We start from the raw sequence: 109,098 nt of genomic DNA, 5'->3' as shown, positions 1-109,098 counted from the left end.
CATGCTTCAAGGCGACCTTGCCTCCATCAACGGCCGTGACCGCACCGAGGCGTTCAACGACTGCATGAAGAAGCACTACCCCGGCATCACGGTGCTGGGAGAGGCCACCAACTGGGACGGCGCCGTCGCCGCGCAGAAGCTCCAGACAGACCTGACCGCCCACCCGGACATCAAGGGCGTCTACATGCAGTCCAGCTTCGCCCTGTCCGGCACGCTCCAGGTGCTCAAGCAGAAGGGCCTGTTGGTCGGTCCCGAGGACGCGAAGCACGTGTTCGTCGTCTCGAACGATGGCATCCCCGAAGAACTCAAGTCCATCGCCGACGGCAAGATCGACGCCACCGTCTCCCAGCCGGCCGACCTCTACGCCAAGTACGCCCTGTACTACCTGAAGGCCGCATTGGACGGGAAGACGTTCCAGCCGGGCAAGACCGACCACGACAGCACCATCGTCCAGGTCCGTGACGGCCTGCTGGAGGACCAGCTCGCAGCCCCGCTCGTCACCGCCGACGGCGGCACCTACGGCGGTGTCCCCAGCCTCAAGAGCACCGACACGTCCCTGTGGGGCAACAACCTCGGCTGAGTCTCAGAGCTCGTCAGGAAACAGAACGGCTCACGAACACAAGGCGGTTGAGATGAGCGACGGGGAGCGAGCAGTCACCCCCGCGCCCGCCCCGGCGCACGACGGGAGAGCCCCGGCCGGCCCTCCCGTCGTCGAGGCGACGGGCATTGTCAAACGATTCGGTCCGACGGTGGCCCTGAACGGCGCCCGGATCACCATCATGCCCAACGAGACCCACGCGCTGGTCGGCCGCAACGGGGCCGGCAAGTCGACCCTGGTGTCCGTCCTCACCGGACTTCAGGCCCCGGACGAGGGAACGGTCACCTTCGGCGGCAGCCCGGCGCCCCGGCTCGCGGACCGCGACGCCTGGCGGCAGCGGGTGGCCTGTGTTTACCAGAAGTCGACGATCATCCCCACGCTGACCGTCGCCGAGAACCTCTTCCTGAACCGGCATGAGCACGGCCGGAGCGGGCTGATCAGCTGGCAGGGCGTGCGCAGGCGGGCGCGGGAACTGCTGTCGACCTGGTCGGTGGACGTGGATCCGCAAGCTCCGGCCGGCGATCTCAGCGTGGAACAGCGGCAGTTCGTCGAGATCGCCCGTGCGCTGTCCTTCGGAGCCCGGTTCATCATCCTCGACGAACCGACCGCGCAACTCGACGGCGCGGCGATCAACCGGCTCTTCGAGAGAATCCGCGATCTGCAGCGCCAGGGCGTGACCTTCCTGTTCATCAGCCACCACCTCCAGGAGATCTACGAGATCTGCGACATGGTGACGGTGTTCCGAGACGCCCAGCACATCCTGACCGCGCCGGTCGCCGAACTTCCCCGCACCGAGCTCATCGCCGCCATGACCGGCGAGGCGGCGGCCGACAGGCGCGAGGAACGGGCGAGCGCCCTCGACGTCGGCGCGACGTCGGCGCTGAGCGTCCGGGGCCTCACCGGCCAGGCCTACGAGGACGTCACCTTCAAGGTGGGCGCGGGCGAGATCGTCGGCCTGGCCGGGGCCGCCGGCAGCGGTCGCATCGAGGTCGCCGAGACTGTCGTGGGGCTGCTGGCCGCCGACGGCGGCGAGGTCGAGATCGCAGGGCGGCAGCCACAGCCGGGCAGCGTGCCCGCCGCGCTCGCCGCCGGCGCCGGGTTCGTCCCGCAGGACCGGCACCACCAGGGTTTCGTCCCCGACATGTCGATCGCGGACAACGCCACGCTGTCCGTGCCCAAACGGCTCAGCCGGGGAGGGTTCCTGAGCCGCGACCGCCGGGACCAGCTCGCCGAGGGCATGATCGAGAAACTGGCGATCAAGACCTCAGGCCCCGACCTGTCGGTCTCCGCGCTGTCCGGGGGTAACCAGCAGAAGGTCGTCATGGCCCGCGCCCTCGCCGACGATCCCCGGCTGCTGGTGCTGATCAACCCGACCGCAGGCGTGGACGTGCGCTCCAAGGAGTTCCTCCTCGGCAAGGTCGAGGAGACCGCGGAAGGCGGCACCGGAGTGCTCATCGCCTCCGACGAACTCGACGACCTGCGCATGTGCGACCGGGTCCTGGTGATGTTCCAGGGCCGAGTGACCTCAGAGATCGCCCGCGGCTGGCACGACCACGACCTAGTGGCCGCGATGGAAGGAGTGGACCTCAATGCCTGAAACCGCCCTCGCGGACACGCCCGCCCCCAAGCCCACGAAGCCCGAGGCCGGGCGGAAGGGGCTGTTCGGCGGCCGGATACCCGTGGCCCGGCTGCGCGACCTCGCCCTGGTTCCCGCGATCGTCGCGATCGCGATCGTCGGCCAGATCGTCAACCCGGTCTTCCTCCAGGGCGACAACCTGATCAATGTCCTGCAGACCATGTCCGAGATCGCCCTGCTGGTCCTCGCCCAGACGATGATCCTGATCGTCAAGAAGATGGACCTGTCTCTGGAGTCCACCATGGGCCTCGCGCCCGGCGTCGCCGCCCTGCTGGTGGTGCCGACCGGCGTCGGACCCGGCCTCGGGCTCCTCCCCGGCGCCTGGTCGATTCCCATCACGCTGGCCGTGGGTGCGCTCATCGGCGTGGTCAACGCCCTGCTGATCATCCGCTTCGGTCTCAACGGCTTCATCGTCACCCTCGGCATGCTGATCGTCCTGCGTGGCGTCCTCACCGGCATCTCGGGCGGCCAGACCTTCTTCCAACTGCCAGATTCGATGCTCTACCTGGGCACCGCCCAGTGGTTCGGGATACCCGCCTCTATCTGGATCTGCCTGGCGCTGTTCGCCGTCGCGATCGTCGTCCTGGGCTGGACCAGCTTCGGCCGCTCGCTGTACGCCATCGGCGGCAACGTCGATGCGGCGAAGGCGGCCGGTATCCGCACTGACCGGGTGCTGTGGATCGTCATCGTCACCGGCAGCCTGCTGGCCGCACTCGCCGGGCTGCTGCTTTCCGGGCGTCTCGCCTCCGTCGCCTCCGCGCAGGGCAACGGTTACATCTTCACCGTGTTCGCCGCCGCCGTCATCGGCGGGATCAGCCTCAACGGCGGCAAGGGCACCATGTTCGGCGCCTTCAGCGGCATCCTGCTGCTCTTCATGATCCAGAATGTGCTCACCCTCGCGGGTGTCCCCGCCCAGTGGATCGGCGCCCTCAACGGCCTGATCATCCTGGTCGCGCTGACCATCTCCCGCATCACGGGCGGCAAGGTCCAGGAGTGAACCGGGCGGCTCCACGCCGCCGTACGCCGCCCCATCTTTGTTCCGTCGCAGGAGGTCGTGTCGCCGCCTGCCGCCACAGGAGTTGCTGCCATGTCCTCCGCTGTGTCCGCATCCGCCCGCATCACCGCGCTCGACGTCATGGACGTCCGGTTCCCGACGTCCGAGCATCTGGATGGATCGGACGCGATGAACCCCGAACCCGACTACTCGGCCGCCTACGTCATCTTGCGCACCGACGCCGGTGACGGACTGGAGGGCCACGCCCTGGCCTTCACCACGGGCCGTGGCAACGATGTCCAGGCCGCCGCCATCGCGGCCCTGGCCCCGCATGTGGTCGGATTGTCCGTCGACGAGGTCTGCGCCGACCTCGGCACGTTCTCCCGCTCCCTCGTCCACGACCCCCAACTGCGCTGGCTGGGCCCGGAGAAGGGCGCCATCCACATGGCCACCGGCGCCGTCGTCAACGCCGCCTGGGACCTCGCGGCCAAGCGGGCCGGCAAGCCCGTCTGGCGGTTTCTCGGCGAGATGTCGCCAGAGGATCTGGTCGCCCAGATCGACTTCCGCTGGCTGAGCGATGCCCTCACTCCAGAGGAGGCGCTTCAGCTCCTGCGCCGCGCCGAACCGGGCCGCCAGCAGCGCATCGCCCACCTGCTGGAGCGCGGCTACCCCGCCTACACCACCACCCCTGGCTGGCTCGGCTACTCCGACGAGAAGCTGGCCCGCCTCGCCCGCGAGGCCGTCGCCGACGGCTTCACCCAGATCAAGCTGAAGGTCGGCGCGGACCTCGAGGACGATCTACGGCGTATGCGCACGGCTCGTCAGACGGTGGGCGAGGGCATTCGCATCGCGGTGGATGCCAACCAGAGATGGGACGTGCAGCCCGCCATCGACTGGATGCGCGCCCTGGCCCCCTATCAGCCGTACTGGATCGAGGAGCCCACCTCCCCGGACGACATCCTCGGGCATGCCGCCGTTCGCAAGGCGGTCAGCCCCATCAAGGTCGCCACCGGCGAGCACATCGCCAACCGGGTTGTCTTCAAGCAACTCCTCCAGGCGGGCGCGGTGGACATCGTGCAAATCGACTCGGCACGGGTCGGCGGCGTCAACGAGAACATCGCGATCCTGCTGCTCGCTGCCAAGTTCGGGGTGCCGGTCTGCCCACACGCGGGCGGTGTGGGCCTGTGCGAGATGGTGCAACACCTGTCGATGTTCGACTACGTCGCCGTCTCCGGCACGGTCGAGGACCGGGTCATCGAGTACGTCGACCATCTGCACGAGCACTTCGTCGACCCGGTCCGCGTCGCGGACGGCCACTACCTCGCCCCGGCCCTGCCCGGACTCAGCGCGCAGATGCACCCGGAGTCTCTCAAGGAGTACGCCTACCCCGACGGCCCAGTCTGGACCGCCCGTGTCTGACGCCGTGGAGCGGGGGTTGCGGGCGGTGCAGGAGCGCGGGCTCGGCTACGACGTGCCCATCGTCCGGCATGATCTGGCCGGCTGGGAACAGAACGTGAGATTGCTTGCCGGGCACCCGCAGGTGCGGTGCAAGGTGTCCGGGCTGGTCACGGAAGCCGACCACGAGAAGTGGACGATCGCCGACATCCGGCCGGTGTGGGACGTCCTGCTCTCCTCCTTCGGCCCCGAGCGGCTGATGTTCGGCTCCGACTGGCCGGTATGCGTCCTGGCGGGGGGCTGGAACCGCTGGGCCGCCACCGACGGGAGGACCGCCCCATGCTCCTGACCGAACTGCTGCACCCTGGAATCCTCGAAGCCCTGGCCGGAGCCGGCCACGGCGCCCGCGTCCTGCTCGCCGACGGCCACTACCCCGCCAGCACCGCCACCGGCGAGCGTGCCAGGACGGTCCACCTCAATCTGGCCCCCGGCCTGCTGGACGTCACCGTCGTGCTCGACGTCCTGCTGCGGGCCCTGCCCGTCGAGTCGGCCCAGGTGATGGTGCCCCCCGAGGGCGCACCGGAGCCGCCGGCCATCACCGAGTACCGCTCGAAGCTGGCGCCTGTCCCGGTCGAGAAGCTCAGCCGCTTCGAGTTCTACGACGCCGCCCGCTCACCCGACCTGGCGCTGGCGATCGTCACCGCCGACATCCGTACCTACGCGAACCTGCTGCTGACCATCGGCGTTCGCACTGAAAGGACCGTGGGAACACGATGACACTCGCCGTCCGTTACACGGCTGCCCGAACCCTGGACACGGCACCCGTCGAACCCACCTCCCCCGGACCGGGTGAGGTCGAGCTGGCCCCCGCCTACGTCGGCATCTGCGGCACCGATCTACACATCTTCCACGGTGACATGGACGCCCGGGTCAGCACACCCGCGGTCCTGGGGCACGAGATGTCCGGCCGTGTCCTCCGTGTCGGGCCGGACGTCGAAGGCTGGCGGCCCGGCGACGCGGTCACCGTGATGCCGCTGCGCTGGGACGACAGCTGCCCCGCCTGCCGCGCAGGCAACCGGCACATCTGCCAGCACCTGGATTTCATCGGTATCGACTCCCCGGGCGCGATGCAGCAGCGCTGGATCGTGCCCGCCGCCACCCTCGTACGGCTGCCCGACTCGCTCCCCCTGGACCACGCCGCGCTCGTCGAACCCACTGCGGTGGCGGTACACGACGTCAACCGGGCCCGAGTGCGGGACGGTGAGCGGGTGGTCGTCGTGGGCGGCGGACCCATCGGCATCCTGATCGCGCTGGTCGCGCGCGCCACCGGTGCCGAAGTCCGCGTGGTGGAGCTGAGCGGCCACCGGCGGATCCTGGCGCAGAAGTTGGGGCTGACCGCCTGGAACCCGGCTGCCGAGGACGTGCCCGAACTGGTCCGGCAGTGGACCGGCGACGCGGGCGCGGATGTCGCATTCGAGGTCTCCGGCGCGGCAGGCGGTGTGGACACCGCGGTCCAAGTGCTGGGCGTACGCGGCCGGCTGTGCCTCGTGGCCATCCACCCCCGGCCTCGAGAGGTCGACCTGCATCGGTTCTTCTGGCGCGAACTGACCCTCATCGGCGCAAGGCTGTACAACCGTTCAGACTTCGAGAAGGCGGTCACGCTGGTCGCCGACGCCACCATCCCCGCCGAGCAGCTGATCAGCAAGGTGGTGCCACTCACCCAGGCGCCCGCCGCGTTCGAAGCGCTCGAGGCGGGTGGCGACGTCATGAAGATCCTCGTGGACTGCACCGACGACGCACAGGGAGCAGCCGTATGACTGCCTTCGACCTCACGGGAAGACTTGCCGTTGTCACCGGCGCCCGGCGCGGCATCGGCCGGGCCATGGCCCGGGCGCTGGCCGAGGCCGGCGCCGACGTCATCGGCGTCAGCGCCAACCTGGAGGAGTCCGGCAGCGCCGTCGAGAAGGACGTCCTTGCCGCAGGTCGTACCTTCGAGGCGATCCGCACCGACTTCGCCGACACCGAGGCAGTCCGGGCCCTGGCCACGGACCTCGCTGGACGTGAGCGACCGGTGGACATCCTGGTCAACAATGCGGGCACCATCCGCCGCGCCCCGACGTCCGAACACGCCGACGCCGACTGGGAGCTGGTCCTCCAGGTCAACCTCAGCGCCCAGTTCACGCTGACCAGGGCGGTGGGCGCGGCGATGGTGTCCCGAGGCTACGGGAAGATCCTTTTCACGGCGTCGCTGCTCAGCTTCCAGGGCGGCATCAATGTGCCCGGCTACACCGCCGCCAAGCACGGTGTCGCCGGCCTGACCAAGGCGCTGGCCAACGAGTGGGCCCCGCACGGCGTCAACGTCAACGCCATCGCGCCCGGCTACATCGCTACCGACAACACTCAGGCTCTCCAGGACGATCCGGCGCGCAGCCGGGCGATCCTGGACCGCATCCCGGCCGGGCGGTGGGGCACCGCCGACGATCTCGCGGGCGCCACCGTGTTCCTGGCCTCCGACGCCGCCGCCTACGTGCACGGCACCGTCCTCGCCGTCGACGGCGGATGGCTGGGCCGATGACCGTCGGGCCGGCACCGTGCTCTCCCCCGAGCAGGTGGAGCGGGCCGTGTCGCCCACACCATGACCACCCCCGGTGACATCTCCATGGCGTCGCTCGCCGAGGTCGAGGCGCTCACGGCGGGCGTCTCGGCCGCGGTCAGACGCCGATGCGCCAGTCGGCGGCCGCCCTACTCGCACTCCCAAGGAGCACGCCTTGCGACACCGGAAGATCACGAACACCTCTGTCGAGCTCAGCGAACTCGGCTTCGGGGCCTCCGTCATAGGCAATCTCCACCGCGTCACACCGGCCCTCGACGCGGCCGCCGCGGTCGAAGCGGCCTGGGACGCAGGCATGCGGTACTTCGACACAGCACCCCACTACGGCCTGGGCCTGTCCGAGCACCGCCTGGGCGCCGCGTTGCGGGACCGTCCGCGGAACGAGTACGTCATATCCTCCAAGGTGGGCCGTCTGCTGGTGCCCAACGAGCGGCCGCGCGGGGTCGACGACGAGGGTTTCGTCGTCCGGGACGACCTGCGCAGGCAGTGGGACTTCAGCCGGGACGGGGTACTGCGCTCCATCGAGGCGACACTGGAGCGCACGGGCCTCGACCGTCTGGACGTCGTCTACCTGCACGACCCCGACGACCACTGGAGGCAGGCCGCCGAGGAGGCCATGCCCGTCCTGGCGGAACTACGCGACCAAGGGGTGATCGGCGCCATCGGCGCCGGCATGAACCAGTCAGCCATGCTCGCCCGCTTCCTGCGTGACACCGCCGCCGACGTGGTGATGCTTGCCGGCCGCTACACGCTCCTCGACCAGTCGGCATTGGACGACGTCCTGCCCGCCGCTCAGGAACTGGACAAAAGTGTGGTGGCGGTCGGTGTGTTCAATTCGGGACTGCTCTCCCTCGACCGGCCCGCCGAGGGCATGAAGTACGACTACCGGGACGCGCCGCCTGCCATGGTCGCCCGTGCCCTGGCGATCGCCGAGGTCTGCGTGGCGCACGGCACGACTCTCCCGGCAGCGGCGATTGCCTTTCCGTACACCCATCCCCATATCATCAACGTCACCCTGGGCATGCGGAATGCTGAGCAGGTCGCGCGGAACGCGGAACTCCACCGTCGGCACATCCCCGAAGGCCTTTGGGAGGATCTTCGTGCCCAAGGATTGATCAGATCGGACGTGCCCGCCGAGAAGGGGTACCAGAGGAGTTCGCATTGTCTTTGACCGACAGGGCCATTGAGCAGATCCGTGAGCTGATCCGCACCGGAGCCCTGCCGCCGGGTTCGAAGCTTCCACCGGAACCGGACCTGGCCGCTCAACTGGGCCTGTCCCGCAACCTCGCACGGGAAGCGGTCAAGGCACTGGCCGTCGCGCGAGTCCTGGAGATCCGGCGGGGCGACGGCACGTACGTGACCAGCCTGCAGCCGAGTCTGCTCTTCGAGGGTCTCGGCGGGGCTGTGGAGCTGCTGCAGGGCGACTCGGCCGCCCTGCAGGATCTGATGGAGGTACGTCGGCTCCTCGAACCGGTCGCCACAGCACTGGCCGCGATCCGGATCTCCGACGAACAACTCGCCGAGGTGCAACAGCACTTGAACGCCATGCGTGAGGCCCGCGACGACGTCGAACGGCTCAACGCCCACGACGCGGCCTTCCACCGTGCCGTCGTCTCGGCCACGGGCAACGACACGCTGCTCACCCTCCTGGAGGCCATCTCCGGCCGTACGTTGCGCGCCCGCATCTGGCGTGGCCACGTTGACGCCGAGGCTGCGGGCCGCACCCTCGCCGAGCACGAGGCGATCTTCACGGCCCTGTCCACCCGTGACGCCGCTCTCAGCCAGGCCGCTGCACTGCTGCACGTCAGCAGCACCGAACGGGGATTGAGGGAATACCTGCGCACCACCGAATCCCTCCCCCGCCAAGCGCCGACGGCGAACGGCACCGGAACCTGACCGACGTGGCCATGAACCACGACGAGCGGCGCGCCCACAGCGCCGGCATGGCTCGCTCGAGCGCGGCCGGCACCGCGGCGACGGTGGGATCGAATGGCGGGGGTGGCCCCACCAGGTGTGTGAGGTTCATCACAGACCCAATGGGGTGAGCGGACGGGTTCGGATCCCACCGCCACCGCCACGAGGAGGGCCTCCGACCTACGGGTCGGCGGCTCTCCGTCATGAGGCGGGGCGCTCCCGAGCCTTTCCAACATCATTTATGGAGCGCATGCGAAAAGGGAGCCGCGAATCCCGCGGCTCCCTTTTCCCTTTCTCAGTTGGGCAGCTCGAGGACCCTGGCGTGCAGGATCGATCTTTGGTGCAGGGCCGCGCGCAACGCGCGGTGCAGACCGTCCTCCAGATAGAGCTCGCCCTGCCACTGCACCACGTGCGGGAAAAGGTCGCCGTAGAAGGTGGAGTCGGCGGCGAGCAGCGAATGCAGGTCCAGTACGGCCTTCGTGGTGATCAACGAGTCGAGCCGGACCTGCCGTGGCGGGATCTGCGCCCACTCTCGGTTAGAGAGACCGTGGTCGGGATAAGGGCGTCCGTCGCCGACAAGCTTGAAGATCACCCCCCCGATTTTAGGAGAGAATCCGATTCCTTGCGTTGTCCGGGAGCGTCAGCGCAGGTCGCCCGGTTCGCAGGAGTCGGCTGTGCCCTTTTCGTAGCCGCGTTGGAAGGCGTTGACGCGTTGCTTGGAGCTGCCGTGGGTGAACGATTCAGGATCGATTCTGCCTTGGGTGCGTTGCTGGATTCTGTCGTCGCCGACCGCCGCGGCGGCGTCCAGGGCCTCGGAGATATCCGTCCGGGTGAACGGCTTCTCGTAGAAGCCTGTCTTGACCGCGTTGTGCGCCCAGACGCCGGCGTAGCAGTCCGCCTGGAGTTCGGTGGAGACGGAGGAGCCGCCCGTGTCGAGGGCGCCGAGCAGGTCCTGCACGTGGTGGCCGTACTCGTGGGCGATCACGTACGCCTGCGCGAACGGGCCGCCCTTGGCGCCGAACTGGGTGTGGAGCTGGTCGAAGAAGCTCAGGTCGAGGTAGACGCGCTGGTCGCCGGGGCAGTAGAAGGGGCCGACCGCCGAGCTGGCCGTGCCGCAGCCCGTACGTAAGCGACCGGAGTAGAGGATGGTCTTCGCCGCCCGATATCCCGAAATTTCCTGCTTCCAGTAGTCCTGGATGCTGTTGACCACGCCCACCACCCGGCACCGCTCCGACTGGTCGGCGTCCTTGCCCGTCCGGCACTGCCCGGACAGGTTGGACGGGGACCGCCGCTGGGCGGGCTCGGCGCCGCCGCCACCGCCCACGTTGTTCAGCACGACGACCAGCACGAGCACGATCAGGCTGACGATGCCGCCACCACCGATGATCATGCCGCCGGGGAAGCCGCCGCCACCACCGCCCGAATAACCGCCGCCGGCATCCTCGACCTGCGAGGAGTCGAGCTCGACGTCGTCCCTGAAGTCCATGCTGACGTCCCTTCTGGGGGTGCCGCCCGCATGACAGCTTCCCCACAGAGCCGTATCAAATACCTCCGGAGAACGTGTCGCACCGCTTGGGGTCCCCGCTGTCGTACCCGACGCTGAACCAGCTCTCCCGCTGCCGCGACGTGCCGTGGGTGAACGCGTCGGGGGTCACCCGGCCCTGCGTGCGGCGCTGGATGCTGTCGTCGCCGACCGCCGCGGCCGCGCTGAGCGCCTGGTCGATGTCCGTCTGGGAGAACGGCTCCCGGAAGAAGCCGGTCTTGACCGCGTTGTGCGCCCAGACGCCCGCGTAGCAGTCGGCCTGCAACTCCAGTCGCACCGACGGGCTGCCTGCGCCGGGCCTGCTGTCGGGGCCGACCCTGTTCATGGTGCCGAGCAGGTTCTGGACGTGGTGGCCGTACTCGTGGGCGACCACGTACGCCTGCGCGAACGGACCGCCCTCGGCGCCGAAGTCGCGCTGGAGCGTGTTGAAGAACGACAGGTCGAGGTAGACCTTGCGATCGACGGGGCAGTAGAACGGGCCCACGGCGGCGTCGGCCGTGCCGCAGCCGGTGTTGACCGCGTTGGAGAACAGCACGGTCCTGGCGGGCTTGTACGTGCGCCCGCGCTCCTGGAACGCCTGCCGCCAGTACGTCTGGATGCTGTTGACCGTGCCGACGACGCGGCAGTCCTCGGACTGCTCGGCATCGGCGCCGGTCCGGCACCGCGCCGCCAGATTGCCGGTCTGGGCGGGCATGGCCGGGGCGCTCGGCTGCCGCCCGCCGCCCTGCGGCCCGCCTCCCTGGCCGCTGAACGGCGAGGGGATGACCCCGAACAGGAACAGCCCAGCCGCCGCCAGGATGAGCAGCAGGCAGCCGCCGCAGCCTCCTCGGCCGCCGATGGGCAGCATGCACCCGCCCGGCATCCCGCCCCCGCCCGGCTGCGGACCGGAGGCCCGTACGTCCTCGACCTGCGACGGATCGAGTTGCGCGTCGTCGTCGAACTGCATGCCTCCCTACTCCCCAGCAACGGGTCGAATACGCAGCGCGACAAACGGGGATGCGCGCGACCGGATATGTCCGCTAATCTGCCGATATGACGGCTGGCTTGATCGGAATCGCTCTGGTGTCGCTGGGCATGGTTCTCACGCCCGGGCCGAACATGGTCTATCTGATCTCACGATCGATCTCCCAGGGCCGCCGGGCCGGCCTGATCTCCCTCACCGGCGTCTTCCTCGGCTTCACGCTCTACCTGACCGCGACGTGCCTGGGGCTGACGGCGGTCTTCGCGTACGTACCGGCCGCCTACACGGCACTCAAGCTCGCCGGCGCCGCGTACCTGCTCTGGCTGGCCTGGAACGCCGTCAAGCCGGGCGGCACCTCGGCCTTCCAGCCGCGCACGCTCACCCCCGAGCCCCCGCGCAAGCTGTTCGGCATGGGCCTGCTGACCTGCCTGCTCAACCCCAAGATCGCCATCCTGTACCTGTCGCTGCTCCCGCAGTTCATCGACCCTTCGATGGGCCACGTACTGCTGCAGAGCCTGGCGCTCGGCTCGGTCCAGATCGTCGTCGCCACCACGGTCAACGGCCTGATCGCCATCTCGGCCGGCGCGCTGGCCGCCTTCCTGGGCAGCCGCCCCCTCTGGCTCCGCGTCCAGCGCTACGTCACCGGCACGATCCTCGGCGCCTTCGCCATCCACATGGCCACCGACCGATCGAAGGCCCTGGTGGCCGCCTAGCGTCGGCGCGGCTGACAACGGCGATCACCGGCTCATGAGCGAGCGGCCTCGGGAAGCGGGGCCGAGGCGGCCCGGGTTGCCGGGCGCATGGCCAGGACCAGTACGGCCATCCCGGCGAAGATGACCGCGGCGACACCGCCCGTGACGTGCAGGCCGGCCGTGAAGGCCTCCCGCGCGGCGTGCAGCAGTTCCGCCCCCTGGCTCGCGGGAAGGTGCCGGCTGGCGGCGACCGCGCCGGCCAGCGAGTCGGACGTGCCGCCCATCCGGCTGCGATAGACCACCGCGGCCACCACGCCGAGCAGCGCGAAGCCGAGCGAACCGCCGAAGTAGTTGCCGGTCTCCGACATCGACGCCGCCGAGCCGGCGCGCTCCGGCGGAACGGACCCGACGACCAGTCCGGTGCCCAGCGCGAACAGCGGGCCGGTGCCCAGCGCCAGTACGGTGATGCCGATCATCACCAGCGGCAGGGCGCTCGGACCGTCGACGGCGACCAGCAGCAGGCTGCCCAGCGCCGACCCCGCCAGCCCGCCGGCGATCGCGGTCGTCTGCTTCATCCGCCGGGCCAGCGCCGGCGCGGCCATGGTGCCGACCGCCACGCCCAGGCCCATGGGCGCGAACAGCACCGCCGACGCGACCGGCGAGAAGCCCAGCACGCTCTGCAGGTACTGGGTCACCAGCAGGCCCGTGCCGGCCATGGCGATGCCGGCGAAGACCAGCGCGACGATCACGGCCGTGAGCGGCCGGTTGCGGAGCAGCCGCAGGTCCAGCAGCGGCGTCTCCAGCCGCAGCTGCCGGCGTACGAACAGCGATCCGACGACCGCGCCGACGACGAGGGCCACCGCCGGCACGACCGGCACGCTCTCGACGGTCAGCTGCTTGAGGCCGTAGACCATCAGAAGGACCGCCACGAGCGACAGCCCGACGCTGGCCAGGTCCAGCCGGCCGGCCTGGTCGCTGCGGAACTCCGGCAGCAGGACCGGCCCGGCGAGCAGCAGCAGCGCCATCGCCGGCACGGCGACCAGGAACACCGATCCCCACCAGAAGTGCTGGAGCAGGAACCCGGCGAGCACGGGTCCGAGCGCGCCGCCGGTGAACTGGCAGGTCGCCCAGATCGCGATGGCCTGCCCGCGCTGCCGTTCGTCGCGGAACATGTTGGTGATCAAGGCCAGTGTGGACGGCGCCAGAGTCGCGCCGGCGATGCCCAGGAGCGCCCGTGCGACGATCAGCATCAGCGGGCCGGCCGCGAAGGCGGCCACGACCGACAGCACCGCGAACGCCGCCGCGCCGATCATCAGCAGCCGCCGGCGGCCGATCCGGTCGCCGAGCGTCCCCATCGTGATGACCATGCCGGCCACCATGAACCCGTAGCTGTCACTGATCCACAGCTGCTCGACGTTGGTGGCACCCAGGTCGGCGCTCAGCTGCGGAAGCGCGAGGAGCAACGCCGTCATGTCCATCGCGACGAGCAATGTCGGCAGCATGAGGACGGCCAGTCCCAGCCATGCCCGGTTGACTCTCATATCCGAAACTCCCTGTTCTCTCGACCTTTCGCCGGTTGGTCGGAGCGGTCGAGAGTTTCTTGACATCGACACGGGGGAGACCTCGCGCGACTGCCGCCATGGTGGGGCGGCGAAAAACTCGTGCGAATGTTCTGCCGGGGGATGTCAAGACGGCGGCAGCGGCTCCGACCAACCGGTCGAAGGCCCCGGCCGGGGCTCGCGAACCACAAGGAGGACACGATGAAGTTCCTGATCAGCCTGCACATCAATCCGGCCGTGCTGGACGCGCTGACCGACGAGGAGAAGGCGGCGATCGGCGATGGCCACGGCAGGTTCATCGAGGCGCTGAAGGAATCCGGCGAGCTGATCACCACGCAGGCGCTGGTCGACCCGTCACAGGCGGCTGTGGTGTCCGTACGCAACGGCCAGCCTGTGGTGACCGACGGCCCTTTCCTGGAGGCGAAGGAGTACCTGGGCGGCTTCTACCTGATCGACTGCGAGAACAAGGAGCGGGCGATCGAGCTGGCGACCCAGATCCCGGACACCGCGATCCAGGGGCTGGGGGTGGAGGTGCGGCAGGTGATGTTCGCTGACGGACAATTGGAGGCATGACGACATCAGCCATCGAGGACCTGCTGCGTGAGCTCACGCCGCAGGTCCTCGGCGCGTTGGTACGCCGGCACGGCCAGTTCGAGGAGTGTGAGGACGCCGTGCAGGAGGCCGTCCTCGCCGCCACCGTGCAGTGGCCGTCCGAGGGACTGCCGGACAACCCGCGCGGCTGGCTGGTGACCGTCGCTTCCCGGCGGCTCATCGACCAGATGCGCAGCGACCATGCGCGTCGCGAGCGCGAGTCGGCCACGGCCACCGAGGTGAAGCCCGAGGACGTGCCGGACACCGACGACACGCTCGTCCTGCTGTTCCTGTGCTGCCATCCGACCCTGACCGCGGCCTCCCAGACCGCCCTGACGCTGCGGGCGGTCGGCGGCCTGACCACTGCTGAGATCGCCCGCGCGTTCCTGGTGCCGGAGGCCACGATGGCGGCCAGGATCAGCCGGGCCAAGCAGCGCATCAAGGCCGCCGGCAGCTCGTTCGGCCTGCCGGAGGGCCCGGAGCGCGAGGAGCGGCTGCAGGTCGTCCTGCACGTGCTCTACCTGATCTTCAACGAGGGCTACACCGCCTCCTCAGGCAGCGAGTTGCACCGCTCCGACCTCGCGCACGAGGCGATCCGGCTGGCCAGGATGGTGCACGCGCAACTGCCCGAGGACGGCGAGGTGACCGGGCTGCTCTCGCTGATGCTGCTGACCGACGCTCGCCGGCAGGCACGTACGACGGCGGCCGGCGACCTGATACCGCTGGACGAGCAGGACCGTACGAAGTGGGACCGGGGGCTGATCGACGAGGGCATCGAGCTGGTCAAGGCGTCGCTGGCCGGCCCGGCGCTGGGGCCCTACCAGTTGCAGGCCGCCATCGCCGCCACGCACGCCGACGCGGCCACGGCCCAGGAGACCGACTGGCCGCAGGTGCACGCCCTCTACCTGATCCTCGAACGGATCGCGCCCAACCCGATGGTCACCCTCAACCGCGCGATCGCGCTCGCCGAGACCGAGGGCCCGTCGGCCGGCCTGGCCCTGCTGTCCACGTTGGACAGCGACGAGCGGATGGCCGGGCATCACCGGCTGCTGTCCGTACGGGCGCATCTGCTGGAGAAGACCGGCGACACGGCCGGGGCGTACGAGCACTACCGGCGCGCCGCGAAGTCCACGGCCAGCCTCGCCGAGCAGCGGTACCTGGAGTCCCGGGCCGGCCGGGTGAAACCCTAGATTTCGCATGCGCCTCAGGGCCGCCTGGCGACCAGCACCTCGCTCGCCAGCTCCTGCTCCCACCGGCCTGCCGGGTTGTCGGCGAGCAACGCCCGTCGCAGCGTCTCGACGAACGCGGGCAGACGCTCGCCCAGCCTGGCGGGCGAGCTGTAGGAATAGGAGAGCTGAAGCCCGACCAGTCCATCCACGTCCCAGACCAGCCGCCGGCTGAACACCCTGGATTCCACCCTGCTGAAGGCCGAGGCGGCCAGCACCTCGTGGTGATGCTCGCCGGTCGCGTGGAAGGAGTTGGCGGCCGCGCGGATGTCGAGGCCGAACTCCTCGCACACCCGTCTCTCGACCGGCTGCCACGGTTGCGAGTCCGGCTGCCACGGCTCTCCCCACTGCCTCGCCGGACCGACCAGCGCCACCGCGCCGCCGGCCGGCAGCAGCTTACCCAGCTCCGTCAGCACGGACCTACGATCCATCCAGTGGAACGACCGACCCATCACCACCTGCTCGAACGGCGGCAACCCCCGCAGAACGGTCGAGTCGCCCCGCACCCAGGTGATGTTGGCGACACCCCCGGCCAGCCGCCGCCCTTCGGCGAGCATCTCCCGCGCCGGATCCACCGCGAGCACCGCCCTCACCCGCCGGGCCAACGGGATCGCGATCGTCCCGGGACCACAGCCGAGATCCAGCACCCGCCCGTCCTCGCCGAACGTCTCCGCCAGATGCTCCATCGCCGCCCGGCCGTAGCCCGGACGGTATCTCGCGTAGTACGGCGCAGCCCCGCCGAACAGATCCTCCACGGACGGGACACCTGTCAGCAGTTGACGGAGGCGGTGGCCCGGGGCCGGCCTGAGATGGGCTCCAAGGCCACGGGGAACGTCCGCCCGTCGACCACCTGGATCTCGACCGAACTCGGCCCCGTCCACCTGACCGAGTCGAAGGCGTCAGCGGGGTCGTCGTCGTTGAAGCAGCCGAGATGCCACTCCCTGCTGTAAAACCCGTCGTCCTTGCGGATGCTGAGCCGCATGATCGCGTCCGGTCCGAGTCCGGCTGCCGACTGCTGAAGCCGGACCCGGTACGGCGCAAGCTCCAGCATCGCGGGCCTCTCGTAGTACGCGTTGAGGAGACTGGTTTCGTTCTCGGCCGCGTAACCCTCAGCCGTCCTGTCGTAGTCGTTGAGTGGGGAGGGGTTTGCGGTCTCAACGTGATCTTTGGGCACGGTAGACATGCGGGCCATTTTGGCCCAGCAGTCTCGGCGGCACGGACATAGGGCAGATCTTGATCAAGCACGCAAACGGCATAACATCCTGCTCGCCAGCGAATGCAGCAGATCGAGCCGGGCCGAAGTAGCCCTCCTCGCTGCTCGTATGCGCGGAACTCGCCTCAAGCGCACATCCGCCAACTGAAGCGCTCAGCCAGCCCTGCCTGGCGGACACGCGGGGCCAACTGTCGCTCCCAGATGGGCCACCTATCGCCCCCACGGGCCAAGTAGCGCTCCCAACGTCACTGCCTGAGGCGACGGTGGACAGTGGGCGCTCTGCCACGTGTCGATAGCGGACCATGAGTTGGTCCGGTCGGCCCTCGATCGCCAGCGATGCCTACCCGCTGCCGAGCTCGACCCGCGCGAGGTCACGCGATTCGTTCACTGGATCCTCTCTAGGATCATCGACGCATCGGCATAACGCAGGTGCAGCAGGCGGAATCGACCTCTTTGGTCAGGGCGTCGGCGTCGCCCTCGACCACGTGCACCTCCCACGGCTCGGCACCCGGCCGTGAACCCAGACCTTGTCCTGGAGGGACGCCGCCGTCAGGGTGTTACAGCTGGCCTCTCGCGCGTAGCGCGCGCTTGGAAAGGCGTGCGAAGCGCCATTCAGAGCCTGCTGACAAAGGATTTGGTCGCTGAGGGATGCCCTGGTCGAGCCCCTCTTCGAGCGATACGCCTGCGGACAGGAGCGGGCTCCTGTTAGTTGAGGTGTTGTCTACGCCACTCGGCAACCAGGAGTCCGCTACCGGTCTTGTCCAGTCCCGACCGCCGCGGCAAGGTTCTGGAACTCCTGGCCGCTGCCCACGAGCACTTAAGCCTTCGTCACCCGGCTCGGAGTCCTGGAGCTACGGCTAACCACCGCTCAGCTGATCAGTGGGTACGTCGGTGAGGTGCCAGGACCTAGATACGGGTGATGCCGGGAGAGCCGCTACGCTCCCGTGGCCCCATCGATGCGCTCCCGGATCAGGTCGGCGTGCCCGGTGTGCTGCGCGTACTCCTCCAGGAGGTGAATGTAGATCCAGCGGAGGCTGACCTTGCCGGTCGGCGCCCGGGGGTCGTCGGCCAGCTCCTCGAGGTCGATGTCCGCAACCGCGGCGTCGCAGGCAGCCGTCTCCGCGAGGAAGGCGGCGTAGTCCGCCTCGGCGTCGGCGTCGGCCACCAGGTCGAAGTCGCCGTCTTCGTACTCCTCCGTGATGTGCAGCTCGGGCAAGTTTTCGTGCAGGAACTTCTCCCGGAACCACCAGCGCTCGACTTCCGTCATGTGTCGCAGGAGGCCGAGCAACGTCAGGTTGGACGGCTCCACGGAGGCGGTCTTCAGTTGCTCGGAGGTGAGGCCGGCGCATTTGCGCAGCAGGAACACCCGGCGGAGCTTCAACCAGTTATCCAGCATCTCGCGTTCGCCACAGGCCATGTCGGTCCGAGGTCCCCGCTCTACGTCGGGTGCTGTCCACGTCATGTCACCATCATGACGACCTGCGCAACCGATTTTGCGGGGTACGCGCGTATCTTGCCCGCCGGGCGTATCGCTCGAAGACGGGGCTCGACCAGGGCATCCCTGTCCCGGCCTCAGCGACCAAATTCTTTGTCAGCAGGCTCTTTAGACACTCACGTGCGGGCAGACGTGGTTCTGTTCCGGGCTGCCTTGCCATCTGCGGTGCGGCCGCTGCCATGACTGCTGGGCGAAGAGCCCGCCGGCCGCACGTCCGCCCCAAGCCGCTCCCATCGATCGCCTTCTGAAGAACGGCCTACCGCTAGGGGGCCGACCGCCAGTCGGGGAGGTCCTCGAAGTACACGTCGTAGCGGTGCTGCTCGGGGAGAAGTGAGGCGAATTCCGCCTCGCCACGGCTGATGGCGGCCAGCTGCTCGAAGTAGCCAAACCGTTCGATACCAGGGCTGAGCACGACGACCACGTCGGCCACCTCACCCTCTGCCGCCCCGAAGACGTGCGGCAGGCCGGGCGGTACGACGACAAGCCCACCCTTTCCCACCGTGGTCAGAGTGTCGCCGAGACGGAACAACATCGTCCCGTCCAGCACATAGAAAAGCTCGTGGGAGAGCTTGTGGTGGTGCGGGGGTGCCCCGTCGGCGCCGGTTGCGAGAGTGAGCCTGCTGGCGCTGACCGCACCCCCGTCGGCGAGCAGCTCGAACGCGCCGTCCGTGAGCGATGCCCCGGCCGCCTCACCGGGTTGCACCACCAGCGCAGTTTGCATGGCCTCCATAGTGACTCCTTCGATCGGACGTGTCGCCCGGTGATCAGTCTGGCGCGCCAGTCACCTCGCGAAGGACGTCACCGGGACCGCGCTTGCTGTACATGTACAGTTGTAGTCTACGGTAACTGTACATGTCCAGTCGGGGAGTGCCAGACTGCCGGTATGGCAGCGACGAAGACCCCACCCCTCGACACCGACGTCCCCGGAGCGCCGTCGCCCGGTGCGACGCGTTCGCGGGACGGCGAGGCGTCACGCGCCACGATCCTGATGGCCGCCCGTGCGGCCTTCGACGGCAAGGGCTACGCGCAGACGTCGCTACGCGAGATCGCTAGAAACGCAGGGGTCAGGCCCTCACTGGTCGTGCACTTCTACGGCTCGAAGGCGGGCCTGCTGGCCGCCACAGTCGAATGGCCCTTCGATCCCGACACGGTTGTCCGTCAGGTCCTCGCGATGGGCCCCGACCACATCGGCGAGCGTCTCGCCGACGTGTTCCTGGAGACCTGGGAGCAGGACGGTCGGCCCAACACGGCTCTCACCCTGCTGCACGCGGCCTGCGAGCGTCCGGAGGCGGCCACGCTCATGCGGGAGCTGTTCACCACGTGCGTGGTGGATCCGATCGTCACGGCCATCGCCCCCGAACGGGCCGAGCTCCGGGCCTCTCTGGTGGCCAGTCACCTGCTGGGCCTGCACGTGGGGCGCTACCTGCTGGAGTTCCACGCGATCGCCGGGGCGGATGCCGACGTACTCAAGCAGGCGCTGGCGTCCACCATCCAGCACATGTGCACCGGACCGCTCTGGTAGGCGCCCCCCGGGCCCAGGCAATCGCAATCTGCTAGCGCGTTGAGACGACACCCCTGCGATGCGGGCTGTGCTGCGGGGCGGCACGAGACACTTGAACTGGTCCAGGCAACAAAGAAACTCACTGGATCGAGAACATCGCAGTCCCACCTGCCATACGAGAGAGCACGCATTCCGGCTACAAGGTAGACGTGGTGACTCACCTGATCCCCGGAATCGGTGCTCACCGTCTCGACAAGCTGGAGCCCGAACACCTCGAAAAGCTCTACGCCAAGATCCAGCGCTCCGGCCGATCCGCTGGCACGGCTCATCACGTTCACCGGACCCTCCGCGCTGCGCCAAACGAGGCCGTACGTCGTGGCCACATCACGAAGAACCCGGCGACGCTGGCGAAGGCTCCGGTGCTCACGGATGCCGAGATCGAACCGTACGACATCGAGGAGATTCGCCTCCTGCTCCAGGCTGCTGACAAGCTGCCACGGAACAGCGCGCGGTGGGGGATCGCGCTGTCCCTCGGTCTGCGCCAGGGTGAAGCCCTTGGTCTGCGCTGGGCGCACGTGGATCTCGACAAGGGCGTTCTGCGGGTACGGCGCAGTCGTCAGCGTCCCAAGTACGACCACGGGTGCAACGACAAACCCTGTGGCCGGAAACCCGGCTACTGCCCGAAGCGCAAGCAGGTCAACGAGGCCACGTCGGACACCAAGTCAAAGGCTGGACGGCGCGTGCCGGAGCGCACGGTCATGGCGATCATGGGGTGGTCCGGCTCGGGCATGGCGGCGCGGTATCAGCACGTGACAGACGGCATCCGGCAGACCGTGGCCAAGCAGGTCGGGGGTCTCATCTGGGAGGCGGACAGGGGCTCTGGAAAGGCCAACTGAGACCCAAACTGAGACTGGAATAGCGAAAGGGGCCGACTTGGATGGGGTCGGCCCCTTCGCGTTTACTGCCTCAACCAGGCGCGGAGGATAGGGGATTTGAACCCCTGATAGGTTGCCCTATACACGCTTTCCAAGCGTGCGCCCTCGGCCACTAGGCGAATCCTCCGCCGACGAGCTTACCGGACTTCTGGGCGTGTGCAGACCACCTTTTCCGGTGTGGAGCGAGCACTGCGTCATCCGGCTAGACTGTCCAGGGACCCCTCGCGCGGCGTCATCCTGTGAACCTCCCCAGGGCCGGAAGGCAGCAAGGATAAGCGGGCTCTGGCGGGTGTGCGAGGGGTCTCTTCGTTGAGAGCCCCCTCGCAGGCGGGATGGTCGCATGAGCCTTGCGCTTTACCGCAAGTACCGGCCCGGGACGTTCGCCGAGGTCAAGGGTCAGGAGCACGTCACAGACCCGCTGCGGCAGGCGTTGCGTACGGGGCGGATCAACCACGCCTACCTGTTCAGCGGCCCTCGCGGGTGTGGCAAGACCTCCAGCGCGCGCATCCTGGCGCGCTCTCTCAACTGCGAGAAGGGGCCGACGCCCGACCCGTGCGGTGTCTGCGAGTCGTGTGTCGCGCTCGCCCCCACCGGTCCTGGCCACCTCGACGTCATCGAGATCGACGCCGCCTCGCACGGTGGCGTGGACGACGCGCGCGACCTGCGTGAGCGGGCGTTCTTCGCCCCCGTCTCCGCGCGCTACAAGATCTACATCATCGATGAGGCGCACATGGTGACCCGGGAGGGTTTCAACGCGCTGCTCAAGCTCGTCGAGGAGCCCCCGCCGCACCTGAAGTTCATCTTCGCGACGACCGAGCCGGAAAAGGTCATCGGCACGATCAAGTCGCGTACCCACCACTATCCGTTCAGACTGATGCCGCCCGCGACGCTCCGCGCGCTGCTGGAGGAGATCCTCACCTCCGAGAGCGTGCCCTTCGAGCCCACCGCGCTGCCCCTCGTCGTACGGGCGGGCGCGGGCTCGGCGCGTGACTCGCTGTCGATCCTCGACCAGCTCCTCGCCGGGGCCGAGGAGGACGGCATCACCTATGCCAAGGCCGTCTCCCTGCTCGGCTACACCGACGGCGACCTGCTCGACGAGGTCGTCAACGCGTTCGCGGCGCGTGCCGGCGGGCAGGTGTTCCACGCGGTCAACCGGGTCATCGAGGGCGGCCACGATCCCCGCCGCTTCGCCTCCGACCTGCTCGAACGCTTCCGTGACCTGGTCATCCTGGCGAACGTCCCCGAGGCGGCGTCGAGCGGGCTGCTCGACCGGCCCGCCGATGAGTTGGAGCGCCTGGTTCAGCAGGCCGCTTCGATGGGCCCGGCGGAGCTCACGCGCGCGGCCGAGGTCTTCAACGCCGGTCTCACCGAGATGCGCGGGGCCACCTCGCCTCGGCTGCTGCTGGAGCTGATGTGTGCGCGCGTCCTGCTTCCGGGTGCCGCGCAGGGTGAGGAGGCGTTGCTCGCCCGTATCGAGCGGCTGGAGCGTGGTGGGGCTGTCGCTCAGATGGCCGCCGCCAGGGTCGCCGCCCCGCCCGTCCCTTCCGTGGCTTCTGTCCCGCCTGTCGCCGCCCCGCCCGTTTCCGGTCCAGCCGGTACGGCCGGTCCCGCTTCGGTGTCCATTCCTCGACCGGGTGTCTCGTCCGGCCAGGGTGGCGCGCCGGCCCCGGCGGGTGCTGGGAGCGCGGGTGAAGCGGTGGCGGGTGGCCAGGGTCCGGCTGCCGCCGGTTCCGGTGCGGCGGGAGGTGACGACTGGCCTGAGCCGGCTCGTCCCGGTTCGCCTTCCGTGACACAGGCGGCCCCAGCGGCAGGCGGCGCGCCCCAGGCGGCCAGCGGCGGACAGCCCAGTGGCGGCGCTCCCACCGGGAGCGGGGCGGGGGCTCTACAGGCGCAGTGGGCCGCCGTGCTGGCCTCGCTCAAGCAGCGCAGCATCGTCGTCTGGGCGAACGTGAGCACCAACGCCCAGGTCGTGGGCGTGGAAGGCAACGTCGTCACACTGGGCTTCACCCAGGTCGGCGCGATGAAGAACTTCACGGGCGGCGGCAAGGACGCCGTCGTGGCCGGTGCGCTCGGCGATGTGCTCGGCGGCACGTGGCGCGTCGAGGCGGTCGTCGGCGGCTCCCCAGCCCCCGTCGGCGGCTCCGCGTCCCGGGGCGCTCCCCGCCCGCCCGCGCACGGCGGCCCGGCGGGCGGTCAAGGCGCGGCGGGAGGTAACGGCCCAGCTGGAGGTCACGGCGCGGCGCCCGGTTCGGCCGGTCCGCACGCTGCCGCCTCCGGCTCGACCGGTCCGCACGCCGCCTCCGGCTCGGCCGGTCCGCCTTCCGCCCCCTCCGGCGTGCCTGGACCTGCCGGTGTCCAGGGTGGCGCGGGCGCCCAGCCGGGGGCTCACGTTTCCCAGGGGCGTACGGCCTCCCACGGCGGGTCCCACGAGGACGGGGACGCCCAGGAGGCCGGCCCAGGCCACCCCGCGGCCGGGTCCACCGGACGTCAGACCACGGACGAGTCCTGGCCCGACGCTCCCGACGACCTCAGCCCCGGCTCACCGCCGGCCCCCGACCCCACGAACACCGTCTCCGTCGTCGCGGTCGGCAGCGGGATGGCTGCCGCGAAGTCGGCGGCGCGGGCCGCGGCCCAGGCGGGTCCGCGCGTTCCCGCCGCCCGTGGCAGCGCCGCGGCCTGGCCGGAGAGCGTCCCCAGCCGCAACAAGGGTCCGGAGTCGGACGACGTCGACCCCCTGAACGACGTCGACGCCGACGTGGACGCGGTCTCCGGCATGGCTTTGCTGGAGCGCGAGCTCGGCGCACGGGTGATCGGCGAGATCGACCACGCCTGAGACCACACCGAAGGCCGTGCCTGAGGCCGCACTGAAGGCCGTGCCTGAGATCGCGCTGAAGGCCGAGCGGAAGACCGCGCCTGAGCGTCAGGGGCAGAGTCGGGAGCGGGCGGCCGCGGAGCGGGGGTCGGTGGAGGGAAGGGCGGCCAGGCGCTCCAGGACCTCGTAGTCGTCCCGGCCGCTGCAGGTCTGCGCGTACGTCCACAGCTCGTCCGGCGACCCGTGCCGCAGCAGGCACACGCGTACCTGCGCCTCCAGCTCGTCCCGCTCGCGGCGGATCTCCGGCGACTCCGAGCGGAGCAGCAGCGGGCCCCGGTACGCGCGGGCCAGCGCGCGGGAGTCGTTGGCCGACACGTGGTGGCGTACCTCCAGGAAGTCGGCCTCCAGCGGGCAGGTCAGCCGGTACGGCTTGGCCGCGATGGCCTCCCCGAGCTGGGCCCGCAGCCGGTGGATCTCCGCCCTGATGGTCACCGGGTTGCCGTCGTCGCCGTAGAGGTGGAACGAGAGCTGTTCGGCCGTCAGCCCGTGGGGATGCAATGCGAGCAGGGCCAGGATCTCGGCGTGCCGGAGCGAGAGCGGCCGGTCGAGCTCGCCGAACGTGGCCACCGGCTGCCCCTCGCCGAGGAAGGACAGGGCGAGCGTGGGAGGCGCCGCGGAGGATGTGAGACGCAGGAGGAAGCCGTCGGAGAACGGCTCCAGCACGGCGGCGGAACCGTCCTGGAGTATCACCCGCCGGCCGGACAGGCGGAGGCGCTCGCCCAGGGAGCCGGCCGGGTCGCCGGAGAGCACGCGGCCGGTGGCCGACAGCAGGACCCCGGGCCGCCCGCGCAGGGACTCGAAGCGGCGGCGCAGGCGCTCGTCGCGTTCGTGCATGCGCAGCGCGAGCTGGGTCTCGGTGAGCTTGGCCGTGGCGGCGACCAGCGCGACGGTCGCGGGGTGCAGGCTGCGCGAGGTGCCGCTGACGTCGACGCAGCCGACGATCTGGCCCGAGTCCGGGTCGGTGATCGGGGCGGCGCTGCACGACCAGATGTGCAGCACCCGCATGAGGTGCTCCTCGGAGTAGACGTGCACGGGCCGGCCCGCTTCGAGCGCGGTGCCGATGCCGTTGGTGCCGACCGTGCCCTCGGCCCACTGGTGCCCGTCGGCCAGACCGATCTGGTCTGCCCGGCGCATGATCGCGTGGTTGCCCTCGCGCCACAGCACCCGTCCGCCGCCGTCGGTGACGATCAGGACCTCGTCGGCCAGGCTGGACAGCGTCTGGGCGATGAGGGGCAGCAACGGCTGCAACGGGTGCGCCTGGCGGACGTCCTGGATGTGGGAAAGGTCGTAGACCAGGGGCGCGCTCTTGCCCTCCGGGTCGATCCCGGCCTCCAGCGACCGCTCCCAGGAGGCGGTGATCAGGCGGCGGGGCAGCTCCGGAGGCACGCGGCCGGCCGCCGCCGCTTCGTGCGCTCCGCGTAGCAGGCGCGAGTACGCGTCGAGGTCTGCGTAACTCATCGGTCACTCCAAGTAGTCAACAAAGAGCATCCGTCCTGCGGGCGGTCCGCGCAACCCCTAAGGGGGGATTGCACAGGGTGATTGAATGAACGCAACGTGTGTGCAACGTCAGGGTCGCTAACTTCTTGTGGCAACGCGTCGGCGTGGTGCGGCCGCTCCGCCGACGTGGTGGCCGGGTCTCGGACGCTGGAGGGGGGCCGAGATCCGGCCAAAAAACATCCCAGGTAGGGCTGCACCAGTACAGGACGACGCCCAAACCCCGTAGGCTCGTGGCAGTCAAGAACCGGAGCCACGAGGAGCGCACGACGGTGAACCCAGGGGATGTCAACCTGCAGCAGCTGCTGGAGCAGGCCCAGCTCATGCAGCAGCAGCTTGTGAGCGCCCAGCAGGAGCTCAACGACGCGCAGATCGAGGGCTCATCGGGCGGTGGCCTTGTCACGGCCGTGGTCAACGGCTCAGGTGAGCTGCTGGAGCTCAGGATCGACCCGAGCGTGATCGACGCCGGGGACGCGCAGGACACCGCGGACACGATCGCCGACCTGGTGATCGCGGCCGTCCGCGACGCCGTCCGCGCCGCGGCCGATCTGCAGCAGGAGAAGCTCGGCCCGCTGGCCCAGGGGCTGGGTGGCGGCGGCCTCGGACAGTTGCCAGGGTTCTAGGCATGTACGAGGGGGTCGTCCAGAACCTGATCGACGAGCTGGGCCTGCTGCCCGGCGTCGGTCCCAAGAGCGCGCAGCGGATCGCGTTCCACCTGCTGGCGGCCGATCCGGCCGACGTCAAGCGGCTCGCGCACGCGCTGCTGGAGGTCAAGGAGAAGGTCCGTTTCTGCCGCGTCTGCGGAAACGTGGCCTCCGAAGAGGAGTGTCGGATCTGTCGTGACCCGCGCCGCGACACCCACGTGATATGTGTGGTGGAGGAGTCGAAGGACGTCGTCGCGATCGAGAAGACGCGCGAGTTCCGTGGCACGTACCACGTGCTCGGCGGCGCGATCAGCCCGATCGACGGCGTCGGCCCCGACGACCTGCGCATCCGCGAGCTCATGACACGTCTGGCGGATGGCCGGGTCACCGAGCTCATCCTCGCCACCGATCCCAACCTCGAGGGCGAGGCGACGGCTACCTACCTCGCCCGTCTGGTCAAGCCGATGGGCATCAAAGTGACACGACTGGCCAGCGGTCTGCCTGTGGGCGGTGACCTCGAGTACGCCGACGAGGTGACCTTGGGCCGCGCTTTCGAAGGACGGAGGCTGCTGGATGTCTGACCAGTGGAATGCGCTGGCCGAAGAGATCTCCGGGCACGCGCAGGACTACGTCGACGGCCTGACCAGGGTCGCCGGCGGCGAGGGCGGCGACGCCATCTGGTCGCTGCTGCTGGTGGAGGTCGCGCAGGTCAGCCTGGCCGGCGCCAAGCTCGGGGCCAACCGCGACGTGATCCTCGCGGGCAACTACGAGCCGGCCATGAGCGAGGACCCCGACATCGACGGCGTCCGCACCGCGCTGGCCGAGCGGCTGCGGCCGGTCGACGACTACGCCGAGGTGTTCGACCCGTACAAGGACACCGGTGTCACGCCCTACCGGCTCTCGGACGACCTGACCGCGGTCGCCGCCGATCTCATCCACGGCCTGCGCCACTACCACGCGGGGCGGCCCCACGAGGCGCTCTGGTGGTGGCAGTACTCCTACTTCAACACCTGGGGCAACCACGCGGGCGCCGCGATGCGTGCCCTCCAGGCCCTGGCCGCGCACTCGCGTCTGGACGTCGCCGAGGAGACGACCGTCTGATCGTCCAGATAGTGGTACAGCCCATCGGGTTCATGAGAAGCCCCCAGTAGACTGGCAGCTCACAGTCCAAACCGGGAGACTCTCGTGGCGCTCGTTGTGCAAAAGTACGGTGGTTCGTCCGTCGCCGACGCGTCCTGCATCAAGCGGGTCGCGCAGCGGATCGTCGCGACGAAAAAAGCCGGCAACGACGTGGTCGTGATCGTCTCCGCCATGGGCGACACGACGGACGAGCTGCTCGACCTGGCCGAGCAGGTGTCGCCGCTGCCCCCGGGCCGCGAGCTCGACATGCTGCTGACCTCGGGCGAGCGCATCTCGATGGCCCTGCTGGCGATGGCGATCGCCAACCTCGGCCACGAGGCCCGTTCGTTCACCGGCTCGCAGGCAGGTGTGATCACCGACTCCATCCACGGCAAGGCGCGCATCATCGACGTGACGCCCAGCCGCATCCGTGAGGCGATCGACCTGGGCAACATCGCGATCGTGGCCGGCTTCCAGGGCGTCTCGCAGGACACCAAGGACATCACCACGCTGGGCCGCGGCGGGTCCGACACCACAGCGGTGGCGCTGGCGGCGGCCCTGCAGGCCGACGTGTGCGAGATCTACACCGACGTCGACGGCGTGTTCACCGCCGACCCCCGCATCGTGCCGGCTGCGCGGCAGATCCCCAGGATCTCGTACGACGAGATGATGGAGATGGCCGCGTGCGGCGCGAAGATCCTGCATCTGCGCTGCGTCGAATACGCTCGCCGGTTCGACCTGCCGATTCACGTACGCAGCTCGTTCAGCACCAAGGAAGGCACCTGGGTCGTCTCCGACCCTTACACCGAAGGAACCGAGATGGAGCAGCCGATCATCTCCGGCGTCGCACACGACCGGAGCGAGGCCAAGATCACAGTTGTCGGGGTCCCCGACAAGGTCGGAGAGGCTGCCTCGATCTTCAAAACGCTGGCCGACGCCGAGATCAACATCGACATGATCGTGCAGAACGTCTCGGCCGCGGCCACGGGCCGCACGGACATCTCCTTCACGCTGCCGACGGCCGACGCCCAGACGGCGCTGGCGTCGCTGAAGAAGATCCAGGGTCAGATCGGTTACGAGTCGCTGCTCTTCGACGACCAGATCGGGAAGGTGTCGCTGATCGGCGCGGGCATGCGCTCGCACCCCGGCGTCACGGCGACGTTCTTCGCGGCCCTCGCCGACGCGGGGGTCAACATCGAGATGATCTCCACCTCGGAGATCCGCATCTCGGTGGTCGTCGAGCAGGACGGTGTCGACACGGCCGTGCAGGCCGCCCACCGCGCGTTCTCGCTCGACGCCGACCAGGTCGAAGCCACGGTGTACGGAGGTAGTGGACGATGAGCAGGCCCAGTCTCGCCCTGATCGGCGCCACCGGCGCCGTGGGCACCGTCATGCGCGACATCGTGTCGTCGCGTGCGGACATCTGGGGCGAGATCCGTCTCGTCGCCTCGCCGCGTTCGGCGGGCAAGGTGCTCCAGGTGCGCGGCGACGACGTCGTGGTGCAGGCCCTCGCGCCCGAGGTGTTCGACGGCATCGACATCGCGATCTTCGACGTGCCGGACGAGGTGTCGGCGGTATGGGTGCCGATCGCGGCCGAGCGCGGCGCGATCGTGATCGACAAGTCGGGGACGTTCCGGATGGAGCCGGACGTGCCGCTGGTCGTGCCCGAGGTCAACCCGCTCGACGCCCGCAACCGGCCGCGCAACATCATCTCGACCCCCAACTGCACGACGCTGTCGATGATGGCGGCCATGGGGGCGCTGCACGCCGAGTTCACGCTCACGGAGCTGGTCGTCGCCTCCTACCAGGCGGTGTCGGGCGCCGGCGTGGCCGGCTCCGCCCGGCTCTACGACGAGGTCGAGGCGCTGGCGGGCGACCGCACGGTGGGCCAGGCGGCCGGTGACGTACGCAAGGTGCTGGCCAACAAGCTGCCCGACGACTCGCCGTTCCCCGCGCCCATCGCGTTCAACGTGGTGCCGTGGGCCGGCTCCTACAAGGACGGCGGCTGGGCCTCCGAGGAGCTCAAGCTCCGCAACGAGTCCCGCAAGATCCTCGGCATCCCCGACCTCAAGGTCTCCTCGACCTGCGTGCGCGTGCCGGTGATCACGACTCACTCGCTGGCCGTGCACGCGCGGTTCGAGCGTGAGATCACGGTCGCCGACGCGCACCGCGTCCTGGAGGCGGCGCCGACGGTGGTCCTCATGGACGACCCGGCCAACGGGGTCTACCCGACGCCTCTCGACGTGGTGGGCAACGACCCGACCTACGTGGGCCGCATCCGTCAGGCGATCGACTTCCCCAACACGCTCGACCTGTTCGTGTGCGGTGACAACCTGCGCAAGGGCGCGGCGCTCAACGCGGCGGAGATCGCCGAGCTGGTCGCTGGCGAGCTGTAACCTCATCCGGATGGTGTGACGCCGTGCGTTCCGCACGGCGTCCGCCGTCCGGTGCTGTCCAGGTGGTGTGACGCCGTGCGCTCCCCGCACGGCGTACCCTCACCCGGGCTCTGTCACCGGAAGAGGATGTCCCAGTGGTCGCTCTCGTCGGCGAAGACGGTGCCTGAGCCGGAACGGTAGAGCCGGGCGCCGTCGCTGCGCACGCCGGCCTTCGCGTGGTAACGCGTGATGTGCCGGTCGATGCAGGTGTTGTGAGAGATGTCGAGCTTGTAGCCGTTGCCGTGGCTGTACTGCCCGGGGGCGTGGCCCGCTTCCGTGCCACCCGTCACCATGATCGGGCAGCCGCTCTCGCGCTTCAGCTCGATCATCCGGGCGATGGTCCCGGTCCGCACCGAGTCGAGCGACGTGCAGTGGTGCACGTGCTTGCTGGAGCAGTTGCCGGTCGACTTCATCCGCACGCCCCCGCTTCTCAGCCAGCCGGTGGCCAGGCCGTGGGACATGTGCATGGCCCCGAAGCGCGGCAGGACACGCGTCAGATCGACTTCAGAGCGCCTGAGCGCCCCGCGCGGCCGTACCCGGGGCATCCGGGCCACTCTGGTGCGTACGCGGCTCTTGGCGGATCTGGTGGCCGGAGATCGCGGTGCCATCGCCGGCGGGTCGATGACCGTCAGCTGCGCGGGCCCATGCAGGCGGGGCGGCGTCCAGTCGTCGGGCGGTCCCTCCTGTTCGTCGGCCGAGTCGCTGAAGGGCCAGCCCGGCGTGGCGGTGATGTCCTCACCGGCCGCCATGAGCCGATCGAACGCCCAGGCACGGCCCGAGTCCGGCCCGGCCTCCTGCTCCGAGCCCTCGGACTCGGCCGATTTTTGGCTGTCCGGCGCAGCCGACCCTTCGGGGTGGGTGGCGGCTGAAGCGGCCGAGGCCAGCGCGATTATGGTTATCTCAATGCCGAGGAGTGCGACTACTGCGAGGCGCACTGTTCCACGTATCCACATGTCGATGCCTTTTCGCGGAAATAGCCCTTCCGCCTGAAACGACAATCCCACCATTCGCAGGAGATAACTCATGCCGCAGGTGCAACTTTGCCTTGTGGCGGTGATCACCGTGCGGCTACATGACCTTGGACCGCAAAACCTGCTAGGTTGGACTGCTGCTATGGCCCTGACCAGACACAACAGAGGGACAGCAGCCTGATGAGCGGGTTTTCTGCCCGACGCCCGATCACGACGTAAAGTGACGAACGTGTCCGAAGCCCGAAACCGAGGATCGGAGAGCACCCGAGACGTCATCGTCGAGACGGCATTGCGGTTGTTCAGGGAGCGCGGTTTCGACGCGACCACGATGCGTGCCATCGCCGCCGAGGCCGGGGTGTCCGTGGGCAACGCCTACTACTACTTCGAGAGCAAGGAGGCGTTGATCCAGGCGTACTACGACCGCGCCCAGGCCGAGCACGAGGAGGCCTGCAGGGAGTTCCTGGCCACCGAGACGTCGTTCGCGGCCAGGCTGAGCGGGGTGCTACGCGAGTGGGTACGCGTCTCCGAGCCTTACCACGAGTTCGCCGTGAAGTTCTTCAAGCACGCGGCCGAGCCCACCAACCCGCTGAGCCCGTTCAGCAAGCAGTCGTCCCCGGCCCGTGAGGCCTCCATCGAGATCTACCGCCAGGTCGTCGAGGGGTCGCGGGACCGCATGAACGCCGAGCTGCGTGAGGAGCTGCCCGAGCTGCTCTGGCTGCTGTCCATGGGCATGGTGCTGTTCTGGGTGCATGACACCTCGCCGGGCTGCGCGCGTACGTACCGGCTGATCGAGGTGACGGTGCCGCTGGTGGACCGGCTGGTCGGGCTGTCGCATCTGCCCGGGTTGAGGGGGATCACGAAGGACTTCATCGCGGCGGTCCACGAGTTGCGGGCCTAGGACGCCATACCGGTCGGTTGGTAGGGTGGAGCGGCCGCTGCGGACGCGCTTGGAGGCCGTGAATGAGTCGCAACTGGGGCATGACCATCCCCTTCTACGATCGCCCGCTGTCGAAGTCGCGGGAGCTGATCGCGGAGCTGCCCGAGCTGGGCTACACCGACGCGTGGTCCGCCGAGGTCAACGGGGCCGACGGGTTCGTGCCGCTGGCGATGGCCGCGCAGTGGGCGCCGGGGATCAGGCTGGGCAGCGCCATCGTGCCCGTCTCGACGCGCGGCCCGGGGCTGCTGGCCATGTCCGCGGCCACGCTGGCCGACCTGGCGCCTGAGCGCTTCGTGCTGGGCATCGGCGCCTCGTCGCCGGCGATCGTCGAGCGGTGGAACGCGGGGCGGTTCGACAAGCCCTACGCGCGCACGCGCGACACGCTGCGCTTCCTGAAGAAGGCGCTGGCCGGGGAGAAGGTCTCGGAGACGTACGAGACGTTCGAGATCAAGGGGTTCAAGCTGGAGCGGGCCCCCGAGCTCCCGCCGAAGATCGTGCTGGCCGCGCTGCGGCCCAGGATGCTCCACCTGGCCGCGGCGGAGGCCGACGGCGCGATCACCAACTGGCTCTCGCCCGACGACGTGCGCAAGGTGCGCGCCGAGATCGGCAAGGGCACCGAGCTGATCGCCCGCCTGTTCGTCTGCGTCAGCGAGGACGTCGGCCGCGTGCGCGAGATGGCCAGGTGGATGCTGGCCACCTACCTGACCGTCCCGGTGTACGCCGCCTTCCACGACTGGCTGGGCCGGGGCGAGGTGCTGCGGCCCATGCACGAGGCGTGGCAGGCGGGCGACCGCCAGGCGGCGCTCAAGGCGATCCCCGACGAGGTGGTCGACGCCCTGATCGTGCACGGCGACGCGGCCACCTGCCGGGCCAGGATCCAGGAGTACGTGGACAACGGCCTCGACACCCCTGTCCTCGCGCCCGTCCCGGGCGGTGAGATCTCCGTAGAGCAGGCCGTGCGCGAGCTGGCCCCCAAGAGATAGCTCCCCGAGCGTAGGAGGGTGCATGGACGACGTACTCAGGCTGGACGCGGTCGGTCAGGCGCAGGCGGTCAGGGACGGGCAGGTGACGGCGAGGGAGCTGGCCGAGGCCGCCATCGCTCGCATCGAGGCCCACGACGGCGAGTTGAACGCGGTCATCCACCGCCGGTTCGAGCGGGCGCTGGCGGAGATCGACTCCATCCCCAAGGAAGCGCCCTTCCGGGGCGTGCCGATCCTGCTGAAGGACCTCGGGTGGCGCGAGTCGGACGAGCCGTACAGCGGGGGCTCGAACGTACGCGACGGCGTCGAGCCCGGCGTCGACGGCTACGGCGTGGTGAGCCTGCGCGAGGCCGGGTTCGTCCTGCTCGGGCGGACGAACACCCCGGAGTTCGGCAGCACGATCACCACTGAGCCGGTGGCGTTCGGGCCCACGCGCAACCCGTACGACCCGGCGTACTCGGCGGGCGGCTCCAGCGGGGGGTCCGCGGCGGCGGTGGCGGCCGGGATGGTGGCGCTGGCCACCGCCAGCGACGGCGGCGGCTCGATCCGCATCCCCGCGTCCCTGTGCGGCCTGGTGGGGCTCAAGCCGACGCGCGGGCGCGTGAGCCTGGGTCCGGTCATGGGGGAGGGGTGGAGCGGGTTCTCGTGCCCGGGATTCGTCACCAGGACCGTGCGCGACACGGCGGCGGCCCTCGACGTCGTGTCCGGCCTGCGGCCCGGTGACCCGTACGACGCCCCCGCGCTGCCCGGTCCGCTGGCCGACGAGGTCGGCAGGGAGCCGGGGCGGCTGCGGGTCGGGTTCGTCACGAGGCATCCCAACGGGTCCGTGCCCGAGGTGCCCGCGTTGACGGAGGCCGTGACCAGGGCCGCCGTGCTGCTGGAGTCGCTCGGTCACGACGTCGTGCCCGGCGGCCCCGGGGCGCTCGCCGAGCCCGGCTTCGCCCAGCACTTCGGCGCCATCGTGGCCAACAACCTCGCCGCGCACGTGGAGAGCCTGGGCGAGCTGCGCGGCGCGCCCGTGCGGCCGGAGGAGCTGGAGCCGCGCAACGCCGCCATGCTCGGCGCGGCGCGCACGCACAGCGCGGCCGACCACATCCTGGCCACCCAGTGGATCGACGGCTACCGCCGCCGCATGGCCGCCTGGTGGAGCGCGGGCCACGACCTGCTGCTGATGCCCTCGCTGGGCGTCGCGCCGTTCCCGCTGGGCTGGATCCCGCCGGAGGACCTCAGCGTCGCGTTCGGCCGCACGGCGCATGCCGTGGCCTACACCTCGCCGATCAACGCGACCGGCCAGCCCGCCATCTCGCTGCCGCTGCACACGAACGCGGCCGGCCTGCCGGTGGGCGTGCAGCTCGTGGCGGCGGCCGGGAGGGAGGACCTGCTCGTCCGGGTGGCCGCGCAGATCGAGCGGGCCAGGCCGTTCGAGCACGCGGCGCTGCGCTGACCCCGTCCGGAGCGGGTCAGGAACTCGTGGCGGTCCCGACGCGTTATGTCGTGAGAAGCCGGGGGTAGGGGGTTCCTCATGATGGCGAAGGCAGCACGGGCAGCGGCGGCTTGGCGGACTTACCGCGACGTGACCAAGCCGGGGTCACCCGGCCTGATGACCAGGGTCCGGGCGATCCCGCGGATGGTCGGCGCGGTCATGCGCGGACAGTACGCGGGCATGGGCAAGAGCAAGCTCGCCATGCTCGGACTCGGCGTGGTCTACATCCTGTCACCCGTCGACGTGGTGCCCGACTTCCTGGTGATGGTCGGCGTGGTCGACGACTTCGGCGTGTTCCTGTGGCTCGCCGCGACGCTGCTTGGCGAGAGCGGCCGCTACGTCGAGCACGAGCGCAACGTCATCCAGGCCAGGCTGGTCGAGGAAGAGGGTTAGATCTCCTCCATCCGTAGCCAGGCGCGCGAGGGCAGCGGGTGGCCGAAGAGGCGGGCGGCGTTGCCGTAGGCGACCCTGGCGATGTCGGCGGGCGGGAGCGTTCCGAGATTGCGCGCCACGGACTTCTGCGTGTCGGGCCAGGTCGAGTCGGAGTGCGGGTAGCCGCTCTCCTGCAGCACGTGGTCGAGCCCGACCGCGAGCCGCACGCCGGACAGCGCGTGGTCGTCGAGCGTGCCGAAGAAGAAGTTGCGGCGCAGCACCTCGCTGGGCTTGAGCCCGCCCTCCCACGACGCCTCGCTCGCGACCGGGTGGTCGAGGGCGTAGTCGGCGCGCTCGGCCAGCATGGGCAGCCAGCCCACGCCGCCCTCGACGATGAGGAGGCGCAGCGAGGGGAAGCGCAGCGGCACGCCCGACCAGAGCCAGTCGGCGCAGGCGAACATCGCGCTGGTCGGCATCAGCGTGGTGATGGCCTCGATGGGCGTGTCGGGCGAGGGCACCGGGGACCACGACGAGTCGCCCGTGTGCAGGGCGACCACCGTGCCGGTCTCCTCGCAGGCGGCGAAGAACGGGTCCCAGTGGCCGGAGTGGATCGACGGCAGCCGCAGCCGGGTCGGGAACTCGGGGAAGACCACGGCCTTGAAGCCGCGGGCGGCGTTGGCGCGGATCTCCTTGGCGGCCACGTCGGGATCGGGCAGCCACGGGAGCTGCAGGCCGATGATGCGCTCGGGGTAGGTGCCGGCCCAGACGTCGATGTGCCAGTCGTTCCACGCCTTGACCAGGGCCAGACCGAGCTCCTGGTCGCGGGTCCTGGCGAACGGCATGCCGGACTGCCCGGCCAGCATGCCGGGGAAGCACAGCGCGGCCCAGATGCCCGCCAGGTCCATGTCCTCGACGCGGGCCTCGATGTCGTGGCAGCCGGGGCGCATGTTCTCGAACCTGATGGGGTCGAGCGTGCGCTGCTCGCGGGGCAGTCCGGCGCCCACGTCGATGCCGGCGCACGGGTATGTCGCCCCGCCGTAGCGCCAGACCTGGTGGCCCGCCTCCGTATCCACGACCTTGGGCGCGACATCGGCATATTTCTCCGGCAGCCGCCCTTCGAACAGGTCGGGAGGCTCGATCAGGTGATCGTCGGCGGAGATGATCACGTAGTCGCGCCGCCTCGGGTCAGGGTCGGGGAGCAGCGGCGTAGTCACGCAGGTAACCGTACGACGGCGGGATAACGTCGAACAAGCTGCGACGTATCCGTTGGGTATCCGAGATCTTCGACCCGGGACCGCCGGGAGGGGGGGCCGACGGGCGGTCCCAGGCCAGGGATGGGCCGCTCACCTGGACGCAGCAGGTGAGACCCGGCCTGCCACTACCCCTCGGAGTCCGGTTCAGTCAGCAGGTGGCCGCGTAATTCGGAAATGGTGGCCGGGGAAATGTTCAGGACCTGTGTGACATACGTCTCGATCGAGCCGTGCCGCGCCGTCAGGTCGCCGAGGAAGAGGCGCATGGCCTCCGCGGGCGCCAGGCCGAACCCCGGCCACATGGGCGCGTCGGGGTGCCTGCTGCGCCAGCTGGCGACGAACCGCTCGGTGGCCAGCCCGGTGAGCGCGTAGTCCGCCACGATGTCGTCCTCGCCCACGCCCGCCAGTGACAGGACCAGCGCGGCGAGCACCCCGGTGCGGTCCTTGCCGGCCGCGCAGTGGATCACCACGGGCGCGCTCTCGGCCCGCGCGATCGTCTCCAGGGCGGCCCTGAGGTTCTCGACGCCGTCCTCGGTCGTCTCCAGGTAGCGGTCGGCGAGGTATCTCCCGACCCCGCTCTCCTCGTCGTAGACCGTGATGTCCCAGCGACGCCCCTCGATGGGCAGGTTCTGGTAGCTCTGCCCCTCGGCGTCCGGGACACGGCCCCCCTTCTCGATCTCGTACGCATGCCGCAGGTCGATGACCGTACGCACGCGCAGCTCGCGGAAGATCCTGAGATCGTCTCCGGCCAGCCAGCCGAGCGCGTCGGCCCGGTAGAGCCGCTGCCATTGGACCGTGCGCCCGTCATGGGCGGCATATCCACCTACGTCGCGGAAGTTGAAGATGTTGGCGAACTCAATGTGGCGGATCACGCTCAACACCTTAATTGGCGGCGGTGACGGACTCCTTGGACGAATCGCCGGCCTTCCGCTCGGCCACCTCGCGGCGGATCAGCAGGACCCAGCCGGCCAGGGCGATGCCGATGAACAGCCACCACTGGACCCCGTAGGCCAGGTTGAGTCCGCCGCCCGCGCCCACGTCAGGCTCGGGCACCGGGGCCGGCGCCGTGGCGGGCGGGGGCGTCTGCTCGGTCAGCTCCACGTAGCCGCCCACCAGCCGGTACGGCAGCCCCTTGCCGATCTTGTCGGCGTTGATCAGCAGGACCTGCCCGGCAGGCAGGCCGGCGCGCTCCCGGATGCCGCTGGAGTCCTCGGTCTCGCTGAGCCGTAGCCGCCCGGTGACATTTACCTGTCCTGTGGGCGGAGCGGGCACCTCGGGCGTGGCGTCGGCGGTGGCGCCCGCCTTGACCCAGCCCCTGTTGACGATCACCGCGGTGCCGTTGCCGGTGACGAGGGGCGTCAGGACGTAGAAGCCGTTCTGGCCCTCCTGGGGGCGTCTGCGTACGAGGAGGGCGTGGGACGGGTCGTACGTGCCCGAGGCCGTGACCTTCCTGAACCGGTCGTCCGCGCGGACCTGCCGCCCCGGGACCGCCAGCCGCTCCAGCGGCACCGGCGCGGCCTCGATGTTGGCCGTGACCCGCTCGCTGTTGGCCGAGCGCTCCTCGAAGCGCCCGAACTGCCACCGCCCGAGGAACACGAAGGCGGGGATGACCAGCAGCACCACCACGTGGAGCGCGAGCCATCGGGGCGTCAGCAGGAACCGGTACACGCTTCAAGGGTAGGCACCGGAGGGGGTGCCCCCTCACGCGCCTAGGCGCTTCTGAGCTGGGCCCCCGACCCGGGCACCGCGGTCACCTCGCGCGGCCCGCTCACTTCGTGGCCGTCCGCGCACCGGAAATGCTGCTCGATGGGGGCCCCGCAGTCGCGGTGGGTCAGCAGCACCGCCGGCCCATCCTCGTCCGCCAGGTATTTGTCACCCCAGTGCATGAGCGCGACCAGGAGGGGATAGAGGTCGCGGCCCTTGTCCGTGAGCCGGTATTCGTCGCGCTGCCGCTGGCCGGGCTCGCGATAGGGCTCCTTGCGCAGCAGGCCCTCGTCGACCAGCCGGGCGAGCCGGGCGCTGAGCACCTGGCGGGGGGCGCCGGTGATCGCCTGCATGTCGGCGAACCTCCGCACGCCGTTGAACGCCTCGCGCAGCACCAGGAAGGTCCACTTCTCCCCGACGATGTCCAGGGTGCGCTCGATTGAGCAGTTGTCCACCCGGAAGGGAACGTTCATTGCCCCATTATATCTGAGTTCATTTGACAGACTCAGCGCTCGCGGGCAGGCTGAGTCTATGCAGGGAACCCAGATCCGCCCCGCGCGCCCGGACGACGAGGAACGGATCAGACGCTTCCTGGCGGGGCTGTCGCTCCACACGCAGACGCTCCGCTTCTTCACCGGCGTCAGCACGCCCGCCGCGGGGCTGGTGCGCACGCTGCTCGCGCTGGACGAGCGCCGCGACGCGCTCGTCGCGATCGCCGAGGGCGGCGAGATCGTCGGCCACGCCATGAGCTTCAGGGGCGGCTGCGCCGACGTGGAGGTCGCCGTGGTCGTGGCCGACCAGTGGCAGGGCCGGGGGATCGGGCCCAGGCTGATCGACGTGCTGCTGCTCAGGGCCTCCGTACGGGGTGCGCGGACCGTGGGCATGGACGTGCTGGGGGAGAACCGGCGCGTCCTGAGACTCGTCCGCCGGCTCTGGCCGGACGCCGAGATGAAGGTGACTTCCGGATCGGTGGAGGTGACCGCTATGATCGATCCACTTGGCCTATTTGCGGAACAAGGTTCTGTTGGCACACCATTGACAGCGTGAAGAGTGCCAAGAACGGACGCGACGGCCGTACCCGCATCATCGAGGGTGCCCTCCGCCGTTTCAGTCAGGACGGGGTCTCGGCCACCACGCTGGCCAGCCTCCGCGAGGAGAGCGGCGTCAGCGTCGGCAGCTTCTACCACCACTTCGCCAGCAAAGAGCATGTCTTCGGCGTGCTGTACGCGGAGATCCTGACCGCCTACCAGGCCGCCTTCCTCGCCGAGCTGGTCAGCCACGAGGAGGCCCGCGACGGCATCGAGGCCGTCGTGGCCTTCCACATGCGGTGGGCCGGCGAGCACCCGGAGAGGGCCAGGCTGCTGGTCAGCGAGCGGCCGCCGCGCAAGCACGAGCCCGGCGGCGCGGAGGTGGCCGAGGCCCGGCGCGGGTTCTTCCGCCAGGTCTCCGACTGGTGGCGGCCGCACATGAAGAACGGCCTGCTCCAGCCCGTCCACCCGACCATGTGCTACGTGCTGTGGCTGGGGCCCGCGCAGGAGATGTGCCGCCTGTGGTTCGCGGGCGCCCACACGCCCACGGAAGAGGAGATCAAGGGGCTGGGCGCCGCCGCCTGGCAGAGCCTCCGCCAGCAATGACAGGCCCCCGCAAGGGGCCTGACCAGCGCGGGGAGCGATGATCCGGGTACCGTCTGTGGTGTTATTGTCCACTTGTGACTCGACCTCGGGCGCTGGCACTGCCTGCTATGCCGGAGAGCGCGCTCGCCCGCTTGGGCGAGGTAGCCGACCTGGCCGAGGTTCCCGCGCGTCCCAGCCTCGGCTTCACCGACGAGCAGCTCGCCGACCTGGTCATCGAGACCGGCGCGACCGTGCTCATCACCGACGGCGACCAGGTTCGCACGTCGGTGCTCGCCCTGCCCCTCGACGTGGTGGCCGTCATGGGTCCGACCACCAGCGTGGACCTGGCGCTGGCCGCCGAGTACGGGGTGACCGTCCTGCACGCCGCCGACCGCGACCCCGAGTCGGTGGCCGAGCTCACGCTCGCGCTGATGTTCGCCGTCAGCCGGAACATCGTGGCCGCGGACCGGGAGGTGCGCCAGGGGCGCGTCGGCAAGGTGCCGCCCGCCCAGCGCCACCGCGGCAGGCGGCTGAGCGGCAGGACGCTCGGCGTCGTGGGCCTGGGCCGCGTCGGCAGGGCCGTGCGCTGGCGCTGCGAGGGCCTGGGGATGCGGGTGATCACCTGCGATCCGTTCGTCCCCGAGGCCACCCACACGCTGCCCGGCCTGCTGGCGGAGGCGGACGTGGTGTCGCTGCACGTGCCGCTGACCGGGGAGACGCGGGGCTTCTTCGGCTACCCCGAGTTCGGTGCGATGCGGCCGGGCTCCATCTACCTCAACACCTCGCGCGGCGCGCTGCACGACCTGACGGCGCTGGTCGACGCGCTGCGCCAGGGCCAGGTGGGCGGTGCGGGGCTCGACCACTTCGAGGGTGAGTGGCTCGATCCGGCCCACCCCCTGACGCGCCTGCCGAACGTGGTGCTGACGCCCCGCCTGGGCGGGGCCACGGGGGAGAGCCGGGAGGAGCTGGCCGGGATGCTGGTGGAGGACATCGCCCGGCTGCTGCGCGGCGAGCGGCCCGCCCACGCCTGCGTGCCCGCCCTGCCGTTCGCCTGATCCGCCTGGGCCGTCATGCGGGCTGGCGGAGGCGGGTGTGGACGCGCCAGCTCGCCCGGTCGAGCGAGATGTCCAGCCGCAGGTCGCCGCGGTGCCTGCGCAGGCCGGGCACGCGGACCCGGTCGTGCACGTCGAACCTGCCCCGATACGGATAGCCGAACCCCAGCTCGCCGGGCAGCACCCGCAGGTCGTCGCGGTTGCCGCAGCGCGGGCACGTCCAGGACACCAGGTCCATGCCGCGGTTGTAGTCGGAGCAGGCACGGAAGTATTCGTCAGGTCCGAACCGGGACTCGCAGGCCAAGCAAGGGATCAGCATGGGTCCGCTCCTCGGGGCGACGTGGCGACTCCTTAGAGATACCGCTCACTACTTGTCCGCCGCTTGCAGAACGCTTGGGTGTCTAAGTAACAGTATGAGCACACGGAGCGACGAGCCTGGGGCGGAGAGCGGTAGCTTGCGTGACCAGCGGAGCCCCGTGCGAGTGCGACCATCGGCTCAGAGCGACGAGCCTGGGGCGGAGAGCGGTAGCTTGCGTGACCAGCGGAGCCCCGTGCGAGTGCGACCATCGGCTCAGAGCGACGAGCCTGGGGCGGAGAGCGGTAGCTTGCGTGACCAGCGGAGCCCCGTGCGAGTGCGACCATCGGCTCAGAGCGACGAGCCTGGGGTGGAGAGCGGTAGCTTGCGTGACCAGCGGAGCCCCGTGCGAGTGCGACCATCGGCGCAGTATCCGGAAACAGTGCGAGCGCCGATGGTATCGGGCCATGCGGGAGTGTCCGTGGTGAAAGGATGGACTTGTGGAACGACTGCGCCATCACCTCCTGGAGACCGACTACACGATCGACGGCGTACGTGAGCGGCTGGGCAGCATGGCGGCCTCGGCCCTGGCCAGGGAGGAGCTGGTGCCGGCCCTGCGCGCCACCGCCGACCTCGATCCGCTGGCGGCGTCGATCAGGCTGTGGTGGCTGGGCGTTCCCGTCCCCGCCGCGTCCCTCGCCCCGGAGGTCCTCGACTCGGGGCTGGTCAGGCCCGACGGCGACCAGGTGAGCGCGACCGTGCACCTGCAGCCCTGGGAGACCGGCGGCTACCTCGTCTCCGACCGCAAGGTGCGCCCCGGCGACCCGGCGCTGCGTCCTGACCACGTGGTCGGGGCCGGCGGCGCCTCGGCCAACCTGGCCCAGCTCGCCACCCGCCGCCCGGTGGGGCGCGCGCTCGACCTCGGCACCGGCTGCGGCGTGCAGGTGCTGCACCTGGCCGGGCGGGCCGAGCACATCGTGGCCACCGACGTGAACCCGCGGGCCGTCGAGCTGGCCAGCCTGAGCTGGGAGCTGTCCGGCATCTCCGGCGTGGAGGCACGTACGGGGTCGATGTTCGAGCCGGTCGAGGACGAGCTGTTCGACCTGATCGTGAGCAACCCCCCGTTCGTCATCGGCCCCGGGGGCGGCCTGACCTACCGCGAGGCCGGCGGCGACGGCTTCTGCCGCGACCTCGTACGCCGCACGCCCGGCCACCTCAACCCCGGCGGCCAGGCCCACTTCCTGGCCAACTGGCTGCACGTCGAGGGCGAGGACTGGCACGACCGCGTGGGCGGCTGGCTGCGCGAGACCGGCTGCGACGCCTGGGTGGTCCAGCGCGACGTGCAGGACCCGGCCGAGTACGTCGAGCTCTGGCTCAGGGACGCCGCCGAGCAGGGCACGAAGGCGTACGCCGAGCACTACGACCGCTGGCTGGCCTGGTTCGACGAGCGGAAGGTCGAGGGCATCGGGTTCGGCTGGATCACCATGCGCAACTCCGGCACGCTCGACCCGGTCGTCCGCGTCGAGCACCTGGACCACCTGGTCTCGCTCCCGGTCGGCGACTACGTGGACTCCGTGCTCGACGCCATCGCCACCGCGCACCGCGTCAAGGAGCTGGACACGGCGCTCCTGCGCACCGCTGACGGCCTGCTCGACGAGCGCATCGGCCTGCCGGGCGCGGAGGACCCCATCCGCATCGTGCTGCGCCAGACGCAGGGCCTGCGCCGCAGCAGGGAGGTCGGCACGGTGGAGGCCGCGCTGGCCGGGGTCTGCGACGGCGAGCTGGCGCTCGGCCCCCTGCTCAACGTGATCGCCGAGCTGGTCGGCGACGGTGAGATCCTCGACTCCGACGCGGTCAGGCCGCTCATCGCGGAGGGTTACTTCCTGCTTTAATCGCCCGTCAATTGGACGTTGAGCGCTGGGGTGGAGGCTCATGGCCAAGACACGGACCCCGGGGGGTTCGAGGGCCGTGTCAGGTCCGGCCGGTCGTCTAAGGTGAGGCGGCTAGCCACTACGCGGAGCATCCGGATAACCGGGCCCCCTAGCGACGCGTGGTGGCGACAGATGACCGGCCGGGCTGCATCACGACACATTCGTGACGGCCTAGGGACAGCCTTGATCAACCATGTGTGGATGACACGTCTGGACGATGAGCTGTACTCAGGACTCGACGACGGCCCCTTCGGCGGGGATGGCCTCGATCAGGGCCTTGAGGTCCCCGGCCTCGGGGGCGCCGAGCCGGGAGAAGATCTCGAACGCCTGCCGTAGGCATTCCAGGCTCCTGGTCGTGCTGCCCAGACCGCGCAGCGCCTTGCCGAGCACCGTGAGCGACAGCGCCTCGCCGTACGGGTGGCCGATCTCGCGGGAGACCACCAGCGCCTGCTCCGCGTGGCGCACGGCCTCGGGGTGGCGTCCGGCGGCGATGAACGTCTCGGCCAGCCGGGAGCAGACCCGCTGCTCCCAGACGCGCTGCTTGCTGGCCCGGAAGAAGGCCAGGCACTCGGCGTGGTGGTGGACGGCCTCGGTGAGCCGGCCGACCCGGGACAGCACGATGCCGAGGTGGTAGCGGGCGCGGGCGGTCCCGGCGCCGCTGCCGATCTCGGTGAACAGCGCCAGGCCCTTCTCCGCCGCCGCGATCGCGTCCGCGGGCCGGCCGAGCCCCAGGTGGTCGCGGGCCGAGTAGCTGAGCACCAGCGCCTCGCCGGCCGGCACGTCGTTCGCGCGGTAGAACCGCATCGCCGCGTCGAACAGCTCCAGCGCCTCGATGTGGCGGCGCTGCCTGCCGACGACGACGGCCAGGGCGTTCAGCACCTCGCCGGTGACGATCTTCTCGCCGCGGGCCGTGGACAGCTCGTGGACGACCCTGAAGTGGCCCTCGGCCGCCTTCAGCTGGTTGTCGGCGAACAGCACCCGGCCGAGCACGTACCGGCTGCGCAGCTCGCTGCCCTGGTCGCCGAGCCGCTGCGCGGCGCTCAGCACGGCGCGCGTGCCCTGGGCGAACTCCCGCGTGTGCGTGCCCGCCTCCAGCAGCGGCTCCATCGCCACCAGCAGGTCTCCGGCGGGCAGCAGCTGCTCGCCGGCGACGGCCGACGCGGCGGCCTGGTTGATGGCCGCGAACAGCGAGTCGCCCTCGGCGATCAGCCAGGCCACGGCCTCGTCCACGCTGGTGAACGACAGCCCCTCGCTGATCGTCACGATGTTGGCCGGGATCATGCTGCCCTCGTAGGCCAGGCTGTGCGCGGACTGGGCCGAGGCCAGGTAGAAGCCGAGCAGCCGGTGCAGAGCCCGCGCCTTGGCCTCGGGCGGCTCGGTCTTGTCCAGCTGGCGCCTGGCGAACAGCTTGAGCAGGTCGTGGAAGCGGTAGCGGCCGGGCGCGGGCGCCTCGAGCAGGCTCGCGTCCACAAGGGACTCCAGTACGGACTCCGCCTCGAACTGGCTCACCGACAGCACGGCGGCCGCCGCCCCCGTCGAGATGTCGGGCCCCTTGGACAGCGAGAGCAGGCGGAAGGCACGCGCCTGGGCCGGCGCGAGCTGGCCGTACCCGAGCGCGAACGTGGCCTCGACGGCCAGGTTGCCCACGCGCAGCTCGTCGAGGCGGCGCTGCTCGTCGGCCAGCCTGGGCACGAGCGAGGCGACCGTCCAGGAGGGGCGCGCGGCCAGCCTGGCGGCCACGATGCGCACCGCCAGCGGCAGGAACCCGCAGGCGGCCACCACGTCCATGGCCGCGCCGTGCTCGGCCGACACGCGCTCGGCCCCGGCCACCGACGCGAACAGCGACAGCGCCTCGCCCGGCTCCATCACGTCGAGGTCGATGAGCCGTGCGGAGGGCAGGTCGGCCAGCTTGCCGCGGCTCGTCACGATGGCCGCGCACCCGGGCGAACCCGGCAGCAGCTGGCTGACCTGCTCGGCGTCGCGGGCGTTGTCGAGCAGCACGAGGATGCGGCGGTCGGCGAGGATCGACCGGTAGAGCGCGGCGCGTTCCGGCAGCCCGTCCGGGACGATGTCCGGCGGGATGCCGAGCGCCCGCAGGAACCCGCCGAGCGCCGACTCGGGCACGGTCGCCTCGTCGGTGTAGCCGCGCAGGTCGGCATAGAGCTGGCCGTCGGGGAACAGGTCCTCGGCCAGGTGCGCGACGTGTACGGCCAGCGCGGTCTTGCCCACGCCGCCGATGCCGGAGACCGCGATCACGGGCACGCCCTCGGCCGACGACTGCGCCGACGACTGGGCCGACAGCAGCGTGCGGAGCCGTACGGCGACCTCCTTGCGGCCGGTGAAGTCGTTGACGGCGGCGGGGAGCTGCGCGGGGCGCGGCAACTGCGGGACCTGGCGCTGCTCCGGCTCCTCCACCGGCTCCTCGGCGGGCACCTCGGCGGCGGCCAGCGTGGGGTCGGCGGCCAGGATGCGCTGGTGCAGCGCGGCCAGCTCGGGGCCCGGCTCGATGCCGAGCTCCTCGACGAGGGCCTCGCGCGTCTCGGTGAACACGTTGAGGGCGTCGCCCTGCCGCCCGCACCGGTAGTAGGCCAGCATGAGCTGGGCGCGCAGTTTCTCGCGCAGCGGGTGGTCGGCGGTCAGCGCGATCAGCTCGGAGACGACCTTCGCGTGGTCGCCCAGCTCCAGGTCCACGTCCATGAGCGTCTCGACGACGCTGATGCGGCGTTCGACCAGCCGGTCGCGCTGGTGCTCGGAGTAGGGGCCGACGGTCCCGGCCAGCGGCTCGCCCTCGAAGAGCGACAGCGCCTCGCGCAACCCCTCGGCGGCCTCGCGCAGCCGGCCGCTCTTGCGCGCGCTCTCGGAGTCCTGGACGCCGCGTTCGAAGCGGACCAGGTCGAGCGAGCCGTCGGGCAGCCGCAGCGCGTAGCCCCTCCCGATGGACGTCAGCAGCTCCGGGCGGGAACGGGCGGGCCTGTCCGGCTCCAGCACCGTACGCAGCCGGGAGACGTAGGTGCGCAGGGCGCCCAGGGCCCGCGGGGGCGCGTCCTCGCCCCAGACCGCGTCGATCATCTCGTTGGGGGTGACCGCATGGCCTTCACGCAGCAGCAGCATGCCCAGGATGGAACGCTGCAGCGGAGTGCCCAGATCGAGCTCCTGGCCGTCACGCCAGGCGCGGACAGGACCGAGCACGGCGAACCTCAGCCCGCCCTCGACGCTCTGACCAGCCATGCCGAATGTCTCCCAGCCAATGGATCGTTTTGTTACCAAATGATAGATCCAACGTCCTTTGTCACCTAGACTCCGGACTGATCGTTAAATGTGCCGTTGATCCGTCTTTGATCCGGTGTTGAGCGTGCCCCTGGATGCTGATGGTCGGCTAGGCATGACTCACACCGCGGGGGCGTGTCATGTAGAGCACTCGTAGGCAGGAAAAAATACGGCCCCGCCCAAACTTTCTTGGGGCGGGGCCGTGGTGGACAGGTTCTCAGGCCGCCTCGACCAGTCCGAGCCGCAGGGCGAGCCGCTCGCGTACGAGCGGCCATTCGGAGCTCAGGATCGAGTAGAACGCGGTATCTCGGACCGTGTTGTCGGCGCCTCGGCTATCCGCTCGCCGCACCCCGTCGAAGTGTGCGCCGAGGGCCTCGATGGCGGCCCGGGACTTGGTGTTACGTACATCTGCCTTGAGGGTGATGCGGTGGACGTTCCATGTCTCGAAGGCGAGCGAGAGCATCAGGAACTTGCTCTCACGGTTGACACCCGTGCCCTGGGCACTGGCGGCCAGCCAGGTGTAACCGATGTCCGCCACGGACGGGATCTCGCCCACCGCACCCCGTGTACCCGGAGGCCAGGGCATGGGGCCCTGCCAGTACTCCAGGTGCATGAGACGGGTGGCACCGACCACGCGGTCGGTGTTCAGCCACCGGATGGCGAAGGGCATAGAGCGGCCCTCCGCCTGCTCAGCCATGGCGGCCTCCACATAGGAGACCATCTCGTCCCGGCTTTCCGGGACGCGAGTGAAGGCGTAAGTGCAACGGTCTTCACTCGCCGCGGCGACGAGGTCGTCGATCGCCGCGAGGCTGAGAGGTTCCAGGCGCACGGAGCGCCCGGACAAGGTGACAAGAGCGGGCATGAGCACATGATGAGGGGAAGCGGGGGCGCACGTAACCATGCAGTTAGGAAGATCTTTTGCAGCTTTCTGCAGACAGGGTGTTCCTGCAGGTCAGCGGCCCCTTTTGGGCGATAGTAAACCCGCTCTTGGGGAAAGATTCGCCTAACTGTGACATGGCGTCGGGACGAGCGCGGGACGCCGTTCACGCACCGCTTCGTGCGACACCGAGGCCAGCTCGTTCAGACCCTTCGAAAGATAGTCCAGATTGTCGGCGATCCAGGGGAGTTGGAGGGGGTTCGGGCTGTTCAGAGCGGTCAGTCGCTCTTCGGCGGTCTCGCCGTAGAGGAGGCTCACCGCGACCCGCACCCTCGCCGCCGCCGGGTCGTCGCCGAAGGCGTGTCCGGGCAGGACACCGATGCCGTGTTCCTCCAGCAGGATCTTGGTGATCTCGGCGGAGCCGCCGAGCCGGAGGTGGCTCAGATCGGGATAGAGGTAGAAGCCGCCCTGCGGGGCGGGCACGTCGGCCCCGATCTCGGTGAACCTCTCGTACACGGCCCTGGCGACCGTGCCGTGCAGCCGCCGGGCGAGCTCGATACGGGCCAGCAACTCCTGGGGCTCGTCGAAGGCGTACGCCGCCGCCTCCTGCACCGGGGCCGCGGGCGCCGACCAGATCTCGCTGGCCACCGCGAGCAGGCTCCTGTGCAGCGCGTGGCTGCCCGCGGGCAGCCTGGCCACGCCGATCCGCCAGCCGCCCAGCGCCAGGCTCTTGCTCAGCCCGGTGGTGATGATCGTGCGCTCGGGGGCGAGGTCGGCGGGGGAGGTGAACGGCAGGGCCGGGTCGTGCACGACGTCGCGGTAGATCTCGTCCGAGATGATCATCAGATCGAGCTCGCGGGCGATCTCCACCAGCCGCGCGATGGTCTCCCGACCGGCCAGGCGGCCCGTCGGGTTGTCGGGCAGCGTCACCAGCAGCGAGTTGACCGTCCTGCCCTGGGCCCTGGCCCGGAGCACCGCGCCGGCCACGAGGTCGGGGTCGGGCACCCCGCCCCCTCCTGGCGGTGCGGGCACCAGGATGGGACGGGAGCCGACCAGCTCCGCCTGGGCGGCGTAGCTGACCCAGCTGGGCATGGGCAGGACGATGTCCCCGCCGATCGCCAGGAGGAGGCCGTACAGCAGGGACTTGCTGCCAGGCCCGCAGACGACGAGCCCGGGGTCGGTGGGGAGCCCGCGTCGTGTCCAGTAGCCCGCCGCCGCCGTCCTGAGTTCGGACGCCCCCGCGACCGGCCCGTAGCCGTTGCGCTCGGCCGCGCCGGCCAGCCTGTCGCGCAGTGCCGGGTGGACGGGCAGCCCTGCCTCGCCGAAGGCCAGGTGAAGCACTCGCTCCCCGGCGTGCCGTCTTCGGTCGATGTCCTCGTTTGCCGCCAATGTGGCGGACAACGTCACCGTCATGTTTGTCACGTTCCCAGGGTGGTTTGATGAAGGCATCAGCACAAGCGAGGCTTTTCGTGGGTAGGCATAAGGAAGAGTGATGCTTGAATTGCGGCGTTTGGTCCTGATCTGCGAGTTCGCTCGTCGCGGAAGTATCGCTGCGACGGCGGCATCGCTGGGGTACAGTCCTTCGGCCGTGTCGCAGCAACTCGTCGCGCTCGAACGTGAGACCGGAACGGTCCTCATCGACAGGACCGCGCGCAGCGCCGAGCTGACCGACGCGGGGCGGCGGCTGGTGGCGCACGCGGAGCGCATCCTGTCCATGGTCGAGGAGGCGGAGTCGGACCTGTCCGCCCATGCGGGGACACCCGCGGGGCGGGTCGTGGTCACCGCCTTCCCGACGGCCGCGGTCGCGTTCGCTCCGGCGCTCGCCCGCTCGCTGCGCCGCCACACCGAGCTGACGCTCCGGCTGGGGCAGAGCAGGTCGGGCCGGGGCATGCGCGAGGTGCAGTCGGGGGAGGTGGACATCGCGCTCGTGGACGACTGGTACGGGCGGGTGCGCGACAACGAGAGCCTGCGGGTGTTCCCGCTGCTGCGCGACCCTCTGGTGCTGGTGGTGCCGCGCAAGCACCGTCTGGCCGACCCCGACGTGCCGGTGGACCTGCGGGAGTTGCGCGACGAGCCGTGGATGGCGACGCCCGACGGGGAGCCGTCCCGGCTGGCGGTGGACCGGCTCCTGGTGGACGTGGGCGGGACCCGGCCCACGCCGTGGGAGTTCGAGGGGCTGGGAACGATCCTTTCTCTGGTGGCGAAGGGGATCGGCATCGCCGCCGTGCCCGCGCTCGCGCTGGCGGCAGGGGTGCGGGGGCTGGCGGTGCGCCAGTTCCCGGGAAACCCGGTGGGGCGCGACGTGCACGCGGTCGCCCGCAACTCGAGCGTCAACCGGCCGTCGGTGTCGGTGACGCTCCGCGCGATCCACGTGGCCGCCCGCTACCTCGCCGCCGACCTGGATCCGGTACGTCCAGCGGACCGCCGCCCGCCCGGCGATCCGCTGGAAGATGACGAGGTGGCCCAGTGAACGGCTCAGTGAACGGCCCGGTGAACGGCCCGGTGAGGCGATAGCGTCTGCCGTTATGGCGCCGACGTACGACATCGAGCACCTCCTGCTCTCCCAGCCGAGCACCCGCACGGTCGCTGGCATTGACGAGGTGGGCCGTGGCGCGTGGGCGGGGCCGGTAACGGTCTGCGCCGTCGTCACCGACCTGTCCGAGCCGCCGTCCGGCCTCACGGACTCCAAGCAGGTCTCGGCGGCCAGGCGCACCCCGCTCGCCGAGGAGCTGGCCGCGTGGGCGGCCGGCATCGGCTTCGGCGAGGCCACCCACACGGAGATCGACGAGCTGGGCATGACCGAGGCCCTGCGCCGGGCCGCCAGGCGGGCGCTGGAAGCGCTGCCGGTGCGCCCGGACGCGGTGATCCTCGACGGCAAGCACGACTACATCGGCCCGCCCTGGCCGGTACGCCTGGAGGTCAAGGGCGACGCGGCCAGCATCTCGGTCGCGGCGGCGTCCGTCCTGGCCAAGGTCCGGCGCGACGCGTACATGGGGACGATCGGCTGCGAGGAGTACGGCTTCGCCGACAACGCCGGCTATCCCTCACCCCTCCACCAGGAGGCCCTGGCCCGGCTTGGCCCCACACCCCACCACCGGCTCTCGTGGTCCTACCTGGACGACCTCCCTCGATGGCGGCACCTCAAGCACCACCGGGACCCGCTCGTGGGAGAGGGCCAGGCCAGCCTGTTCGGCTGAACGGAGGCCATCGGGCATCATCGGATGGGTGCGAATCGGCGTCTTCGTCATCGCGGCGCAGTTCCCCGGCCAGGAGGCCGGGCAGGTGCTGGCCGATGCCGTCGAAGTGATCGTGGCCGCCGAGCAGGCGGGGTTCGACGACGCGTGGGTCGCCGAGCATCACTTCATGTCCTACGGCGTGTGCCCCTCCGCGACCACCCTGGCGGCGGTCGCGCTCGGCAGGACCTCGCGGATCGGGCTCGGCACGGCCGTCAGCGTGCTGTCCACGCAGCATCCCGTGGCGCTGGCCGAGCAGGCGGCCATGCTGCACCACCTGTCCGGCGGGCGGTTCACGCTTGGGGTCGGCAGGGGCGGGCCGTGGGTGGACCTGGAGGTGTTCGGGACGGGGGCCGAGCGGTTCGAGCGGGGGTTCGGGGAGTCGCTCGACCTCCTGCTCGACGGGCTCTCCGGCGGTCCCGTCGCCGGTGACGGGGAGTTCTTCCGGTTCAGGGAGGTCCGGGTGGTGCCGGGCGCGAGCCTGCGGCCGGTGGTCGCGTGCACGTCCGAGGCGACCGTGGGGGTGGCGGCGGAGCGGGGGCTGCCGATGCTGCTCGGGATGCACATCGGGGACGCCGAGAAGGCCGCCCTGGTCGAGGACTACGTCGCCCGGGGCGGGACCGCCACCGATCATGTGGCGGCGGGGGTGGCCTACGTGGCCGACTCCACGGCGGAGGCGGTGCGGGAGATCAAGGAGTCGCTGCCCCGGTGGCTGGAGCCGGGGCTGGCGGGGTACGTGCCGGTGGACGATCGCCCCCGACCCATGCGAAATATCCCGGCATATGTGGATTTGTTGGCCCGGATTCATCCGGTCGGGTCGGCCGAGCATTGTGCCGCGACGATCCTGCGTACCGCCGAGAACACCGGGATCGAGCGGTTCATCCTGCTGGTCGAGGGGCTGGGCGAGCATCGGCGGACGGTGGAGAACGTGCGGCGGTTCGGGGCGGAGGTGCTGCCGCTGCTACGGGCCCGGTGACCCGGGCAGTGCCGGATCACTGGGCCGGGTCACTGCGCCGGGTCACCGGGCCGGCCGGTCAGCAGTCGACCAGCTCCGGCTTCTGGTTGAGGATCTGGGCCCTTGGGGTGACGAACTCGTGCAGGGCCTTGGTCGCCGTCGGGTCGAAGACGGCGACCCGGTGGCAGTTCTGGAAGGCCAGCCGTACTCCGAAGTGGCGCTCCAGCGCTCCGCGCATCGCGTCGCTCGCCAGGCAGCGCAGGAGCTGGCCGCGGGCTTCCTCGGACGGCGGTGGCACCTGGTTGTCGGCGAACTCGGCTCCGGTCTGCTCGCGCTGTTCGGCCAGCCCGCTGATCAGCGACCACGCGTACGGGAGCGAGTCGCGGACGCACGCGATGAAGGCCGCGTCGTCCACGTCACCGGCTCTGGCCTGGTCGAGCAGTTCGTTCGGAACGGTCAGCGACATGCTGTCTCCTCTCGAATGGGATCAATCTGACGCTAAGTGGGGATTCGTGATCGCTCCAGATGCCTGGAGGGGGGCACTCAGGGGCCGAACACGAAATCCGGGTCTATCTGTGAGGCCAGGTCGGACCCGGTCCGGTCGTTGCCCCACGCGTGGGCATTACGCAGGTGGAAGTCCACGGTCTGGCGGCCGAAGCGCGGCCAGTCCTTCTCCTGCTCGTCGAGGGTCTTGCGGAGCACGGCCAGCGCGTCGGCGTTGACCGGCTCCAGGTCGTCGAGCGTGAAGTGGCGGCCCTGCTCCATGGCGCGGACGGCGGCGGAGTGCTCCATCCAGGTGAGCAGGTCGTCGCCCACGTGCTCGCGCAGGAAGTCGACGTCGGACGGGCCGTGGACCTTGTTGCCGACGACGGCCAGCGCGACGTCGTACGCGGCGGCGTACTCGCGGTACTGGCGGTAGACGCTCACGCCCTGCCTGGTCGGCTCCGCGACGAGGAACGTCAGGTCGAACCGGGTGAACAGCCCTGAGGCGAAGGAGTCGGCGCCTGCGGTCATGTCCACCACGACGTACTCGCCGGGGCCGTCGATGAGGTGGTTGAGCAGCAGCTCCACCGCGCCGACCTTCGAGTGGTAGCAGGCCACGCCGAGGTCGTCCTCGCTGAACGGGCCGGTCGCGAGGAGGCGCAGCCCGTCGGGGGTGGTCAGCGCGTACGGGTCGGCGGCCAGGTCCTCGAAGCTCAGCAGCCGGGAGCCGCGGCCGGGCGGGGTGGTCTTGACCATGGCGTCGGCGGAGGGGATGCGGGGGTTGTCGCCGCGCAGCCGCTCCTTGATCTCGGTCAGGTGGGCGCCGAGCGGCTCGGGCTGCCGGTCGAGGCCGAGCACCATGGCCAGGTGCTGGTTGATGTCGGCGTCCACGGCCACCACCGGCCCGCCCTGGCTCGCCACATGTCTGGCGAACAGCGCGGACATCGTCGTCTTGCCACTGCCGCCCTTTCCGACGAACGCCACTCTCACGGCCCCTCCAGGTGGATATGAAAACCGTTTCCGTTGTCATCATGCCACACTCCGTGCCGGGCGTGTGCGGGCAACGCGAAAAGGCCACGTGGACGGGTTCCCACGTGGCCTTTTCGGACGGGCGATTCAGGTGCAGGTGGCGTCGAGGTTGACCGGGGTCTCCGGGTCCGGCGTCCGCTCGGCGGCGGTGCCGGCCCTGGTCGGGCCGGCCTCCAGGGTCTCGGCGACCTTGCGGCGGATGAACGACCAGTCGGGGTACGCCGTGTTGATCAGCGGCGGCACGAAGCTGAGGCTGCGGATCTTGGCGTCCTTGACCCGCTGCGCGAGGTCGATGACGGCCGGCAGCAGGTCCTGCGGGAGGTCGGTGGAGATGGCCCGCTTAGTAGCCACGGCCAGCCGCTCGAAGCTGTTGATCACGGTCATCGGGTCGGCCTGCTTGGCGAGCGCGTTGAGCAGGCACTTCTGGCGTCCCATGCGGACGTAGTCGTCGCTGTCGGTGCGCGAGCGGCCGTACCAGAGCGCCTCCTCGCCGGACAGCCTGCGGGTGCCGGCCGGCAGCAGGCCCTCGCGGTACTTTCCGTACACGATGGGCTCCCTGATGGTGACCTTCACGCCGCCCATGGCGTCGATGATCTCCGCGAACCCCTTCATGTCCACCAGGGCGTAGTAGTCCACGTTGAGGCCGAGGATGTCGCCGATCGTCTGCTTGATCAGGGCGGGTCCGCGCTGGCGCCGCTCCACCCCCGGCACCACCTCGGGGTGCTCCTCGGCGTACTGGAAGATCTCGTTGAGCAGGCCGGGCGTGTCGGGGCCGGTGCCGGTGAAGCCGTAGGGGAACTGGTCCCTGGCCGGGCCCGCGCGAAATTCGACGCGCTGGAGGTTGCGCGGCAGGCCGAACAGGGTGGTCGCGCCGGTCTCGGTGTCCACGCTGGCCACGGTCATGCTGTCGGTACGCACGCCGGGCCGGTTCGGTGCGGCGTCGCCGCCCAGGAGCAGGAAGTTGACCCGGCTGGCGCCGTTCCACGGGTCCTGGGCCATGATGGGCGCGGTGGCGGTGGTGCTGGGGAACAGGGTGTTCACGACGTCGCGTGACAGGTACGCGAGCCTGGTGGCGTACACCGTCGGGGTCATGATGAGCGCGCAGAGCGCGAGCGTCAGCGCCGTGGTCAGGAAGCGGCCGATCCTGTCGGAGCTCGGCGGGCGTACCAGGACGAAGGACCAGACGACCACGCCGGTCCAGGCGATCGCGATCGCCACCAGCACCACGGTGAACCCGACGAGCCAGCGGGGCTGCACCGCCAGCGACAGCAGGTGAGTGCTGTACGCCGTGAACACCATGAGGATGCCGGCCAGCATCACGACATATCCGAACATGAGCGCCAAGCCCGTCTTACGGCGCTCCGCAGCCAGATGTGCCACTCCCCACAACAAGGACGATGCCAGTGTCAGGGCCATGCTCGCCCCCAGGCCGAATCCCCGCTCTTTCTCCGTCATGCCTGGTCAAACCCCCATTTGCGCGCCCATCCACGCCACCTTAGTAATGCGCTGTGCGGGAAAGACGGTAGGAAGGGACGGGTCAGGTCAATTCCATGTCAAGACCACCTTGAGATATAACGTGAGTGTGCGCAAGCGACACGGAAGCTACGGATTCGACGCTCCCTGGGCGCTGGTCGGCTTGTTGTTCGGAGCGCTCGTGCTCCTGGCCCTGGCGTCGGTCTCGTTCCTGCTCGACATCCCCCTGGCGGGCATCGCGTTCCTGCTCGGCGGGCTCTACACGCTGGCCAGCGCGGCCAGCTACCTCTATACGACGCGGCGCGGCAAGTTCGCGGTCTGGGCCGGTGAGCTCGAGCGGCTGAACGGCGACGAGCTCCTGCTCGACCTCGGCTGCGGCCGGGGCGCGGTGCTGCTGATGGCGGCCCGGCGGCTGGAACGCGGCAAGGCGACCGGCATCGACCTGTGGCAGTCGAAGGACCAGTCGGGCAACCGGGAGACCAAGACCAGGGCGAACGCCGCCGCCGAGGGCGTCGCCGACCGCGTCGAGCTGGTGACGGGCGACATGCGCGACCTGCCGTTCGGCGACGCCGCGTTCGACGCGATCGTGTCGAGCCTGGCCATCCACAACATCCCCGACGCCGAAGGGCGCGCGCAGGCCGTGCGCGAGGCGCACCGGGTGCTGCGGCCCGGCGGGTTGATGCTGATCGCCGACTTCCAGCACACGGCCGCGTACGAGGACACGCTGCGCTCGCTCGGCGTGGTGGACGTGCGGCGGCGCGACGCGGGCTGGCGGTTCTGGTACGGCGGACCGTGGTTCAGCACCGGCATCCTGGAGGTCAGGAAACCCGCGGCCTGAGCCTGCGATGCACATCGCGGCGGAAATCCGGCGAGGGGGTTTGCATGGTCATGCATAGGTGTGTATATACTTCGACTCGTGTCTAAGATGCTCACCTCTCTGCCTGTCGGTGAACGTGTCGGGATCGCCTTCTCCGGTGGCCTCGACACCTCGGTCGCGGTCGCGTGGATGCGCGAGAAGGGCGCGGTGCCGTGCACCTACACCGCCGACATCGGCCAGTACGACGAGCCTGACATCGCCTCGGTGCCCGGCCGCGCCAAGGCGTACGGCGCCGAGGTCGCCCGGCTGGTCGACTGCCGGGCTGCGCTCGTGGAGGAGGGGCTCGCGGCCCTGGCCTGCGGGGCGTTCCACATCCGCTCCGGCGGGCGCACCTACTTCAACACCACGCCTCTCGGGCGGGCCGTCACGGGCACCCTGCTCGTCCGCGCGATGCTCGACGACAACGTGCTGATCTGGGGAGACGGCTCCACCTTCAAGGGCAACGACATCGAGCGGTTCTACCGCTACGGCCTGCTCGCCAACCCCTCCCTGCGGATCTACAAGCCGTGGCTGGACGCCGACTTCGTCACCGAGCTCGGCGGCCGCAAGGAGATGTCCGAGTGGCTGCTCGCCAACGGGCTGCCCTACCGGGACAGCACGGAGAAGGCGTACTCCACCGACGCGAACATCTGGGGCGCGACCCACGAGGCCAAGGCGCTGGAGCACCTCGACGCGGGCATCGAGATCGTCGAGCCGATCATGGGCGTGCGGTTCTGGGACCCCGACGTCGAGATCGCCGCCGAGGACGTCACGATCGGCTTCGACCAGGGCCGGCCGGTGACCATCAACGGCAAGGAGTTCCCCTCCGCCGTCGACCTGGTCCTGGAGGCCAACGCCATCGGCGGCCGGCACGGCATGGGCATGTCCGACCAGATCGAGAACCGGATCATCGAGGCCAAGAGCCGGGGCATCTACGAGGCGCCGGGCATGGCGTTGCTGCACGCCGCCTACGAGCGGCTGGTCAACGCGATCCACAACGAGGACACCCTGGCCAACTACCACGCCGAGGGGCGGCGGCTGGGCCGGCTGCTGTACGAGGGCCGCTGGCTGGACCCGCAGGCGCTGATGCTGCGCGAGTCGCTGCAGCGCTGGGTCGGCACGGCGGTCACCGGCGAGGTGACCCTGCGGCTGCGGCGCGGCGAGGACTACTCCATCCTGGACACGTCCGGGCCGGCGTTCAGCTACCACCCGGACAAGCTGTCCATGGAGCGCACCGAGGACTCCGCCTTCGGGCCGGTCGACCGCATCGGCCAGCTGACCATGCGCAACCTCGACATCGCCGACACCCGCGCCAAGCTGGAGCAGTACGCCGGGCTCGGCATCGTCGGACCCCAGCACCCGATGCTGACCGACGTGCCGCAGACGGCCTCGACCGAGCTGATCGGCGAGATGCCCGAGGGCGGCGCCGAGGCGATCGCCAACCGTGGCGAGCGCGGCGAGATCCCCGGCGACGACGAGCTGCTCGACCACGCCGCGATGGAATCCGGCACCGACTGACGAGGAGACGGCCGCGGCTGCCCGGCAGCCGCGGCACCGCCGAACCCCCCGGGAGCCGACGCGTGGCCGAACCGCAGGGCGACGAGCTCTACATCATCGTGTGCGCCGCCGGGCCGGCCCCGGACGTCGGCCGGCTGGTCGCCATGGCGCAGGAGCGGGGCTGGGCCGTCCAGGTCGTCGCCACTCCGTCGGCTCTCGACTTCATCGACGTGGCCGCTCTGGAAGCCCAGACCGGCCGGCCCGTCCGCAGCCGCTATCGCAAGCCGCACGAGCCCAAACCCCCTCGACCAGGCGCGATCATCGTCGCGCCGGCCACGTACAACACGGTCAACAAGTTCGCCGGGGGCATCGCCGACACCTATGCCCTGGGCCTGCTGGCCGAGGCGCCCGGGCTCGGCATCCCCGTCGTCGTGCTGCCCTTCGTCAACAGCGCCCTGGCCGTCCGTCGGCCCTTCCTGCGCAGCATCGACGAGCTACGCGCCGAGGGCGTCCGGGTCGTGTTCGGCCTGCCACGGCAGGTCGCCACGGACGAGCCGGACGCCGGCGCCCACCGATTCCCCTGGGAACGCGCGCTGTCGGAGCTGTCTTGAGGGCTTGCGTCTGACACTGTGTGAGGCGGTATGCCAGGATGTGCCGACTTTCAGGAGGAACATCGTGGCAATGGCTGAGCGGGTCGACGAGATCCTGGGCACGGGCAAGGCGCCGAACTTCCACGGTCTCGTGGTGATGCGGGGCGGGGAGATCGTGCTGGAGCGTTACGGCGCGGGGCCGGACCACCGGCTGGGCGACTCGCTGGGGCACGTCGAGTTCGACCGGGACACGCTGCACGACCTGCGCTCCGTGTCCAAGAGCATGGTGGCGCTGCTGTACGGCATCGCGCTGGGCGAAGGGCTCGTGCCGGAGCCGGGTGCGCCCTTGGTAGCCCAGTTTCCGGAATATCAGGATCTGGTGGCGGATCCGGAGCGCGCTCATCTGACCGTCGAGCACGCGCTGACCATGACCCTCGGCCTCGAATGGGACGAGAGCGCCCCCTACACCAGCCCGGCCAACAGCGAGATCGCGATGGAGCTGGCGCCCGACCGGTACCGGTACCTGCTGGAGCGGCCCGTCGTCGAGGAGGCGGGAAAGCGCTGGCACTACTGCGGCGGAGCCAGCGCCCTGCTCGGCGGCCTGATCGCCCGCGGGGCCGGCAGGCCGCTGGAGGAGTACGCCGCGACCGCGCTCTTCCGCCCGCTCGGGATCGACGCGTTCGAGTGGTCCAAGGGATACCACGACACGGTGAGCGCCGCGGCCGGCCTTCGGCTGCGGCCGGTCGACCTGGCCGCCGTCGGGCAGCTGGTGCTCGACGGCGGCCGGGGCATCGTGCCCGCCGAGTGGCTCCAGGAGCTGGTGCGGTCGCGGGTGGTGATCGAGGACGGGTTCGAGTACGGCTACCAGTGGTACGTGAACACCAAGGACCGCCACTGGGTCGGCGGCCTCGGGAACGGCGGTCAGCACCTGCTCGTCCTGCCTGAGGAGGAGCTGATCGTGGCAGTGACGGCCGGCGACTACGACCAGAGCGGGGACAGCTCCAAGGCCGTGCTCGAAGCCGTCCTCGCCTCCTGAGGGTTCCTTACGGAATGAGCAGGATCCGGCCGGTGACCGCGCGGCTCTCCAGCAGGCGGTGGGCCTGCGCGGCCTCCTCCAGCGGCAGCGTACGGTCGATGTAGGCGACGCTGCGTCCGGAGGCGAGCCGGTCGAGCATCGCCGGATAGTGCGTCCCGAACACCTCCCCGGCCCAGCCGGGCCCGCTGCACCCGGTGAGTGTCACCCCGCGTTCCATGAGGTCGGCGGCCGTGACGGCGGCGGGCTCCCCGGCCAGCATCCCGTAGAACAGCATCCGGCCGGTGCCGGGGGTGAGGTGGTCGAGCACCCGCCTGGCCGTGGTGCCGCCGATGGACTCGAACACCACGTCCACCTCGGGCAGCTCGTCGGGCCAGTCGGCCTGGCCGTGGTCGAGCACGAGGTCGGCGCCCAGCTCGGCGGTCCGGTCCCGCTTGGCGGCCGAGCCGGCGGTGGCGATCACCCGCCCGGCCCCGAACTCCTTCGCGTGCCGCACCAGGTACGTCCCCACCGAGCTGCTGCCCGCCTCGACCAGCACGGTCTCACCGCCGGCGAGGCGTGCCTTGTGCAGCAGGGCGAGGGCCAGCGCGCCGGGCGCCCCCGCGGCCAGCGCCTGGTCCGGCCGCACGCCGTCCGGCACCGGGGCCGTCAGAGCGGCCGGGAGCACGGCGTACTCGGCGTACGAGCCGAGCCCGCCGGTGACCCCCACGACCGTGCTCCCGAGCAGCTTCGCGTCCACCCCCTCGCCGACCTCGACCACCTCGCCGGCCGCCTCCGCGCCGATCACGGCGGGCAGCGGCAGCGGGAACGGCAGCGTCCCCGCCCGGATCTGCGTCTCGGCGTAGCTGACGCCGACGGCCTGGGTGCGGATGAGGACCTGGCCCTCGCCTGGGCCGGGGCGCGGCAGGTCCGTGACTTCGAGCCGTTCGGGGCCGCCCTTTTCCGACAGGACGATCGCGCGCATGCGTGCACTCCTTTAACTGAACCGATGGTCCAGTTAATATATGGACCACTGGTCAAGTTTGTCCATGGGAAAGAATGACCGGATGGAACGTCGAGAGCGGGCCGACGCCGCGCGCAACAGGCAGGCCATCCTGCGGGCGGCCGAGGAGCTGCTGCGGCGGCACCCGCCCGAGCAGGTCTCGGTCGAGCGGGTGGCGGTCGCCGCCGGCGTGGGCAAGGGGACGGTGTTCCACCGGTTCGGGAGCCGCACGGGGCTCATGCTGGAGCTGATGAGCGAGCGGGCGCGCGAGTTCGAGCAGGCGTTCACCGAGGGGCCGCCGCCGCTGGGGCCGGGGGCGGAGCCGGTCGAGCGGCTGGTCGCGTTCTTCGCGGACGTGGCCGTGCTGGCGGCGCGCAACGGGAACCTCGTCAGCGCCATCGAGCACGCCAGGGTCACCACGAAGGCCCACGGCGAGCAGCGCAGGGAGGAGAACCCGATCTACCGGTCCTGGCACCGGCACGTGTCCCGGCTGATCGCCGAAGGGCGGTCCGACGTGGACGCCGAGCAGATCGCCCACATGCTGCTCGGCACGCTGCACATGGAGCCGATCGCGAGCCAGCTGCGGGCCGGGCAGCACGAACGGCTCGCCGCCGGCTTCGCCGACCTGGTCAGAGGGCTGCTGCGTTAGAGGGGCAGGTGGGGGATCGCCGCGTGGAAGGCGGCGACGGCCGCCCTGATCGACGGGTGCTCGCCGTTCCCCTTCCTGAACGCCGCGAGCGTGCGGCGGCTCAGCGGCAGGCGGGTGAGCGTCACCCCGGCCGGCGGGTCGATCGCCGCCAGGTGCGGTACGAGCGCGACCCCCTGCCCGGCGGCGACGAAGGCGAGCACGGTGTCGAAGTCGTCGATGTGGTGCCGTACGAGCGGCTCGAACCCCGCCGCCTGGCACGCCCGGATCGCCATGGTGTGGCAGAGGGTGCCCGGCCTGTCGGTGATCCACGCGTCGGCGCGGGCGTCGGCCACGGAGGGCCGGTCGGTCAGGTACATGGGCTCGCTGTACAGCGGCTCCGTCTCGATGGACGCGTCCGTCACGGGCGGCACGAAGTCGTACTCGTGCACGAGCGCCACGTCCAGCTCGCCCGCCCGCAGCGCGGCCGAGACGTCGGCGGGGTCGATCTCGGAGACCATCGGCACCAGCCCGGGATGCGCCCCGGTCAGCTCGACGAGCGCCGGGGGCAGGAGCACGCGGGCCGCCGTCGGGAACGCGCCGATCCGTAGCGGCCCTGAAGGCCCGCCACGCGCGGCGGCGAGCGCCGCCGACGCGCGTTCGAGCTGCTCCAGCACGGCGTGAGCGTGCTCGACCAGCAGGTGCCCGGCGGGCGTCAGCGCCACCGTACGGCCGGTGCGCTCCAGCAGCGGCACGCCCGCCTCCCGCTCCAGCGCGCTGAGCTGCTGGGAGACGGCCGAAGGCGTGAACGTCACCGCCTCCGCGACCGCGGCGATGGTGCCGCGCCGGGCGAGTTCGCGGAGGAGGTGGAGCTTGCGCGGGTCGAGCATAAGCTGAGCTTAATCTCAAACGAAGAAATCCGCGCTGGACCTAACGGGTCCGGGCAGGACAGGCTCGAACCATGCTGAGAGGACTACACGTACCGCTGGTCACCCCGTTCACCTCGTCGGGAGAGGTGGCCGTGGACGCGATCGAGAAGCTCGCGTCGGACTACCTCGACCAGGGCGCCGCCGGGCTGGTCGCGCTGGGGACGACGGGCGAGGTGGCCGCGCTCGACCCCGGTGAGCGGGAGCTGGTGATCGAGGCGTGCGCGCGGGTGTGCGCGGAGCGGCAGGCGCTGCTGACGGTGGGGGTGACGGGGAACGACACGCGTTCGACGGCCCGGGCCCTGCAGGGCCTGCCCTCGGAGGTCGGAGCCGCGCTGGTGACGGTGCCGTACTTCCTGCGGCCGGGCGAGCGCGGGGTGATCGCGCACTTCGAGGCGCTGGCGGAGGCGACCCCGGTGCCGCTGGTGATCTACCACATCCCGTACCGGACGGGTCAGGCGGTCGGCGCCGCGACCTTCCGGCACCTGGGCGCGCACCCGATGATCGCGGGTATGAAGTACGCGGCGGGCGGGATCGACCAGGATGCGGTGGACCTGCTGGGGGATCTGCCCGAGGGGTTCGAGGTGGTGGGGGGCGACGACGCGTTCATCTCGCCGCTGCTCGCGCTGGGCGCCGTCGGCGGGATCCTCGCCTCGGCGCATCTGCAGACCCGCGGCTACGTCGAGCTGGTGGACGCCTGGAACGCGGGCGACGCTGCCAGGGCGAGGGCGCTCGGGCACCGGCTGGCCAGGCTCTCGGCCGCGCTCTTCGCCGAGCCGAACCCCACCGTGATCAAGGGAGTGCTGCACGCCCAGGGCCTGATCCCGACCCCGGACGTGCGGTTGCCGCTGGTCCCGGCCGGGGAGGCGGCGGTCTCACAGGCTCGCCTGGTAGCGGTACATCCAGGCGAGTGACTCCTGGCTCGCGCTCTTCTTCAGGAAGAACGGCAGCATCAGGTCGCGGAAGACCCGGGCGACCGGGCTCGCGGCCTTGCTGTTGCTGATCGTCCTCGAGTACGCCACCACCCGCTCCGCCCTGGGCCGCCGTTCGGCCTCGAAGCGCTCGAACGCCTTCGTGTGGCTCCCGCTGTCGCGCAGGCACCTGGCCAGCACGACCGCGTCCTCGATGGCCAGCGAGGCGCCCTGGCCGGAGCTGGGTGAGGTGGCGTGCGCGGCGTCCCCGATCAGCAGGACCCGGCCGCGGTGCCAGACGGGCACGGGTGGCAGGTCGTAGATCGGCGACCCCGGCTCGACGTCGCTGCGCCGGATGAGCTCGGCGGAGAAGTTCGCGTCGTCCTCGAACGCCCTGACCAGCACCGGCTTCCAGTCCTTCGGAACGTCGCCGAGCCGCCTGGGCAGGTTCGCGAACCACCAGGTCTCGCCCGACTCGGGCACCGCGCCTATGGTCGCGCTCGCACGGGGCTCCGCTGGTGACGCAAGCTGCCGCTCTCCGCCCCAGGCTCGCCGCTCCGTGTAGCCGAAGAACGCGCGCTTGCCGAAGACCATGTTGTAGACGCCCGGCTCGCCGGGGAAGCCGGCGTCCTTGACGATCCCGCCGAAGCTGTAGAGGCCGCTGTAGCGGGCGGTGGGAGCTTGCGGGTCGAGGATCGTGCGGGTTCTCGAGTGCACGCCGTCGCACGCGATCAGCAGGTCGCCCGTCGCCTCCGTGCCGTCCGCGAACCTGGCCGTCACCTGCCTTGCGCTTTCGTCGTACGAGACCAGGCGCTTGCCGTACGTGACCTCGATGCCGCGCCGGGCGGCCTCGTCACGCATGGTCCGGTAAAGGTCGGAGCGCAGGACGGTGTGGCTCACCGTGCCGTCGTCGAGCCGCAGCCCGTTGGCCACCTCGCCCAGCCGCTTGCCCGATCCGCTCCACATGACCATGCGTGGAGTGGGGATGGCCTGGGACAATACCTTGTGGTGCGCGCCGAGCACGCGGAGCGCGGCCAGGCCGTTTGAGGCGACGTTCAGGAACGAGCCCACGTCCTCCGCGCCCTGCCCGTACGCCTCGAAGATCTCGGCGTCCACACCCACTTCGCGCAGGGCCATCGCCGTGACGGGTCCGGCGATGCCGCAGCCTATGATCAGAGCCTTCATAGTGATAACCTTTCGTTCGGTCGAACGAAATATATGCGGAGGCTTTACCTGTGTCCAGAGATATTTCGGAGCGGCGAAAGAATTTGCTGGAGGCTCTCGGCATGGCGGGGCGGGACAACAGCAACGCCGCCGTGATGTACCACACCGCCATGGGCGAGCGGCTGGGGCTCGGCATGACCGAGGAGAAGACGCTCGACCTGCTGCAGCGCATGGGGCCGCTGACGGCGGGGGAGATCGGCCAGCACGCGGGGCTGGCGCCGGCCACCGTCAGCGGGCTGATCGACAGGCTGGAGTCGAAGTGGCTGGTGCGGCGGGTGCGCGACACGCGGGACCGGCGGCGGGTCATCGTGGAGATCAACTACGAGCGGCTGGCCGGGTTCAGCGAGCTGTTCGAGCCGTTCGTGGCGGCGTTGGGGGAGCTGTACGCGCGGTACACGGATGACGAGCTGGAGCTGATCCTCGACTACGTCACCCGCGCCACGGCCCTCCAACGCGCGGCCACCCGCGACCTGACGACATAGCCCCGCAGCCTCCAGCGCGGTGTGCGGCGGCCGGTGGGTGGGATCACGGGCCGCCGCACCAGGGCGAGCGAGCCGGGTTGGTGGCCTAGTGGTCGGCTTCGCGAACGGTCGTGTCCACCTCGCCCACGCGGTCGGCTTCGCGGATGGCGGTGCCGACCTCGCTCACGCGGTCGGCCAGCAGGCCGAGGGCGCCCACAGCCCGGGCCATCGGGTCGTCGTCGGCGCCGCCCAGGGCCTTGGCCTTGAGGTAGGCGGTCTTGATCTCCGCCCAGCGTCCGGCCTGAGCCGGGGTGAGGCGGCCGCGCAGTTCGGCCAGCTTGAGCAGGTTGGCCTCGGCGTCCGTGGTCAGGGTCTGGGCCTCTCCCAGGTAGTGGTCGTCGATCACCGCCTCCAGCTCGGCGTCGTTCATGGCGGGGACGATGCGCTCGGCCAGCTTGTTCATGTTGCGATACGAGCCCTGCAGCCGGTACGGGGGCTCGGTGCGGGCCGCGTCGGACTGGGCGGCCGAGGCGATGTAGGCCTGGTTGTTGGCCAGCACGACCTCCTGGACGCGTACGAGCTTGGCCAGCACGCTGAGGATCTGATCCAGCTCCGGCTTGCTGTACGGGTGACGGAGCTGGTCGGGCTGGACGGTCGTGTCGCCCCTGGCGAGCCGTACGAGGAGCTCGACGTCCGCGCGGTCGCGGCCGGAGAGCGACGCGAGCACCGGGTTGGAGGTCAGCGCGTTATCCACATAGCTCAGCGCGAACAGGTCGTCCTTGCCCGACAGGACGTCGCCCAGGTTCCAGACGTCGGCGCGGTTGGCCAGCATGTCGGGGATGCGGAAACGCTGCCCGGACTCGGTGTACGGGTTGCCCGCCATGCACACCGCGAACCGCTTGCCACGCAGGTCGTACGTGCGGGTGCGGCCGTTCCACACGCCCTCGATGCGCCGCTGGGCGTCACAGAGCGAGATGAACTTCTGCAGCAGCTCCGGCGAGGTGTGCTGGATGTCGTCGAGGTAGAGCAGCGTGTTGTTGCCCGTCTCCAGCGCGAACGAGATCTTCTCCACCTCCTGCCTGGCCGTCGCGTCGGGCGCGTCCGCCGCGTCCAGCGAGGTCACCTCGTGGCCCAGGGCAGGGCCGTTCACCTTGACGAACACCAGGCCCAGGCGGCTGGCCACGTACTCCATCAGGGTCGTCTTGCCGTAGCCGGGCGGTGAGATGAGCAGGAGGAGGCCCATCTGGTCGGTACGCTTGCCCGCGCCCGCCGCGCCGAGCTGCTTGGCCAGGTTGTCGCCGATCAGCGGCAGGTACACCTCGTCGAGCAGGCGGTTGCGCACGAAGGCGCTCATGACCTTGGGCTTGTACTCGTCCAGGCGCAGGCGGTGGCGCTCGGCCTCGACCAGCTCGCTCCTGCGCCGCTGGTAGGCCCGGTACGCCGGGACGCGCTCCTGGCGGAAGCGGCGTGTCCTGGTGAGGAGCTCGTCCAGCCGGATGTCGAGTTTGCGGTCCTTGATGCGGGGGTGGGCGCCCAAGAGGCCTTCCACGGTCTCGTGGACGGCGGCGCTGGAGTCGTGGCGGGGGACGTCGCACAGCTGCACCGCGATGGCCTCCGCCACCTCGGGGCCCTGGTGGTAGGCGGCCATCCAGGCGTGGGCCAGTTGCAGGCGCTCGGGGAGCGGGACGCTCTTGAGCTCGTCCTCGAACTCCCGGAGCTTGGCCGGGCCCAGGGTCTGGCGGAAGCCGTCGAGGAGGTCGCGCGCCGCCTTGCCGGTCACGAACCCGAACGGGCTGCTGCCCAGCTCCTCGACGAGATACTCCCCCGCAAGCCCGGCCCTCGTGACGGTAGGGTCGGGCACCGGCGGGCGGAGGCCGCCGACGAAGTCCGCGATCAACGTCTCCAGCTCGACCGCCAGCGAGTCCAGGGCAGGGGTGGGGCCGAAGACGGCGCGGGCGCGGACGAGCGACACGGCGCGCGTGGTGAATGTTTTACGTGAAACCTCGTCCAACCCGAAGGCCCAGAACAGCTGCGCCGCCGCCCGCACCTCGGCCGGATACCGCAGCAACCCCGCCCCCGACCGCAGCCGTACCAGCACGTCCAAGATGGCAGCGGCGTCGTGGTCGTGGACCCCGCGCTCGTACCCCTCGTCATAGCGCGACTCCACCGCCTGGCGGACCGCGTCCTCAAGAACGGCCCCGGGGGAGAGGGAGTCCAGGAGCGAGGCGGCCAGGTGCTCGCCCCGGTACACCTCAGGCGTCTCCGACACCAGCAGTTGGTCCCAGAAGGGCCGGGTGTCGGCGAAGGAGGCGGGCACGGGCGAGCGGTAGTCGGTCCCGGTGATCGCGAAGTGCATGGACACGCGCTCATGCTCACGGCCGCTTCCGGGCTCGTTTGACCCGCTCCCGTGCGGCACCAGCGTCAGGTCGATGGGCTGGGTGTTGACGGCGAAGCGGTGGCGGCCGAGCCGGAGCGTCTCCCCGCCGTCGGAGAAGAGGTCGAGGCGATCCCGGAGGGCCCGGCCCGCCTCCTGCTGGGCGGACTTGACGCGCCCGTCCAGCTCCTCGGCCCGTACTGCGTCCCCGAGCGAGCGCAGCTCGACGGCGGCCGAGCGGACCTTGGCCACCATCGGGTCGGTGGCGAAGTACGTGTTGACATCGTCCAGGGAGGCGAGCGCGCCGAGGCGGCGGGTGATGCTGCCCAGGATGCGTTCGGCGGAGGCGAAGACGCGGTCGGCGCGCCGGGCGAGGTCGTCGAGCTGGGTCTGCTTGCGGGCCGAGAACGCCTCGTAGACGTCCTCCCGCTTGGCCGACAGCTGCGCCGCGAAGTCGTCGAACTCGCCGAAGCGCGACTCCAGGGTCTCCAGCTGCAGCATCAGCCGCCCGAGCTGTTCGTCGCACTTGGCCGGGGTGTCCGCCATCGCCAGCGCGCCCGTGATGGCCTGGCCGAGCAGGGCGAACTCGGCAGCGAACGCGGCCCGCCCCTCCGTCCCGAGCAGCTCGCGCCGGCGCCCGTCCAGGATGGCGCGCGCCCGGTTCACCCCGCCGAGGACCTCGGCGATCCGGCCCAGGATGGAGGTGCGTACGGTCGCGTCGGCGATGTCCAGCGAGCCGACGACCTCCGTCACCACCTCCAGCCCCTCCGCCTGCGCGGCCAGCCGGTCCGCCACGGGGGCGGCCTCCGCGACCGTGCCGATCGCGGCCGCCCCGGCGGCGAGCTCCTCGACGGCCGCGTGGTAGGCGGTGAACGCGTCCGCACCCTGTAGGAACTCGACCGCCCGCCTGCCGACGGACGCCAGCTCCTCCGTCACGGAGGAGGACAGCGCGTCCAGGCCGGCCAGGTCGATGTAGCGGGTCTCGCGCAACGTCACCAGGCGACCCTGGGCCCGCCGCAGCGTGGCCAGCGTGTCGACCCAGGCGTCCGCGGTGACCGGACTGTCCGCCCGCGCCTCGCGTACCAGGTGGGTGGTTTCCTCGGAGGCGGCGGTGAGCGCCTCGGCGGCCTGGCGGGTGAGCTGCTCGACGTTCTCGTACTCGTCCAGCACCTGCTCGGCCGTGGCCCGCACGTCGGCGAGCGGCCCGCTCAGGCCGTGCTCCTCGAGCCAGTGATAGGAGTCGAACGTCCGCGTGCAGGCCGCGATCAGCCCTTCGAACGTCCCCGCGGACGCCGCCATCTCCTCGACCATCCGCGACACGGACAGGCAGTCGGAGATTCCGCGCACCAGCTCCGCGTTGCCGATGCGCTCCAGGGGCCCCGTCCCGGCTGGCTGGGCGGCGGCGTACGTGTCGGAGACGTACGGCGTCTGCCAGACCTGCATCGGGTGCACCCGGGTGGGCTCGTCGGAGATCGCGCGGAAGACCACCATCGTGCCGTCGTCGAACAGCGAGTAGCCGTGACAGACGATGGGGTTGGCGACCTCCTTCCTGATCACGTTGTACGGCAGCAGCAGCGAGCGCCCGTCACCCCTGGCGTGGAAGACGTACAGGACGTCCTCGCCGTTGGGCGAGCGGACCACCCGCTCGAACTCCAGGTCCGTCACGTCCGTGTCGAACGTCTTGCTGGCCCCGGTCGCCAGGTAGTAGCCGCCGGGGAAGATCAGCCCCTGGTCCTCGGGCAGGCGCTGGCACGCCTGGCCGAGGCCGTCGAGCCTGATGACCGCCTTGGTGCGGGTGTTGAAGACCAGGTGGCGCCACTCGGTCTCCTTGTACGGCCTGATCCGCATGAGGACGAGCGGCCCGACCCTGGCGTACTCGACGTCGGCGTCCGCCAGGCTCTGCAGCGGTTCGGCGACCGGCTCGGCGTAGATGCCGGCGCCGGTCTCCGTGTTGTTCTCGATCTTGATGGTCAGGTCGCCGCCGACCGTCTCGACGAACACCTCTCCCTCGATCGAGATGTGCGGGTGCCGTCCGAGCACGTGGTCGTCGCGCGTGGTCGGCGTCCACTCGAAGTCGTGGGACGGGGGGAAGGTGTGATCCCGCTCCCCCCGGTTGTCCACATATTTCGGGACTCCGCCGTTGTCGACCGTCCACCGCAGCACCCGCAGGTCCGCCGGCCCCGTCTGGAACACCGCCAGCAGCTTGCCCTCGACCCGCCGCAGCTGCTGCAGCCTGGTCTCCTTGTAGTACCGGTACAGCTCGGCGAAGTCCTTCTTGAACGCCGGATCGTCCAGCGTCTCCAGCTTGTCGGCGTCGAACCTGAACGCGTCACCGTCCCTGGAGAACCGGTGCACCGCGAACACGTCCGCCACCGCCGTCTCCGGCTTGAGCCCGATGAAGACGTTGTAGCCGAAGAGCATCACGTCGCCCAGGGAGACGATGTCCCTGGGGACGCAGTTGTTCTCCGTGCGGATCCGCTCGGTGCCCAGCAGGCGCAGCTCCGCGCCGCCGAACACCTTCAGCCGCGCCCCGTTGAGCGCCTCGGCCGCCGCCGTCAGGGTCTTGGCCTGGGCCTGGAGCCTGTTCCTGAGGACCTCGTAAGTCCCCGCCTCCAGCTCGGTCACCGAGCGGCCCCGGCGAGCGCCGCCACGGGGGAGTCGGCCACGCCGAGCCTGCGGGCCGTCTCCAGCAGCTCGCCGAGCGCCGTCGCCTGCGGGCCACCGTCCTGGATGAGCCGCAGGAGGAGGGCGGAGACGGTCAGGTTCTTGATGTCCTCGGTACGCACGCCGCCGATCACGTTCGCCAGGTCGGTCGCCAGGCTGGCCGAGCCGTTCACGTACGGCGAGACCAGCGCGCCCGCGACCTCCGAGTGGTCCACGAACCCGTCGACCACCTTGCCCGCGGTGATGGAGCCGACCACCTTGTCGAAGAACATCGTGTCGCCGCCGACGATGTCGATGTTCGCCTTGGCGAGACCGGCGGCCAGCACGCTGGCCTGCGACTCCGCCACCTGCCGCGACACGTCGATGTGCTTGAGCCTGATCTCCTTGTCGGCCTCCAGGCGCAGGCGGTACTCCTCGTGCGCCCTGCTGGCCTCGTCCAGCGCCGCCATCGCGGCCGCCTTCTGCGTGAGACCCTCGGCCTCGGCCTTGAGCTTCTCGCCCACCGCGGCCGCCCCGGCCAGCGCCATCGCCTGCTCACCCTCGGCCTGCGCCTTGAGCCGGTCGCCCTCGACCAGCGCCATGGACTTGGCGCCCTCGGCCTCGGCGGCCAGCCGCTCCTTCAGCACCAGCGCCTCCGCGCGGCCGACCTTCTCGATGGCCTCGGCGTCGCGCTCCTTGACCTGCACCTCCGCCAGCCCGGCCGCGGCCGACTCGGCCTGGATGCCCTCGGCCAGCCGGATCTTGGCCCTGGTCTCCAGCTCGGCCGCCTGCTGCCTGGCCTCGGCGAGCACCAGCTCCTCGCGCGCCTTGAACTTGGACGCGGCCTCCGCGGCCTCGGCCGCCTTGATGTCCTTGACCAGGTTCTCCTGGGCCTCGGCCTCGGCGGCGATGATCACGGTCTGGCGGGTGCGCTCGGCCTCCTCGACCACGCGCAGCCGCTTGATGCTCTCCTCCTGCTCGGCCACGGTCTTGTCGACCGCGATGCGCTCGCGGATGACCTCGGCGATGGTCCGCTTCTCGGTCTCGACCTCTTTGTCCTTGGCGATGCGCGACAGCTCGGTCTCGCGCTCGCGGGCGATGACCTCCAGCACGCGGTCCTTCTCGATCCGCTCGGACTCGATCGCGATCACGCGCTCGCGGTTCTTCTCGGCGACCGCGATCTCACGCGCGCGGTTCTCGTTCTGCACGCCGAGCTGCTCGTCGGCCTTGATGTTCGCGCTCTGGGCGCGCAGCCGCTCCTCGGCCTGCACGCGGGCGATCTCCGCCTCCTCGCGGGCCTTGACGGTCTCGATCTCCCGCCGCTGCTTGAGCTCGGCGTCGGCCTGGCGGCGCTGCAGCTCCAGGATGGCCTCGCGGGCGTCGACGTTCTGGCGGGTGATCTCCTTCTCCTCGTTGCGCTGGAACTCGTTCGTGCGCACGTGTTCGATCGCCGTCAGCTCGGTGATCTTGCGGATGCCCTGCGCGTCGAGGATGTTGCTCTTGTCGAGCTGCATGAGCGAGGTCTGCTCGAGGTAGTCGATGGCGGCGTCCTCGAGGCTGTAGCCGTTCAGGTCCGTGCCGATGAGCCGGACGATCTGGTCCCTGAACTCGTCGCGCTTGGTGTAGAGGTCCACGAAGTCGAGCTGCTTGCCGGCCGTCTTGAGCGCCTCGGAGAACTTCGCGCTGAACAGCTCCTGCAGCGTCGACTCGTCACTGGCGCGCACGGTGCCGATGGCCTGGGCGACCTTGATGACGTCCTCGGCGGTCTTGTTCACGCGGACGAAGAACGTGATCTTGATGTCGGCCCTGATGTTGTCCTGGCAGATGAGCCCTTCGCGGCCGGTCCGCTCGATCTCGATGGTCTTGACCGAGATGTCCATGGTCTCGGCCTTGTGGACGACCGGTAAGACGACGGCGCCGGTGAACGTCACGTCCACTTTGTTGACCTTGGAGATGATCAGTGCCTTGCCCTGATCCACCTTGCGGAAAAGGCGGCCGATGACGACGAGCAGGCCAATCACGATGACCAGGATGACGGCGAGAAATACGCCGAAGCCGGTGGAGATGACGTCCATCAGTGCTCACTTTCGTAGGGCATGACCCAGAAGAATTCGCCGTCTTTGTCGTATTCGAAGATGAGTGCGTCGTCGCCGCGGGCGAGGCGGTCCTCGCCGGTCGTGCGTACCTGCACGATCGCGGACGAGCCGTCGGCGGCCGTGACCTCGGCCTGGCCGAAGTCAGGGGTGGCCGCGCCGGTGCGGATCACGCACATCTGGCCGACGAAATCACCACGCGAATGCCGGTCCCCGGCAGGGAACAGCCTGCGTAGCGGACCCAGCAGGCCACGGATGGCCAGCCAGGCCCCGACCGGTGCGGCGAAGGGGACGGCGATCAGCAGGCCGCCACTCGCCACCACGCTGCCTATCAGGCAGAGCAACCAGGCCAGGGCAATCAACAGCGAAAGCACGATCCCGGCCGGGACTCCCCCGAGGCCCAGCCAGGTGGCGTCATCTTCCAGTTCGAACAGCCCGGTGATCACGGTCAGCCAATAGCCGATGACCACCACGAGAAGGAAAGTGAAAATGACAGTCGGAAAGCTCAGTACGGTGTCTAAGAACTCGATCATCCCGCCCCGTGTGCCCATCCCCCGTTGATGTCCTGACGGACTATATACAGATAAAGCACGACTAAAGCGGAAAGTTCCCGAAAGTCTGGTGACTTTTCCCGGCTTGACCTCCACTTAGGTTGAGGTTGCAGGGTTGGGCTCATGACTGACGTGATGAGAGCCGCGGCCTTCGCCGAACCCGGCGGCCCGGAGGTCCTGAAGGTGATGGAGCTGCCCGTGCCGCAGGCGGGTCCCGGCCAGGTCAGGGTGCGGGTGCGCGCGGCCGGCGTGCAGCCGTTCGACACGGCCGTACGGGCGGGGTGGTTGCCGCCGTACATGGGACCCACGCCCTTCCCGCGCATTCCGGGCAACGAGTTCGCGGGAGTGGTGGACCAGGTGGGCGACGGGGTGACCGGGGTGTCCGCGGGGGACGAGGTGCTCGGGTTCTCGGCGCTGTACGCCTATGCCGAGTACATCGTGGTGCCGGGGACGGACGTGGCGCCCAAGCCGGCGGGGGTGCCGTGGGAGGTGGCCGGCGGGCTGACCTCGGGTGTGCAGACCGCCGAGCTGGCGATCGACGGGCTCGGCCTCGCGGAGGGCGAGACGCTGCTCGTACACGGCGCGGCCGGGTCCGTGGGCACGGCCGCCGTGCAGATCGCCCGGCGGCGCGGGGCCACGGTGATCGGCACGGCCCGCGAGGCCAACCACGACTACCTGCGCGATCTCGGCGCCATCCCGGTGGTCTACGGCGAAGGGCTCGCCGACCGGGTACGCGCGCTCGCCCCGGACGGTGTGGACGCCGCGCTCGACGGGGCCGGAGGTCACGCGCTGGAGGTCTCGATCGAGCTGGTCAAGGACCGCGCCCGGATCGTCACGCTGGTCGAGCACGGCAAGGCGGCCGAGCTGGGCGTCCGGGTGGTGCAGGGGCAGCGCTCCGCCGAGCGGCTCGGGCGCTACGCCCGCCTGTACGCCGAGGGCGCCTTCACGTTCCCGGTACGCAGGACGTACCCGCTGGAGGACGCGGCGGAGGCGCACCGGGAGATCGAGACCGGCCACGGCCAGGGCAAGATCGTCCTTCAGATCCGCTGACGTACGGCCTCGGCGACGGCGAGGCCGATCTCGTTGAGCTCGGTCTCCCCGTCCTTGACGTCCCACAGCGCGTTCTGCAGCACCCGGCCGAGCGTCCACCCGGCCGCCCGCCGGGGGTCGAGGCCGAGCCGGTCCACCATGAGGTCGAAGCGGCGCAGCACGGCCCGCCGCACGTCGCCGGTCGCGACCACGTCGTCCCAGCGGTTGTGCAGGGCGGGCAGCAGGTCGAACCCCGGGTCGCCCGCCAGCGGCTTGGGGTCGATGCTCAGCCACGGCTCCCGGTCGGCGGCCAGCACGTTGTCGTAGTGCAGGTCCCAGTGCAGCAGCCGGTCGCCCGGCTCGGGGACGAGCTCGCCGACGGCGCCCGCGCAGTAGCGGATCCAGTGGCGGTCGCTCTCGCGCGGCAGCTTCGCCACGGCCCTGTCCACGTCGTCCAGCATGGCTCGCGCGATGTCGCCCAACCGGCGCATCCCCTCGGGCGCCCGGTAGGACACCAGGCGGGCCAGGAGGTCCGCGAGGATGCCCAGGGCCTTCATGTCGTCCGGCATGCCGGACAGGGAGCGGTCGGCCTCCAGCCGTTCGAGCAGCAGGGTGCCGGTCCCGGGGTCGGAGTCGAGCAGCAGCACCGACGCGTCACCGGCCCAGGTGCGCAGACCGGGGGCCTCGGTGGCGTTCTCGTCGTTGACGGGCTGGAGCTTGAGCGCCGCCTTCGTGCCGTCCTCGCGTACGACGGGCAGCACGAGGGACACCACCCCGTGCCTGGACTCCCCGTCCAGCCGCAGCGCCCACTCCTCCAGGTAACGCTCGGCCAGCGCGGGCAGCCCCGCGGACCAGGCGCGACCGGCCTCCCCGTCCCATTTCACGTGAGATTCGGTCAATGCCGCCGGCACCTTGATCCTCATGCCCCCCAGTCTGCCCGGGGACGGCGGTTCAGAAGTGCCAGGGGTACGGCGACCAGTCGGGCTCGCGCTTCTGCAGGAAGGAGTCGCGCCCCTCGGCGGCCTCCTCCGTCATGTACGCCAGCCGCGTCGCCTCACCGGCGAACACCTGCTGCCCGACGAGCCCGTCGTCGATCGCGTTGAAGGCGAACTTGAGCATGCGCTGCGCCGTCGGCGACTTGCCGTTGATCTTGCGGCCCCACTCCAGGGCGGTGCGCTCCAGCTCCTCGTGCGGGACGACGGCGTTGACCATGCCCATGCGGTGCGCGTCGGCCGCCGTGTAGGTGTCGCCGAGGAAGAAGATCTCGCGGGCGAACTTCTGCCCGACCTGTCGCGCGAGGTAGGCCGAGCCGAAGCCGCCGTCGAAGCTGGCCACGTCGGCGTCGGTCTGCTTGAAGCGGGCGTGCTCGGCGCTGGCCAGGGTGAGATCCGCCACGACGTGCAGGCTGTGGCCGCCGCCCGCGGCCCAGCCGGGCACCACGCAGATCACGATCTTGGGCATGAACCGGATGAGCCGCTGCACCTCCAGGATGTGCAGCCGCCCGGTGGCCGCCGAGCCGTCGGCGTACTGGTAGCCGTCCTTGCCCCTGATGCGCTGGTCGCCGCCGGAGCAGAAGGCCCACCCGCCGTCCTTGGGCGAAGGGCCGTTGCCGGTGAGCAGCACGCAGCCGACGTCGGTGGTCTGCCTGGCGTGGTCGAGCGCGCGGTAGAGCTCGTCCACGGTCTGGGGGCGGAACGCGTTGCGCACCTCGGGGCGGTTGAACGCGATCCGCACCGTGCCCTGGTCGACTGCCCGGTGGTAGGTGATGTCGGTGAAGTCGAATCCCTCGACCGCCTGCCACGCCTTGGGATCGAACAGCTCGGAGACCATGCGCCAGAGCCTAACGGATCTGACCTTCGGCCCATTCGGCCCACTCCTGCTGGGCCTTGCCCAGCCGCAGGCCGTATTCGAGGCTGATCCGGCCGTACGCCGAGAGGTTGTCCTCGCGGTTCTCGAGGAACTCGCGCAGGCCCTCCAGGTGCTCCACGTGCTTGCGGACGTGTTCGGCCTGGTGGCGGAGGTATCCGCGGGCCTGCTCGGGCGCGACCTGGGCCAGGAAGAACACGCGGAGCAGCATGTCGCTGCGCAGGACCCGGGTCGGCTCGACCTCGGTGATCCAGTGGCGCAGCTCGGCCAGGCCCGCCTCGGTGACCGCGTACTCCTTGCGGCCGCGCGGGCCCTCGGCCGACACGTCCACGAGACCCGCGTCGGCCAGTTTGCCCAGCTCCGCGTAGAGCTGGCTCTGTGTGGCGGGCCACACGTTCGACAACGAGATGTCGAACATCTTCATCAGGTCGTATCCGCTCGCGGGCCCCTCGGAGAGCAGTCCCAGCACGGCGTGTCGAAGGCTCATATTCCTATATTGACATATCAGCACAGGAGGTTCTAGCTTCGACATGTCACTTTAGGAATATGGAAGGACACCCCACCATGCGCGGCCTGCTCGGTTTCCTGCCCTGGATCGTCTACGCGGTCATCGCGACCAGCGACGAGTGGCGCTGGGGCGCCATCACCGGGCTCGTCATCGCCCTCGGCCTCGTCGTCATCGACCGCAGGGCGGGCAAGGCCTGGGACGAGATGGTGATCGAGAGCAGCGCGGCGGTGTTCTTCGCCTGCCTCACGGCGCTGTCGCTGGTGGCCCCGCACTCGCCGCTCACTCCGTACGGCCCCGCGCTGGTCAACGTCTGGCTGGCGGGCACCGCCTGGGGCTCGCTGGCGATCCGCAGGCCCTTCACGCTCGGCATCGCGCGCACGATGGCGCCGAAGGAGGTCTGGGAGACCCCACGGTTCTACCGCGTCAACGCGTTGATCACCACGGTCTGGGCGGCGGCCTTCACCGTCGCCGCGGCCTCCCTGACGCTCGTGCTTTCCGTCTCACCTCACGCGACGACGCTCGTCATCGCCATCAAGGTGCTCACATTCGTTCTGCCCGCCGTCTTCACGGCCTGGTACCCCAAGCGCGTGCGGCAGGCGCCGGCTAAGTGACCTCCGCTCGCAGCTCCGCGAGCAGCTCGCCCTGGTCGGCGAGCATGTCGGTGAGAATCCTGCGGGCAGCCCCGAGCAGGTCGGCCAGCTCGGGTGTGGCCAGCGTGTAGACGACGGTGCTGCCCTCGCGAATCGCGCTCACGATCCCCGCTCTGCGCAGGACGGCGAGCTGCTGGGAGAGGCTCGAGGCCTCGATGTCGATCTGGGCCAGCAGATCCCGGACGGGAAGCGGCCCTTCCTGGAGTAGCTCCAACACTCGGATGCGAGCGGGGTGGCCGAGCGTTCTGAAGAAGTCGGCCTTGGCCTGGTGGACCTCCACGTGCATATAGCCCAGACTAATCCAGCGCAGTTGCATAATTCTTCAAGTCGTAACGTTGTTGGATAGCATGACAGCGGGGACTAGGGAGTAGCCATGGGCCGAGGAAGAGCCAAGGCGAAGCAGACGAAGGTCGCTCGCCAGCTGAAGTACACCAACCACAGCATCGACTATGACCGGCTTCGCGAGGAGTTGGGAGCCGATGCGCGTAGCGAGGAGATCTATCCGCCTACGGCGTCCGAGCAGGAGTCCGAGCGCGCGCAGTGACGCGGGTCAGGTTCGCGGGTGCGAGCGTGACGTTCTTCAGCCGCCTGGCCTCCGGTGCCTGATCGGGCGCCGTGAGCTCCAGGCGGTGCAGTACCTCGCGGATGATGACGCGCATCTCCAGCAGCGCCAGCTGCGCGCCGACGCAGAAGCGCCGCCCGCCGCCGAACGGCATCCAGGCCCTGCTCTGGGGTCCGTCGAGGAAGCGCTCCGGGCGGAACTCGTCGGGTTCGGGGAAGGCGGCGGGGTCGTGGTGCACGAGCGGGATGAACGGTCCGGCGTACCATCCGGCGGGGATCTCGTACTCGCCGAGCCGTAGCGGGGCGTCGAGCATTCTCGGCGCCTCGTAGACGACCGGCCTGACCCGCAGCACCTCCTTGACCACCGCGTCGAGGTAGGTCTCGTCGTCGGGGAGCCGGTCGAGGATCTCGGGCATGCGCAGGAGCCGTTCGAAGGCCCAGGCGAGGCCGGTGGCGGTGGTCTCGTGCCCGGCGAGGAGCATGGTGATCAGTTCGTCGCGGATCTCATGGTCGCCCAGCTCGGTGTCCAGCAGGCGGCCGAGCACGTCGGTGCCTCCTGGCGCGGCCCGGCGGCGGCGGATCTCGTCGAACAGGATCGCGTCCACCTCGGCGCTCACCCGTACGAACCGGGGGTAGGGCCCGAACGGGATCCTGCGGAACCTCTCCGGGAGCATGGGGATCAGCGGGGACCCGCCGGTCTCGATCAGGTGGGGCAGCAGCGCGCGGAGCCGGCTGACGCGCCCGGAGTCCCGGATGCCGAAGATCAACCGGATGATGATCTCCAGCGTGATGTCCTGCATGCGGTCGCGCAGCGCGAACGGCCTGCCCAGCGGCCAGGTCGCGATCCGCTCCGCCGCTATGGCCGCGATGTCGTCGCGGTAGCCGGCGACCTGCTTGGCGCGCAGCGGCGGGTTGAGCAGCTTGCGGTGGCGCCACCACGGGTCGCCGTCGAGCGTGAGGACGGAGTGCTCGCCCACCATGTGCGCGAGGAACTCGCGCCTCGCCTCGCCCGCGCGCCCGCCGCCGTGGTCGGTCCGGAAGACCTGCTCGGCCAGCTCCCCGGTGGTCACGTAGACCTCCGGCGGGAGGCCGGTGAAGCGGACCGTGAAGATCGGCCCGTACTTGCGCCGGAGCCTGGTGAGCATGCCGGGCGCGTCCCGGATGAACCATGCCGTCTGCACCGCCGAGGGAAGTCTCGGCCCTGGAGGAATCATTTCCGACCTTTCCTTGTATACGTACGTCCGTCATAGACGCTTGTATATATCTGTAGCATGGATCACGTGGCACGAACAGAGGCCGGTGGATACCGGGAGAGACTGCTGGCGGGAGCGGTGAGCTGCCTGCAGGAGAAGGGCTATGCCCGTACGACGGCCCGGGACCTGGTAGCCGCCTCAGGCACCAACCTGGCCTCCATCGGCTACCACTTCGGCGGCAAGGACGCGCTGCTGAACGAGGCCCTCGCCGAGTTCTTCGACCAGTGGATCGCCCAGGTCGAGCGGGCGATGTTCAGCTCGGAGCCGGGCAGCGCGCGGGAGATGCTGGAGCGCGCCATGACGGAGCTGGTCGACAGGTTCGAGGAGCTGCGGCCGCAGCTCGTGGTCTTCGTCGAGGGCTACCCGGCGGCGCTGCGCGAGAGCGTGCTGCGGGAACGGCTGGCCGAGTCGTACGCCCGCTGCCGCCGTGCGGGCGCCGACATGGTGCGCCGGGCCGTCGCCCAGTTCGACATCGAGCTGCCGGTGGCGCCCGAGGTGCTCGTGTCGGTGCTGGTGGCCATCACCGACGGGCTGCTGCTGCAGTGGCTGCTCGACCCGGCCGCCACGCCCGATGCCCGGCAGGTCGTCGATTCCCTCGCCGCTCTCTCGTCGCTCATCGCGTAGCAAGCCTCTGACCTGGGGAGGAATGTCACCGGCGGGGTCTGGTGGGTTCCTTTCGGTGACGAGGTGATCAAGACATGCGTGTGTCAATCGTGGGTTCTGGAAGACTCGGCGTGCCTCTTGGCCGCCTGCTGTCGACGGGCGGACACGAGGTGTTCTTCAGCGACGCCGATCCAGGCCGCGTGGAGGCGGCCACGGCGGCGACCGGCGGGCAGGCCCAAGGCGGCACGCCGAGCGAGGCCGCGCGGTTCGGCGAGGTCGTCGTGCTGGCGGTGGGGTGGGAGGCGTTCCGCGCCGTGTCGGCGGAGCTCGACGGCGCGCTCTCCGGCAAGATCGTCGTCGACCCCAGCAACCCGATCGCCGAACGGGACGGCCTGTCCGTGGTGGTCGCCGTCCCCGGCGGGCTCACCAGCCCGCAGTACCAGCAGCACGTGCTCGGGGCGGAGGTGCGGCTGGTGCGGACGTTCAACACGAAGTACTCGAAGGAACTGCTGACGCTGGGGACGGTGGGGCAACGGGGCGGGTCGCGGGCCGACATGCCTTACTGGGGGGACGACGAGGCGGCCAAGAAGGCGGTGGTGCCGCTGATCGAGGACGCCGGCTTCACCGCCATCGACGGCGGCGGCCTCTCCGACGCCCTCTGACCCCCACCACACACCCGGCCACCCGCGAACCGCCCCCGCTCCCGGCCCCGCCACACGCCCCACCCGCAGCGCTGATCGCCGCCCGGGTGCCGTCGTGCGCATTGCGCCGCCGCCCACCGTCCCGCCGACCCGGCGCCGGAGGGTGTCGGCCGAGGTCGGCGAATGCGCGCTTGCCGACGGCGGTTCGGCGGCCCTGGTCTCTCCGCGCGCCGCGTCGGCGGGACGTGGTGCGGTGGGGCTCGGCGCTCTCGTGCGGCGGTGTGCCGGGCGTCAGGTGGCGCAGGTGTCGTGGGTGGCGTCGAAGCCCTTGATCGACTCCGTGTCGTCCGCGCGCAACGGCTTCAGCCCCGTCCAGTCCGAGCCGATCACCAGCACCAGCCGGTTCGTCTGCGCCCCCGCCACCTTCCGCAGCGTGGAGTTCTGGAGGTCGTTGGTGAGGGTGGGGACGCGGGTCTCGCCGTTGGGCCCGTACAGGAGGGTGGTCTTGGCCTGCGGCTTGCGGGCCGAGTCGCCGATCTTGGTGATGTGGTAGCCGCGCTGTTCCAGGGCGGCGGCCACCTGGGTGCCGAGGCCGCTGCGCCAGGTGCCGTTGCGGAGCTCGATCTGGATCTTGGTACGGCCCACCTTGGCCTGGCCGCCCTTGACGCCCTGGACGCTCTGGTCCTTGGCCACGATCTGGAACAGGTGGCCGGCCTGTGGCTGCACCCACTCGACCCGGCCGGGCTGGGTGAGCGAGTAGTGCCAGGGGGTGGTGATGAAGCGGATCTGGCCGGCGTTCAGGCCCTGGAGGCTGGTCGCGAGGTCCTTCATGACGCCGAAGTTCAGGCCGCGGTCGGTGGTCACCGCCTTGGTGCCGGCGTCGAGGATGCCCAGCAGCTTGGCGGGGTCGGTGAGCGTCTCGCCGCTCATGACCTTCTTGACCATCGACGCGATGAACATCTGCTGCCGCTGGATGCGCCCGATGTCCGAGCCGTCGCCCATGCTGTAGCGGGCGCGTACGTAGCCGAGCGCCTGCTCGCCGGTGAGCGTCTGCCGCCCGGCGGGCAGGTGGAGCAGGGCCTTCTTGTCGTTCACCGGCTCGGGCAGGCAGATCTCGACGCCGCCGATGGCGTTGACCATGCTCTTGAAGCCGGTGAAGTCGACCTTCACGAAGTGGTCGATGCGGATGTGGGTGAGCGTCTCGATCGTCTTCCAGGTGCAGGCGATGCCGCCGGAGTTGAACGACTCGTTGATCATGCCCAGGTGCGGCCGCTGGCCGGGCAGGCCGCCGGTGGCGCGGCAGGCGGGGAGCTGGACGAGCGAGTCGCGCGGGAAGCTGACGACCATCGCGTTGTCGCGCTTGGACGACACGTGCACGAGCATGATCGTGTCGGTGCGCTCACCCGCGATGTGGTGACCGTACTTGGCGTTCTTGCCGTCGCGCTGGTCCGATCCGACGACCAGGACGTTCATGGCGGTGCCCGCGACCTTGGGCGGCCGGGTGGCGCCGAGGTCGTCGGCGGTGACGTCGATGTGCTTGACGTTGCCGGTCAGCTTCGCGTAGACGCCGACGGCCACGCCCGCGACCAGGAGGACCACGGTCACGGTGACCGCGATCGTCCAGCGCAGCCAGCGGCGGCGCCGCCGGGGTGGCGCGCTCGGTTCGGACGGGGGCGCGTCGACTAGCCCGCTGCTCACGTGACTCCAGAGGGACGGGGCCGCGGGTCGCCGCCCATGGCCAAGAGCCTCGCCGTACAGATCTCGGCCGGTTGAACCTGCCCGAGTGTACTCAGTCGGGCACCTTCATGAGGAACGATCTGTCCCCAACGTCGTCAGTCGGGCAGGTTAACGCGCAGTGAAACCGTGCCGCGCAGGTCGAGCCAGGCCGTGCCCGGGCCGCGTACCAGCCGGAGGATCACCTCCTCGCAGCCGGGACACCGGGCCACCAGCCCGGGGTCGGGGCCGTACACGCGGAGCGAGGCGACCGGGCCCGCGAGGCCGCAGCTCGCGCAGCGGCCGGTGGCGGCGGTGACGTCCACGGCGAAGATCTCTCCGAGCGGGCCCGCCAGCGCGTTGCCGTCGAGGTGTTCTGCGGTCATGTGAGCTCCCCCTATCCGAAGCGTTCGGTACGGATGCGCTCGGGCGCGTGCCCCAGCGCGAGCAGCAGGTCGGCCGCCGCCTCCACGAACCCCGTCGGCCCGCACACGTAGCAGTCGGGCTCGAAGGTCGCGGGCCAGCCGCCCTCGGCCAGGTCGTCCAGCATGATCCGCCCCGCCGGGCGGGACACGCCGGACGGCGCGGACCTGGTGTAGAGGTAGGAGATGTCGAGCCCCGGGTCGGAGCGGCGCAGCTCCTCGGCGTAGTAGCGGCGGTCCGGGTCGCGCAGCGAGTAGAGCAGGCGGAACGGCACCCGGCTGCCCGCCTGCCTGCGCGCCCTGATCATCGCCATCAGCGGCACGATCCCCGACCCGCCGGCCACCAGCACGACCGGCGCCTTGCTCTCCGGCCGCCAGACGAACCAGCCGCCCACCGGGCCGCGCAGCTCGACCTGGTCGCCGACCTCGATGACCTCGGTCAGGTACGGCGACACCTCGCCGTCCGGCGCGGTCTCCACGGTCAGATCGACGAGGTCGCCGTCGGCGGGGCCGGCCAGCGAGTAGCTGCGCTGCGCGGTGTAGCCGTCCTCGGCCGTCAGCCGCACGTCCACGTGCTGCCCCGCCAGGTGCCCCGGCCATTCGGGCACCCGGAACCGCAGCGTGCGCGCGGTCGCGGTCTCGGTGACGATCTCGGCGAGCTCGGCCGCCCGCCAGGCCAGGCGGCGCACCTCAGTCGCCCTCGTAGCGCTGCTCGCGCCACGGGTCGCCGTAGTTGTGGTAGCCGGCGGTCTCCCAGAAGCCGGGCCAGTCCTCGTTCAGCAGCCGGATGCCGCGTACCCACTTGGCCGACTTCCAGAAGTACAGGTGCGGCACGATCAGCCGGGCCGGGCCGCCGTGCCGCGGCTCCAGCTCCTCGCCGTCGAAGCGGTGCACGATCCACGCCTTGCCGTCGAGGAGGTCCTCGAGCGGGAGGTTCGTGGTGTAGCCGCCGTACGAGTAGATGAGCGCGTATTCGGCGGCGGTCTCGACGTCCTCGAAGAGCACGTCGAGCGAGACGCCCTCCCAGGTGGTGTCCAGCTTGGTCCACTTGGTCACGCAGTGGATGTCGACCGTGGGAGTCTCACTGGGCAGCGCCATGAACTCCTGCCACGACCAGCGGTGGGTCTGCTCCGCCTCGGTGTCGATGGCGAACTCCCACCGGTCCAGCGGCACCCGCGGCGTCGGCCCGGCCGACAGCACGGGGAAGTCGTCGACGAGGTACTGCCCCGGCGGCACCCGGTCGCCGTCCGGCCGGTGCCGTCCGCGGAAACCGCGCGAAATGATGTTCACGCCTCATTTCATCACGCCATCAGCTCTGACGCGGTGTCACCAGGCCCGACTCGTACGCGAAGACCACGAGCTGTGCCCGATCGCGTGCCCGCAGCTTGGTCATGGCCCTGCTGACGTGCGTCTTCGCGGTGGTCGGGCTGATCACCATGTGCGCGGCGATCTCGTCGTTGGACATGCCGCGGGCGACCAGCGCGGTCACCTCGCGCTCGCGGTTGGTGAGCACCTCCAGGCCCTGCGGGTCCGGCTCGGGGCGGCGGGCCACGTACTCGCCGATGAGGCGGCGGGTGATGGCGGGGGACAGCAGCGCGTCGCCGCGGGCCGCGACCCTGACGCCCTGCAGCAGGTCGGCGGGCTCGGTGTCCTTGACCAGGAACCCGCTCGCGCCCGCCCTAAGCGCGTTGAAGACGTACTCGTCGAGGCCGTAGTTGGTGAGGATCACGACGTGGACCTCGCTCAGCCGCTCGTCGGCCGCGATGTGCCGGGTCGCCTCGATGCCGTCCATCACCGGCATCTGGACGTCGACGAGCGCCACGTCGGGCAGGTGTTCGAGGGCGAGGGCGAGGGCCTGCTCGCCGTTGGCGGCCTCGGCCACGACCTCGATGTCGTCCTCGGCCTCCAGCAGGGCGCGGAAGCCGCCGCGGATGAGTGCCTGGTCGTCCACGAGCAGCACGCGGATCACGTCGGTTCCCCCAGTGGAAGCTCTGCGCGTACGGTGAAGCCGCCCTCCGGGCGGGGCTCGGCCCGCAGCCGGCCGCCGAGCGCCGTGACCCGCTCGCGCATGCCGAGCAGGCCCACGCCGGGCACGGGCGGCGCGTCCCTGCTCGCCAGGCCGTCGTCGTCCACCTGCACGACCAGCTCGTCGCCGCCGAAGTCGACGCATACGGACGCCGCCGCCCCGCCCGCGTGCCTGGAGACGTTGGTGAGCGCCTCCTGGACGATCCGGTACGCGGCCCGGTCGACCTCGGGCGGCAGCTCGTGCCGTACCCCCGAGATCGTCACCGTGGCGGCCAGCCCGGTCGAGCGGGCCCGCTCCACCAGGTCGTCGAGCCGGTCGAGCCGGCTGTCCTGCGCGCCGGAGCCGTCCGGGGCGTCGGTGTCGCGCAGCACCTCCAGCGTGGCGCGCAGCTCGCGCATGGCGTCCCCGCTGGCCTCCTGGATGGCCAGCAGCGCCCCGGGTACGTCCTCGCCGCGCTTGCGGGCCAGGTGCACGGCCACGCCCGCCTGCACCTTGATGACCGAGATGCTGTGCGTGAGCGAGTCGTGCAGCTCCCTGGCGATCCTGAGCCGCTCCTCGCCCGCGCGCCGGCGCGCGACCTCCTCGCGGGTGCGCTCGGCCTCCGCGGCCCGCTGCTCGACCTGCTCCAGGTACGCCTGCCGCTGCCGGGCGACCGTCGCCGTCACCCCCGACGCCAGGAACCAGCCGAGCAGCAGCGTCGTTCCCTGGACGATGTCCTTGGGACTCTGCCCGGTGGCGGTGGCCAGGTTGATCGCCAGGCTGACGCCCAGGAACACCGCGCTCGCCAGCGCGGGCAGCAGCAGGTGTCCGGCCCATACCGCGGCGAAGACCGCCATCAGCACGGGGAAGGCGGCGGGCGGGCCCGGCTGGGCGTGCACGGAGAAGACGAGCATGCTGACCGTGCCGACGACCAGCGGCACCAGGGGCGCGCGGCGCCACGCGACGAGGGAGATCGAGCCGACCAGGACGGCGGCCAGGTCCAGGGCGCCCGCCTGCGGCGTGACCAGCACGGTGGCGGCCAGCATGACGGCCACGACGGCGGCGAGCGCGCTGTCCACGGCGAGCGGGTGCCATCCGCGCAGAAAGGTCATCTCTGCACATTAGAGCCTTGACCAGGGCACAATCCTCGCCGCCTGGATGTAATTCCGGACTACTCCCGGCGAAGTACTCCGCACGAAGGTGCTTCCGGGGCGGTAGGTGCATGAGTCAACCACGGCACGATGCCCCGAGGCCTGAGAAATACCACGATGTCCGGCTATGGAGACACAGTTCCGTTATGTCACGCCGGTGCAGCCGCAGGCGGCGACCGGCCGGGTGGCCCAGGTCTACGCGCAACTCGCGGACGACTTCGGCATGGCGCGCATGGCGGTCTTCCTGACGCTGTCGCCCGCGCCGGACGTGCTCGCCGCGACCTGGGCCACGCTGCGCGAGTCGCTGCTGGCCGGGGCCGCGTCCAGGACCGGGAAGGAGGTCGTGGCGCTGGGCGTGTCGATGGCGAACCGGTGCCCGTTCTGCGTGGCCGCGCACACGACGCTGCTGCACGCGACCGGCGACCACCGGCTGGCGGAGACCATCGCCGCCGGCGGCACGCCCGACGACCCCGAGCACGCCGCGCTGCTGGCCTGGGCCACGTCGCGGCGCGGCGGGGCGCAGATCGGGCCGGAGCACGTCGGCACGGCGCTGACCTTCCACTTCATCAACCGCATGGCCTCGGCACTGCTCACCGAGAACCTCCTGCCCGCGAACCTCCAGAAATCGCGCCTGGTCAGGAGCGTGGGCGGCCGGGTGATGGCCCGTACCGTGCGCAGGCGGCTGACACCGGGCGCGAGCCTGCCCCTGGTCGCGGACCTGCCCGCGCGGCCGGAGCCCGCCTGGGGCGCCGGCACGGCCGTCGGTGCCGCCTACGCCGCGCTGCGGGCGGCCGGAGCCGCCGGTGGGGAACTGCTCGGGGACGCCGCCCGCGCCGCCGTGGCGGACACGGTGGCGGCCTGGGACGGGGAGCACCCGCCCATGGGCGGCGCCTGGCTGGACGCGCCGCTCGCCGAGGTTCCGGCGGGGGAGCGCGCCGGGGCCCGGCTGGCCCTGCTCGCCGCGCTCGCTCCGTACCGGGTGACCGACGCCGACGTGGCCGCCTGGCGCGGCTCGCGGCCGGACGAGGACCTGGTACGGCTCTGCGCGTTCGGTGCCGCCTCGGCCATGGAACGCATGGAGACCTTCATCACCGCTGGGGAAGCCCTCCCTGCGCGAACACTCCCGGGAGATCGATCATGACCGCGCAACAGACCCTTGCCGTCCGGCCGGCGACCTGGCCCATGTGGGCGCTCAAGGTCGTGGCGCCCCTGCACGCCGTCGCACTGCTGTTCCAGGCGGTGGCGGCGGGCCTGCTGCTCTCCACGCCCGGCGGCCGGGCACTGCACATGGCTACGGCCGTCGCCCTGCTCGTCATAGGGATCGTCCATGTCGTCGCGGCGATCCTTGTCCGCTGGCCCGGCGGTGGGAAGGCCAAGTTCATCCTTCCGGCGGTGATCCTCCTGGTGGCCACGGTGGTGCAGGCGATTCTCGGAGTCGCTGGGCTGAAGGTCCTGCACGTGCCCTTGGGGGTGCTGATGTTCCACGGAGGCGTCGAGCAGCTCAACCGGGTCATGGCGCGGCAATGACCCACACGCGACGCGACGTGCTGCGGCTGCTGGGACTGGGTGCGGTAGCGGTGGCCGGGGTGCCGGGCTGCTCGCTGATCGCCGGCACCCCGCAGCCGCAGCTCCTGACGAGCGCGGCGCCGCTGCCCAGGCCGTACGCGGTGCCGCTGCCGGTCCCGGAGACGGCCAAGCCGGTGCGCAGCGCGGGCGGGGCCGACTTCTACGAGCTGACCGAGCGGGCGGTCGAGGTGGAGGTGCTGCCGGGCCTGCGTACCGGGATCTGGGGGTACGGGGGCACGTTCCCCGGCCCGACCATCGAGGCGCGCGCCGGGCGACGGACCGTCGTGAAGCTGGTCAACCAGCTCGGCGAGCCGACCGTCCTGCACCTGCACGGCGGGCACACCCCGCCCGAGTCCGACGGCTTCCCCACCGACCTGGTGGCGCCGGGGGCGTCCCGCGAGTACGTGTTCCCGCTGGAGCAGCGGGCCGCCACGCTCTGGTACCACGACCATCGCATGGACTACACGGGGCCGCAGGTCTGGCGCGGGCTGGCCGGGATGTTCCTGGTGCGGGACGCGGAGGAGGAGGCGCTGCCGCTGCCCGCCGGGGAACGCGACCTGCCGCTGCTGATCTGCGACCGGTCGTTCGCCGCCGACGGCACGATGCTGTATCCGGCGCTGGAGGGCCGGCCCGGGGTGCGGGAGGCGTACATGGGGGGCGTGCTCGGGGACGTGATCCTGGTGAACGGGGCGCCGTGGCCCGAGCTGCGGGTGGCCAGGGCCCGGTACCGGCTGCGGCTGTGCAACGCCTCCAACGCCCGGACGTACGAGCTGGCTACCGGCGGGCCGCTGGTCCAGATCGGCTCCGACGGCGGGCTGCTGGCTCGGCCGCGTACGGTGCGGCAGCTCCGGCTGGCTCCCGGCGAGCGGGCCGACGTGGTGGTCGACTTCTCCGCGTACAAGGTGGGCCAGCAGGTCGAGCTGCGGAACCTGGCGGGGGAGGGCGCGCAGGCGAAGGTCATGCGGTTCGCCGTGGATCGGGACGAGAGGGACGAGTCGTCCGTGCCGGAGCGGCTGTCCACGGTGGAGGTGCTCGATCCCGGGAAGGCGAAGGTGACGCGGGACTTCGAGTTCAGCAGCGGGGGGATGGGGTGGCTGATCAACGGCAAGCCGTTCGACCCCAAGCGCATGGAGGCCAGGCCCAGGCTCGGGGACATCGAGGTCTGGCGGCTGACCAGCGACGTCGCCCATCCCGTGCACCTGCATCTCGACCACTTCCAGGTGCTGACGGTGAACGGGGAGCGACCGCAGGGGCCGCCCGAGTGGAAGGACACCGTCGAGCTGCGCGAGGCGCAGACCGTCGAGATCGTCACCAGGTTCACCGACTATCGGGGGCGGTACGTGCTGCACTGCCACAACCTCGAACACGAGGACATGGCGATGATGGCGGCCTTCGAGGTGGTATGACCCGGCGTCGGTCCACCGGGAGGGGGTGGGGTCATCGACAGCCGGGGCGGGCGCGCTCAGAATCGGGACCATGGGTGAGCCTTATGTCGGCGCCAGGACGCCGCGGCGGGAAGACGCCAGGTTGCTGACCGGTCGAGGCAGGTACGTCGGGGCGGTGCGGCTGCCGGGAACGGTCCACGCGTACGTGGTCCGCAGCCCCATCGCCCACGGGCGGCTGCTCGGCTGCGACGCCAAGGCGGCCTGGGCGGTCGAGGGCGTGCTCGACGTCATCACCCCCGGCGACGCCCCCGACCTGCGCCTGCCGTGCGTCCACCTGTCCCCCGGCCAGCGGTTGCAGTCCTACCGGGTGCTGGACGACGCCATCAGGTACGCGGGCCAGCCGCTCGCGCTCGTCGTCGCCCGCACCCCCGAGGCCGCCAGGGACGCCGCCGAGCTCGTCGACCTCTCGCTGGACGAGCTGCCCGCGGTGGTCGGGACGGAGCGGGCGATGCGGGACGGGGCCCCGCTGCTGTATCCGGAGTGGGGCACGAACGTGCTCACCGACTTCACGATGGGCGACGAGGACTGCGCCGCCTTCGTCGAGGGGGCCGCGCACGTCGTGGAGCTGACGTTCACGATGGGCCGCGTCTCGCCGCACCCCATGGAGCCGCGCGGCGTGGTGGCCTCGTACGCCGACGACGAGCTGACCGTGCACACCTCCTCGCAGGCGCCGCACCAGGTGCGCGAGCACCTGGCGGAGGCGTTCGGGCTCTCCCACGACCGGGTACGCGTCATCAGCCGCGACACGGGCGGCGGGTTCGGCGGCAAGGAGCACGTCTATCCGGACGAGGCGCTCATCTGCCTGGCCTCGATGCGCCTGGGCCGGCCGGTGAGCTGGTCGGAGTCGCCGGGCGACCGGTTGGTCGCCACGCTGCCGGCGCGGGCCGCCGTGCACCGGGGGCGGCTGGCGCTCGACGGGGACGGGCGCTTCGTGGCGATGTACGTGGACCTGGTCGGCGACATCGGCGCGCACCCCTCGAACGTGGGCGCGTCGACCTTCGCGGTGACGGCCACCCTGCTGCCGGGGCCGTACCGGTTCGACCGGGTGGCGGTACGCGTGCGCGGCGTCGTCACGAACACCACGCCGACCGGCTCCTACCGCGGGTTCGGCCAGCCGGAAGGGAGCCTGACCAGGGAGCGGCTGATCGACGAGGCGGCCCGCAGGCTGGGGATCGACCGGGTCGAGCTGCGGCTGCGCAACATGCTGGGGCCCGGCGAACTGCCGTACACGAACCGCGTCTACCAGCGCTACGACTCCGGCGACTACCCGCACGCCCTGCGTACCCTGCGCGACCTGGTCGCCCCCGTCGAGAAAGACCTCGTCGAGAAGGCCGACGGGCGCAGGCGCGGCATCGGCTACTCCTGCCATGTGGAGACCACCGGCATGGGTCCCTCGAAGGAGTTCAGGGACGCCGGCATCCAGGCGGGCGGCTACGAGTCGGTGTTCCTGCGCATGGAGCAGGACGCGTCCGTGGTCGTGTCGTCGGGGGTGGTGTCGATAGGGCAGGGCATCGAGACGGCGCTGGCCCAGCTCGCGGCCGACCGGGTCGGGGTGCCGATCGAGCGGGTACGGGTGGTGCTGGGGGACACGGCGGCCACGCCGTACTCGTCGGTCGGGTCGATCGCCAGCCGCTCGCTCGTGGTCGGCGGCGGGGCGCTCACCCGGGCCGCGGAGCGGCTGCGCGGCAAGCTCGTGGCCCTGGCCGCGCACCGCCTGGAGGCGGCCCCCGACGACCTGGAGATCGCCGACGGCGTGGTGCGGGTGAAGGGCGACCCGGCGGCGTCCCTCACGCTGCGGGAGCTGGCCACGTCCGCGTGGCGCGGCTGGGACCTCCCGGACGGGGTCGAACCGGGCCTGGAGGAACGGGTCAGCTACGACCCCGACGCCTACACGTTCGCCTACGGGGCCCATGCGGCCGCCGTGGCCGTGGACCCGGAGACTGGTGCCGTCGAGGTGGAGCGCTACTGGGTCGTCAACGACGCCGGGGTGCTGGTCAACCCGGCCGTCGTGGAAGGCCAGATCCGCGGCGGCGTGGTCCAGGGAATCGGCCAGGCGCTCACCGAGGAGATCGTCTACACCCCCGAAGGCCAGCCCATCACCGACTACTTCCTGCCGACGACGCGGGAGGTGCCGGACATCGAGGTCGTGATGCTGGAGACGCCGTCGCCGCTGACGCCCGGCGGGATGAAGGGGGTGGGGGAGTCGGGCACGATCGGCCCTCCGGCCGCCATCGCCAACGCCGTGGCCGCCGCGCTCCCGGAGATCGCCGGCCGGATCACCGACGTCCCCTTGACCCCGTACTCGCTCTGGTCCCTGCTCGCGGGGGTGGCCGAGACCTCGTGAGCCGGTCGCGTCGCCGGGCCTCGGCAGCGGCGACGCGAACAGGGCCCTCAGGAGCCAGTGGTCATGGCCGGACCCACAGGATGTCCTTCAACTCCTTGCCCGCCCGCGACAGCGCCTGCTCCAGCGCTTGCATCCCCGCGGGCTTGGGCTTCGGCGGCGGCTCTCCACGCCGGCCCGGCCGCCGGGCCGCGGCGGGGGGCTGGGAGTCGATCTCGGGTGTGTTCTCGTCAGTGCTCATGGCAGGGCCCATACCCGGGCCCATACCCGTCGTTTCGGGCGGCGGTTAAAAAGAATTGCGATTTCTCACCGAAGATTCGACCCAAAAGGCCTTCCCGTGCGTACAGGTTTCGACGGCCATGTACGTCGACCCAAAGGCAGGCTCTCTTGTTGAGTGAAACGCGCATTCGCTGTCCCTCTGTCCCGGAAGCCCGGCAAACACAGGAAAGAGATGCCATGACCACGCTGCGATCAGCTCGTCGGAGCCGGATGCAGTACGTGTGGCCGCTGCGCGAGGATGTCCGGACGGTCGGCCACGCACGGGCGATCATCCGCGAAGAATTGTCGGCACTCTCCCTTTGTTCGGATCTCGTTGACGACGCCGTCCTCATGGTGAGCGAATTGATCACCAATGCTCTGATGTACGGTGACGGCCCGTACGAACTGGCCCTGCACATCGACGCGAAAGAGATCATGTGCGTGGTCGTGGACAGCAGTCCGCTGCTACCGGAGCCCGCCCCGCCGGACGATCGGGCCGAGCACGGGCGGGGGCTGCGGATCATCGCCAGGCTCTCCGACGGGTTCTACGGCTGCCATCCCCAGCGCTACGTCACCCACCCCGATCTCGTCGGCAAGGCCACCTGGTTCGCGCTGCCGCGCAGCGGGGCGCCCGGCAACGTGGTGCCGATCAGGGCCGGGACCTAAACCTCCGATTTGAGTCAGGAAAAATCGGGACTTTCCGACTAAATCCGGTTAATGTGTCAGCCGCAAGCCGGGGATGATCTTCGTTGCGTGACGGAGCCCCGGCAGTTCTGGAGGCTGAAATGTCAGGCTGGAACTTGCGGACCGGCGCGTCGACGGCAGCGCTCGCGCTCGTCACCACCACGCTAGCCACGACCGTGACCACGGGTACCGCATCGGCGGACGCCGCCGTCTTCTACGTGGACTCCGTCAACGGCAACGACTCCGCCTCAGGCACCTCGGAGGCCACCGCGTGGAAGACCCTCACCAAGGCGACGGCGGCGAATCTGCCCGAAGGCGCCAAGCTGTTCTTGAAGCGCGGCAGCAGGTGGAAGGGGCAGCAACTCGCGATCACCGAGTCGGGCACGGCGGAGGCCCCGATCGTCGTGGACACCTACGGCACGAGCAGCGCCAGACCGATCGTCTCCGGGGACAACGAGGCGTGCGTGAGCCTGGACGGCGACCACATCGAGGTCTACAACCTCCAGGTGGGAGTGCCCCAGGACGACGGCCGCTGTTCGTGGGCCGGCGTGAAGGTGACGGGCAATGACAACGTCGTCGAGCGCAACTACATCACGGGCGCCGCGGCCGGGGTCTACATCGCGCCGAAGGCGCAGCGTAACGCGGTGACGGCCAACGATTTCATCGACAACAACTTCATGAGCAAGAACACCGAGGAGCCGGGCAACGACGACTCGGGCGCGTTCGCGATCCTCGTCCAGGGTGACAACTCCGACATCGGCTGGAACGAGTTCCGCGGCTCGATCGCGACCAGCTACGACTACGGGTTGGACGGCGCGGCCGTGGAGATCTTCCTCGGCTCCGACAACCGCATCCACCACAACATCTCGGTGGACAACGAGACCTTCACCGAGCTCGGCACCAGCCACGGCGTCGACGAGAACGGCGACCCCGAGGACCCCGACGGCACCTCGGGCAACGTCTTCGAGTACAACGTGATCACCGGCCCCAAGACCGGCGCGGCCCTCGTCACCCGCGGCCCGCAGGAGCCCGGGGAGGACCCCGACCCGAACGGACCCGTGTTCGGCACCGTGTTCCGCAACAACTCCGTGTACCTGCCCCAGGCGGGCTCCCAGGGTGTCGTCTGCGACGCCGGCTGCACCAACGCCCACCTGTCGATGTCGCAGAACATCATCCAGGTCACGGCCAAGACCGCCTACGGCCCGAACGTCACCGACAGCCACCACAACGTCTTTTTCGGCGCCTCGCAGCACCAGATGGGCGGCCACGACAACATCACGGCCGACCCGCGGTTCAACCTGTCGAACACCGCCAACCCGCTGAGCCTGCGTGCCGGGAGCCCGGCCATCGACTTCGGGATCACCAAGTTCAGCGACAGCGACGTGACCGGCCGGGCCATCGACGGCAGTGACGGCGCGGTCGACGCCGGAGCGTACGAGTACGACAAGTAAGTCCCTGCGATTTGTCGCCACCGTCCTCTACTCTCCGGGGCAAGTGATCAAGCCCGGCAAATCAGGAGAAGTACGGACATGACCTACCTGGAGCTGTCAGAGGACGGCGGCGGATCGCACAAGTTCTACGACGTGACCGTGGCGGGCACCCGCGTCACGATCACCTACGGACGCATCGGCGAGAGCGGCCAGACCAAGGTCACCGACTTCCCCACCGCGGCCAAGGCCCAGGCCGCGGCCGCCAAGAAGATCGGCGAGAAGACCCGCAAGGGGTACACCGCGGCGGTCCGCGGGGTGCGCCAGCGCCGGGCCGTCACCCGCCGGGCCATCCCCAGCACGCAGTCGACCGCCCAGCAGGCGCCGGTCCTGTGGCGCTTCGACAGCGGGGCGTCGGCGTTCGGCATCTTCGTGGACGACGAGCGCTGCTGGGTCGGCAACCAGCACGGCGACGTCTACACCGTCACCCACTCCGGCACCGTGACCGGCCGCTTCAAGCTGCCCGACGGCGTCAAGTGCATCGTGGCCGACGACTTCTGGATCTACGCGGGCTGCGACGACGGCCGCGTGTACGACCTGAGCGGCAAGGTGCCGAGGTCCGCGTACGAGATCGCCACCGACGTGGACATCTACTGGCTCGACATCCACGACGGCGTGCTCGGCGTCTCCGACCGCGCCGGCGGGGTCACCACGATCGACTACGAGGACGAGTTCCAGTGGTCGCGCGGCGTCGCCGGCGACTCGGCCTGGATGGTCAGGTGCGACGAGGACTCGGTCTACCACGGGCACTCCAAGGGTGTGGCCCGCTACGACGTCCAGGACGGCACGCCCGTCTGGCAGACCGCCCTTGGCGAACAGGTGCTGTTCGGCTGGCAGGAGGCGCACTCCGTCTACGCCGGCACCGCCCGCGGCTCCGTGGGCCGCGTGATCCGCCTGGCCAAGGGCGACGGCCGGATCGAGGCGGCCTACCAGTGCGACGGCGCCGTCTACTCCTGCGCCACCTCGCCGGGCGGCCGCCACGTCTTCGCCGGCGACAACCACTCGTCGGTCTACTGCTTCGACGCCTCCGGCGAGCGGCTGTGGAAGCTCGGCACCGGCTGCGGATCCGCGTTCTCCATGCAGTTCCTGGACGACCGCCTCTACATCGTCACCACCGACGGCTCGCTGGCCTGCATCGACGCCAGCGAGGCGGCCATCGCCGCGGCCCGCACGGGCACCGTGCCGCAGCCGCTCGACGTCAAGGCGGCCGCGTCGCTGCAGGTGGTGGAGCCGTCCGTGACGCTGGAGACCACCACCGACGCGGGCGACGGCGTGGTGGTGGAGTGCTTCAAGGAGGGCGAGCGGCTGCGGGTCCGCGTCGTCAGTCCCGGCTTCGAGACGTGGAACGTGCAGTTCCCCAAGGACATCCGGGAGGCCGGAGCCCGCTACCTCGTCGACGGCGTGCGCTCCGCCGGCCGGGGCGGCTTCTACCGCGCGTACGGGGACATCCGCCGGCTGCTCTGACGCTCACGCGGCTCTCGCGGGACGGACGGTCGCCAGGACCAGGAGCCCCGCCGCCAGGCCGGTGACGGCGCTCGCCCGGTAGACGTCGTCGAGCGCGGCGTACGGCGCCAGGCCGTCCTGGTACAGGATGCCGAACACGGCGACGCCGAGCGCGTAACCGAGCTGCCTGAGCGTGTTGACGGTGCCCGCGGCCATGCCCGCGCGGTGCGGCGGGGCGTACGACATGGCGGCAGAGCTCAGCGACGGGATGGACAGCCCCACGCCCACCCCCGTCACGATCAGGCCGGGCACCAGCGCGGTCCACGACGAGTCGGCGTCGAGCGTGCCCTGGAGGAAGGCGCCCGCGCCGATCAGCAGCAGCCCGCCGCCGACCGCCGCCCTCGGGGACAGCCCGGGGAGGAGCCGGGCGGCGGCGACCGAGGTCACCAGGGAGGCGAGGGCCATCGGCGACAGCGCCAGCCCCGCCATCACGGGGCCGAGCCGGAGGTCCTGCTGCAGCCAGAGCGAGGTGAACGCGAGGCAGGCGAACGCGGCGGGCACCAGCAGCATGGCCCCGGTCATGATGCCGCTGAACGACCGGTTCGCGAAGAGCCTGAGGTCCAGCATGGGGTGGTCGCCGCGCGTCTCGATGACGCCGAACACCGCGAGCGCCACCGCCGCCGCGGCCAGCGGCACGAGCGTCCGCGCCGACGTCCAGCCGTGCTGCCCGACCTCGATGAGCCCGTACGTGAGCGCGCCCGCCGCCACCGTGAACGTCACCATGCCCGGCCAGTCGAGCCGCCCCTTGCCGGGCCGGCGCGACTCCTCGACCGTGCGCAGGGTCAGCCAGACGGCACCCAGGCTGATGGGCAGGTTCACCAGGAAGATGGCCCGCCAGTGCAGGTGCTCGGTGAGCAGGCCGCCGAGCACGGGGGCGACGGCCGCGGCGGCCCCGCTGACGCCGCCCCACACGCCGAACGCGATGCCGCGCTGCCTGCCGTGATAGGTGGCGCTGACCAGGGCCAGGGTCGTGGCCATCATGGCGGCCCCGCCCACGCCCTGGACCACGCGGGCGGCCAGCAGCACGCCGCCGCTGGGCGCCAGCCCGCAGGCCAGCGAGGCCAGCGCGAACACGATCAGCGCCCACAGATAAACCTTGCGCTGTCCCGCGTGATCGGCGAAGGAACCGGCGGCGAGCAACAGGGCGGCCAGGGCCAGCGCGTAGCCGTCCAGCAGCCACTGGGTGCCGGTGAAGGACATGTGAAGGTCGTCGATGATGTCGGGGAGCGCGACCATCACGATGGTCACGTCGACGAGGAGCATGAAAGCGCCGGTGCACGCGGCCACCAACGGCCACCAGCCGGTCCTCGTCGCTGTGGAGGTCTGGGTCATGGGGGATAAGATCGGGCCCGCATGGGGATATTCGCCAGCAGAAGCAGCACTTCTGGTGCTTTTCCCCGCGAGCTAGCCTGTGATGGTGAAAAACATCGCGCTGGACGAGCTGGACCGAGGGCTCCTGCACGCGCTGCAGGTGGACGGGCGGGCCGCGTTCAGCCGCATCGGCGAGGTGCTCGGCGTGTCCGACCAGCGGGTGGCCCGCCGCTACCGGCGGCTGCGCGCCAGCGGCACCGTACGGGTGGTCGGCGCCGTGGACGGGCGGCGGCTCGGCTTCGAGTCGTGGTCCATCAGGTTGCGGTGCACCCCCGACGCGGCGGTCTCGATCGCCGAGGCGCTCGCGCGGCGCTCCGACACGTTCTGGGTGAATCTCCTGTCCGGAGGCACCGAGATCTCCTGCACCACGATCCAGCGCACGGCCAAGGAGCGCCAGTCGCTGCTGCTGGGCAGGCTCGCCAAGACCGACCGCGTGCTGTCGGTCACGGCGCACCGGACCCTGCACAGGTTCGTCGGCGGGCGGGTCGGCTGGGCCGGGCTGGCCGCGCTCTCCCCCGAGCAGGCGGCGGGCATCGAGGAGGGACGGGCGTTCGCCCGCCATGGCGAGGACGAGGAGATCACGCTGGGCCCCGGTGACGACGCCCTGCTGGAGGCGCTGTCGCGGGACGGCCGGGCACCCTACGCGGACCTGGCCGCGGCGACGGGCTGGTCCGAGTCGACGGTCCGGCGCCGGGTGGAGCAGCTCTACGGGACGGGGGCGCTCTTCTTCCACCTCGACGTGGTGCCCGTGCTGCTGGGCCACCGGGTGGAGGCGCAGCTGTGGATGTCGGTGCCGCCGGCCGAGCTGGACGCCACCGGGCGGGCGCTGACCTGGCACCCGGAGGTCGCGTACGTCGGCGCGACGACGGGCCCCGCCAACCTGATGGCCAACATCGTGTGCCGCGACGACGCGGCGTTCTACCGCTACCTGACCGAGAGCCTGGGCGCGCTGCCCGCGATCGGGCGCATCGAGACCGCGCCGATCATCAGGACCGTGAAGCGGTTCGGGGCCGTGCTCCCGCTCTGACCCGATAATCGAGGCGTGCACCGGCCAACCAGGCGCTCGTTCCTCCGGCTCGGCGGCGTGACCGCGGCCGGGCTGCTCGGCGCGCTGGTGCCCGCCGACCCCGCGCACACCCCGGACGACTCCTTCCTCCGCTTACGCCGCCGCTGGCGGGAGCTCACGGTGGGCGGCGGGTACGATCCGGCCGCCGAGCCGTACCGGACCTGGCTGGACAGGCTGGGCAGAACGGCCGCCCGCCACCGCGACACCATGGCCCCCGGCCGCGCCTCGCTCTGGCCCGACCAGGCGTTCCCCTCCTTCGTGGCCACGCCGCGGCGGCTGCGGGCCATGGCGCAGGCGTACGTGCTGGAGGGCACCGGCCTGACCGGCGACGCGGGGCTGGCGGCGGCGGTCGCGGAAGGGGTGGACCACTACCGGCGCAGCGTGTACGCCGACGGCGCCGAGGCGACCGGCAACTGGTGGCACTGGCAGATCGGCGTGCCGAAGGCGCTGCTCGACGCGGCGGTGCTCGCCGGCCTGCCCGAGCCGCAGAGCGCGCGGCTGCGGGACGCGGTCGACCACTTCGTGCCGGAACGCCGGCTCGGCCGGTACAGGGGCAACAGCACCGCGGCCAACCGCGTGGACCTGTGCCTGGTGATGCTGCTGCGGGCCATGCTCGACGCCGACTACGGCAGGGCGGCGCTGGCGGCGTCCGCGCTCGCGCCGGTGTTCCGCCTCGTCGGCGAGGGCGACGGGTTCTACCGGGACGGGTCGTTCATCCAGCACACGCACGTGCCCTACCAGGGGGCCTACGGGGTGACGCTGCTGTCGGGGCTGGCGACCATGTTCGCGGTGCTGCGGGGCACGCCGTGGGAGGTCTCCGACCAGAACGTGTTCGACATGGTCGAGCGGTCGTTCGCCCCCTTCGTCCGCGACGGCGCCTGCATGGACCTGGTCCGCGGCAGGGGAGTCGGCAGGAAGCCGTTCGGCGACCACGAGCGCGGGCGGGAGATCGCCGCCGCGGTCCTGCTGCTGGGGGAGGGCGCCCCGGCCGCCGAGCGGGCGCGGTGGCACGCCATGGTCAAGGGCTGGGCGGTACGCGACACGTACCGGCCGATGCTGGAGCACCCCGAGCCCGCCTTCCACGCCCGGCTGGCCGCGGTCGTGGACGACGCCTCCGTGCCCGCGGCGGCGGAGCCGGTCGGGCACCGGCTGCTGCCGATGAGCGCCCGGGCCGTGCACCGCAGGCCGGGCTGGTGCGGGGCGCTCAGCATGGCCTCCTCCAGGATCGGCCACTACGAGCACGGCAACGGCGAGAACCTGCGCGGCTGGCACACCGGCTCGGGGATGCTCTATTGGTGGGCGACGGGCCACGGCGACCAGTATTCGGACGACTTCTGGCCCACCGTGGACCCCTACCGGCTGCCCGGGACGACCGTCTCCACCAAGAGGCTGCCCGACGGCGCGGGCGGCGACTGGGGCGACACCTGCCCGCCGGGCCGGTGGGTGGGCGGGGCCACGGACGGCACGTACGCCACCGTCGGCCAGCACCTGAACGGCCTGGAGAGCACGATGGAGGCGTTCAGGTCGTGGTTCTTCCTCGACGACGCGATCGTGTGCCTGGGCGCGGGCATCACCGCGGAGGACGGCGTGCCCGTCGAGACGGTCGTGGACAACCGCAGGACCGGCGCCGCGCTGACGGTGCGGGAGGGCTGGGCCCACCTCGAAGGGCACGGCGGCTACGTCGTGCGCGGGCCCCTGCGCACGCTGCGCGAGCGCCGCGCCGGCGGCGGCGTGACCCGCGACTACGTGACGCTCTGGCTCGACCACGGCGTCGATCCGCGCTCGGCCGGATACGTCTACCTGCTCATGCCGGGCGCCGGCCAGGAGGAGACCAGCGCGCGGGCGGCCGACCCCGGCTGGGTGCGCGTGCTCGCCAACACCGACCGCCTGCAGGCCGTCCACGTGCCCTCGCTGGGCCTCACCGCGGCGAACTTCTGGGACGCCGGGACCGCGGGCGGCCTGACCGCCTCGGCCCCGTGCGCGGTGCTGGTGCGCGGGGACACGCTGACCGTGTCGGACCCCCGATGCGACCTCGACGAGCTGACCGTCACGTGGGCGGGGGAGACGTTCACCTTCGACGGCCTGGCCGGCCGGGAGGGCGCCTCCACGACCGTGCGGCTCCGCTAGTGACCGCCGCCGCGCGCCCTGCGGTACTCCTGCACGACCAGGTCCGTGAGCTCCTGGAGCGAGGTGTCCGCGGTGGGCTTGTCGAACGTGATCGTGCCGTGCTGGAGCAGGTTGACCCGGTCGCACACCTCCAGGATCTGCGCGTAGTTGTGCGCAATGATCACGATGGACACCTCGCCGCGCGCCTTCAGGTCGCTGACCAGGTCGAGGATCAGCGCCCCCTCCTTGGCCCCCATCGCGGCCAGCGGCTCGTCGAGCAGCAGGATCCGTGAGCGCGAGTAGACCGAGCGGGCGACCGCGATGGCCTGCCGCTGGCCGCCCGACAGCTTGGCGACCTCGACGTCCACCGACGGGATGCGCACTCCCATGGCGTCCAGGTGCTCGGTGGCCAGGCGGCGCATGCGCCGGTTGCTCAGCAGCCGCGCGAACCCGACGTGCTCCCGGCCCAGGAACATGTTGTGGTAGACGCTGAGCTCGTTGATGAGCGCGAGGTCCTGGTAGACGATGTCGATCCCCAGGGACCTGGCCTGGCGCACCGACCTGAGCGCCACCTCCTCGCCGTCGAGCAGGATCCGGCCCGAGTCCGGCTGGTGGAACCCGCACAGGAGTTTGACCAGCGTCGACTTGCCCGCGCCGTTGTCGCCGATCAGGCCGAGCACCTCGCCCCGCGTCAGGGTCAGACTGACGTCCCGCAGCGCGGTCACCGCCCCGAACCGCTTGGACAGCGACTCGGTACGCAGGACCTCGGTCATGTCCGTCCCGCCCTTCGCAGCCGGGTCAGGGAGACGTTCGCGATCATGGAGAGCAGGATCGCGCCGCCCAGGATGAGGAAGTAGGGGTTGGCGGAGATGCCGATGAGGTTCATGCCGTTCTGGAGGACGGCCAGGACGAGGGCCCCGATCGCGCCGCCGACGATCGTCCCGGAGCCGCCGGCCAGCGCCGTGCCGCCGATCACCGCGGCCGACACCGCGGTGAACATCAGGCCGGTGCCGCCGCCGATGTTCGGGTCGATGGTGTGGATCCGGAACGCCTCAATCAGCCCGGCGAACGCCCCCAGAGTCCCGCCAATCATGAAATTTCCGATTTTGATGCGTGCGGTGCGGACGCCCGCCTCCGACGCCCCCAGCGGGTTGCCCCCGACCGCGATCGTGTGCAACCCCCACCTGGTACGCGTCAGCAGCACGTGCAGGATGATCACGATCACCGCGGCCCAAGCCAGATGGGCCCACGGATAGGCGCCCAGCCACGACCCGATCGCCCCGTCCACCGCGGCCGGGATCTCGGCGGGGTAGGCGTGCGACGTGGTGAGCACGATGCCGGTCACCGCGTAGAAGGTGCCCAGCGTCGTCACGAACGACGGCACCCGCAGCACCACGGTCACGAACCCGTTCGCGAACCCGATCGCGGTCCCGGTCAGCAGCGCCAGCAGGATCGCCGGCAGCGCCGGGAACCCCCAGAAGTCGATCGCGTAGTGCATCATGAACGGCGCCAGCGCCGCCACCACGCCGACCGACAGGTCGATCTCCCCGCTGACCAGCAGCAGGACGGTCCCGCACGCGACGATGGCCGTGGGCGCGGCGGCCTGGGTGATGTTGACCAGGTTGTCCCCGGTCAGGAAGACGTCCGTGACCGACATGAAGTACAGCCCCAGAGCGATCGCCACCACCAGGACGCCGGCCTCGCGGTGCTTCAGGAACTCCTCCCGGAACCTACGCATGGGCGATGGCGCCCGAACGTTCCACCAGCTTCTGCGCGGTGTCGGAGCCCTCGAAGCGCGTCTTGGTCGTCTGGTACGGGCCCACGTTGTCCTTCGTCACGAACAGCAGGCCCGTGTTCGTCTCGGAGGGGAAGAGCAGCCCGCCGGACAGCTTGTAGAGGTAGAGGTAGAGCACCGGCAGGAAACCCTGCAGGTAGGGCTGCTGGTCGATGGTGTAGTCGAGGTCGCCCGCCTTGATCGCGGCCAGCGTCTCCGGCACCAGGTCGAAGCCTCCGGCCACCTTGAGGCCCTTGCTCCGCATGTTGTACTTCTTGACCGTCTGCCCGATCGACTGGGTTGAGCCGGCGTCCACGGCCAGCATGCCGGCCAGGTTCGCGTGGCCCTGGGCGTAGGCGTCGATGATCGACAGGCCCTTGGTGACGTCGGCGTTCGTGCCCACCGGGGTGAACTTGATGGGCTTGCCCGAGTCCTTGAACGCCTGCTGGGCGCCGTCGATCCTGGGCTGGATGTTCAGGGCCCCAGGGGTGGCGATGAAGCCGGCGACCTCGCCCGACTCCACCTGCTGGAGCGCCCGCTGGCCGAGCGCGTAGCCGGACTCGTACAGGCCCTGCCCGATGTAGGCCAGCCGGCTCGTGCCCTTGTCGTCGCGGGAGCCGTCCGCGTTGTACGACACCACGGGGATGCCCGCGTCCAGCGCCCGGTTGACCGGGTCGCGGAAGGCCGCCTTGTCCACGACGGCCACGGCCAGCCCGTCGGCCTTGCCCGAGACGGCGGTGTTGCACGCGTTGACCATCTCGGCCACGATCGAGTCCTTCGAGCCCGTCCACTGGAACTCGGTGCCGAGCAGCGCGCACGCGTCCTGGGCGCCGTACTGGGTGGGGGTGAAGAACGGGTTCGTGGTGACGTGACAGACCAGCACGAACTTCCACTTGGGTGTGGCGGGGAAGTCGCCGGCCGCCGCCTCGGCCGCGCCGCTCGCGGCGGGCTTGTCCTGGCCGGCGGTGCATGCCGCCAGCAGTGCGGAGGCCGCGGCCGACGCGCTGGCCAGCCCGGCGCCGGTGAGCAGGCGCCGCCTGGCGATCGGGGTCAGCTTGAGGGTGTCGACCGCTTCTTCGACCTTGGGGTGGATCTTCTTCATCTGCACGACCTCGCGTTCCTTGCGGATCGGTGGTGCGCGGCCCATCGACCGACTCGTGATTCGCCCCCTTCCGCCAGTGAACTCCTTGATGCCGGTCATGTCAGGACACGGTTTGGCGAACGTCGTCGCCCGGGCGAAGGCCCAGCTCACGCATGACGAAGGCCAGCCAGTCCGTCTGCTGGGCGACGATCGTGCTCCAGTTCGTGCCGCCGTGCCCGGCGTCCGCCCAGACGCGCAGCAGGACCGGGTGGGAGGCGGTGGTGGCGGCCTGTGCCCTGGCGGCGAACTTGCGGGAGTGCCAGGCCGGGCAGCGGGGATCGTTCGCGCCCGCGTCCAGCAGCATCGCCGGGTACGCCGTGGCCGGCCGCACGTTGTGGTACGGCGAGTAGGCCATCAGCACGGGCGCGTCGGCAGGGTCGGCCGGGTTGCCGTACTCGGGCAGGGTGGCGGCGGCTCCCACCGGGTCGTGGACCACGCGCATCAGGTCCAGCTTCGGGGCGACGCAGACCACCGCCCGCCACAGGTCGGGGCGCTGGGTCGCGGCCACGCCCGCGAGCATCCCGCCGTTCGAGGCGCCCTGGAAGGCCAGCCGGTCCGGGGCGGTGACCCCGTCGGCGATCAGCCGGTCGGCGATGGCGTACAGGTCGTCGAAGGAGTTCTGCTTGGCGTGCAGCCGGCCCGCCTCCCACCACTCCAGGCCGAACTCGCCGCCGCCGCGCACGTGGGCGTGCGCGTAGATCCCGCCCGCCTCGACGAACGCGGCCAGGGGACCGAGGTACGAGGCCAGCTCCGCGACGTTGAAGCCGCCGTACGCGTGGAGCAGCGTCGGCCGCGGCCCGGTCCGGTCCAGGTCGGCCCGGTGGACCAGCGTGCAGGGGATGCGCGTGCCGTCCTTGGAGGTGGCCCACACGCGGGTGGTGACCAGCCCGGTCAGGCTGTGCCCGCCGCCCTGCAGGGCGGTCAGGGTGCCCGACTCCAGCTCGTAGTGGTAGACGGTCGGCACCTGCGTGTAGGAGGTGTAGCCGAAGGTGATGGCGTCCTCGCAGCCGACGACCTGGTCCATCACGCCGAGCGCGACCACTCCCTGGGCCACCGAGCTGACCGAGCCGGGGCCGGGCAGGGGGACCTCGCCGAGCTCCTTGCCGTCCGGGTCGAGGATCCGGACGCGGGAGACCGTGTCCACCAGCTCGCCGATCACCAGGCGGTCGCCCACCGGGGTCACGCCGGTCAGCACCGCGTCGCCGCCCGGCACCAGCTCCGTCCAGGTGTCCTGGTCGCCGGGGCTGTCGAGGGGGATACGGACCAGGCGGCCGCGCGGGGCGCCGGCCGTGGTGACGCACACGTACGCGTCGCCGATGATCTCGCCCTTGTAGAGGTGCTCGGCGTCGGTGACGAACTCCCGCCACTCACGGCCCGAGCCGTCCAGCCGGGCCAGGAAGTGCGGCCGGGGCCTGAGGTGGTCGACCTGGAGCACCGCCCAGCGCCCGTCGGGAGAGATCTTGGGGATGGCGAACATGTGCGGGATGTCCAGCGGCTCCGGCTCCGTGGGCGGCTCCTCCCCGAGCCGGTGGAAGAACAGCCGCCAGCGCAGCGGCCCCGAGACCGTCTCGTTGGCCATGTAGAAGAAGCCGCTGCTGTCAGGGAGCCAGGCCACCAGGCCGGGCCGCTGCTGGGGCACGCCGTCGAGCAGCACCTTCCCGGTGTCGATCTCGACCACCTTGAGCACGGGCAACTCGTGGCCCGCCGCGTCCAGCGAGTACGCCAGGAGCCGCCCGTCCGGCGACGGCTTGGGGGACATCCTCAGCGGCGTGCCGTCGGACAGCTCGTTGAGGTCGATCACGGTACGCCAGGGCCCGGTGGGCGCGTCGGCCACCTCCAGGACCATCAGCTCGCGCCCGTCGGGGATCCGGCCGCTGAACCACCGGGGCCCGTACCGGACGGGGACCACCAGGTTGCGCGCGTCCATCTGCTCGACCAGCTCGCCGACCCTGGCCGCGAGCGCGCCGTGGTGCGGCCAGCCGTGGATCCAGGACCTGGCCAGCTCGTCCTGGGCCGCCTGCCAGGCCAGGACGTCCTGGCCGTCCTCCTCCAGCCACTGGTAGGGATCGTCGAACGTCAGCCCGCCGACCTCGTTGTGCTGGGGGCGTACCGGTGCGTCGGGATACCGCATGCGTCACTCTCCGCTCTCGCGCGCCTGCCTGGCGCGCTGGAGGTAGTCGATGACGGCGGGCAGATCGCCCGCCCCCAGCCAGTCGATCTGGCGGCTGATCTCCGCGCTGACCCCGGCGCTGTTGTCACGCCACAGCGCCATGCCCGCGGCGGTGAGCCGTTCCTGGACCCGCTCGTCGCGGGGCTGCACCGCGCCGGTCATGGCCTCCCAGCGCGCTGAGATCGCCTGCACCCTGGGGTCGTCGACGGGCGTGCCCGCCAGGAGGAGCTCCCGGGTCTCGCGGACGAGCTCCAGCCATTCGGCCCGCAGGCCCGCCAGCCGCTCCTCGCCCAGCTCCGCCCGCCGCGTGGCCAGGTGGTCGCGGAGCTCCTGGGCGAAGTACGTCTCGTACACCGAGATCATCTCGAGCGCGGCCATGAACTGCTCGGCGTCGGGCATGACCGACTTGTCCAGCAGCCACATGAGGCCGCTGATCTGCTGCTTCAGTTGCCCCAGCCGGGCGGTCTGGATCTCGATCTCGGCGAGCTGCGCGCCGAGCAGGTCGCGCAGCGTCCCCAAGTCGTCCTCAGGCCTGTTGAGGGCCTCGGCGATCTCGTCCAGCGACAGTCCGAGGCCGCGCAGCGCGCGCACCCGGTAGAGCCTGCGCAGGTCCGCCTCGGTGTAGCGACGGTGCCCGGACGCCGTCCGCTCGCCGGCCCTGACCAGGCCGATCTCGTCGTAGTGATAGAGCGTCCTGACGGTCACCCCGGAGGCTCTGGCCAGCTCCCCGATCGTCCATCGACGCGCGTCTTCGCTCACGCACCCGACCGTAGAACCTCCCGTGGCGGGAGGTTCAAGCCGTTCACTCCCAGAGCGCCGCCACCTGGGCGACCGCGCCGCGGCCCTGGGCGTAACCGGCTCGGGCGCTGGGCGTGCGTACCGCCGGGTCGAGCGGGTCGATCCCGAAGGCGGCCAGCGAGTCGGCGTCCGGCCCGATCACCTCGACCCGGCCGTCGAGCGCGGCCCAGGACGGCTCGCCGACGTCGGGCATCGGGGCCAGCACCAGCACCCGGTCGAACCCGGCCGCGAGGTCGGAATTGGTGCTCGTACGCACGCCGCCGTCCATGTACCGGACCCCGTCGATCGTCACGCACGGCCACACGCCGGGCACCGCGCAACTGGCCGCCACCGCGTCCACCAGCTCAACCCCCGACCCGGGCTCGAACAGCCGGGTCTCGCCGCTGACCGCCTCGACCGCCACGATCACCAGGTCACGTCGCGGCCACTCGTGCACGGGCAGCCGGGCCTCGATCACCTCGCGCCGCCTGGCCTCGCTGATCGTCTCGGCGGCCAGCGCCAGCGCGCCGATCTTCCGCCGCTGCTCGACCGGGTCGGACGTGCTCTCGTAGACCTCCATGAGCTTCGCCCACATCTCCTCCACCCGCACCCCGCTGGGCAGTTCGAGCGTCTGGCGCGCGGGATCGACCTGCCGCTCCAGCAGCTCGGAGAGCGGCCGGCCGCTGGTGACCTGGGCGGCGACCGCCGAGCCCGCCGACGTGCCGACGATGCGGTCGGCCCCTGTCACGTCCACACCGCCGTCGGCGAGCGCCGCCAGCACGCCCGTCGTCCACGCGATCCCGGCGACCCCGCCGCCACCCAGTACCAGTGCCCGCTTGCTCATCGGCCCTCCTCATAGGGGTTCTTCCACCCCAACGCCCGGGGCCCGCAGGCGTCTTCCGCCGATCTCAGCCGGCGAGCACCTTGCGCAGCACCGCGGCGAACTCCTCGGTCCTGCCGATGAATCCGCCGTGGTCGCCGGGGAACTCCGTCGGAGTCGTGCCCAGCAGCTCGGCCAGCGCCACGGAGGTCCGATAGGTGACCAGCCCGCCCGACTCGTCACCGATGCCCACCACGACCTGGGCCGGGGCGGCCTTCAGCGCGGCGACGTCGGGCACGTAGCGGGTGGTGCCGCGCAGCTCGTGGGCGAAGAAGCGCGCGCTGTCGGCCAGCATCTGCTCCGTCGGCTCCCCGGGAGGCCCGGCCGGGGCGCCCTCGTCGCCCTGGTCGAACCCGGCGGTGGCCATGAACTTGGCGAAGGCCGCCCAGACGCCGTCCCGGTGGTAGGTCGCGATGATGTCCTCGGTCGCGGCGCGCTGGTCGGCGGCGTCGGGGAGCAGCTCCAGCGAGGGCGGCTCGTGCGCGACGAGCGTACGGACCCGGCCGGGGTGCCGGGCCACCAGCGCCAGGCCGGTCACCGCGCCGCCGCTGCTGCCGAACACGTCGGCGGTCTCGGCGCCCAGGGCGTCCAGGAGCAGGGCCAGGTCGTCGGCCCGCAGTTCGGGGGTGGAGTCCTGGGTGGGGTCGTCGAGCACGCTGCCCGAGATGCCCCGCGGGTCGTGGGTGACCACCGTGTAGTCGCCCGCCATCGCCTCGGCCAGCGGCGCGAAGTCGGCCGCGGCCATCGGCGACCCCGTGATCACCAGCACCGGGCCGGCGCCGCGGACCTCGTAGCTCAGGCGTCCGCCCGGGATGGCGAGGGTGTGCGTGGTCGTCATGGAAACCTCCAGTCATTTCACCGTCGTCGCTATGACTCGCGTCGCCGGCGAAACTCATCGGCCGATGGCGGACAGATTGACGAGCACCTGAGTGCCGCGTCCCGTCTGGAACCAGGCGATGCCGTCCTGCAGGTGAAAGGTGGGTGGCTTGCCGCCTGTGAGCGTCGAGATCTGGAACAGCAGGCCGGTGCGTCCCGTGGCGAGGTCGTGCACGCCGATCGGCTGCTTTCCGCCGGACGGCCGCTGGCGGAGCAGGACGAAGCGGCCCGAGTAGATCTCCCCGGAGGCGGCCCCCGGCAGCCTCCGCAGGCCCGTGCCGTCGCGCCGCCACGCCTCGACGCCGTTGAAGCACCACGTCACCCCACAGTCGGCCCACGACGGTCGCCCGGCGGGAGCGGTCACGTCCTTGCGCCCGCCGGTGAGCAGGTTCTTCAGGTGCTCCACGGGACGAGGGCTGGGGTCGCCCACCAGGCTGTCGTTTCGCGGCGACCCGGCCCAGGGCCATTCGACCAGGCTGTAACCCTTCGTTCCGTCGATCAAGGTCGCCTTGCCGCCCTTCAGCGGGGCCCGGTAGACGCCGCCCACGTCGGGCGACCACACGACCATGCCGTCCGCGATGGCCATGCGGCCGATTCCCAGGACCATGTTGTCGCGGGTGACCGTGGCGCGGTCCGAGGCGATCCGGCGGGGCACTCCGCCCGTTACCGGCACCGTCCAGACCTCCTTCATACGGCCGCTGAACGCCGACCACGCCAGGTGACCGTCGCCGAAGACCAGCGGGTGGTTCCCCACATCCTCCTTCTTGAGCCGCGCGATCCTGGCGAACGTCCGCTTGTCCAGGTCGTACGACCAGATCTCGCCGGGCCGGTCCTTGGGGAACCCCCGTCCAACCACGACCCGGTCGGTGACGAACACGTCCGGCAGGAACCCGCCGCCGCCCGGTCCCTTGGCCGGGATCTCGTGCACGGCGCCCGGCCACATCTGTTCGACGGGGGCCACCGAGGTGTCGGGGGTCGGCCGGACCGCCGGAGCGGGTGACGTGACCGTACGGGTGACCGCGACGGTGGCCGCCACCACGATCAGGATCGCGGCCGCCACCGCCAGCGGCGCCCGCCACCTCGCGCCGGACGACCGCTCGCGCGGCGCGGGCAGCCGGCGGGGCCGCCCGTCGTCGCGCACGGACTCGGCCCTGGCGGCCAGCGCGTCCCTGAGGCGTTCCTCGATGCCGGTCATGCCTTGCCTCCCAGTTCGCGCTGGAGCCGGTCCAGAGCCCTGGAGGCGGTGGACCGCACGGTGCTCTGCCTGACGCGCGTCGCCTTCGCGATCTCGGCGTCGGAAAGATCGAGGTAGTAGCGCAGGACGAGGACCTCGCGCTGCCGCCTGGGCAGCCGGGCCAGCGCGTCGAGCATCTCCTCGCGCGACTCTCCCAGCAGCGCCGCCGTCTCCGCGGAGTCCACCGGCTCGCCCGGCCCGCCCAGCGGCGCCCGGGCGGCCACGCCGCGCCTGCGCAGGACCGAGCGGGAGGCGTTCAGCACGCAGACGCGGACGTAGGCCAGGGTGAGCTTCCCGGGGCGTTTGCCGTGCAACCTGGAGAAGACGTCCTGCACGACGTCCTCGGCGCTCTCCCGGTCGCCGACGAGCAGCACGGCCAGGCGTACCAGGGCGAGCCAGTGCTCGCGGTACAGACTCGCCAGCACCGCCTCGGCTTCGGGCGGCGCGGGCGCGCGAGCGACTGTCTCACCGTTCATGCCTTAGGAACGCGCACCGTCCCCGATCCGCTGCATCGCCGGGCGGCGCAGCCAGGTGGCCCAGCGCCAGAGCCACTCCATGGGGCCGTACCGGAAGCGGCGCAGCCAGAGGGTGGAGACCAGCCACTGGGCCGCGAGGATCGCGCCGGCGATCAGCAGCACCGTCGTCACCGGCCAGGTCTCCGGCGGGCTCGCCACGGCCCTGGAGATCACCAGGACGAGGATCGTGGCGGACAGGTAGTTGGTCAGCGCCATCCGGCCCAGCGGGGCGAAGACGGCCTGCAGGACCGGCCGGAGCGGCGTCCTGAGCAGGACCAGCAGGCCGCACACGTACACGCCCGCCATCAGGAGCCCGCCGACGGCGAGCGATCCGTCCTGCGCGCGGGCCTGCAGCCACAGGGCGACCGCCGCGCCGGCCGCGAAGAGCACGGTCAGCACCACGGGAGCGGAACGCTCGATCCGGTCGATCACCCCGTACCGGGTCAGCGCGGACCCGGCCAGGAACAGCCCGGGGACCAGCGCGGTCCCGCCGCCGAAGGCCAGCGCCGCGGCGAGGAACGCGACGGCGACGCCCGCCACGGCCCGGCGCGGCAGCCAGGTCGAGGGCAGGAGCACCACCAGGCCGACGACGGCGTAGATCGTCAGGATGTCGCCCCGCCAGAGCGCGAACATGTGCACCAGGCCCATCGCGAGCAGCACCAGGAGCCGGCGCAGCAGGAGCAGCCGCGGGCTGGCGGTGCGCCCTGCCGCGGACTCCAGGAGCAGCGAGAAGCCGATGCCGAACAGCAGCGAGAAGATCGGGAAGAACCGCTGCTCGACCAGCAGCCCCATCCACATCGCGCCAGGGGTCTCCGCCGCGTGCTGGACGGGGACGAGGGCGTCGCCGACGTGGGAGATCGGCTGGACGTTGGCCAGGAGGATCCCGCAGAGCGCGAAGCCGCGTATGACGTCGAGCGCGGTGATCCGCGCCCTTCTTCGGGAATCGGGAGTTTCGGGTGGCATGACGCCTCATCCTGCGGGCCTCATGCCGGTGGCGGCTTCGGCCGGAAGCAGGGTTCGCGACAGTACTTTCGGCCGGACCTGTGCCCTCAGGGGGTGGCGACCTCCAGGTTGCCGGAGTCGCTGGAAAGCTCGATCGTACGCGGCGCCGAGGCGTCGGTGGCCGCCGTGACGTCCTTGCTGCCGGAGTCGGTCTTGGCGATCACGTTGTACGGCCCCTGCGGCACGCGGACCGTGATCGAGCCCGAGTCCGAGGAGCTCACGACCTTGTCCGGCTGCGCGGTGAAGACCAGCTCGACGTCCCCCGAGTCGGTCTCCGTGACGACCCGCTTGCCCGACAGCCCGCCGGCCTCGATCACCCCGGAGTCGCTGTGCACGTCCACCTCGCCGGACAGGTCCTTCAGCGTCAGGTCCCCGGAGTCGGAGTCGATCTTGACGCGGAGCCCCTTGGGGATCTCCACCTTGTAGTTCACGTCGCAGGCCGCGGCCCCGCTCCCCAGCCCCCAGCTGCGGGGGCACTTGTACGTCAGGGCGAGCGTGTCGCCCTCCACGCCGTGGCTGGTCTCCGGCTTGTTCTTGCGCCAGACGAGATGTTCGGTCACGCGGATGCCCTGGCGGTCCGACTCCACCACCTCGACGGTGCCGGAGTCGGACCCGATCCTGATGCCGGCCACCTTGTCGGTGACGTCGTAGGACTTGGTGTCCTCATCGAGGGGGCCGGCGAGGCCGCACCCGGTCAACACCGCCGCGACCCCCAGCAGCCCTGCGATCATGCCCGCTCTCTTCATGCCCATGACGCCCAAGTGTGGTTCACCAGGCCCCGCCCGGGCGTCGGGGAGTTCCCTGAGACGTCCCTGAAGAGTCCCTCAGGGGCGGGGGCGGTCACCAGCCGAGCTCGTCGCAGCCGGTGTGGTCGGCGGGCTCCACCTGAAGGGTCGCGTGCGCCACGCCGTGGCGGCGGAGCAGCAGGTCGCGGGCCTGGTCCAGGATGGCGTGGTGGTCCTTCGGGTCGACGGTGACCAGGTGGGCGGTGGCGACGTTCATGCCGGAGGTGAGGGTCCACAGGTGCAGGTCGTGCACGTCGCGTACGCCTTCGAGCGCCGCCAGGTCGGCCGCCACCGCGGCCGCGTCCATGCCCTCGGGCACGTGCTGCCCCAGCACCGCGAAGACCTGACGGCCGAGGGAGATCGCGCGCAGGGCGACGAAGACGCCGATGGCGAGGGCGACGACGGTGTCCCAGAACGTCTGACCGGTGGCCGTGATCAGCCAGCCCGCCACGATGACGCCGACGGACCCGGCCGTGTCGGCCACGACCTCCAGGTAGGCGCCCTTGACGTTGAGGCTCTCGGCGGCCCCGGCACGCAGCAGCAACAGGGCGATGAGGTTGACGACCAGGCCGATGCCGCCGACGACGAGCATCGGGCCGGAGGAGACCTCCGCGGGTCCGCCGATCCGCCCGATGGCCTCCAAGACCACGTACAGCGCGACGCCGAGCATCATGACCACGGCCAGCAGGGACGCGAACACCTCGGCCCGGTAGGAGCCGTAGCTGCGCCTTCCCGTGGCGTCCGGCCGGGTGGCGATGCGGGTGGCCACCAGGGCGGCGCCCAGGGTGACGACGTCGGCGGCCATGTGCCCGGCGTCCGACATCAGCGCCAGCGAGCCGGAGATCAGGCCGTAGACCAGCTCGACCACGAAGAACGCGCCGATGAGGACGAAGGAGACCGCCAGCCGCCACCGGTGCTGGGCGCCGGCGTGCCCGTGTCCGTGCCCGGCGCCCATCAGTCGGCCCCGTCCCGTTCGGGGTGGATGGCCTCGGTGTGCTCGGTGTGGGCGAGCGCCAGGTCGAGCAGCATGCGTACGTGGGGGTCGTCCAGCCGGTAGTACGCCATCCGCCCGGCGCGCCGGGCGACGACGATGCGGTGGGCGCGCAGCAGCCGCAGGGCGTGGGAGACCGCGGACTCGCTCTGGCCGGTCACGGCCGCGAGGTCGCACACGCACAGCTCTCCGTCCAGCAGCGCCACGAGCAGCCGCAGCCGGTTCGGATCGGACAGCAGGCTGAAGACGTCGGCGGTGTCGGCCAGATCGTCGGCCGCCGGCATCCGTTCGCACACGGCGGCGACCCGGTCGGGGTCGACGACCCGGACCGCGCAGCCGTCCGGCGACAAGACGACTCGCTCACTTGAAGAGCTATTCATATAAACAACAATAGCCCGCGAAGTGATCCCACCGTCAAGTTTCTCCGCGCGTCCTCTTTCAAACCTGACCGCCGCGTTGAAGGGGCTCCAGCCCGGCTATCTGCTCCGGCGGGGGGGGGGGGGGGGGGGGGGGGGGGGGGGGGGGGGGGGGCCCGGCCGGCCCCCCCCGCCCCCCCCCCCCCGGGGGGGGGCGGGGGGGGGGGGGGGGGGGGGGGGGGACACCCCCCCCCCCCCCCCCCCACCCC

Annotated in this window: 106 protein-coding genes, 1 tRNA gene and 1 other RNA gene (1 of these 108 only partly in view); 54 read left to right on the top strand and 54 right to left on the bottom strand. The window is 70.7% G+C overall.

The window, feature by feature from the left end; genetic code table 11:
- From ACIHFD_RS45470 to ACIHFD_RS45425, 10 genes are all read left to right on the top strand, one after another.
- Nucleotides 1-580, top strand: partial view of a sugar ABC transporter substrate-binding protein gene (locus ACIHFD_RS45470; RefSeq protein WP_397372206.1) — the 3' portion only. Its footprint begins 482 nt before the window's first position; 580 of the gene's 1,062 nt are visible here — the last part of the coding sequence; its start codon lies off the left edge, out of view; its stop codon occupies nucleotides 578-580.
- A 52-nt stretch (nucleotides 581-632) separates the two neighbouring features.
- Nucleotides 633-2,195, top strand: a complete 1,563-nt coding sequence (locus ACIHFD_RS45465; RefSeq protein WP_397372205.1) for a sugar ABC transporter ATP-binding protein — start codon at nucleotides 633-635, stop codon at nucleotides 2,193-2,195.
- Nucleotides 2,188-3,231: an ABC transporter permease gene (locus tag ACIHFD_RS45460; RefSeq protein WP_397372204.1), complete on the top strand. Its 1,044-nt coding sequence runs from the start codon at nucleotides 2,188-2,190 to the stop codon at nucleotides 3,229-3,231. Before ACIHFD_RS45465 ends, ACIHFD_RS45460 begins: the two co-directional genes overlap by 8 nt.
- Nucleotides 3,232-3,321: 90 nt before the next feature.
- A complete protein-coding gene (locus ACIHFD_RS45455; protein WP_397372203.1) occupies nucleotides 3,322-4,647 on the top strand; it encodes an L-fuconate dehydratase in 1,326 nt (441 codons plus the stop codon).
- Nucleotides 4,640-4,972 (top strand): amidohydrolase family protein, encoded by a 333-nt coding sequence (locus ACIHFD_RS45450; protein WP_397372202.1) that lies wholly within the window; start codon nucleotides 4,640-4,642, stop codon nucleotides 4,970-4,972. Before ACIHFD_RS45455 ends, ACIHFD_RS45450 begins: the two co-directional genes overlap by 8 nt.
- Complete coding sequence (locus tag ACIHFD_RS45445) at nucleotides 4,963-5,400, top strand: RbsD/FucU domain-containing protein (protein WP_397372201.1); 438 nt, start codon at nucleotides 4,963-4,965, stop codon at nucleotides 5,398-5,400. The genes ACIHFD_RS45450 and ACIHFD_RS45445 overlap by 10 nt, the downstream gene beginning before the upstream one ends.
- On the top strand, nucleotides 5,397-6,440 hold the full coding sequence (locus ACIHFD_RS45440; RefSeq protein WP_397372200.1) for a zinc-binding dehydrogenase: 1,044 nt from the start codon (nucleotides 5,397-5,399) through the stop codon (nucleotides 6,438-6,440). Before ACIHFD_RS45445 ends, ACIHFD_RS45440 begins: the two co-directional genes overlap by 4 nt.
- Entirely contained in the window at nucleotides 6,437-7,198 is a 762-nt protein-coding gene (locus ACIHFD_RS45435) for an SDR family oxidoreductase (RefSeq protein ID WP_397372199.1), read from the top strand. The genes ACIHFD_RS45440 and ACIHFD_RS45435 overlap by 4 nt, the downstream gene beginning before the upstream one ends.
- Before the next feature lie 193 nt (nucleotides 7,199-7,391).
- Nucleotides 7,392-8,405, top strand: coding sequence for an aldo/keto reductase (locus ACIHFD_RS45430; protein ID WP_397372198.1), 1,014 nt, complete (start codon nucleotides 7,392-7,394; stop codon nucleotides 8,403-8,405).
- Entirely contained in the window at nucleotides 8,396-9,130 is a 735-nt protein-coding gene (locus ACIHFD_RS45425) for a FadR/GntR family transcriptional regulator (protein WP_397372197.1), read from the top strand. Before ACIHFD_RS45430 ends, ACIHFD_RS45425 begins: the two co-directional genes overlap by 10 nt.
- A gap of 313 nt (nucleotides 9,131-9,443) precedes the next feature.
- Here the strand turns inward: ACIHFD_RS45425 and ACIHFD_RS45420 are convergent, their stop codons facing one another.
- From ACIHFD_RS45420 to ACIHFD_RS45410, 3 genes are read right to left on the bottom strand one after another with little or no spacing between them, the layout of a single operon-like run.
- Nucleotides 9,444-9,740: a type II toxin-antitoxin system VapB family antitoxin gene (locus ACIHFD_RS45420; protein WP_185069514.1), complete on the bottom strand. Its 297-nt coding sequence runs from the start codon at nucleotides 9,738-9,740 to the stop codon at nucleotides 9,444-9,446.
- A 48-nt stretch (nucleotides 9,741-9,788) separates the two neighbouring features.
- On the bottom strand, nucleotides 9,789-10,634 hold the full coding sequence (locus ACIHFD_RS45415) for a neutral zinc metallopeptidase (protein ID WP_355192966.1): 846 nt from the start codon (nucleotides 10,632-10,634) through the stop codon (nucleotides 9,789-9,791).
- 55 nt (nucleotides 10,635-10,689) lie between these two features.
- Nucleotides 10,690-11,637 carry a neutral zinc metallopeptidase gene (locus ACIHFD_RS45410; RefSeq protein ID WP_363978929.1) on the bottom strand — a complete coding sequence of 316 codons (948 nt, stop codon included), beginning with the start codon at nucleotides 11,635-11,637 and terminating at the stop codon, nucleotides 10,690-10,692.
- Nucleotides 11,638-11,735: 98 nt separating this feature from the next.
- On the opposite strand from ACIHFD_RS45410, the gene ACIHFD_RS45405 reads away from it, so the two are divergent.
- Complete coding sequence (locus ACIHFD_RS45405; RefSeq protein WP_363978932.1) at nucleotides 11,736-12,365, top strand: LysE family translocator; 630 nt, start codon at nucleotides 11,736-11,738, stop codon at nucleotides 12,363-12,365.
- 32 nt (nucleotides 12,366-12,397) lie between these two features.
- Here ACIHFD_RS45405 and ACIHFD_RS45400 read toward each other — a convergent pair whose 3' ends face one another.
- Nucleotides 12,398-13,885 carry an MFS transporter gene (locus ACIHFD_RS45400; RefSeq protein WP_397372196.1) on the bottom strand — a complete coding sequence of 496 codons (1,488 nt, stop codon included), beginning with the start codon at nucleotides 13,883-13,885 and terminating at the stop codon, nucleotides 12,398-12,400.
- 219 nt (nucleotides 13,886-14,104) lie between these two features.
- Between ACIHFD_RS45400 and ACIHFD_RS45395 the strand changes: the two genes are divergently transcribed.
- Complete coding sequence (locus ACIHFD_RS45395; protein WP_350724098.1) at nucleotides 14,105-14,476, top strand: YciI family protein; 372 nt, start codon at nucleotides 14,105-14,107, stop codon at nucleotides 14,474-14,476.
- The gene (locus ACIHFD_RS45390) at nucleotides 14,473-15,684 is read left to right on the top strand and encodes an RNA polymerase sigma factor (protein ID WP_397372195.1); all 1,212 of its coding nucleotides are present in this window, start codon (nucleotides 14,473-14,475) and stop codon (nucleotides 15,682-15,684) included. The genes ACIHFD_RS45395 and ACIHFD_RS45390 overlap by 4 nt, the downstream gene beginning before the upstream one ends.
- 14 nt (nucleotides 15,685-15,698) lie before the next feature.
- On the opposite strand, the gene ACIHFD_RS45385 is transcribed toward ACIHFD_RS45390, so the two are convergent.
- The 4 genes from ACIHFD_RS45385 to ACIHFD_RS45370 form a co-directional block, all read right to left on the bottom strand.
- The gene (locus ACIHFD_RS45385) at nucleotides 15,699-16,475 is read right to left on the bottom strand and encodes a class I SAM-dependent methyltransferase (protein ID WP_397372194.1); all 777 of its coding nucleotides are present in this window, start codon (nucleotides 16,473-16,475) and stop codon (nucleotides 15,699-15,701) included.
- A 14-nt stretch (nucleotides 16,476-16,489) separates the two neighbouring features.
- On the bottom strand, nucleotides 16,490-16,903 hold the full coding sequence (locus ACIHFD_RS45380; protein ID WP_397372193.1) for a hypothetical protein: 414 nt from the start codon (nucleotides 16,901-16,903) through the stop codon (nucleotides 16,490-16,492).
- A gap of 964 nt (nucleotides 16,904-17,867) precedes the next feature.
- A complete protein-coding gene (locus ACIHFD_RS45375; RefSeq protein ID WP_285703297.1) occupies nucleotides 17,868-18,395 on the bottom strand; it encodes a DinB family protein in 528 nt (175 codons plus the stop codon).
- A gap of 295 nt (nucleotides 18,396-18,690) precedes the next feature.
- Entirely contained in the window at nucleotides 18,691-19,158 is a 468-nt protein-coding gene (locus ACIHFD_RS45370) for a cupin domain-containing protein (RefSeq protein WP_397372192.1), read from the bottom strand.
- A gap of 153 nt (nucleotides 19,159-19,311) precedes the next feature.
- Here ACIHFD_RS45370 and ACIHFD_RS45365 point away from each other — a divergent pair, with 153 nt between their 5' ends.
- Complete coding sequence (locus tag ACIHFD_RS45365; RefSeq protein WP_397372191.1) at nucleotides 19,312-19,950, top strand: TetR family transcriptional regulator; 639 nt, start codon at nucleotides 19,312-19,314, stop codon at nucleotides 19,948-19,950.
- A 191-nt stretch (nucleotides 19,951-20,141) separates the two neighbouring features.
- Complete coding sequence (locus ACIHFD_RS45360; RefSeq protein ID WP_397372190.1) at nucleotides 20,142-20,825, top strand: tyrosine-type recombinase/integrase; 684 nt, start codon at nucleotides 20,142-20,144, stop codon at nucleotides 20,823-20,825.
- A gap of 81 nt (nucleotides 20,826-20,906) precedes the next feature.
- Here the strand turns inward: ACIHFD_RS45360 and ACIHFD_RS45355 are convergent.
- Nucleotides 20,907-20,991, bottom strand: a tRNA-Ser gene (locus ACIHFD_RS45355).
- An 86-nt stretch (nucleotides 20,992-21,077) separates the two neighbouring features.
- Between ACIHFD_RS45355 and ffs the strand changes: the two genes are divergently transcribed.
- Nucleotides 21,078-21,173: signal recognition particle sRNA small type (ffs, locus tag ACIHFD_RS45350), an RNA gene on the top strand.
- A gap of 31 nt (nucleotides 21,174-21,204) precedes the next feature.
- The gene (locus tag ACIHFD_RS45345; protein WP_397372189.1) at nucleotides 21,205-23,697 is read left to right on the top strand and encodes a DNA polymerase III subunit gamma and tau; all 2,493 of its coding nucleotides are present in this window, start codon (nucleotides 21,205-21,207) and stop codon (nucleotides 23,695-23,697) included.
- A gap of 87 nt (nucleotides 23,698-23,784) precedes the next feature.
- Here ACIHFD_RS45345 and ACIHFD_RS45340 read toward each other — a convergent pair whose 3' ends face one another.
- On the bottom strand, nucleotides 23,785-25,194 hold the full coding sequence (locus ACIHFD_RS45340) for a GAF domain-containing protein (protein ID WP_397372188.1): 1,410 nt from the start codon (nucleotides 25,192-25,194) through the stop codon (nucleotides 23,785-23,787).
- 308 nt (nucleotides 25,195-25,502) lie between these two features.
- Between ACIHFD_RS45340 and ACIHFD_RS45335 the strand changes: the two genes are divergently transcribed.
- The 5 genes from ACIHFD_RS45335 (at nucleotide 25,503) to ACIHFD_RS45315 (ending at nucleotide 29,389) form a co-directional block, all read left to right on the top strand.
- Nucleotides 25,503-25,853, top strand: coding sequence for a YbaB/EbfC family nucleoid-associated protein (locus tag ACIHFD_RS45335; protein ID WP_350724084.1), 351 nt, complete (start codon nucleotides 25,503-25,505; stop codon nucleotides 25,851-25,853).
- 2 nt (nucleotides 25,854-25,855) lie between these two features.
- Nucleotides 25,856-26,455, top strand: coding sequence for a recombination mediator RecR (recR, locus tag ACIHFD_RS45330; protein ID WP_103957155.1), 600 nt, complete (start codon nucleotides 25,856-25,858; stop codon nucleotides 26,453-26,455).
- Nucleotides 26,448-26,975: a DUF5063 domain-containing protein gene (locus tag ACIHFD_RS45325; protein WP_350724082.1), complete on the top strand. Its 528-nt coding sequence runs from the start codon at nucleotides 26,448-26,450 to the stop codon at nucleotides 26,973-26,975. The genes recR and ACIHFD_RS45325 overlap by 8 nt, the downstream gene beginning before the upstream one ends.
- 84 nt (nucleotides 26,976-27,059) lie before the next feature.
- Nucleotides 27,060-28,334, top strand: a complete 1,275-nt coding sequence (locus ACIHFD_RS45320) for an aspartate kinase (RefSeq protein WP_350724080.1) — start codon at nucleotides 27,060-27,062, stop codon at nucleotides 28,332-28,334.
- Complete coding sequence (locus tag ACIHFD_RS45315) at nucleotides 28,331-29,389, top strand: aspartate-semialdehyde dehydrogenase (protein ID WP_397372187.1); 1,059 nt, start codon at nucleotides 28,331-28,333, stop codon at nucleotides 29,387-29,389. Before ACIHFD_RS45320 ends, ACIHFD_RS45315 begins: the two co-directional genes overlap by 4 nt.
- A gap of 113 nt (nucleotides 29,390-29,502) precedes the next feature.
- On the opposite strand, the gene ACIHFD_RS45310 is transcribed toward ACIHFD_RS45315, so the two are convergent.
- A complete protein-coding gene (locus tag ACIHFD_RS45310; protein WP_397372186.1) occupies nucleotides 29,503-30,363 on the bottom strand; it encodes a hypothetical protein in 861 nt (286 codons plus the stop codon).
- 265 nt (nucleotides 30,364-30,628) lie between these two features.
- On the opposite strand from ACIHFD_RS45310, the gene ACIHFD_RS45305 reads away from it, so the two are divergent.
- The 4 genes from ACIHFD_RS45305 (at nucleotide 30,629) to ACIHFD_RS45290 (ending at nucleotide 34,192) form a co-directional block, all read left to right on the top strand.
- Complete coding sequence (locus ACIHFD_RS45305) at nucleotides 30,629-31,297, top strand: TetR family transcriptional regulator (RefSeq protein WP_350724074.1); 669 nt, start codon at nucleotides 30,629-30,631, stop codon at nucleotides 31,295-31,297.
- 62 nt (nucleotides 31,298-31,359) lie between these two features.
- The gene (locus tag ACIHFD_RS45300) at nucleotides 31,360-32,319 is read left to right on the top strand and encodes an LLM class F420-dependent oxidoreductase (protein WP_397372185.1); all 960 of its coding nucleotides are present in this window, start codon (nucleotides 31,360-31,362) and stop codon (nucleotides 32,317-32,319) included.
- Nucleotides 32,320-32,341: 22 nt separating this feature from the next.
- Entirely contained in the window at nucleotides 32,342-33,760 is a 1,419-nt protein-coding gene (locus ACIHFD_RS45295) for an amidase (protein WP_397372184.1), read from the top strand.
- Nucleotides 33,761-33,838: 78 nt separating this feature from the next.
- Complete coding sequence (locus tag ACIHFD_RS45290) at nucleotides 33,839-34,192, top strand: YkvA family protein (RefSeq protein WP_350724070.1); 354 nt, start codon at nucleotides 33,839-33,841, stop codon at nucleotides 34,190-34,192.
- Here ACIHFD_RS45290 and ACIHFD_RS45285 read toward each other — a convergent pair.
- From ACIHFD_RS45285 to ACIHFD_RS45270, 4 genes are all read right to left on the bottom strand, one after another.
- Nucleotides 34,189-35,385, bottom strand: a complete 1,197-nt coding sequence (locus ACIHFD_RS45285; protein ID WP_350724068.1) for an amidohydrolase family protein — start codon at nucleotides 35,383-35,385, stop codon at nucleotides 34,189-34,191. The genes ACIHFD_RS45290 and ACIHFD_RS45285 overlap by 4 nt on opposite strands.
- 164 nt (nucleotides 35,386-35,549) lie before the next feature.
- Entirely contained in the window at nucleotides 35,550-36,293 is a 744-nt protein-coding gene (locus tag ACIHFD_RS45280; RefSeq protein WP_397372183.1) for a tyrosine-protein phosphatase, read from the bottom strand.
- Nucleotides 36,294-36,303: 10 nt separating this feature from the next.
- Nucleotides 36,304-37,089, bottom strand: coding sequence for an SURF1 family protein (locus ACIHFD_RS45275; RefSeq protein WP_397372182.1), 786 nt, complete (start codon nucleotides 37,087-37,089; stop codon nucleotides 36,304-36,306).
- A gap of 41 nt (nucleotides 37,090-37,130) precedes the next feature.
- Nucleotides 37,131-37,598, bottom strand: coding sequence for a helix-turn-helix domain-containing protein (locus ACIHFD_RS45270; RefSeq protein WP_350724063.1), 468 nt, complete (start codon nucleotides 37,596-37,598; stop codon nucleotides 37,131-37,133).
- A gap of 58 nt (nucleotides 37,599-37,656) precedes the next feature.
- Between ACIHFD_RS45270 and ACIHFD_RS45265 the strand changes: the two genes are divergently transcribed.
- From ACIHFD_RS45265 to ACIHFD_RS45255, 3 genes are all read left to right on the top strand, one after another.
- Nucleotides 37,657-38,172 carry a GNAT family N-acetyltransferase gene (locus tag ACIHFD_RS45265; protein ID WP_397372181.1) on the top strand — a complete coding sequence of 172 codons (516 nt, stop codon included), beginning with the start codon at nucleotides 37,657-37,659 and terminating at the stop codon, nucleotides 38,170-38,172.
- Nucleotides 38,169-38,759: a TetR/AcrR family transcriptional regulator gene (locus tag ACIHFD_RS45260; RefSeq protein WP_363978970.1), complete on the top strand. Its 591-nt coding sequence runs from the start codon at nucleotides 38,169-38,171 to the stop codon at nucleotides 38,757-38,759. Before ACIHFD_RS45265 ends, ACIHFD_RS45260 begins: the two co-directional genes overlap by 4 nt.
- A gap of 74 nt (nucleotides 38,760-38,833) precedes the next feature.
- Nucleotides 38,834-39,793, top strand: a complete 960-nt coding sequence (locus tag ACIHFD_RS45255; protein WP_397372180.1) for an NAD(P)-dependent oxidoreductase — start codon at nucleotides 38,834-38,836, stop codon at nucleotides 39,791-39,793.
- A gap of 13 nt (nucleotides 39,794-39,806) precedes the next feature.
- Here ACIHFD_RS45255 and ACIHFD_RS45250 read toward each other — a convergent pair whose 3' ends face one another.
- Nucleotides 39,807-40,109 (bottom strand): hypothetical protein, encoded by a 303-nt coding sequence (locus ACIHFD_RS45250; RefSeq protein WP_357746688.1) that lies wholly within the window; start codon nucleotides 40,107-40,109, stop codon nucleotides 39,807-39,809.
- Between the two features lie 476 nt (nucleotides 40,110-40,585).
- Here ACIHFD_RS45250 and ACIHFD_RS45245 point away from each other — a divergent pair, with 476 nt between their 5' ends.
- A complete protein-coding gene (locus ACIHFD_RS45245) occupies nucleotides 40,586-41,977 on the top strand; it encodes a methyltransferase (RefSeq protein ID WP_397372179.1) in 1,392 nt (463 codons plus the stop codon).
- Between the two features lie 267 nt (nucleotides 41,978-42,244).
- On the opposite strand, the gene ACIHFD_RS45240 is transcribed toward ACIHFD_RS45245, so the two are convergent.
- From ACIHFD_RS45240 to ACIHFD_RS45230, 3 genes are all read right to left on the bottom strand, one after another.
- Nucleotides 42,245-45,244 carry an AfsR/SARP family transcriptional regulator gene (locus ACIHFD_RS45240; RefSeq protein ID WP_397372178.1) on the bottom strand — a complete coding sequence of 1,000 codons (3,000 nt, stop codon included), beginning with the start codon at nucleotides 45,242-45,244 and terminating at the stop codon, nucleotides 42,245-42,247.
- Between the two features lie 256 nt (nucleotides 45,245-45,500).
- Nucleotides 45,501-46,145, bottom strand: coding sequence for a GNAT family protein (locus ACIHFD_RS45235; protein WP_350724051.1), 645 nt, complete (start codon nucleotides 46,143-46,145; stop codon nucleotides 45,501-45,503).
- A gap of 141 nt (nucleotides 46,146-46,286) precedes the next feature.
- Nucleotides 46,287-47,573: a pyridoxal phosphate-dependent aminotransferase gene (locus tag ACIHFD_RS45230; RefSeq protein WP_397372226.1), complete on the bottom strand. Its 1,287-nt coding sequence runs from the start codon at nucleotides 47,571-47,573 to the stop codon at nucleotides 46,287-46,289.
- A gap of 79 nt (nucleotides 47,574-47,652) precedes the next feature.
- Between ACIHFD_RS45230 and ACIHFD_RS45225 the strand changes: the two genes are divergently transcribed.
- From ACIHFD_RS45225 to ACIHFD_RS45215, 3 genes are read left to right on the top strand one after another with little or no spacing between them, the layout of a single operon-like run.
- Nucleotides 47,653-48,630 carry a LysR family transcriptional regulator gene (locus ACIHFD_RS45225; RefSeq protein WP_397372177.1) on the top strand — a complete coding sequence of 326 codons (978 nt, stop codon included), beginning with the start codon at nucleotides 47,653-47,655 and terminating at the stop codon, nucleotides 48,628-48,630.
- Nucleotides 48,631-48,685: 55 nt separating this feature from the next.
- Nucleotides 48,686-49,357, top strand: a complete 672-nt coding sequence (locus ACIHFD_RS45220) for a ribonuclease HII (protein WP_397372176.1) — start codon at nucleotides 48,686-48,688, stop codon at nucleotides 49,355-49,357.
- Between the two features lie 28 nt (nucleotides 49,358-49,385).
- A complete protein-coding gene (locus ACIHFD_RS45215; protein ID WP_397372175.1) occupies nucleotides 49,386-50,369 on the top strand; it encodes an LLM class flavin-dependent oxidoreductase in 984 nt (327 codons plus the stop codon).
- Nucleotides 50,370-50,427: 58 nt separating this feature from the next.
- On the opposite strand, the gene ACIHFD_RS45210 is transcribed toward ACIHFD_RS45215, so the two are convergent.
- The 3 genes from ACIHFD_RS45210 to ACIHFD_RS45200 form a co-directional block, all read right to left on the bottom strand.
- Nucleotides 50,428-50,814, bottom strand: a complete 387-nt coding sequence (locus ACIHFD_RS45210) for an SCO5389 family protein (protein WP_357746706.1) — start codon at nucleotides 50,812-50,814, stop codon at nucleotides 50,428-50,430.
- Between the two features lie 77 nt (nucleotides 50,815-50,891).
- The gene (locus ACIHFD_RS45205) at nucleotides 50,892-51,821 is read right to left on the bottom strand and encodes an ATP-binding protein (RefSeq protein ID WP_397372174.1); all 930 of its coding nucleotides are present in this window, start codon (nucleotides 51,819-51,821) and stop codon (nucleotides 50,892-50,894) included.
- Between the two features lie 126 nt (nucleotides 51,822-51,947).
- Nucleotides 51,948-53,195: an LCP family protein gene (locus tag ACIHFD_RS45200; protein WP_397372173.1), complete on the bottom strand. Its 1,248-nt coding sequence runs from the start codon at nucleotides 53,193-53,195 to the stop codon at nucleotides 51,948-51,950.
- Between the two features lie 247 nt (nucleotides 53,196-53,442).
- Between ACIHFD_RS45200 and ACIHFD_RS45195 the strand changes: the two genes are divergently transcribed.
- The 4 genes from ACIHFD_RS45195 to ACIHFD_RS45180 all read left to right on the top strand — a co-directional run bounded on the left by ACIHFD_RS45195 (nucleotide 53,443) and on the right by ACIHFD_RS45180 (nucleotide 57,312).
- Nucleotides 53,443-54,171, top strand: coding sequence for a class I SAM-dependent methyltransferase (locus ACIHFD_RS45195; RefSeq protein WP_397372172.1), 729 nt, complete (start codon nucleotides 53,443-53,445; stop codon nucleotides 54,169-54,171).
- A 78-nt stretch (nucleotides 54,172-54,249) separates the two neighbouring features.
- Nucleotides 54,250-55,707: an argininosuccinate synthase gene (gene argG, locus ACIHFD_RS45190; protein WP_397372171.1), complete on the top strand. Its 1,458-nt coding sequence runs from the start codon at nucleotides 54,250-54,252 to the stop codon at nucleotides 55,705-55,707.
- 62 nt (nucleotides 55,708-55,769) lie between these two features.
- The gene (locus ACIHFD_RS45185; protein ID WP_397372170.1) at nucleotides 55,770-56,297 is read left to right on the top strand and encodes a flavoprotein; all 528 of its coding nucleotides are present in this window, start codon (nucleotides 55,770-55,772) and stop codon (nucleotides 56,295-56,297) included.
- Nucleotides 56,298-56,367: 70 nt separating this feature from the next.
- A complete protein-coding gene (locus ACIHFD_RS45180) occupies nucleotides 56,368-57,312 on the top strand; it encodes a serine hydrolase domain-containing protein (RefSeq protein ID WP_397372169.1) in 945 nt (314 codons plus the stop codon).
- Between the two features lie 7 nt (nucleotides 57,313-57,319).
- Here ACIHFD_RS45180 and ACIHFD_RS45175 read toward each other — a convergent pair whose 3' ends face one another.
- Nucleotides 57,320-58,273, bottom strand: coding sequence for a zinc-binding alcohol dehydrogenase family protein (locus ACIHFD_RS45175; RefSeq protein ID WP_397372168.1), 954 nt, complete (start codon nucleotides 58,271-58,273; stop codon nucleotides 57,320-57,322).
- 82 nt (nucleotides 58,274-58,355) lie between these two features.
- Here ACIHFD_RS45175 and ACIHFD_RS45170 point away from each other — a divergent pair, with 82 nt between their 5' ends.
- A complete protein-coding gene (locus ACIHFD_RS45170) occupies nucleotides 58,356-58,940 on the top strand; it encodes a TetR/AcrR family transcriptional regulator (protein ID WP_350724028.1) in 585 nt (194 codons plus the stop codon).
- On the opposite strand, the gene ACIHFD_RS45165 is transcribed toward ACIHFD_RS45170, so the two are convergent.
- On the bottom strand, nucleotides 58,937-59,806 hold the full coding sequence (locus ACIHFD_RS45165) for a LysR family transcriptional regulator (RefSeq protein WP_350724027.1): 870 nt from the start codon (nucleotides 59,804-59,806) through the stop codon (nucleotides 58,937-58,939). The genes ACIHFD_RS45170 and ACIHFD_RS45165 overlap by 4 nt on opposite strands.
- A 71-nt stretch (nucleotides 59,807-59,877) precedes the next feature.
- Between ACIHFD_RS45165 and ACIHFD_RS45160 the strand changes: the two genes are divergently transcribed.
- Nucleotides 59,878-60,756, top strand: a complete 879-nt coding sequence (locus tag ACIHFD_RS45160; RefSeq protein WP_397372167.1) for a 4-hydroxy-tetrahydrodipicolinate synthase family protein — start codon at nucleotides 59,878-59,880, stop codon at nucleotides 60,754-60,756.
- Here ACIHFD_RS45160 and ACIHFD_RS45155 read toward each other — a convergent pair.
- A complete protein-coding gene (locus ACIHFD_RS45155) occupies nucleotides 60,718-61,938 on the bottom strand; it encodes an FAD-dependent oxidoreductase (RefSeq protein WP_397372166.1) in 1,221 nt (406 codons plus the stop codon). The genes ACIHFD_RS45160 and ACIHFD_RS45155 overlap by 39 nt on opposite strands.
- 101 nt (nucleotides 61,939-62,039) lie before the next feature.
- Here ACIHFD_RS45155 and ACIHFD_RS45150 point away from each other — a divergent pair, with 101 nt between their 5' ends.
- A complete protein-coding gene (locus tag ACIHFD_RS45150; protein WP_364251737.1) occupies nucleotides 62,040-62,459 on the top strand; it encodes a MarR family transcriptional regulator in 420 nt (139 codons plus the stop codon).
- 85 nt (nucleotides 62,460-62,544) lie between these two features.
- Here ACIHFD_RS45150 and ACIHFD_RS45145 read toward each other — a convergent pair whose 3' ends face one another.
- The 3 genes from ACIHFD_RS45145 to ACIHFD_RS45135 are packed head-to-tail and all read right to left on the bottom strand — an operon-like array spanning nucleotide 62,545 to nucleotide 70,081.
- On the bottom strand, nucleotides 62,545-67,437 hold the full coding sequence (locus ACIHFD_RS45145) for a DNA repair ATPase (protein WP_397372165.1): 4,893 nt from the start codon (nucleotides 67,435-67,437) through the stop codon (nucleotides 62,545-62,547).
- Nucleotides 67,434-69,530, bottom strand: a complete 2,097-nt coding sequence (locus ACIHFD_RS45140; protein WP_397372164.1) for a flotillin family protein — start codon at nucleotides 69,528-69,530, stop codon at nucleotides 67,434-67,436. The genes ACIHFD_RS45145 and ACIHFD_RS45140 overlap by 4 nt, the downstream gene beginning before the upstream one ends.
- Nucleotides 69,530-70,081 carry a hypothetical protein gene (locus ACIHFD_RS45135; RefSeq protein ID WP_350724016.1) on the bottom strand — a complete coding sequence of 184 codons (552 nt, stop codon included), beginning with the start codon at nucleotides 70,079-70,081 and terminating at the stop codon, nucleotides 69,530-69,532. The genes ACIHFD_RS45140 and ACIHFD_RS45135 overlap by 1 nt, the downstream gene beginning before the upstream one ends.
- 153 nt (nucleotides 70,082-70,234) lie before the next feature.
- Between ACIHFD_RS45135 and ACIHFD_RS45130 the strand changes: the two genes are divergently transcribed.
- Nucleotides 70,235-71,149 (top strand): NADP-dependent oxidoreductase, encoded by a 915-nt coding sequence (locus ACIHFD_RS45130; protein WP_397372225.1) that lies wholly within the window; start codon nucleotides 70,235-70,237, stop codon nucleotides 71,147-71,149.
- On the opposite strand, the gene ACIHFD_RS45125 is transcribed toward ACIHFD_RS45130, so the two are convergent.
- From ACIHFD_RS45125 to ACIHFD_RS45115, 3 genes are read right to left on the bottom strand one after another with little or no spacing between them, the layout of a single operon-like run.
- Complete coding sequence (locus ACIHFD_RS45125) at nucleotides 71,137-72,051, bottom strand: aminoglycoside phosphotransferase family protein (protein ID WP_397372163.1); 915 nt, start codon at nucleotides 72,049-72,051, stop codon at nucleotides 71,137-71,139. The two genes, ACIHFD_RS45130 and ACIHFD_RS45125, sit on opposite strands and share 13 nt — an antisense overlap.
- A gap of 28 nt (nucleotides 72,052-72,079) precedes the next feature.
- A complete protein-coding gene (locus ACIHFD_RS45120; protein WP_355193061.1) occupies nucleotides 72,080-72,958 on the bottom strand; it encodes a 1,4-dihydroxy-2-naphthoyl-CoA synthase in 879 nt (292 codons plus the stop codon).
- Between the two features lie 10 nt (nucleotides 72,959-72,968).
- Nucleotides 72,969-73,481, bottom strand: a complete 513-nt coding sequence (locus ACIHFD_RS45115; RefSeq protein ID WP_350724009.1) for a PadR family transcriptional regulator — start codon at nucleotides 73,479-73,481, stop codon at nucleotides 72,969-72,971.
- A 59-nt stretch (nucleotides 73,482-73,540) separates the two neighbouring features.
- Here ACIHFD_RS45115 and ACIHFD_RS45110 point away from each other — a divergent pair, with 59 nt between their 5' ends.
- Nucleotides 73,541-74,113, top strand: a complete 573-nt coding sequence (locus ACIHFD_RS45110) for a hypothetical protein (RefSeq protein WP_397372162.1) — start codon at nucleotides 73,541-73,543, stop codon at nucleotides 74,111-74,113.
- Here the strand turns inward: ACIHFD_RS45110 and ACIHFD_RS45105 are convergent.
- Nucleotides 74,106-74,438, bottom strand: a complete 333-nt coding sequence (locus ACIHFD_RS45105; protein ID WP_090938046.1) for a helix-turn-helix transcriptional regulator — start codon at nucleotides 74,436-74,438, stop codon at nucleotides 74,106-74,108. The genes ACIHFD_RS45110 and ACIHFD_RS45105 overlap by 8 nt on opposite strands.
- Nucleotides 74,439-74,525: 87 nt before the next feature.
- On the opposite strand from ACIHFD_RS45105, the gene ACIHFD_RS45100 reads away from it, so the two are divergent.
- Nucleotides 74,526-74,696: a DUF3073 family protein gene (locus tag ACIHFD_RS45100; protein WP_350724005.1), complete on the top strand. Its 171-nt coding sequence runs from the start codon at nucleotides 74,526-74,528 to the stop codon at nucleotides 74,694-74,696.
- Here ACIHFD_RS45100 and ACIHFD_RS45095 read toward each other — a convergent pair.
- Nucleotides 74,659-75,927 (bottom strand): cytochrome P450, encoded by a 1,269-nt coding sequence (locus tag ACIHFD_RS45095; protein ID WP_397372161.1) that lies wholly within the window; start codon nucleotides 75,925-75,927, stop codon nucleotides 74,659-74,661. The two genes, ACIHFD_RS45100 and ACIHFD_RS45095, sit on opposite strands and share 38 nt — an antisense overlap.
- Before the next feature lie 66 nt (nucleotides 75,928-75,993).
- Here ACIHFD_RS45095 and ACIHFD_RS45090 point away from each other — a divergent pair, with 66 nt between their 5' ends.
- Both ACIHFD_RS45090 and ACIHFD_RS45085 read left to right on the top strand, forming a co-directional pair.
- Entirely contained in the window at nucleotides 75,994-76,590 is a 597-nt protein-coding gene (locus ACIHFD_RS45090) for a TetR/AcrR family transcriptional regulator (protein WP_397372160.1), read from the top strand.
- Between the two features lie 74 nt (nucleotides 76,591-76,664).
- Complete coding sequence (locus ACIHFD_RS45085; RefSeq protein WP_397372159.1) at nucleotides 76,665-77,231, top strand: NADPH-dependent F420 reductase; 567 nt, start codon at nucleotides 76,665-76,667, stop codon at nucleotides 77,229-77,231.
- A gap of 270 nt (nucleotides 77,232-77,501) precedes the next feature.
- Here the strand turns inward: ACIHFD_RS45085 and ACIHFD_RS45080 are convergent, their stop codons facing one another.
- From ACIHFD_RS45080 to ACIHFD_RS45055, 6 genes are all read right to left on the bottom strand, one after another.
- Nucleotides 77,502-78,908: an LCP family protein gene (locus tag ACIHFD_RS45080; RefSeq protein WP_350723999.1), complete on the bottom strand. Its 1,407-nt coding sequence runs from the start codon at nucleotides 78,906-78,908 to the stop codon at nucleotides 77,502-77,504.
- A 134-nt stretch (nucleotides 78,909-79,042) separates the two neighbouring features.
- A complete protein-coding gene (locus ACIHFD_RS45075) occupies nucleotides 79,043-79,309 on the bottom strand; it encodes a DUF6510 family protein (RefSeq protein WP_185069447.1) in 267 nt (88 codons plus the stop codon).
- 11 nt (nucleotides 79,310-79,320) lie between these two features.
- Complete coding sequence (locus ACIHFD_RS45070) at nucleotides 79,321-80,034, bottom strand: ferredoxin reductase (protein ID WP_397372158.1); 714 nt, start codon at nucleotides 80,032-80,034, stop codon at nucleotides 79,321-79,323.
- Between the two features lies 1 nt (nucleotide 80,035).
- Complete coding sequence (locus ACIHFD_RS45065) at nucleotides 80,036-80,635, bottom strand: sulfite oxidase-like oxidoreductase (RefSeq protein ID WP_350723995.1); 600 nt, start codon at nucleotides 80,633-80,635, stop codon at nucleotides 80,036-80,038.
- 19 nt (nucleotides 80,636-80,654) lie between these two features.
- Nucleotides 80,655-81,314 (bottom strand): response regulator, encoded by a 660-nt coding sequence (locus ACIHFD_RS45060; RefSeq protein ID WP_397372157.1) that lies wholly within the window; start codon nucleotides 81,312-81,314, stop codon nucleotides 80,655-80,657.
- The gene (locus ACIHFD_RS45055) at nucleotides 81,311-82,462 is read right to left on the bottom strand and encodes a sensor histidine kinase (RefSeq protein ID WP_397372156.1); all 1,152 of its coding nucleotides are present in this window, start codon (nucleotides 82,460-82,462) and stop codon (nucleotides 81,311-81,313) included. The genes ACIHFD_RS45060 and ACIHFD_RS45055 overlap by 4 nt, the downstream gene beginning before the upstream one ends.
- A 166-nt stretch (nucleotides 82,463-82,628) precedes the next feature.
- On the opposite strand from ACIHFD_RS45055, the gene ACIHFD_RS45050 reads away from it, so the two are divergent.
- From ACIHFD_RS45050 to ACIHFD_RS45035, 4 genes are all read left to right on the top strand, one after another.
- A complete protein-coding gene (locus tag ACIHFD_RS45050) occupies nucleotides 82,629-83,642 on the top strand; it encodes a carboxymuconolactone decarboxylase family protein (protein ID WP_397372155.1) in 1,014 nt (337 codons plus the stop codon).
- The gene (locus ACIHFD_RS45045) at nucleotides 83,639-84,028 is read left to right on the top strand and encodes a hypothetical protein (protein WP_225963822.1); all 390 of its coding nucleotides are present in this window, start codon (nucleotides 83,639-83,641) and stop codon (nucleotides 84,026-84,028) included. The genes ACIHFD_RS45050 and ACIHFD_RS45045 overlap by 4 nt, the downstream gene beginning before the upstream one ends.
- The gene (locus ACIHFD_RS45040; RefSeq protein ID WP_397372154.1) at nucleotides 84,025-85,473 is read left to right on the top strand and encodes a multicopper oxidase family protein; all 1,449 of its coding nucleotides are present in this window, start codon (nucleotides 84,025-84,027) and stop codon (nucleotides 85,471-85,473) included. The genes ACIHFD_RS45045 and ACIHFD_RS45040 overlap by 4 nt, the downstream gene beginning before the upstream one ends.
- A gap of 70 nt (nucleotides 85,474-85,543) precedes the next feature.
- Entirely contained in the window at nucleotides 85,544-87,856 is a 2,313-nt protein-coding gene (locus ACIHFD_RS45035; RefSeq protein ID WP_397372153.1) for a xanthine dehydrogenase family protein molybdopterin-binding subunit, read from the top strand.
- 61 nt (nucleotides 87,857-87,917) lie between these two features.
- Here the strand turns inward: ACIHFD_RS45035 and ACIHFD_RS45030 are convergent, their stop codons facing one another.
- Nucleotides 87,918-88,094: a hypothetical protein gene (locus ACIHFD_RS45030; protein WP_364251678.1), complete on the bottom strand. Its 177-nt coding sequence runs from the start codon at nucleotides 88,092-88,094 to the stop codon at nucleotides 87,918-87,920.
- A 215-nt stretch (nucleotides 88,095-88,309) separates the two neighbouring features.
- On the opposite strand from ACIHFD_RS45030, the gene ACIHFD_RS45025 reads away from it, so the two are divergent.
- The 3 genes from ACIHFD_RS45025 (at nucleotide 88,310) to ACIHFD_RS45015 (ending at nucleotide 91,746) form a co-directional block, all read left to right on the top strand.
- Nucleotides 88,310-88,777 carry an ATP-binding protein gene (locus ACIHFD_RS45025; RefSeq protein WP_397372152.1) on the top strand — a complete coding sequence of 156 codons (468 nt, stop codon included), beginning with the start codon at nucleotides 88,310-88,312 and terminating at the stop codon, nucleotides 88,775-88,777.
- 119 nt (nucleotides 88,778-88,896) lie between these two features.
- Nucleotides 88,897-90,246: a hypothetical protein gene (locus tag ACIHFD_RS45020; protein ID WP_397372151.1), complete on the top strand. Its 1,350-nt coding sequence runs from the start codon at nucleotides 88,897-88,899 to the stop codon at nucleotides 90,244-90,246.
- 78 nt (nucleotides 90,247-90,324) lie between these two features.
- Complete coding sequence (locus ACIHFD_RS45015; protein ID WP_397372150.1) at nucleotides 90,325-91,746, top strand: WGR domain-containing protein; 1,422 nt, start codon at nucleotides 90,325-90,327, stop codon at nucleotides 91,744-91,746.
- A 3-nt stretch (nucleotides 91,747-91,749) separates the two neighbouring features.
- On the opposite strand, the gene ACIHFD_RS45010 is transcribed toward ACIHFD_RS45015, so the two are convergent.
- Nucleotides 91,750-93,117, bottom strand: coding sequence for an MFS transporter (locus tag ACIHFD_RS45010; RefSeq protein ID WP_397372149.1), 1,368 nt, complete (start codon nucleotides 93,115-93,117; stop codon nucleotides 91,750-91,752).
- Between the two features lie 82 nt (nucleotides 93,118-93,199).
- Between ACIHFD_RS45010 and ACIHFD_RS45005 the strand changes: the two genes are divergently transcribed.
- Together ACIHFD_RS45005 and ACIHFD_RS45000 are read left to right on the top strand one after the other, a co-directional pair.
- Nucleotides 93,200-94,183, top strand: coding sequence for an Lrp/AsnC family transcriptional regulator (locus tag ACIHFD_RS45005; protein ID WP_397372148.1), 984 nt, complete (start codon nucleotides 93,200-93,202; stop codon nucleotides 94,181-94,183).
- 15 nt (nucleotides 94,184-94,198) lie between these two features.
- Nucleotides 94,199-96,349, top strand: coding sequence for a polysaccharide lyase 8 family protein (locus tag ACIHFD_RS45000; protein ID WP_397372147.1), 2,151 nt, complete (start codon nucleotides 94,199-94,201; stop codon nucleotides 96,347-96,349).
- On the opposite strand, the gene ACIHFD_RS44995 is transcribed toward ACIHFD_RS45000, so the two are convergent.
- From ACIHFD_RS44995 to ACIHFD_RS44935, 13 genes are all read right to left on the bottom strand, one after another.
- On the bottom strand, nucleotides 96,346-97,101 hold the full coding sequence (locus ACIHFD_RS44995) for an ATP-binding cassette domain-containing protein (RefSeq protein WP_350723970.1): 756 nt from the start codon (nucleotides 97,099-97,101) through the stop codon (nucleotides 96,346-96,348). The genes ACIHFD_RS45000 and ACIHFD_RS44995 overlap by 4 nt on opposite strands.
- Complete coding sequence (locus ACIHFD_RS44990; protein WP_397372146.1) at nucleotides 97,098-98,066, bottom strand: ABC transporter permease; 969 nt, start codon at nucleotides 98,064-98,066, stop codon at nucleotides 97,098-97,100. Before ACIHFD_RS44990 ends, ACIHFD_RS44995 begins: the two co-directional genes overlap by 4 nt.
- Entirely contained in the window at nucleotides 98,059-99,249 is a 1,191-nt protein-coding gene (locus tag ACIHFD_RS44985) for a sugar ABC transporter substrate-binding protein (RefSeq protein WP_397372145.1), read from the bottom strand. The genes ACIHFD_RS44990 and ACIHFD_RS44985 overlap by 8 nt, the downstream gene beginning before the upstream one ends.
- 55 nt (nucleotides 99,250-99,304) lie before the next feature.
- On the bottom strand, nucleotides 99,305-101,374 hold the full coding sequence (locus ACIHFD_RS44980; protein WP_397372144.1) for a prolyl oligopeptidase family serine peptidase: 2,070 nt from the start codon (nucleotides 101,372-101,374) through the stop codon (nucleotides 99,305-99,307).
- 3 nt (nucleotides 101,375-101,377) lie between these two features.
- The gene (locus ACIHFD_RS44975) at nucleotides 101,378-102,172 is read right to left on the bottom strand and encodes a MerR family transcriptional regulator (RefSeq protein WP_397372143.1); all 795 of its coding nucleotides are present in this window, start codon (nucleotides 102,170-102,172) and stop codon (nucleotides 101,378-101,380) included.
- Between the two features lie 43 nt (nucleotides 102,173-102,215).
- Complete coding sequence (locus ACIHFD_RS44970) at nucleotides 102,216-103,034, bottom strand: patatin-like phospholipase family protein (protein WP_397372142.1); 819 nt, start codon at nucleotides 103,032-103,034, stop codon at nucleotides 102,216-102,218.
- A 64-nt stretch (nucleotides 103,035-103,098) separates the two neighbouring features.
- A complete protein-coding gene (locus tag ACIHFD_RS44965; RefSeq protein WP_397372141.1) occupies nucleotides 103,099-103,908 on the bottom strand; it encodes an alpha/beta fold hydrolase in 810 nt (269 codons plus the stop codon).
- Between the two features lie 54 nt (nucleotides 103,909-103,962).
- Entirely contained in the window at nucleotides 103,963-105,141 is a 1,179-nt protein-coding gene (locus ACIHFD_RS44960; protein ID WP_397372140.1) for a hypothetical protein, read from the bottom strand.
- Nucleotides 105,138-105,656, bottom strand: coding sequence for a sigma-70 family RNA polymerase sigma factor (locus tag ACIHFD_RS44955; protein WP_364251647.1), 519 nt, complete (start codon nucleotides 105,654-105,656; stop codon nucleotides 105,138-105,140). Before ACIHFD_RS44955 ends, ACIHFD_RS44960 begins: the two co-directional genes overlap by 4 nt.
- Before the next feature lie 3 nt (nucleotides 105,657-105,659).
- Nucleotides 105,660-106,658 carry a DUF418 domain-containing protein gene (locus ACIHFD_RS44950; protein ID WP_397372139.1) on the bottom strand — a complete coding sequence of 333 codons (999 nt, stop codon included), beginning with the start codon at nucleotides 106,656-106,658 and terminating at the stop codon, nucleotides 105,660-105,662.
- Nucleotides 106,659-106,744: 86 nt separating this feature from the next.
- Nucleotides 106,745-107,449: a DUF4097 family beta strand repeat-containing protein gene (locus tag ACIHFD_RS44945; RefSeq protein ID WP_397372138.1), complete on the bottom strand. Its 705-nt coding sequence runs from the start codon at nucleotides 107,447-107,449 to the stop codon at nucleotides 106,745-106,747.
- 88 nt (nucleotides 107,450-107,537) lie between these two features.
- A complete protein-coding gene (locus ACIHFD_RS44940) occupies nucleotides 107,538-108,437 on the bottom strand; it encodes a cation diffusion facilitator family transporter (RefSeq protein WP_397372137.1) in 900 nt (299 codons plus the stop codon).
- A complete protein-coding gene (locus ACIHFD_RS44935; protein WP_350723952.1) occupies nucleotides 108,437-108,853 on the bottom strand; it encodes a metalloregulator ArsR/SmtB family transcription factor in 417 nt (138 codons plus the stop codon). The genes ACIHFD_RS44940 and ACIHFD_RS44935 overlap by 1 nt, the downstream gene beginning before the upstream one ends.
- Between the last annotated feature and the right edge of the window lie 245 nt (nucleotides 108,854-109,098).

This window comes from Nonomuraea sp. NPDC051941 (genome assembly GCF_044593615.1).
The sequence above is the reverse complement of the archived record's forward strand: the minus strand, read 5'-3'. Positions and strand labels throughout refer to the sequence as shown.

What these genes read in the sequence shown, in the direction of transcription:
- ACIHFD_RS45085 (WP_397372159.1), top strand. Translation starts at nt 76,665, where the DNA reads ATGCGTGTGTCAATCGTGGGTTCTGGAAGACTCGGCGTGCCTCTTGGC.
- ACIHFD_RS45375 (WP_285703297.1), bottom strand. Translation starts at nt 18,395, where the DNA reads ATGACGTGGACAGCACCCGACGTAGAGCGGGGACCTCGGACCGACATG.
- ACIHFD_RS45150 (WP_364251737.1), top strand. Translation starts at nt 62,040, where the DNA reads ATGGCGGGGCGGGACAACAGCAACGCCGCCGTGATGTACCACACCGCC.
- ACIHFD_RS45390 (WP_397372195.1), top strand. Translation starts at nt 14,473, where the DNA reads ATGACGACATCAGCCATCGAGGACCTGCTGCGTGAGCTCACGCCGCAG.
- ACIHFD_RS45210 (WP_357746706.1), bottom strand. Translation starts at nt 50,814, where the DNA reads ATGTCGCTGACCGTTCCGAACGAACTGCTCGACCAGGCCAGAGCCGGT.
- ACIHFD_RS45315 (WP_397372187.1), top strand. Translation starts at nt 28,331, where the DNA reads ATGAGCAGGCCCAGTCTCGCCCTGATCGGCGCCACCGGCGCCGTGGGC.
- ACIHFD_RS45040 (WP_397372154.1), top strand. Translation starts at nt 84,025, where the DNA reads ATGACCCACACGCGACGCGACGTGCTGCGGCTGCTGGGACTGGGTGCG.
- ACIHFD_RS45100 (WP_350724005.1), top strand. Translation starts at nt 74,526, where the DNA reads ATGGGCCGAGGAAGAGCCAAGGCGAAGCAGACGAAGGTCGCTCGCCAG.
- ACIHFD_RS45095 (WP_397372161.1), bottom strand. Translation starts at nt 75,927, where the DNA reads ATGATTCCTCCAGGGCCGAGACTTCCCTCGGCGGTGCAGACGGCATGG.
- ACIHFD_RS45165 (WP_350724027.1), bottom strand. Translation starts at nt 59,806, where the DNA reads ATGCTCGACCCGCGCAAGCTCCACCTCCTCCGCGAACTCGCCCGGCGC.
- ACIHFD_RS45265 (WP_397372181.1), top strand. Translation starts at nt 37,657, where the DNA reads ATGCAGGGAACCCAGATCCGCCCCGCGCGCCCGGACGACGAGGAACGG.
- recR (WP_103957155.1), top strand. Translation starts at nt 25,856, where the DNA reads ATGTACGAGGGGGTCGTCCAGAACCTGATCGACGAGCTGGGCCTGCTG.
- ACIHFD_RS45155 (WP_397372166.1), bottom strand. Translation starts at nt 61,938, where the DNA reads ATGAAGGCTCTGATCATAGGCTGCGGCATCGCCGGACCCGTCACGGCG.
- ACIHFD_RS44970 (WP_397372142.1), bottom strand. Translation starts at nt 103,034, where the DNA reads ATGAGCAAGCGGGCACTGGTACTGGGTGGCGGCGGGGTCGCCGGGATC.
- ACIHFD_RS45200 (WP_397372173.1), bottom strand. Translation starts at nt 53,195, where the DNA reads ATGTTCGGATATGTCGTGATGCTGGCCGGCATCCTCATGGTGTTCACG.
- ACIHFD_RS45400 (WP_397372196.1), bottom strand. Translation starts at nt 13,885, where the DNA reads ATGAGAGTCAACCGGGCATGGCTGGGACTGGCCGTCCTCATGCTGCCG.
- ACIHFD_RS45465 (WP_397372205.1), top strand. Translation starts at nt 633, where the DNA reads ATGAGCGACGGGGAGCGAGCAGTCACCCCCGCGCCCGCCCCGGCGCAC.
- ACIHFD_RS45050 (WP_397372155.1), top strand. Translation starts at nt 82,629, where the DNA reads ATGGAGACACAGTTCCGTTATGTCACGCCGGTGCAGCCGCAGGCGGCG.
- ACIHFD_RS45125 (WP_397372163.1), bottom strand. Translation starts at nt 72,051, where the DNA reads ATGAGGATCAAGGTGCCGGCGGCATTGACCGAATCTCACGTGAAATGG.
- ACIHFD_RS44935 (WP_350723952.1), bottom strand. Translation starts at nt 108,853, where the DNA reads ATGAATAGCTCTTCAAGTGAGCGAGTCGTCTTGTCGCCGGACGGCTGC.
- ACIHFD_RS45410 (WP_363978929.1), bottom strand. Translation starts at nt 11,637, where the DNA reads ATGCAGTTCGACGACGACGCGCAACTCGATCCGTCGCAGGTCGAGGAC.
- ACIHFD_RS45445 (WP_397372201.1), top strand. Translation starts at nt 4,963, where the DNA reads ATGCTCCTGACCGAACTGCTGCACCCTGGAATCCTCGAAGCCCTGGCC.
- ACIHFD_RS45130 (WP_397372225.1), top strand. Translation starts at nt 70,235, where the DNA reads ATGAGAGCCGCGGCCTTCGCCGAACCCGGCGGCCCGGAGGTCCTGAAG.
- ACIHFD_RS45290 (WP_350724070.1), top strand. Translation starts at nt 33,839, where the DNA reads ATGATGGCGAAGGCAGCACGGGCAGCGGCGGCTTGGCGGACTTACCGC.
- ACIHFD_RS45140 (WP_397372164.1), bottom strand. Translation starts at nt 69,530, where the DNA reads ATGGACGTCATCTCCACCGGCTTCGGCGTATTTCTCGCCGTCATCCTG.
- ACIHFD_RS44945 (WP_397372138.1), bottom strand. Translation starts at nt 107,449, where the DNA reads ATGGGCATGAAGAGAGCGGGCATGATCGCAGGGCTGCTGGGGGTCGCG.
- ACIHFD_RS45175 (WP_397372168.1), bottom strand. Translation starts at nt 58,273, where the DNA reads ATGCGCGCGATCGTCCTGTCGGAAAAGGGCGGCCCCGAACGGCTCGAA.
- ACIHFD_RS45220 (WP_397372176.1), top strand. Translation starts at nt 48,686, where the DNA reads ATGGCGCCGACGTACGACATCGAGCACCTCCTGCTCTCCCAGCCGAGC.
- ACIHFD_RS44940 (WP_397372137.1), bottom strand. Translation starts at nt 108,437, where the DNA reads ATGGGCGCCGGGCACGGACACGGGCACGCCGGCGCCCAGCACCGGTGG.
- ACIHFD_RS45010 (WP_397372149.1), bottom strand. Translation starts at nt 93,117, where the DNA reads ATGACCCAGACCTCCACAGCGACGAGGACCGGCTGGTGGCCGTTGGTG.
- ACIHFD_RS45435 (WP_397372199.1), top strand. Translation starts at nt 6,437, where the DNA reads ATGACTGCCTTCGACCTCACGGGAAGACTTGCCGTTGTCACCGGCGCC.
- ACIHFD_RS45340 (WP_397372188.1), bottom strand. Translation starts at nt 25,194, where the DNA reads ATGAGTTACGCAGACCTCGACGCGTACTCGCGCCTGCTACGCGGAGCG.
- ACIHFD_RS44990 (WP_397372146.1), bottom strand. Translation starts at nt 98,066, where the DNA reads ATGCGTAGGTTCCGGGAGGAGTTCCTGAAGCACCGCGAGGCCGGCGTC.
- ACIHFD_RS45240 (WP_397372178.1), bottom strand. Translation starts at nt 45,244, where the DNA reads ATGGCTGGTCAGAGCGTCGAGGGCGGGCTGAGGTTCGCCGTGCTCGGT.
- ACIHFD_RS45105 (WP_090938046.1), bottom strand. Translation starts at nt 74,438, where the DNA reads ATGCACGTGGAGGTCCACCAGGCCAAGGCCGACTTCTTCAGAACGCTC.
- ACIHFD_RS45225 (WP_397372177.1), top strand. Translation starts at nt 47,653, where the DNA reads ATGCTTGAATTGCGGCGTTTGGTCCTGATCTGCGAGTTCGCTCGTCGC.
- ACIHFD_RS45440 (WP_397372200.1), top strand. Translation starts at nt 5,397, where the DNA reads ATGACACTCGCCGTCCGTTACACGGCTGCCCGAACCCTGGACACGGCA.
- ACIHFD_RS45120 (WP_355193061.1), bottom strand. Translation starts at nt 72,958, where the DNA reads ATGGTCTCCGAGCTGTTCGATCCCAAGGCGTGGCAGGCGGTCGAGGGA.
- ACIHFD_RS45020 (WP_397372151.1), top strand. Translation starts at nt 88,897, where the DNA reads ATGTCAGGCTGGAACTTGCGGACCGGCGCGTCGACGGCAGCGCTCGCG.
- ACIHFD_RS45415 (WP_355192966.1), bottom strand. Translation starts at nt 10,634, where the DNA reads ATGGACTTCAGGGACGACGTCGAGCTCGACTCCTCGCAGGTCGAGGAT.
- ACIHFD_RS45030 (WP_364251678.1), bottom strand. Translation starts at nt 88,094, where the DNA reads ATGAGCACTGACGAGAACACACCCGAGATCGACTCCCAGCCCCCCGCC.
- ACIHFD_RS45110 (WP_397372162.1), top strand. Translation starts at nt 73,541, where the DNA reads ATGGAAGGACACCCCACCATGCGCGGCCTGCTCGGTTTCCTGCCCTGG.
- ACIHFD_RS45380 (WP_397372193.1), bottom strand. Translation starts at nt 16,903, where the DNA reads ATGTCTACCGTGCCCAAAGATCACGTTGAGACCGCAAACCCCTCCCCA.
- ACIHFD_RS45230 (WP_397372226.1), bottom strand. Translation starts at nt 47,573, where the DNA reads ATGACGGTGACGTTGTCCGCCACATTGGCGGCAAACGAGGACATCGAC.
- ACIHFD_RS44960 (WP_397372140.1), bottom strand. Translation starts at nt 105,141, where the DNA reads ATGACCGGCATCGAGGAACGCCTCAGGGACGCGCTGGCCGCCAGGGCC.
- ACIHFD_RS45455 (WP_397372203.1), top strand. Translation starts at nt 3,322, where the DNA reads ATGTCCTCCGCTGTGTCCGCATCCGCCCGCATCACCGCGCTCGACGTC.
- ACIHFD_RS45075 (WP_185069447.1), bottom strand. Translation starts at nt 79,309, where the DNA reads ATGACCGCAGAACACCTCGACGGCAACGCGCTGGCGGGCCCGCTCGGA.
- ACIHFD_RS45460 (WP_397372204.1), top strand. Translation starts at nt 2,188, where the DNA reads ATGCCTGAAACCGCCCTCGCGGACACGCCCGCCCCCAAGCCCACGAAG.
- ACIHFD_RS45270 (WP_350724063.1), bottom strand. Translation starts at nt 37,598, where the DNA reads ATGAACGTTCCCTTCCGGGTGGACAACTGCTCAATCGAGCGCACCCTG.
- ACIHFD_RS45180 (WP_397372169.1), top strand. Translation starts at nt 56,368, where the DNA reads ATGGCTGAGCGGGTCGACGAGATCCTGGGCACGGGCAAGGCGCCGAAC.
- ACIHFD_RS44995 (WP_350723970.1), bottom strand. Translation starts at nt 97,101, where the DNA reads ATGACCGAGGTCCTGCGTACCGAGTCGCTGTCCAAGCGGTTCGGGGCG.
- ACIHFD_RS45160 (WP_397372167.1), top strand. Translation starts at nt 59,878, where the DNA reads ATGCTGAGAGGACTACACGTACCGCTGGTCACCCCGTTCACCTCGTCG.
- ACIHFD_RS45325 (WP_350724082.1), top strand. Translation starts at nt 26,448, where the DNA reads ATGTCTGACCAGTGGAATGCGCTGGCCGAAGAGATCTCCGGGCACGCG.
- ACIHFD_RS45135 (WP_350724016.1), bottom strand. Translation starts at nt 70,081, where the DNA reads ATGATCGAGTTCTTAGACACCGTACTGAGCTTTCCGACTGTCATTTTC.
- ACIHFD_RS45235 (WP_350724051.1), bottom strand. Translation starts at nt 46,145, where the DNA reads ATGCCCGCTCTTGTCACCTTGTCCGGGCGCTCCGTGCGCCTGGAACCT.
- ACIHFD_RS45395 (WP_350724098.1), top strand. Translation starts at nt 14,105, where the DNA reads ATGAAGTTCCTGATCAGCCTGCACATCAATCCGGCCGTGCTGGACGCG.
- ACIHFD_RS45300 (WP_397372185.1), top strand. Translation starts at nt 31,360, where the DNA reads ATGAGTCGCAACTGGGGCATGACCATCCCCTTCTACGATCGCCCGCTG.
- ACIHFD_RS44965 (WP_397372141.1), bottom strand. Translation starts at nt 103,908, where the DNA reads ATGACGACCACGCACACCCTCGCCATCCCGGGCGGACGCCTGAGCTAC.
- ACIHFD_RS45365 (WP_397372191.1), top strand. Translation starts at nt 19,312, where the DNA reads ATGGCAGCGACGAAGACCCCACCCCTCGACACCGACGTCCCCGGAGCG.
- ACIHFD_RS45055 (WP_397372156.1), bottom strand. Translation starts at nt 82,462, where the DNA reads ATGACCTTTCTGCGCGGATGGCACCCGCTCGCCGTGGACAGCGCGCTC.
- ACIHFD_RS45045 (WP_225963822.1), top strand. Translation starts at nt 83,639, where the DNA reads ATGACCGCGCAACAGACCCTTGCCGTCCGGCCGGCGACCTGGCCCATG.
- ACIHFD_RS45170 (WP_350724028.1), top strand. Translation starts at nt 58,356, where the DNA reads ATGGAACGTCGAGAGCGGGCCGACGCCGCGCGCAACAGGCAGGCCATC.
- ACIHFD_RS45250 (WP_357746688.1), bottom strand. Translation starts at nt 40,109, where the DNA reads ATGCTGATCCCTTGCTTGGCCTGCGAGTCCCGGTTCGGACCTGACGAA.
- ACIHFD_RS45295 (WP_397372184.1), top strand. Translation starts at nt 32,342, where the DNA reads ATGGACGACGTACTCAGGCTGGACGCGGTCGGTCAGGCGCAGGCGGTC.
- ACIHFD_RS45370 (WP_397372192.1), bottom strand. Translation starts at nt 19,158, where the DNA reads ATGGAGGCCATGCAAACTGCGCTGGTGGTGCAACCCGGTGAGGCGGCC.
- ACIHFD_RS45025 (WP_397372152.1), top strand. Translation starts at nt 88,310, where the DNA reads ATGACCACGCTGCGATCAGCTCGTCGGAGCCGGATGCAGTACGTGTGG.
- ACIHFD_RS45005 (WP_397372148.1), top strand. Translation starts at nt 93,200, where the DNA reads ATGGTGAAAAACATCGCGCTGGACGAGCTGGACCGAGGGCTCCTGCAC.
- ACIHFD_RS45345 (WP_397372189.1), top strand. Translation starts at nt 21,205, where the DNA reads ATGAGCCTTGCGCTTTACCGCAAGTACCGGCCCGGGACGTTCGCCGAG.
- ACIHFD_RS44980 (WP_397372144.1), bottom strand. Translation starts at nt 101,374, where the DNA reads ATGCGGTATCCCGACGCACCGGTACGCCCCCAGCACAACGAGGTCGGC.
- ACIHFD_RS45035 (WP_397372153.1), top strand. Translation starts at nt 85,544, where the DNA reads ATGGGTGAGCCTTATGTCGGCGCCAGGACGCCGCGGCGGGAAGACGCC.
- ACIHFD_RS45115 (WP_350724009.1), bottom strand. Translation starts at nt 73,481, where the DNA reads ATGAGCCTTCGACACGCCGTGCTGGGACTGCTCTCCGAGGGGCCCGCG.
- ACIHFD_RS44950 (WP_397372139.1), bottom strand. Translation starts at nt 106,658, where the DNA reads ATGCCACCCGAAACTCCCGATTCCCGAAGAAGGGCGCGGATCACCGCG.
- ACIHFD_RS44955 (WP_364251647.1), bottom strand. Translation starts at nt 105,656, where the DNA reads ATGAACGGTGAGACAGTCGCTCGCGCGCCCGCGCCGCCCGAAGCCGAG.
- ACIHFD_RS44985 (WP_397372145.1), bottom strand. Translation starts at nt 99,249, where the DNA reads ATGGGCCGCGCACCACCGATCCGCAAGGAACGCGAGGTCGTGCAGATG.
- ACIHFD_RS45015 (WP_397372150.1), top strand. Translation starts at nt 90,325, where the DNA reads ATGACCTACCTGGAGCTGTCAGAGGACGGCGGCGGATCGCACAAGTTC.